Genomic DNA, 91,644 nt, shown 5'->3' on the forward strand with positions numbered 1-91,644 from the left:
TGATCCAAAACGCGTGACCACACCATTTGTGTCATCAACGCAACTAATTCATCATCGCTTAAGTCAGGGATTAAATCTTTATTAACCACCTTACCGTCCTTGTCTAATGCCTGATACGTTGGAAAATCAGCATTGATCTCATCCAAAATCTTTTGGAAATCGATTACATTCTTTGCCATTTTATTATCCATTCCTCTCCTAAATAAATGACCCTAAGTATAACAGCATAATATTCTGTATTAGGTAATTCGTAAAACTTACATCACTAAGCTATCATTTATCTGAAATAAATACAACTAAGACGCTCACTAAATCACGAAATAAAAATTCGTTAAAACAGCTTAATATCAAATTATTTTTGTGAATTTCATCACATTTGTGAAGCGCTTTTAAAAATTCTAGATTTCATTTGACAAAAATCCAATTAATTGCTAATACAGCAAGATATTAAAAATGCGACAGTTACAGAAGTAACTGCCGCATTTATTTCTTTATACCCACTCAGAAGTGAATTTAATGTAAAGTCGTTTCGCAATTTCAATCACAATCAGGTAACCCATGATGATTAAAATGAACCAACCCCAATAATTCGCAGGTAACATCACAAAATCAAAAACACTTCGTAATGGGGATAAAACTAATACAAAACCTGTTACAATTGCTAAAAGACTAGTCAAAATAACTGGTAAGGAAGCCCGACTTTGAATAAAGGGTACTTTTCTAGTGCGAACCATATGAACAACTAAGGTCTGCGTCGTTAAACCGACTAAAAACCAGCCTGTTTGGAAAAGGCTTTGTTCTGCAACTGTATTTGCACCTAGAACAAACCACATTACCAAAAAAGTCAAAATATCAAAAATACTAGAAACCGGACCGATGGAAACGGTAAATTTAAACAAATCACCAATTTCCCAACGCACAGGTTTTACTAACTCTTCTTCATCTACATTATCCCAAGGAATTGTCAATTGTGCCATATCATAAATCAAATTTTGTACCAATAATTGCATCGAAAGCATCGGCAAGAAAGGTAAAAAAGCACTTGCTACTAAAATTGAAAAGACATTGCCAAAGTTTGAACTGATCGTAAACTTAATGTATTTCATCATGTTAGAAAAAACCCGACGGCCTTCAATGACCCCTGTTTCCAACACATTTAGGCTTTTTTCTAACAAAATAATTGAACTGGCATCTTTAGTGATATCGGCTGCTGTATCCACGGAGATACCAACATCAGCTTTTCTTAACGCTGGTGCATCATTAATGCCATCCCCCATAAAACCAACGGTGTGACCTTTTCGTTGAATGACTTCAATTAGCCGGGATTTTTGCATGGGATTTAATTTGGCAAATAAATTCGTTTCATCCACTTGTGCCATCAATTCTTCATCTGATAAAGCTTCAACATCTGTCCCTAACAAAATATTGGTAACACCAATGCCTACATCTTGGCAAACTTTTTTGGCAACGATAGCATTATCGCCGGTTAAAACTTTTACTGAAACACCGTGTGCATGTAGCGACTTAATGGCAGAAATCGCCGATTCTTTGGCTGGATCTAAAAAGCCCATAAATCCGATTAAGGTCATATCTTTTTCATCTGAAACCGAATAATTCGCATCACTGTGGGCATCTCTTTTCACCGCCACGGTTAAAACTCGCATCCCTTGTTCGTTCATCTTAATATTCACGTTGCGCATTTTTTCTCTTAATTCATCGTCTAAGAGAACAACTTCACCATCAATTTCAGCGTATTTACAAACTTGTTCCATCTCTTCCACAGCACCTTTTGTTACCATGATTTGATGATTATCAGCTTTTACCACGACAGTTAACCGACGACGAGAAAAGTCAAAAGGAATTTCATCGATTTTAACGACATTTTCAAAAGGCAACTGGCAACTATTTTCTTCAAAATAATTTAAAACGGCAATATCCATCAAATTTTTCCAACCGGTTTGATAGTGAGAATTAAGATATGTCATGTTTAGAACAGCTTGATTTTCTTTTCCCATTGGATTTAAATGTTGCACCAAAACTACACGGTCTTCAGTGATTGTACCGGTTTTATCCGTACACAATACATCCATACTGCCTAAATTTTGAATAGAAGGCAACTCTTTTACAATGACTTTTTGTTTGGATAATGCAAGTGCACCTTTGGCTAAATTACTCGTCACAATCATCGGTAACATTTCAGGCGTTAGGCCCACTGCTACGGCAATTGCAAAAAAGAACGCAGAAGTCCAATCTCCTTTTGTTAGGCCGTTAATTAAGAAGACTACCGGAAATAAAACCATTACCATCCGTAATAACAACTTGCTAACCCGCGTCAAACCGATATCAAAAGCTGTTTTTCCACGTTTACTCGTTGCATTTTTGGCAATATCGCCAAAGAAAGTTTGTTGTCCCGTTTTTAAAATGATAACTTTTCCTTGACCACTTAATACATCTGTCCCCATAAATACTAAATCATCTAAGTCTAGTGCAGAAACATCTTCATCTTTTTTAACACCAGCTTCGACAAATTTTTCCACTGGCATTGACTCACCAGTCAAAGAAGATTGATTAACAAATAAATCCTTGGTCCAAATCAAAACAGCATCAGCTGGGATCATGTCACCTGTTGCAAGGGTCACGATATCGCCTGGCACCACTTCATCCATCGGAATTTCTTTGGTGAGCCCATCTCGTGTTACTGCGCAAGTATTTTCGATTAATTCCTTTAATTCTAAACTTGCTTTTTGAGAGCGATATTCTTGCACAAAGGTAATAATGACACTAGCTAAAATCATCACTATCATAACAATGGCTGCCTCATAATCCCTCGTTGCAAATGATACAATGGCCAAAGCCGCCAAAACCAAAACAAAAGGATCTTTAAAGGCTTCTAAAAACAAGAGCCAAGCAGGTGTCGGTTTTTGCGCATCTACCCGATTTTCACCATACTCTTCTAACCGTTTTCTTGCATCTTCAGAAGATAACCCGTTAATAGAGGTTCTCAGCTCCATAAATAATTCTCGTTCTGATAAAAGTGCTAATTTTTTTAATTCTTGTTCTTTTGTGTTTTTTGTAAATAACATGTTTTCTCTCCTTGCCACTAGGAAAGACTCCCGCTTCCCTAGCTATTTTTATTTAGTTTCTGTCGCGAGGGACTGGGGTGTTCCATGTCAATCAACCTTTCTGAACTTTATTTCAAATATTTAGCCGGCAAAGCGTAACCAAAAAAATCTGCTCTCATCATTTTTGAAAAGACCACCTTGTCAAAAAGACTGCCTTGTCAAAAAGAAAAAACGCGTGCTCAACAATGAGCACGCGTTTAATAAGCGTATGTTCATGTTGAGCTTTAGCACTATAGGGCGTAGATAGCATCTGCTATCAGCTGCGTTATGAATAACCTTCACGATCATTCCTGTTCTACCAACTAAGAGTCTCTCGATTCTTTCGCGGCAGCAGCTTGTGTCCATATAGGAGCCTCACCTAACAAATATTTAATTATGAAAATTTCAATCTCTTTTCACTTACATCCTAAAGAATCTAAACTTCTTTGTCAACACTAACGAAACATTTTTTTCAAAAAAAACAACTCAATCTCATTTTAATAAAATTTTTGTAAAGATTTAAAAAGCCCGCAATTCTCATTGCGCAATCTCTTATTTCACCGTATTATTAACTGTAAAAAAATTATAATTATTATTTTCTTATAATTATTACACAGGAGAGTTTTATGAATTTACGTTCTTTTTTAGCTCGCCAGGAGCAACGTCAACTTATCGTCATTGAAGCCCTTTATCAACACCCTAATGGCATTACTTTAGAAAAATTGTTAAAGATCTGCCCATTTTCATTAAAAACAATTCGCAATACGATTGCTGAAATAACAAGCTACTTTCCCGGTTTTGAAATTGATTTTCATCAAAATCGTTATTATTGGCAAGCCCCTTTTGACTTTGGCTTAGATCGCCTTTACGATTATTTGATGCAAGAAACAAGCGAAATGCGCTTTTTAGAACACTTACTTTTTGAAGATTGTTTTACCTTTTCTGACTGTGCCAATACGCTTTACTTAAGTAACGCTAGCTTTCATCGGTTGCATCATAATTTTTCCCAACTTTTAGCTCCCTTTAACGTTAAAATAGCCAACCGTCCTGTCCGAATTGAAGGAAATGAAGTGTTTATTCGCGCGTTATACACATTATATTTTTGCGAAAAACGCTACGCTGCAGCATATCTCTTACCTGACAGTAAAAGCGATCATGCCTTAAGCGATTTGGTTCGTACCATTTTAAAAGAAAATCAATTGCCGCAAAATTATCGGCTACACGAGCAGCTCTACTTTGCAGGCGCGGTTTCTTTATGGCGTCAAAATAATAACCACCCTCTTCAAGAAAAGTTTAAAAGCAACTTTATCAAAACAGCGACAAAAAAAACAGAAACTGCACTGTTTCAGCTAAAAGACTCTTTATTAACTATGAATTGGCATTACGATTTTGAAGAAACCCTTTGGCCACTTTGCTATGATTATTTACTACTTTCTTTTGAGCATTTTACCTTGGCCAAAAAAAAGAACGCCCGTATTCAAGAGTTGAGTGAATTAACGATGCGTTTTCTAGAAGACTTACTCGCATTAACGTCAACGACCATTTCCTTTTTGCAATTGGAAGAATTAGTGTGGCACTTTTGCAATGAAAATTATATTTACTTAAAAAATAGTGACTTCATTGCGATTTTATCCAATTCAAGGCGTGGCTTTGTTTTGAATTACGAGAAAAAGTTTCCCCATATTATTGCTGGTTTGAAGCAATTTATTGGCGACTATGGAATTAAAAACAACATTCAAATCACGATTGACCATATGTACCATCAACTATTTCTTATCATTACTTTACTGCCTCAAGTTTTGGAATATTGGCAGTTTAAAACCCGAACGTTAATTTTATCCGACGTTTCTTTAGCACATCCCCACTACTTACAAAAAAAGTTACAACAGCATTTTATTAACCAAACCGATTTCGAACTAATCGACTGTGTCAATACACATCACCAAAAGATGCACGAACAATTTGAAGCTTATGATTTAATCATCTCAACCTTCTCGCCGCAAGAAATGTTTGGTCATCTTCCCATCGTGACGATTAAACCAATACCTGATTTTCACGACTTTCTTAAAATCGAGTCGGCTTTACAACAAGTAACTGCCCACAAACATTCTGCCTAAGGGAATTTCTCTTAACTTTTCCTCTTTTGAATAATAACAGCCTAACAAATTAGGACCAAAAGCCACCATGGCTTTTGGTCCTAATTTGTTAAAACTTTTTATATCCCTTCATTATTTTTTGTAAAATACGCAACAATAGCATTTAAAATTCGCTCACTCGCTTTTCCATCGCCATATGGATTTTTCGCCTGAGCCATTTTTTTATATGCCTCTTGGCTGGTTAAAAGATTTTTAGCCGCTTCATAAACTTGCTCTTCATCAGTCCCCACTAAGCGCAACGTTCCAGCTTTTATCCCCTCTGGTCGCTCCGTTGTATCCCGCAACACCAAAACCGGCACCCCAAGTGAGGGGGCTTCTTCTTGCACCCCACCAGAGTCGGTCATAATCAAATAACTTCTAGCAGCAATATTATGAAAATCCACTACATCTAGTGGTTCAATTAACGCCACATTTGCCAAATCCCCCAGCTGTTTTCGTGCATTTTGTCGTACTAATGGATTTTTGTGCATCGGAAAAACAATCGAAACTTCAGGAAATTCCGTGGCTAAGCGGCGCAATGCATGAAATACCGATGCCATTTTATCCCCTAAGTTTTCCCGTCGATGCATGGTAACTAGGATCTGTTTTTTATCTGCTGAAAGTGCAGGATGCCCATATTCTTTTTTCAGCGTATATTTCATGGCATCAATTGCTGTATTACCCGTGATATAAATATGATCAGATAAATGATGCTCTTGTTGCAAATTCTCCGCACTGGTGGCAGTCGGCGCAAAATAAAGATCACTTAAAACATCCGTCAACTGACGGTTGGCTTCTTCTGGATAAGGCGAATATTTTTTATAAGTTCTTAATCCGGCTTCGACGTGACCAATTGGAATTTGCTGATAAAAAGCGGCAGTTGCCGCAGCAAACGTTGTTGTAGTATCCCCGTGAACTAACACGATATCTGGTCGTGCTTGTTTTAACACTGGCTGTAATTCCAATAAAACTTTGGTCGTAATATCAGTCAACGTCTGCCCGTTACTCATAATATCCAAGTCAAAATCCGCTTTTAACGAAAAGATTTCCATCACTTGATCTAGCATTTCACGATGCTGTGCTGTTATAGTGACAATTGATTCAAAACGCGTATCTTTTTCCAGCGCTTTAATAAGTGGTGCCATCTTAATCGCTTCTGGTCGTGTACCAAAAATCGACATGACTTTGATTGTCATTTTATCCCCTCTTTCAAAAAAAATAATAAATTTCGATCACAAATAACATCTAATCCTTTGTCTTCATTCTAGCATAACCTGTAACAGGATGAAAAAAACCACGACTGTCAACAGTCGTGGTTAAAAGTACTACTTAAATCGTATCACCATTAAAAATAGAGTTTTTCACAATCACATAATCGACTTTGCGAATTGCTTCTAAGTCTTTGCCGCCCGCATAAGAGATCGATGACTGTAAGTCTTGTTGCATTTCCACCAAAGTATCTGCAAGCTTACCTTTGTAAGGAATCCAAATTTTCTTACCCTCTACATTTTTCTTTTCACCTTTTTGAAATTCAGAAGCACTACCAAAATATTCCTTCAAGACAACACCGTCTTGTACTTTGGTTTCCCCTGGAGATTCTTCATGCCCAGCAAACAGCGAGCCAATCATAACCATGGTAGCACCAAAACGAACGGATTTTGCAATATCTCCGTGGGTTCTAATTCCGCCGTCGGCAATGATTGGTTTTCTAGCCGCTTTTGCACACCAACGCACAGCTGCTAATTGCCAGCCCCCTGTACCAAAACCGGTTTTAATTTTAGTGATACAAACCTTACCTGGTCCAATTCCAACTTTAGTTGCATCCGCACCAGCATTTTCCAATTCACGAACTGCTTCTGGTGTTCCCACGTTACCGGCAATGACAAATGTCTCTGGCAATAAACGTTTAATGTGTTGAATCATTTCAATCACAGCATTAGCATGCCCATGGGCAATATCAATTGTAATGTAGTCTGGCACTAGATTTTCTGCTGCCAATTCTTCAACAAAAGTGTACTCATGAGGTTTTACGCCAACACTAATTGACGTAATCAAGTTACGACTTTGCATTTTTTTGATAAAAGGAATACGGGCATCTTCATTGAAACGATGCATAATGTAGAAATAGCCATTTTCAGCTAAAAATTCCGCGATATTTTCATCGATAATCGTCTGCATATTAGCAGGTACTACCGGCATTTTAAACGAGTGCTTCCCTAAAGTTACCGTTGTATCACACTCGGAACGAGAACTTACGATACATTTATTTGGAATCAGTTGAACATCTTCATAATCAAAAACTTTCATATCAAACATAATGAATAGCCTCCATTTGTTTATTTGGGTCACATTTTTTGCGCCCTATGTAATTTAGCCCATCTTATTCAGAAATGCAACAGAATAATCGTAAATATTTTCTTAAAACACAAAAATCGTTCGGAAATTCCGAACGATTATCGTTTTCAAGCTATTTATTATCAGAAATTATAATTAATTTATGGCAAATCATTTCCTGCTGCTAAATAAATGTCATACCAATCTTCTTTTGCCATTACCACATCACTAGCTTTGGCGATTTCTTCAATTCGTTGCGGATTCATACTACCAGCAATCACTTGCATATTGGCCGGATGACGTAAAATCCAGGCTGACGCAATACCAGTTGGTGTCGTATTATACTTTTCAGCCATTTCTGTTAATTTTTTATTTAATTCAGGGAATTTCTCGTTACCAATAAAGACCCCTTCAAAAAATCCATACTGATAAGGTGACCAAGCTTGAATTGTCATATCATTCAACCGTGAAAATTCCAAAATACCATCGTCGTGATCAACACTACGAGAATCTGTCATATTCACATGTAAGCCAAAATCAATCATGCCCGTATGCATAATTCCAAATTGTAATTGATTGGCAACTAAGGGTTGGCGTACATATTTTTTTAACAATTCGATTTGGCGTGAGTATTGATTGCTGACCCCAAAATATTTTACTTTACCTTCTGACTCCAATTGATCAAAAGCTGCCGCTACTTCTTCTGGCTCCATCAATGTATCTGGGCGATGTAGTAATAGTGCATCTAGATAGTCGACATTTAAGCGTTTCAAGCTTTTTTCTACTGAAGATATGATATGTTCTTTTGAAAAATCAAACATTTTACCTGGGACAATGCCACACTTACTTTGGATAAACATATCTTCTCTTTTATAGCCGGTTTTAGCAAAAGCTTCTGCAAAAATTTCTTCGCATTTTCCTTGCCCGTAAATATCCGCATGATCAAAAAAGTTGATGCCATTTTCTACGGCTGCGTGAATCACCGCGACAGGATCTTTGGCCTCAGTAATTCGCATACAACCTAAGACGACACTAGAGACACCTAATTCATTTGGTCCAAAGTTAACTTGTTTCATCTTGTAACCTCCAAATTTGCAAATATAATTCATTAAAAATTGCTTCCTGTTAAATTTTAACACAACTTAGAGAAAACGCTAACAACTTAATTTAAAAAATCCTCCACAAATAAAAACAGCAGACAAGACAAACATTTTGTCCCACCTGCTGTTTTACAAACATATGTCCTGCTGTTGTTATGAATTTATTTGAATGCTCTTGCGCCAATATCTTTGCGATAAAACATTTGCGGCAAGTCCATTTGAGCTAGCGCTTCATAAACCTCATCGCGGGCCGTTTTCAAATCGCTAGCTTGGGCTGCGACTAAGAAAATTCTACCACCGGCTGCGACTAAGTTTTCAGCTTTTTTAGCTGTCCCAGCATAATATAATTCTGTCTTTTCAGTTGTAGTTTGTGGCAATACCATACCTTTTTGATAATCGCCAGGATAGCCTTGTGCGGCAACGACTACCCCAAATGCTGCCTGATCATGCCACGTCACCACCGGTTTTGTCCCTTCTAAAAGTGCCGTAATAATATCTGCTAAACTAGATTTTAAGCGCGGTAAGACAACTTGTGTCTCTGGATCACCAAAGCGTGCATTAAATTCGATTACTTTGGCCCCATCCTTTGTCGCTATTAAGCCAGCATACAAAATTCCAGTAAAAGGTGTGCCGTTTTTTACCATGCCATAAGCCGCAGGTTCCAAAATTTCTTTAACTGCCTTTGTCACCATTTCATCACTGATTTGCGGTACAGGAGAATATGCACCCATGCCGCCGGTATTTGGTCCTTTATCTCCGTCATAGGCGCGCTTATGGTCTTGGGCAATAACCATAGGGTAGACTTCTTCATTTTTAACAAACGCCAATAAGGAAAATTCTTCTCCAGCTAAAAATTCTTCGACGACTACCTTAGCACCACTTTCACCAAAACGATTTCCCTCTAACATGTCGGCTAACGCCGTTAGTGCTTCTTCTATTGTTTCAGCTACGACTACACCTTTTCCAGCCGCTAATCCATCAGCTTTAATGACAATTGGGGCACCTTTTTCCTCAACATAAGCCGCCGCTTTTTGATAATCAGAAAAAGTTTTATAAGCTGCGGTTGGAATCTGATTATTTACCATAATTTGTTTGGCGAAATCTTTTGAACTTTCAATCTGCGCTGCCTTTTGATTCGGACCAAAAATTAGTAAACCTGCCTTTTGAAAATCATCGACAATCCCTCTTTGTAGCGGGGCTTCAGGCCCAACAAAAGTCCACGTAATATTTTCTTTCTTGGCAAAGTCAATGAGTTTTTCATGCTCGTTTTCTGCAATGGCAACAGTTATTATCCCATCTTGTTTCATCCCTGGATTTCCCGGAGCACAAAATACCTGTTCCACTTTTTCATCTGCTAACAATTTCTTAGCAATGGCGTGTTCACGACCACCGCCACCAATAATAAATAATTTCATTTTAATATCCTCTCTTAGTGACGGAAATGACGAACACCCGTGAAGACCATTGCAACACCGTATTTATCCGCCATGTCAATTGATTCTTGATCACGAATACTTCCACCCGGTTGCACAATTGCCTTAATGCCATGCTCTGCGGCAAATTCCACTGAGTCTCCCATTGGAAAATATGCATCACTGGCTAAAACTGCACCGTCCATTTTGCCAGCATTTTCTGCTTGCGCAATTGCAATTTTAACAGAACCAACACGATTCATCTGACCGGCACCAATCCCAACGGTTTGATGTTCATTTGCTAACACAATTGCATTTGATTTTACATGTTTTACGGCCTTCCAGGCAAAAGCTAAAGCATTTAACTCCTGGGCACTTGGTTGTCTTTTAGTGACCACTTTAAAATCATTTGCCTCTTCTTTTATTACATCTTGATCTTGCAGGAGTAATCCACCTAAAACGGAAACTTTTTCTGGTAATTCAGCTTTATTGACTTCACTAAAATCTAGTGTCATTAAACGAATATTTTTCTTACTACTTAACAGTTCTAAGGCATCTGTAGCAAAGCTTGGGGCAATAATAATTTCCAAGAATAATTTGTGCATTTTTTCAGCGGTCGCCAGATCTACCTTTCGATTTAAAACAATGATTCCCCCAAAAATAGAAACTGGATCGGCATCATAAGCAAAATCATAGGCCTTTACAATGGTATCAGCTGAGCCGATGCCACAAGGATTCATATGTTTTAGCGCTACTACCGTTGGCTCTTTAAACTCTCTTACGATCCGAATCGCTGCATCGGCGTCTTTAATATTGTTATAAGACAGCTCTTTACCATGAAGTTGTTTGGCTTGCGCGATCGAGTAGCTGACCGGTAATGCATCGGCGTAAAAAGCCGCCTCTTGATGAGAATTTTCCCCATAACGCAAATTTTGTTTCAAATCATAAGTTAAAGTTAACTTTTCTGGCTCTTTTTCTGCCACAAGCACTGTCATAAAGCCTGCAATCAACGCATCATAAGCAGCCGTATGTCGAAAAACTTTTGCGGCTAATTTTTGTCTGGTTGCAAAAGTTGTCTTCCCATTTTCTTTAATTTCGGCTAAAACTTTCCCGTAATCTAACGGATCAACCACAACCGTTACAAATTCATGGTTTTTAGCAGCTGAGCGCAACATACTGGGCCCACCAATATCAATATTTTCAATGGCATCTTTTGTCGTTACATCCGCTTTTAAAATAGTTTCTTTAAAAGGATAAAGATTGACCACTACCAAATCAATTGGCTGAATATCATGGTCTGTCATAGCTTTAACGTGTTCAGTATTATCACGACGACTTAATAGCCCGCCGTGAATAAGAGGATGTAATGTTTTAACCCGACCGTCCATCATCTCTGGAAAATGAGTTACTTCTTCAATTCCAATTGTCGCAATACCAGCTTTTGTAAGGGCATTTTGCGTGCCGCCAGTCGAAATAATTTCCCAGCCAGCCTGTAGTAATCCTTCTGCCAGTTCTACGACACCGGTTTTATCGGAAACACTGATTAAAGCTCTTTTCATTTCATAAACTCCTCTTAATTGATTTTTATTCCGTAATAGGTATTAAAGTGTAACGATTGGCAAGTCTTTATTGCTGCCCCTGTACAATTTGTTTTAAAACGGCGGGGTATAATTGATGCTCGGCTTGGTGAATTTTGGCTTCCAAACTGGCTAGATCATCATCTAAAATTAAAACAGGAACTTGGGCAATAATCGGACCAGTATCCACACCGGCATCAATGTAATGTACCGTTACCCCCGTTACTTTGACGCCATAATCATAGGCATCTTTAATGCCGTTAAGACCAGGAAAAGCCGGTAGTAATGACGGATGGATATTAATAATTTTTTTGGGAAAAGCCGCCAAAAGTTGGGGGCCAATAATGCGCATATAACCCGCCAAAACGATTAAATCAATTTTTTCTTGCTGCATTAACGCTAACAGCGCTTTTTCATAATCTTTTTTACTTGGAAAGTCTTGAGGACTAAATTGAAACGTTGCAACCCCAATTTTTTGGGCCCGTTCCAGCACAAAAGCATTTTTTTTATCACTAAAAACAAAGGCGATTTCCGCTGCTACGCTTTCTTTTTGAAAATAATCGGCAATAGCAGCAAAATTACTCCCATTCCCAGAAGCTAAAACTGCAATCCTCATTTTTTTTCCTCGTGGATCGTAAGTAAAGGCGTGTTTTTTGTTTTTTCGACAATTCGACCAATTTCATAACAAGGTTCATTTAAAGCTGCTAAAATCTGCTTAACTTGTTCCACTTTTTCGGGACTTACTGCCAATACCATCCCAATTCCCATATTGAAAATTTCAAACATTTCAGCGTGATTGATTTTGCCATAATCTTCCAACACGTCAAAAATTGGTAAAACTGGCCAGGTACCTTCTGTAATTTCAACAGCAACATTTTCCTTTAACATCCGCGGAATATTTTCTACAAAACCACCACCGGTAATGTGGGCAATGCCGTTCACCAAATTTTCTTTTACTAGCGGGAGGATTGATTTCACATAAATTTTAGTTGGGGTTAAGAGGACTTCGCCTAACGGTTTATCCCCTAGCGCAGCAATCTTTTTAGCTTCACTTAAATTATGTTCGGTAAAGAAAATTTTTCGAACGAGCGAAAAACCGTTTGAGTGAATTCCACTTGAGGGCAATCCTAACAAAATATCGCCTGCTTTAATATTTTCGCCGGTTACTATTTGACTTTTTTCGGCTACACCTACTGCAAAGCCAGCTAAATCGTATTCATCTGTTGCATACATACCTGGCATTTCAGCAGTTTCACCACCAATTAAAGCCGCACCAGCTTCAAGACACCCCTTTGCCACACCTGCAACTACTTGTTCCAAGCGAGCAGGTTCGTTTTTGCCAGTTGCCAAATAATCTAAGAAATACAAAGGTTCTGCCCCTTGCGCAACGATATCATTTACACACATCGCCACACAATCAATACCAATAGTGTCGTGTTTATCCGCTTTAAAAGCTACCATTAGTTTAGTCCCGACACCATCAGTCCCGGAAATTAAAACGGGTTCTTTTACACCTAAGCTACTTAAATCAAAACAACCACCAAAGCCACCTAGCGCACCCATCACACCTAGACGTTCCGTTTTTTTCACATGTTTTTTGATTCGCTCTACTACTTCATACCCAGCGTTCACATCAACGCCAGCTTTTGCATATGCATTGGCCACTTATTTTCGCTCCTTTTATTTAGAAAAATGAAGTTTGTTCTTTTAATGAAGCCTGATATTTTTCTTGGTAATCGTATAAAGGGGTTGGATAGTCCCCGTTAAAATAGGCCATACATAAACCGCCATATGGGGCATCAAAATCTAAGCCAATGGCGTTAATCAAACCCTCTTCGCTTAAATAACTTAACGAGTCGGCTCCTATCACTTGACGAATTTCTTCTACCGAATGATTGGCCGCAATTAATTCTTTTCGTGTTTGAATATCAATGCCATAAAAACAAGGATATTTTAAAGGTGGTGAAGCAATTCTGACGTGCACTTCCTTGGCACCAGCTTCTTTTAGTAAATCCACAATCCTGCGGCTGGTAGTTCCTCTTACAATCGAATCGTCCACCATAATTACCTTTTTACCAGCAACTACTCCTCGAACAGCTGATAATTTCATCCGCACTCCTTGCTCTCTTAATTCTTGAGTTGGTTGAATAAACGTGCGGGCTACATATTGATTTTTCACCAATCCCAGTTCATAAGGAATACCTGAAGCTTCTGCATAGCCACTAGCAGCTGACAAAGAAGAATTGGGCACACCAATGACCATATCGGCTGCTACTGGTGCTTCTTTGGCTAAATTTCGCCCCATATTTTTTCTCGCTGTGTGAACATTTACTCCGGCAATATTGGAATCTGGTCGCGCAAAATAGACATATTCCATCGAACAGATAGCATGTTGGGTATCTTTAGTGAAATGTTCGATTTTAACCCCATCATCATTAATGATGATAATTTCTCCGGGTTGTACATCACGAACAAATTCTGCCCCGCTAACTTCTAAGGCACATGTTTCAGAGGCCACCACATAGGCCCCGTTTTTCATCTTCCCGATGGCCAAAGGACGAAACCCATTGGCATCAAGCGCTGCAATCATGCAGTCTTCCCGCATTAAAATGTAGGCAAAACCGCCTTTAACTTGGTTTAACGCTTCTTTTAATTGATCCAACCACGTTTCTTTTTTACTCCGCCGAATCAGATGCATTAAAATTTCAGTATCAGAATTAGAATGAAAAATCGCGCCATCACGTTCTAATTCTGTCCGTAAACTACAAGCATTGGTCAAATTACCATTGTGGGCAAGACCGACAGAACAGTCGTAAAATTTAAACAAAAAGGGTTGGATATTATCAACGCTACCATTACCGGCCGTCGCATATCGCACGTGGCCAATCGCCGCATTTCCTTTTAATTGTGCGAGTTGTCTATCGTCTTTAAAAACTTCAGACAATAACCCCAATTCACGATAGCCGTACAATTTACCGGCATCGTTTGAAACAATCCCCGCTCCTTCTTGACCGCGGTGTTGCAAACTATGGAGACCAAAATAAGTGACACGCGCAGCGTCTGGGTGACCCCAGACGCCAAAAATGCCACATTCTTCATTCAAACTTTTTACTTCATAAGACATGGAATTGCTTCCTCCCAAAGTTCTTTGGCAGTGTGCGTTGCAACTGCAATGTTGCCGTCATTTGCATTAATTTTAATTTTTCCATCATTAGTGACTGTCCCAATCAAAGTTGCTTTATCTTTTGCTAACATTTCAAAATCTTTTTGAGCTGTCTTTTTCACTGATAAAACAAAACGAGATTGTGTTTCTGAAAATAAGTTTTCTTTTGGCATTGAAACATCAACTGAAATTCCCAAACCATTTTTAAACGTACACTCGGCTAACGCAATCGCCAAACCACCCTCAGCACAATCATGTGCACTGACTACAAGTCCTTTTTGAATAGCATTTAATACCAAATCTTGATTGGCTTTTTCATTTGCTAAATCAAAATTCATAAGTCTACCTTCAATTAGACCTTTTTGCATTTTTTGGATTTCAGTTCCGTTAAAATCAGCAGACGTCTCCCCCACAAGATAAATTAAGTCATCTGCCTCCTTAAAGTCTTGGGTAGTAATATTTTTACTATCAGCAATTAAACCAACCATCCCAATCATTGGCGTTGGATAAATTGCTTTGCCGTCTGTTTCGTTATATAAAGAAACATTCCCCGAAATAACCGGCGTATCCAAAGTGCGGCAAGCTTCACTGATTCCATCAGCTGAGGTCCATAGTTCCCAAAATCCTTCTGGTTTGTCTGGCGAGCCATAATTTAAGCAATCGGTAATTGCTAGTGGCTGTCCACCACTTGCAACAATATTTCGTGCTGCTTCGGCAACGGCAATTTGTCCGCCAATTTCTGGGTTCAAATATAAATAGCGCGCATTACAATCCGTCGTCATCGCCAAAGCCTTTTTTGTCCCACGTACCCGTAAAACAGCAGCATCACTTCCTGGTGCTACTACGGTATTCGTACGTACTTGTGAATCATAAGTTTCATAAATCATTTTTTTAGAAGCAATAGTAGGTTGTTGTAAAAGTTGTAATAAAGTAGCCGTAGCGTCTTCTACTACTGGCGTAAAATCAGCTAATTTGGCAAATTCTTTGATTCGCGCTGGTTCTGCGTATGCTTTATGATAGGTCGGTGCCTCTTCTGCTAGCGCATCGACAGGTAAATTCGCTACTTCAACACCACGATGATACAACCGATATAAACCGTCATCGGTTACTTCACCAATTGTGACTGCGTCTAACTCATATTTACTAAAGAGCGCTTCAACTTCTTTTTCATGTCCTTTTTTCACACAAATTAACATGCGCTCTTGCGATTCAGATAACATCATTTCATAAGGGGTCATACCCGTTTCCCGTTGTGGTACATCATCTAGATATAGTTTTAAACCAGAGCCAGCTTTTGAAGCCATCTCTGAACTGGAAGATACCAGACCGGCCGCCCCCATATCCTGAATGCCAACTAAAATATCTTGATGTTCTAAAATTAATTCTAGACAGGCTTCTAGTAACAGTTTTTCCATAAATGGATCGCCTACTTGAACGGCTGAACGTTGCTGTTCTTGGCCTTCAACAAATTCTTCTGAGGCGAAGGTTGCACCGTGAATGCCATCACGTCCTGTTTTGGCTCCAACGTACATAATTGCATTTCCGACACCTTTAGCTTGGCCTTTTTGAATATCTTTGTGCTCAATTAACCCAACGCACATAGCATTAACTAACGGATTGCCTTCATAGCAAGGATCAAAGGCTACTTCGCCGCCGACAGTTGGGATTCCAATACAGTTGCCATAACCTGAAATTCCAGCGACCACTTCTTCTAATAAATATTTTGTGCGGGAATTATTCAGCTCGCCAAAACGCAAAGAATCTAAAACTGCAATCGGACGTGCTCCCATACTAAAAATATCGCGAATAATTCCACCAACCCCGGTAGCTGCGCCTTCATAAGGTTCAACCGCAGAAGGATGATTGTGACTTTCCGCTTTAAAAACAACCGCTTGACCATCACCAATGTCAACAATCCCAGCACCTTCACCAGGTCCTTGTAAAACTTGGGATCCACTAGTTGGAAATTTGCGTAAAACGGGCTTTGAATTTTTATAAGAGCAATGTTCACTCCACATGACAGAAAAAAGACCAGTTTCAGTATAATTAGGTAAGCGCCCTAAAATATCTTCTGAAATCATCTGATATTCTTCATCAGTTAAGCCCCACTGCGCGTAAATTTTACGCTCTTTTATTTCTTGTGGTGTTGGTTCACTTATTTTCATCATTATTTAACTGGCACCTTTCCAAAATTTTTCAAAATTGAGGCAAAAAAACGACGACCATCTGTTGAACCTAATAATTCTTCCATCGCACGTTCTGGATGGGGCATCATTCCCATAACATTACCAGCTTCATTACAAATGCCAGCGATATTTTCCATACTGCCATTCACATCTTCTTCATACGTAAAAACAATTTGATTATTGGCTTTTAATTTTGCTAATGTCTTTTCATCGCAGATATAATTGCCTTCCCCATGAGCGACGGGGATTTTGATTACCTCATCGTTTTCATATTCAGAAGTAAATTTTGTTTGATTGTTCACCTTTAAAGGTGTCGTTTTGCAAACAAAGTGTAACGACTTGTTCCGAATTAGAGCCCCCGGTAACAAGCCCGCCTCTGTTAACACTTGAAAACCATTACAAGTACCAAATACAGGCTTTCCTTCTTTGGCAAATCGTTTCACTTCAGCCATAATTGGTGAAAAACGAGCAATTGCACCACAGCGCAAGTAATCACCATATGAAAATCCCCCAGGTAATAACACACCGTCAAAACCCGCTAAAGAAGTAACATCATGACGGACATATTCGGCTTGTGATCCCATCACATCTTTAATCGCCCAAAGCATATCCATATCACAATTAGAGCCGGGAAATACAATTACGGCGAATTTCATATTAAACTTCCTCCATTGCAATAATTTCGTAACGATAAGTTTCCATGTTGACATTAGCAAGTAACTTGTCGCAAATATTTTCAATCATTTCCTCAACGGGCCGATCGCCTTTAGCTACTTTAATTTCAAAATATTTTCCGATGCGAATCTCATCAATTTCTTCATAACCCATACGATGAACGGCACCTTTAACTGCTTGCCCTTGTGGATCTAAAACTGATTCTTTGTACGTTACATAAACTTTTACGAAATACATGCTATTGCTCCTCCACTAAAAATTGATTTTCTAAACGCTTTAAAACTTCTTCATAAACAGGAACCAAATCCCCTAAATCACGTCGGTAAATATCTTTATCTAAATGTTCATTGGTTGCCAAATCCCAAAGTCGACAAGTATCTGGTGAAATTTCATCCGCCAAGAGCAGTTGTCCGGAAGTGGTGCGTCCAATTTCAATTTTAAAGTCAATTAATTTAATGCCAATTTGGGCAAAAATTCGTTGTAAAACTACATTTACATTTCGAGCTAAATGTTTAATATCGTTAATCTCTTTGCCTGTAGCTAATTTTAGTAACTTTACGTGATCGTCATTAATGAATGGATCATCTAGTTTATCTTCTTTGTAATAAAACTCTACAACCGGAAAACTAAGGGGTGTTCCTTCTGCAACTTGTAATCGTTTTGAGAAGCTACCTGCAGCAGTGTTCCGAACAACAACTTCCAGTGGAATTATTTCTACACATTCTATCAATTGTTCGGTTTTTGATATTTTTCCGACAAAATGAGAGGGAATTCCTTCGTTTTTTAGTTGTTGGAAAATTAAGCTGGTAATTTGATTGTTTAGTGCCCCTTTGCCAGATACTTGATCTTTTTTAGCGCCATTTAACGCAGTAGCCTGGTCAAGATATTCTACCCAATAAACAGTTGGATCGTCAGTCGTATAAAGTTTTTTAGCTTTGCCGGCGTAACGTAATTCTTTTTTTTGCATTTTGCACCTCATTTTATTGACATTAAATTTTGCATCGCCAAAATCGTTCGTGTTTAACTTGTGTTTATTTTAACAATCGCAAAGATACGGGTCAACATTTATCTGGATAATAATTATCAAAACGTACTTAATTGTTCGTGTTTAACTTTTTTTCAAAAAAAATATTTTTATTGATATAACTATTCGTAAAATTTTTTAAAATAGTTTTTCAAAGCGGTTTTTAATGAAGCGTTTACAGTAAAATAAAAAAGTGTTATAGTACTTTTAGACTCATTGATAGGATTATTTTTAGGAGGCCTATGCATGGAAGAAAGTCAACTGGTTGCCAACTTTTTGGATTCCCTTGTATTTGAAGAAAAACGTCGGCTGTTTAACGACTTATTAGCAGTAGAAGAAGTTTATCAAATGAATAAAAATACTTCGTTTTATACTTTTCGCAAGGTAAAACAAGCATCAAAACGTCATGTTGACTGTCGCAAACGAATTTTTCGATATCAAAACAGTCACAACGAAGAGTTAATTATCGAACAGATTCATGAACAACGTTTCTTTAAAAACAACTATACTTTTAAAGTATTTTTTAATTTGGAAGAGTATAATTTTTCCTTTGTAGAGAACATCCTCGCTGTTTTGCGAGATGAAAGAATGCGCCATTATACACAACCAAAAGTAGTATTTGGTTAAAGATGCTGATTTATTATCAGCGTCTTTTTTTATAGAAATTTTGGTTTTGCGGCATAAGATTCAAATAGCCGCAGAGTTATTTATCGCAGAGTTATTTATAAAGTTAAACAACCAGAAATAAAAAACGACGAACCCATTTGCGAGTTCGTCGTTTTTTTATTCTAGACCGACACGTTTAAAGATTGCATCTACATTTTTAAGGTGGTAATGATAATCAAAGGCATCATCTAAGTCCTCATTACTTAAAATAGAAGTGATTTTTTCATCTTCTTCTAACAAAGGTCGAAAAGCCGTTTGATGATCCCATGCAAAGGCAGTTTTTGGTTGTACCAAATCATATGCTGCTTCTCGGGTCATTCCTTTATCAATTAACTTTAACATTACCCGTTGACTGTAAATCAGGCCAAAAGTAGCATCCATATTTCGTTTCATATTTTCCGGAAAGACTGTCAAATTTTTAACGATGTTGCCAAAACGATTTAACATATAGTTCAATAAAATTGTTGTATCCGGAACAATGATACGTTCTGCTGAAGAGTGAGAAATATCCCGCTCGTGCCACAACGGTACGTTTTCATAGGCAGTTAGCATATGACCACGAATCACCCGCGCCAGTCCACACATATTTTCAGAGCCAATCGGATTGCGTTTGTGTGGCATAGCAGATGAGCCTTTTTGACCTTTGGCAAAATACTCCTCTACTTCTCTTGTTTCAGATTTTTGTAATCCACGAATTTCAGTAGCAAAACGTTCGATACTAGTTGCAATTAATCCCATTGCAGCAAAGTACTCTGCATGTAAATCGCGAGGCAATACTTGTGTTGAGATTTCTTGGGGCCGAATTTCCAAGTGTTCACAGACATATTCTTCAATAAAAGGCGGAATGTTTGCAAATGTTCCCACTGCACCAGAAATTTTGCCAGCTTCAACGGCTTTGGCAGCATGATCAAAGCGTTCGATATTTCGCTTCATTTCAGAATACCAAGTAGCTAATTTTAAGCCAAAAGTAGTTGGTTCTGCGTGGACACCATGCGTCCGACCCATACAGACTGTGTTTTTGTGCGCGATAGCTTTATTGCCGATAATTTCTAAAAAGGTTTGTAAGTCTTTGCGTAAAATATCATTAGCTTGTTTTAATAAGTAACCGTAAGCTGTGTCAACCACATCGGTACTCGTTAAGCCGTAATGTACCCACTTGCGTTCTTCTCCTAAACTTTCTGAGACTGCTCTGGTAAAGGCAACTACGTCATGCCGCGTTTCCTCTTCAATTTCTAAAATTCTTGGAATATCAAATGTTGCATGTTCGCGAATTTTTTTTACATCATCTTTTGGGATTTCACCTAATTCAGCCCAAGCTTCATCAGCTAAAATTTCTACTTCTAACCACGCTTTATAACGATTTTCATCTGTCCAAATTGTACCCATTTCCGGGCGTGTATAACGTTCTAACATGCAATAGCTCCTCTATTTTATATTCTATTTAAACTTTTAAGACACGCGTTATCTAATCCCAAATATTGGTTTGGTAGATTTCCTCCAAGGTGCCATAAATATCATCTGTGGTAATGGTAATGTGTCCCATTTTGCGGCCAGATTTTGCTTGTGCTTTTCCATAATAATGAAACTGCCAATTGGGTTTTCGTGCAATCAAGTCATAGGTTTCCCCTAGCTCATCACCTAAAATATTGACCATAACAGCATCACTTAATAATTTGACTTCACCTAGTGGCCAACCGCAAATCCCACGTATATGGGCGTCAAATTGGCTTTGACTGCATGCTTCAATAGAATAGTGACCAGAATTATGCGGCCGAGGCGCTAATTCATTAACATAAATGCTACCTGTTTTGGTTAAAAACATTTCAATGGCCAAAACACCTCGTAAATCCAACGCTTTTGCGATCACTCTGGCAATTCGTTGTGCTTCTTGTGAAACTTCGGTTGCAACTCGTGCTGGCGCAATCGTTTCATGTAAAATATTGTTACGATGGATATTTTCTACTACTGGAAACACCATAAATTCACCGCTGCCATTACCGGCAACCATCACGGAAATTTCTTTTTCAAAAGGAATCCACGCTTCCAATTCACAAGTACCTGAACGCAATAGATTCATGGAGGGCGCCAAATCAGCAGTACTATATAAAACATACTGTCCTTTTCCGTCATAACCTCCCCGCGTGGTTTTTAACACACAAGGATAACCGATACTGTCAATAGCATCTTGAATATCAGTTGGGCTAATGATTGTTTCATAAGGAGCAATAACAATATTATTTTCTTCCAAGAATGCTTTTTCCATTAAACGGTCTTGGGTAATTGCTAAAAGATCTGTTCCTTGTGGGACATTGGCACTATAAATAATCGCATTTAATGCATCAACGCTCACATTTTCAAATTCATAAGTAATTACATCACAGCGTCGTGCCATTTCTTCTAAAGCAAAAACATCGTCATATGCTGCAACAATATGCCAATCTGCCACTTGCGCTGTTGGACAGTCTTCGGCTGGATCTAAAACACCAACACGAAAACCCATTTCCTTTGCACTAATGGTCATCATTCGACCTAGTTGTCCGCCACCGACAATCCCAATTACAGCTCCTGGTAATAAAGGCTTAACCAAGTTGATCACTACTTTCCATCACAATCTCACGCATCTTCGCTCTCTTTTCAGCTAATTTTTGCGCTATGCCTAAATCATACATGGAAAGCATCTGCGCCGCAAGTAGTCCGGCGTTTGTTGCACCAGCTTGTCCTATTGCCGTCGTCGCAACCGGCACTCCAGCTGGCATTTGCACAATCGAAAGCAAAGAATCCAAACCATTTAATGTTCGTGATTTAACTGGAACACCAATCACTGGCAACGTTGTTTTGGCAGCGACCATACCAGGTAAATGTGCAGCGCCACCCGCACCGGCAATGATTATTTTTATTCCTTTTTCTCTTGCCCCCTCGGCAAATTCAAACATTAAATCTGGTGTTCTGTGGGCAGATACAACTTGTTTTATATAGCTGATTTCTAATTCATCCAACTGCTCACAAGCGTGTTTCATTGTTTCCCAATCGGATACGCTTCCCATAATTATTGCAACTTCTGCTGTCATGATTTGCTCCTTTATCGTTGACTTTTTTTTATTGTAACAAGGATAATTTCGACTGTAAATAATTACTCGAATAATAATATTGTTTTTAGTTTTTTCGTTCGTGTTTTGTTTAAGATAAAAAAATGCAAATGACAAACGCACTGTCATTTGCATCAATTTTCTATTTTGCTTTATTGCCTAATCAATCACGACTTTTTCATCATCTTTCAAACCGTTAAAGACAAGATTTAAAATAATCGCAGTTAAACTACTCATAACAATCCCATTACCGGTGAACATTTGAACAGTCTCTGGTAATTGGCTAAAAAGTTGTGGCATTAAGTTAAAGCCTAAGCCAAAACTAATGGACACAGCAATAATCAACAAATTTTTATCGTTGTTAAAATCAACTTTTGACAACATCTTCATCCCTTGAACAGCCACCATACCAAACATAACTAACATCCCCCCACCTAAAACGGGTTCAGGAATAATTTGAGCAATAGCACCAATTTTAGGGAAAAGTCCTAAAATAATTAAGAAAATAGCTGAAAAATAAATTGGTTTTTTCGTCTTAATCCCTGATAGTTGTACCAAGCCAACATTTTGTGAAAAACCAGTATATGGAAATGTATTAAAAATGCCACCTAAAATAACTGCCAAACCTTCTGCGCGGTACCCGCGTTTAAGATCATCTTCTGTAATTTTTTTACCCGTAATATCTCCTAGCGCAAAATAAACGCCCGTTGACTCTACCATACTGACAATCGAGATGATAATCATAAGTAAAATCGACCAAACATCAAAAGTTGGTTTTCCAAAGTAAAATGGTTTCGGAATATGGAAAACAGGTGCGTGACCAATTGCAGCAAAATCAACTAATCCCATCAAACAAGCCAGTAGTGTTCCCCCCACAAGTCCGACTAAAACAGAAATTGAACGCAGGAATCCCTTAGCGAAAACTTGAACACCAACAATTAATAAAATGGTGACAAAAGCTAAAATCAATTGATTGGGATCACCGAAATTTTGAGCTGTCACATCGCCACCACCCATTTTGGTAATGGCAACCGGAATTAAAGTTAATCCAATCACTGTAATAACTGTTCCTGTTACCAATGAGGGAAACAATTTTTTAATCTTTGAAAAGAAACCTGCTACTAAAACTACAAAAATTCCAGAAGCAATAATGGAACCATAAATGGCACCAACACCTGATTTACTACCAATTAAAATCAACGGGGCAACAGCTTGAATGGCACACCCTAAAACTACCGGTAAACCAATGCCAAAAAATTTCGTTACTGTTAATTGTAAAAGCGTTGCAATCCCACACATGAAAATATCAATAGAAATTAAATAGGTCATTTGTGTTTCGTTAAAACCTAAACCTGTTCCGATTAAAAGTGGCACTGCCACGGCACCGGCATACATCGCAAGTAAGTGTTGCAACCCTAATACGGCTGCTTTTCCGTTTTGTGTCTGCTTATCCAATTAAGCATCCTCCTCGATAAATTCAACTTCACCTGCTTTTAATGATGCAATTCGTGCTAATGAAACAACTTTAATCCCCATGTCTTCTAAAAGTTTGCGGCCATCTTGGAAAGATTTTTCAATCACAATGCCGATTCCTTCAACATGAGCACCAGCTTGTTGACAAAGCTCAATTAAGCCTTTTGCTGCCTGTCCATTTGCTAAAAAGTCATCGATTAATAATACATTGTCGTCTTTTGTTAAGAATTTTTTTGAAATCGAAACAGTACTCGTTACTTGTTTTGTAAAGGAATAAACTTGCGCTGTCAAAAGTTCTTCGTTCATCGTTAAACTTTTAGACTTGCGGGCAAAGACTAAAGGAACACCTAATTCTTGTGCCGTATAAAGCGCTGGAGCAATGCCGGAAGCTTCAATCGTCACGACTTTCGTGATATTAGCTGCTCTAAAGACATCTGCAAAAACTTTGCCGATTGCCTCCATTAAAACGGGATCAACTTGGTGGGTTACAAAACTATCCACTTTTAAAACACCGTCACCTAATACACGTCCATCTTCTTTGATTCTTGCTACTAATTCTTTCATAATCACACTGCTCCTTCTTAATTTTTCATCTTTACTGCCAAACTAACAAAAAAAGACGCTTTTTGCCAGTCTAAGCAAAAAAAGCGCCTTACGCACGTTTTTTGCTTATAGTCCAGTATTTACGGTACTGGGTAGAGACTGTCGACCAGATTACGACGATATATAAGCAGGTATGTAGCTTACTGCGCCATGCGCAATAAATTATGTATTGGAGTATAACACCTTCATTGAAAACTGGCAACCAATTTTCTTGAAAGAATGATAATTTCTGTAAGATTTTTTCATTCCTTCTCAACTGCTGGTGAATAACAGTTGCGACAAAATTTTAGCTCATGGCATTTCTGTCATAAAAAGGCAGAAACTTTTTTTAAAAACTATGCTATAGTGACCTTACTAGTTCGTCGTTGGAGGAAGATTATGCAAGCAAAAGAGTTCGTCACTATTTTGGCTACTATGCCAAAAAAAGAAAATTACCAAGGTCTTTATATCGAAGATGCTTTCGTTACAGCTATCAAAATCGATCAAAAAGGCGACTTTGTTTTCATTGCCGAAAAAAATAAAGCACCTTTAACCATTAAAGATTTACTGATTGCTCTTATGACCAATAAAAGTCGTGAACTGTATTATTGGCAAGACAATCACAAACAAAAAATCTACGGAATTAAAGAAAAAGACGCCAAAATTATTTTATAAATGCGCTTTAACCTTATAAAAGCAAAATTAGAAAACGAGTGATAAGATACGAAATTTCAGCGTAAAAATTTATTTTTTTTAAAGAAACTTAAATTGGCTCGCACTTTTAATAACAGGTTATAATTGAATAAAAACCAGTCAAAAGTCTAGCAATTCAGCGAACTTTTGACTGGTTTTTTATCGGTTTTACTACAATTTATTTAGCCTTCCTTATCAATTTCCATTTGACGATAATGTTCCATTTTACGACTAAATAATTCCCCATTAGATGGTGGTGTAAAGGTAATGGCATTGGCGCCAGCTTGAATCGTTTCTAAAATACTTTCTTCTGTTGGACCGCCCGTTGCCATAATGGGTAAATCAGGATAGTTTTCACGGAAATGTCGAACAGTATCTGCCGTATCTTTGCCCGCACTGATATTAATAATTTTAACCCCCACCGCTAATTTTTCATCAATTGGTGTTAATTTAGAGGTCACTGTACTTACAACAGGAATATCTACTACACGACAAACCATTTGAACGGTGTCTACTGATGTTGGTGCATTTAAAACGACGCCAATCGATCCTTGTGCCTCAGCAAACATCGACATATAAGTCGAACGTTCGCCTTGTGTTAAGCCGCCACCTACACCAGAAAAAACGGGGATATCAGCAGCCTCAATAATCGATTTGGTAATAGCCGGGTGTGGTGTAAAAGGATACACAGCAATAACCGCATCGGCATCGGTATTGCGAATAATCGCGATATCAGTTGTAAAGATAATGGAACGTATCCGACGTCCAAAAATTTGTATACCGGTTGCTTCGCGGATAATTTTAGGAACGCGCACGATATCTTTGCGTAATTCAGTCGAGATTTTCGGCATTTTTTGCTCCATGAAAACACTCCTCCTTTGATTGAAAACTAGTCATATTGCATTAAATTATACTCTTCTATCATACTTATAATTTTATCAGCATATTGAGGATCTGTCGCATATCCCGCCTCTTGTAAGGCTTTTGCAGCTTGTTTATAATCTTGGGCTAATAATACAGACTCATATTTTTGTCGATCCCAGTTCACACCGTTAACAAAAAGCATCGTGTGATCATCCATAGAAGCTTCCCAAGAATCATAAACCTTAAATTCACCCTTAATGGTGATATATTGTTCGTTGACAAATTCTTGGGTATCTAATTTTACTTTCGGGACATCCCCATAAGCTTTAATGCCAAATAAATTTTTATACTCACTGGCTAATTGACTTTGACCAAAATTCGACTCTAGCGCGGCCTGACCTAGGATAATACTAGGCAAAACACCATAGCCTTTTTGAAGTTCTTGGGCGTGGGGAACTAATTTTTTTATAAATTCTTTGCGGCTGACTTCTTCATTTGTTACAGATGCCACTTGTGTCGGTGTAGTCGGCTGGCTTAATTGTTTAATTGAAAAAACAAAAGCCGCTAAAATAAGCAAAAATCCGGCTAAAATTGCTGGAAAGCCGGCCTTTTTACGTTTCGTGTATTTTCTTTTAATGCTCATAACCCTCCCACTTTTCTAATAGGTCAAGATACTCTTCCAGTGTTAAATTATGTTTTGTCATATATTCAGCGCTTTTTACTCCAACATAACGTAAATGCCACGGTTCATAGGTGATTTTCGTAATAGCTTGTTTACCATCAGGATAGCGCACGACAAAACCAAAGCGACTGGCATTTTTTTGTAACCATTGCGCGCCTGGTTGACTACTGTAGCTTTCATCTAACACCATATTGGGATTAGAGGCTAACCAATTTTCATCTACAACATCTACTGCAAGTCCGGTATGATGTTCACTATAACCAGGTTCGGTCATGGTCAATTTGGCTTTTTGTGTTGCGGCTTCTTTAGTTAACTGCTCTTGATTTTCTAATTGCGTCATGCGCTCATTAAAAACTTGTTTTTGATAAGCAACTGAGCGAAACGCAGAAACCAGATGGAGCTTGATATTGTCTTTTTTAGCAGCGTCCGTTAATTCTTCATAACTTTTCACGATCCTTTGATCGACAATATGCCCATCAGCTAAGGTGGTTAATTGTTCTTCTGGTACTTCTGTTACGATTTTATGATCCGGGCTAACTAAGACTAACCTCCAATCATCTCGTGCAATCTGTGGCAAGTCTGTTGGTCGCATAGGTGTTGAAGAGGTGGTGGTTGTTGTCTTTTTGGCACTAATGGCTGTGGATGCCACTGTTTTATTCGCATAATTTTGTTGATATTGACCAAAAAAAACAAAAAAAGTGGCACAAGCTACGATTAAAACCGCACCTACTCCGATTAATTTATTCAAAAGTCTAAAACGCTCCTTTAATAGCTATTGATTGTAGGTTTCTTCTAAATTTTCATTAACCCAAGCTAACAGGCCAACTTTTTCTTGTTGTAACTGTTGTTGAATCCGTGCTGGCAAGCGAAAACTTAAGATATCATCAAAACCCCACTCATCATACGTAATAAAAACGCGTAAATCAAGCAACTGATTATTCTCTTTTTCTTCATTATGGGTAACTACTTCAACATCAGCCAACTTTTTTTGTAACCATTTTTGCGCAATCTGCGTTTTCAAACGGCGATATTCACTAACTGCCTGCGTTCTTTTTTCGGGGAAAATAATCGTTTGGCGCAACACTTTTTGCATGAGCATCCATTCATAATCGCTAAAAAGATTCTTAATTTTTTGATTTTGCTCTGGAGTTAATGTACCGTTTCCACTCTTCCATTTTTCCCAGCTGACCTTGTCAGTATTTAACACATTTTGATAAAATGTTACTTCATTTGTGTACTGTTCTTTAATTGTTTGTACTAAAATGGTGATATATACTTCGTGCATAAGAATCCTCCTCTTATTTATTTTACTTAAATTATTTGTTTAAGATAGGTATAGGCCTGTAACTTTCCTAATTTTTAAAAGATTGCTAAACTAAAGCAAAGGAGCTGATTTTATGAAAAATTACAAATGGGGAATTGCTGGTACTGGTGGGATTGCCCACGAATTTGCGGAAAATTTTACCGGTAAACAAAGTACCCTTACCGCTGTATCCTCTCGTAAAGAAGAAACAGCAAAAGAATTTGCCACTCGTTATCAAATTGCCAATAGTTACGGCACGTATGAGGAAATGCTCAATAGCGATATCGATATTGTCTATGTGGCGGTCCCAAATGCCACTCACTATGATTATATCAAAAAAGCTTTAATAGCAGGCAAACACGTCTTATGTGAAAAAGCCATCACAATGAACTTAGCTGAACTAGAAGATGTCATGAAAATTGCAGAAGAGAAAAAATTAATCTTACAAGAAGCAATGACAATCTTCAACATGCCATTATACGATGAACTAACACGCCTAATTGATCAAAACAAATTAGGCAAATTAAAAATGATTCAAGCACCTTTTGGCAGCTACAAAGAACCCGATCCTAAAAACCGCTTTTTTAATCCAGCATTAGCTGGTGGTGCTTTACTTGATATTGGCACATATGCGGTTTCTTTTGCCCGTTACTTTTTATCTAGCACACCAGTTGTTGTTGCAACTACTATGGTACCTTTTTCAACTGGCGTCGATGAACAGTCGGTGACCATTTTACGTACAAAAGAAGATGAATTGGCTACCGTTAGCTTAACCTTCCAAGCAAAAATGCCCAAAATTGGTATTGTAGCTTTTGAAAATGGCTATTTGGAAATTAATGACTATCCTAGAGCAGATAAAGCGACATTAACCTATACAGACGGCAGCAAAGAAACTATTATTAGCGGTGCTAGTAACGCAGCTTTTGGTTATGAAATTGATAACTTAACCGCAACTATTGAAGGCAAACCCAATAAATCTCTCTTTTTAACCCATGATGTTATTGCTATTTTAGATCAAATGCAAAAAGATTGGGCTAAATAGCACAGTTTTACAATTGGGTACTTAACAAGTCACTAACTAAAAAGCAACATAAACTACTTACCGAACATTTTTCCTAAAACATTTGGAACACCGTTTATTCGTAAAAGCGCTTGACTGATTTTAGTCACCTTCTCTATTACAAATAAGCGGTGTTTTATAAGTAATTTTTGCGCCCTCTTTTTTAATTTTCTAACTTACTACTAAATTCCACCTTTGTTTCAATAAAACTGGTAAACAATTGCAGAAATTGAAACAACCGGGCCCGATTTTCAAATTCTAAACGGTCTTTAGGCAGTGGACTTTCTTCATAGTTACGACCAATTGCTGCAATTAACTGTAACAATTCGCGGCCATCATTGTCATACCCAAATGTTTTGGCGGTTGTTTGCAACAAATAACGCATGTCAGCTACATATTCTTCTTCGACTTCAATCTGATCCAATAAGTTTATCATGTCTCTTAAAATCAATACTTGCCCACGCCGCATCGTAAAATAGGTGGCAAAAGTCGTGTCTTCTTGAAACCATTGATTTTGCTGATGACGCTTGGCTTTAATTTGTGCTTCGTGTAAATATGCCACGAGCTGTCCACAGGTTTGTTGGGCCTTTTTGGCAGCAGCAGGTGTATTTAACCCACTTGCCAGTTGGGCTAAAAGCTTTTTAAACATCACCTCAATAATCGTCTGTTCTTCTTTTAAATTTTTGCCAATATCAGGCATATACAAATTTGCCAATAAGGCAAGCCCTACACCTAAACTCATTAATAGAAATTCGTTAGTAATAATTTGCCACGCAAAAGATTGTTCCGTTAAGTAATGGGTAACTAAAACCGAATTGACAACGATGCCGTCATCTAGTTTGAAATAAACGGAAACTGGAATAAATAGCAATAAAAAAATACCAAAGGAAAAAGGATTAAAGCCCAATATATTAAAAATAAAAAAGGCGATAATCGTCGCAATAATCAAAGATACGACGCGATAAAAAGCGGTGAGTAGCGTAGCTTTTTTGGTATTGCCGACACTTAAGACGGCAATAATACCGGCTGCTGGTGCATATAATAAATTTAATAATTGCGCAAAAAACATCGCAAAACTGGCAGCAATTACTGTTTTAATCGTACGTAATCCAATTTTCATAAGACCCTCCTTTGCTTTTAGTTTACCGATTTCACAGTAAACTGGCAATCTTAATGGATTTTCGTTATCATATTTATAGAAGAACAATCAAATTTCACCAGCTTATTTACAAAGCAAAAATTATAGAACAGGAGCTAAATAATGCGATTAGGACGTTTTCGAATTGGAATGCGCACCATGAAAACAGCACTAGCAGTTATGATTTGTATCTTGCTTTTTCATTTTATCGACCGTGGGCAACCTTTGATTGCCGCGCTAGCTGCTGTTTTTTCATTGCGTCAAGATTTAACCACAACCGTTTCTTTTGGCAAATCTCGCGTCTTAGGTAATTCAATTGGCGGTATTGCCGCAATTCTTTATTTTTTTATCAAACAATATTTTCACCATGATTTCTTAGTAGAATTGGTTGCGTTACCGATTTTTGTAGCTTTGGTGATTATTGTCTCTGATGGAATTAATAATAATTCTGGCATTATTTCAGCAATTGCCACCATGCTTTTAATAACGCTAAGTGTAACCGAAAGCCAATCGGTTTATTTTGCCATTGATCGGGTGTTGGACACCTTTATCGGGACGTTTATTGCCTTAGCGATTAACTTCATATTGCGGCCACCAACCAACGAAAAAGAAAAAGAAATTGCCGAAGATTTAGTGGAATTAAAGAAAAAAGAAGAAAAATTACACTTTATGCTCGCTGAAGTCCAAAGTGAAATAAAAAAAAGAAATGAAAAAGAAGATGGTCAATGATGGCCATCTTCTTTTTTTAACCAAAATAAGCTAACAACGTTCCCGCTGCCACGGCAGAACCGATAATGCCAGCTACATTAGGCCCCATGGCATGCATTAACAAATAATTCGTCGGGTCATTTTTTAAACCTTCCTTGTGCACCACTCTGGCTGCCATCGGCACTGCTGAGACACCGGCTGCACCTATCATCGGATTTACTTCGCCCTTTGTTAGTTTACACATTAATTTGCCAAATAATATTCCTGAGGCCGTTCCAATGGCAAAAGCAAATAATCCTAAAATGATAATTTTGATTGTTTCTAACGATAAAAAAATGTCCGCTTCTGCTTTGGCACCAACCGTTAACCCTAGCAAAATGGTAATAATATACATCATAGCATTTTGCAGCGTTTCAGTTAACTTAGGTACCACTTGTGATTCACGAATCAAATTACCCAACATCAGACAACCAATTAAGGTAGTCGCTGCCGGAACCACCAACGCTACAAAAATGGTGGTAAAAATTGGAAAAACAATCCGTTCTTTTTTTGTTACAGTCCGTTGCATTTGCATTTTAATTTTCCGCTCTTTTTTTGTAGTTAAGGCATTAATAATTGGCGGTTGAATCAACGGTACTAGCGCCATATAAGAGTATGCGGCAATTGCAATCACAGACAATAGATGCGGCGCTAATCTGGTAGTTAAATAAATGGCAGTCGGACCATCTGCACCACCTATAATTCCGGTTGCTGCCGCTTCTGGTCCAGTCATACCGAGTAAAATCGCCCCAAAGAAGGCCGCAAAAATTCCAAATTGCGCTGCCGCACCTAAAAGTAGGGTTTTGGGATTAGCTATTAAAGGACCAAAGTCAGTGGATGCCCCCAAACATAAAAAGATAAGCGGTGGATAAATTCCCAGATTTGTTCCTTGATACAAATAATACAAAAGCCCCCCTGGTTCAACATCTGTCGGGCTAGCAAAAATTCCTGTAAAAGGTAAATTCACCAATAAAATACCAAAAGAAATGGGTAATAGTAAGTAAGGCTCATATTCTTTAAAAATCGCCAAGTATAAAAAAATAATCGCAATTAAAATCATAATCAAATGTTTTCCCGTCATGCCGGCAAAACCCGATGTTTCTATCATATTTTTTATAATCTCAGTCATCTTTCATCTCCTTAAAAATCTTTTTAAATAAAAGTAACGCACCCCATAATGCCGTTAAAATAAAAAAGACAAATAACATGGCAACAATTGTAATCATTCCTGCTTCTTTTAAAGACATTTTCCTCCTCCTTTATTGTTATTACTTTAATTGTAACAAAACTGTCCTAAGACACAAAACGAAAACGGATACAAAGAAAAATAAAAAAGATCCGTCCGCTTGTCTCTTAAGACAAAAAACAAAACGGACTTGATCTTTTTTATTCATTTGATTTTAAGGCTTCAATCATATCCACGTTTTTTAACTTAACATAGACAAAAATACCCACAATTATCGTAAAGAAGATTGTAATGAGACTAGCATACAAATAGCTCAAAGGCTGAATAGTTGGTGAAAACATGACCATATCTAACTCTACTGTCTTCAAGACAAAATCGTGTTCAATTTTACCTAAGATTAATCCAAGTAAAATACCGAAGAATGTTAAAATAATATTTTCCCGATAGATATACATGGTTAATTCATTATCGTAAAATCCTAAGACTTTGATGGTTGAAAGTTCGCGAATTCTCTCGGAGATATTGATATTGTTTAAGTTATACAAAACAATGAAGGCCAAAAGTCCCGCTGAGATAATCAATACCCAAACTACAATCGTCAACGCTTGGGTCGTGTCATCTAGTGCATTTAGTGAATCTGATAGAAAAGTTACATTGACAATACCAGGATTGTCCATCAACTTTTCGGCTACATCTTTTTCCTGACTGCTGGTTAAATCCTTTTTAAATAATAAGAAAGCAGCATTGTAATCCGGCTTTTTATGAAAGACTTGTTCATAATAAGCTGGGCTCAAATAAGCAAAATGTCCGGTATAGTTCTCAGCAATTCCCGCGATTTTAACTGGATAACTTTGTTTATTGTTATCTTTTAACTGAATGGTGTCCCCAATTTTTAGGTCAAAAAGTTGCGCCAATTTTTCATTAATTACCGCACCCTTGTTTTGTAATTGGTATTCCCGCTTACTTTGACGATTATTTAATAAAATGAACTGGTCTAAATCTTTGGCATTTTGCGGTACATAAACACTAACATCTTGCGGTGTTTTACCATGACCGGAAACGTTGAAGGTCTCCATGCTAACTGACAGCGTATCTTGATAGCGATTTAATTGTTTGGCATCTTTTTGGTAACGATCTTTTGCTGCCTGATCATCAGTAAAGGAAACAACAGCTTGGTAATGCCACAATTTCTCAAATTGCAAAGGGATGATATCGGTAATGGAGTCCCGCAAACCAAATCCGGTCACAATCATGGCCGTACAGCCGGCAATCCCGACAATTGTCATCAACATCCGCAATTTATACCGGAATAAGTTTCGCAGTGTGACTTTTTGATTAAAGTTCAGGCGTTTCCACAACGGTTTAATATTTTCTAACCACACGCGTTTTCCGGCCTTTGGTGCTTTAGGACGCAACAAAGTTGCAGGGGGTGCAATTAAATCAAGTCGCACCGTCAACATCGCGACTCCAACGGTACAAATCAAACCAACGACAATACCGATGATCGTATAATTTAAATACCATGGTGTAACAAAAGAAGGCAAGTTATAAAGTTGACCATAGGCTTCAATAATAATACTTGGAAACAACTTGAAGCCAACCAATAACCCCAGTAGTGAACCGATAATTCCCGCTAATAAGGAATAAATAAGAAATTTCAAAGCAATTTCATAATTGCGATACCCTAACGCTTTAAAAGTTCCAATCTCGCCTCTTTTTTCTTCTACCATTCTACTCATAGTAGTCAAACTAACCAATGCTGCAATCAAGTAAAATATCAGAGGAAAAACGGTCGCTAGCGAGGTAATGCGATCGGCATTTTGCTTGTATTCTGTATAGCCAGGATTATCATTGCGATCACTAAAAATATACTCGGCTGGCTTTAGGTCACTTAAACGTTTTTGCTCATTTTTTAATTGTAATTCTGCATCTAGTAATTTAGGCATATTGGCACTTGTTTCTGCTTGAAAATCTGCCAATTGCTTTTGGTATTCTTTTTCGCTATCTGAGATTTGAGTTTCAGCCTTTTGCAAATCCTCCTTGGCCTTTTCATTTTCTTTGGCTAGGGTTTGTTTAGCTGTGCTCAATTTTTCAGCATCTTGTTCCAGTGCTTTTTTTGCTTCTTCCAATTTTGTTTCTTCTTGGGCTAAGCTCCGTTCTTTTTCTTCAATCTCACGAAGATCAAAAGAGCTGTCTGTTTGACTATTTTGCAATTGTGTTAACTGATTTTTTAAGTCGCTCACTTGTTTGGTGACTTCTTTTAAAGCTGCCGTAATATCGGCTGACGTCGTATTTTCTTCATCCCAATTGTTGATCATTTTAACCAGCTCGTCGGCTTGCAATGATTCTGCCAGTTGCAAAAGGGAACTTTTCTGTTCACTAATCAGATCTGAAAGTTCTTCTTCATCAACCGTCAGTTGCTCTAACTGACTTTTCAAATCATTTCCACTCGTAATTTGTGCTTGAACTTGTTTGATTTTCAAATCATTTTCCTGGGAAGCTGAAGCAGTAGTTGCCGCTTTACGCGCTTTTCTTACATTTTCTTGATCAGTTTTTAACAATTGCGCCTGTTGGTTTAATTCTTCATTTTGCTGCTGGAGTTCCTCTTCTTCTGTGGCCAAATTTTTTGCCGCTGTTTCTTGGGCTATTTTGCCGTCTTTTGTTTTGGTAGCTAATTCCTTTTTGGCATTGTCAATTTTTTCTTTGGCTGCTTTTAGTTTGTCTTCGCCTGTGTCTAAAGCTTTCTCGCCTTTTGTAATTTCAGCTTGAACTGCTTTTAATTGTACTTGAGCTTCTTCTTTGACCTCAACTAGACGTAACTGTGGTCTTTTAGCCAACTTTCTTTTTAGGCTTTTAATTCCTTTATCCGTAGTATCTTCATAAGTTTTTGAATAGGCCACCTGTTTTTTACTATCTTTAAATTGCACCAAAATCCGGCTATAGGCTTTAAGATTCAAGTCACTTTTATCAACGACTGCAAAATAATCGACCGTACCAGTGCCAACATTGGTATTCCCACGTTTAATATTTTCAATGTATTCCGGGCTATTCACAAACCCCACAACTTCAAATTCTCTTCTTTTTAGCTGTTGTTTTTTATCATCATCAACTGCCACTGTAAATTTGTCACCAATGCGGTAGTCTTTGTGATAGTCTGCTAAATCATCTAATGCAATTTCACCTGACTGTTTGGGTAAGCGTCCTTTTACGATGTGATACTGATTTAGCTTTTGTTTTTTATCATACCCCAAAAATCGCAATACTTGGTTTTTATCGCTTAAATTTAAATCAAGCATATATTCCGGTTCTGCGGTTGCGACTTGGCTATCTTCTTTGATTAAATCAAGATCCGTATCGGATAGACCTAATGTTGCTATTATGGTAGCATCTGCTAATTGCGTTTGATCATAATAATTATCACTGGAGGTGATCATGTCTGGTCCCGTTGCACCAATCCCAACAAAAAAGGCTGTTCCTAAAAAGATGATACCTAGAATCGACAAAAAGCGAGCCGGTGAATTTTTTATCTCTTTCAAACTTGTTTTGAGCAAAGCACTTTTCATCTATTCCTCACCACGCAATCTCTGCAACAGAAAGTGGGTTTTCGTTTAGCGTGATACTTCTAACCTTGGCGTCGTTAATTTTAATCACCCGATCGGCCATTGGTGCAATAGCAGAATTATGGGTAATAATAATTACCGTTGTTTGAAATTCCGCTGCTGTATCTTTTAAAATTTCCAAAATCTGTTTCCCTGTTTCATAATCCAATGCCCCAGTTGGTTCGTCACAAAGCAAGATTTTAGGTTTTTTTGCCAAAGCGCGAGCAATCGTTACTCTTTGTTGCTCCCCTCCGGACAATTGTGCCGGGAAGTTATTCATACGTTTGCCTAAACCAACTTTAAGCAAAACCTCTTCTGCATCCATAGCATCAGTTACAATTTGTGATGCTAATTCTACGTTTTCTTTGGCAGTCAAGTTAGGAACTAAATTATAAAACTGGAAGACAAAACCCACGTCATTTCTTCGATAACCGGTTAATTGTTTGGCATCAAAACGGGCAATGTCTACGCCGTCCACTGTAACTTGGCCACTATCACAAGTATCCATTCCTCCCAATATATTTAGAACTGTCGATTTTCCAGCACCACTTGGCCCTAAAATAACAGCAACTTCACCCTTTTCAACACTGAAGGTAATATTATCATTGGCGATGATTTCAGTGTTGCCCATTTGATACTTTTTCACCTCATTAAATACTTCGATATAACTCATAAAATTAGCTCCCTCACAAAAAAATTCTCGTTAATTTAAGTTTAACACAAGATATTTCTTACACAAAAATTCAACTGTCGAATTTCATTTTTTCTTTGACGGAAATTTAAAATAACGCAAAGTATTTCCTGCAACAAAAAAAGACGATAACCAATATTTTGGCTATCGTCAAAAAAATCTATTTAAATTAAGCTTCGTAGCGTTTTGTGCCATCTAAATAAGTGGCAGCTAATGTCATATCGGGATTCAAGACGATAAAGTCTGCATCCCGCCCTTTTTTAATCAAACCACATTTGTCATCGATTTTACAGCTGACAGCTGGAACCCAAGTTGCCATCATAATCGCTTCTTCTGGTGTGGCAATTTCCCAATCCACTACATTTTTGATTGCTTCTTTTAATTTCAAAATACTACCGGCTAAATTGCCTTCTTTCATACGAGCAGTACCATCTTTTACGACTACAGGAAATTCGCCTAAAATATAATTTCCATCTGGCATACCGCCAGCCATCATGCAGTCCGTGATTAATGCTACATGATCATGTCCTGCTTTTTCCATTAAAATTTCAGCCGCTTGTGGGTGAACATGGTGACCATCACAAATTAATTCTGAAAATACATGTTGCAGGCTAAGTAGCGCACCAACCATACCGGGTTCGCGGTGATTCAAACCACGCATCCCATTATAAGCGTGAACAAACACGCTTGCTCCAGCTTCAACAGCTTCCGTTGCTTCTTCTAGCGTTGCATTGCTGTGACCCAATGCAACAACAACACCTTCTTCAGTTACTTGGTTAACAAATTCGCTAACGCCTTTACGTTCAGGAGCTAACGCAATTTTTTTAATCAAGCCGCCAGAAGCTTCTTGCCATTCATGGAAAGTATCAATATCTGGGTCGCCAAAGTAAGATGGATTTTGCGCACCTTTATGTTCTTCTGTAAAGAATGGTCCTTCAAAATAAATCCCTTGAATTTTAGCACCTTTTACATCTTGGTATGTGTCGCCAATTGTTTTTGCAACATCTTTTAATAACTCTTTTGTAGAAGTTAAAGTTGTTGGCAAATAAGAAGTTACGCCACATTCCAACAAACCTTCAGACATGATTTTCAAACCTTCAGCATTATTGTCCATAACATCTTGGTTTTTGTAACCATGAATATGTGTATCCACTAAACCTGGGGCAATCCATTTGCCACTATGGTCAATAATATTCGCATCTTTTTCAGGTAGTTCAGCATAGTAGTTACCAAATTTTCCGTCAATAATTTCTAAATAGCCGGCTGATTTGGTATCAGAGTTTAAGAAAAACTTGTCAGCATAAATAAATGTTCGCATTTAAATCGCTCCTTTGATTTACTAACTTAAAATTACTCCTTCTTTTCCCAGAAGTCAAGAAAGGTCTACACCATTTTACAGATTTGTAATCCGTTGGACAGCGCTAGATATTTTGAAATATTTTTCGCATTGCTCATTTTTGCCCTGCGCTTCATAAATCAAGCCCTCAAGGCGGAAAAGTTCTTCCAAATAATAATAACTTTTTTGTTTGCGCACCATTTCCGTTCCTCGTTTGACAACGTCCATCGCTTCGTCATAACGCTTTTCTCGATATAAAAACAGACCGTAATTATAGAAAACTTTTGCAAGCCGACAGTCGATACGTTCATTTGGCAATGTATAAAAGAGTTCCATACTATAGGCTAAGTTGAACTCTCCTTCTTTTTTTTGGCCTAGATCCACTTGCACGCGACCGATACAAGAAATTAATTGAATTTCATTTGAAGCAATAAAATGTTTATCTGCTTGAAATGTATAAGAAAGACCGTGTTTTAAATATTGTAAAGCCAACTCCAAATCTTTACCCAAAAAGTATTCACAACTACCTAGATAATAGTAATAAAGCTGTAAATCTGTGTCTAAATACAACTGGTCTAAAATAGCTGGTTGGTTTAATAAGGCAGCAAGCTTTATATACTCTTTATGAAAAAAGTGATAAGCCATTTGATCTAAGAGTAAATTTACTTTTCTAATCTCCTCAAAGTGGAGCGTCATAACTTGATCGATTGTTACGCCTAAGCGTTCGCACAAATTTTGCATCACCAAGACATTTGGTAATTCTTCATCATTTTCAATCCGACTTAAGACACTTTGCGAACAAATATTTTGCGACAACATTTTTTGTGTTAATTTACGATCTTTACGAATTTGTTTTAAAACGTGGCCAAACGAAACATTTTCTGCTGTCATTATTCTAACTGCCTCCAATTATGCGAATTAGCATTACCCTTTTTGTATATTTTATCACATAATACCCGCAAAGGCGCTACCGAAAACGAGCAACTTTTTCGCAACAATTGAAAAAATAAGGAGGATTTTAGAATGAAACAACCATCAAATGTTAGCTTTATCTGGCAAGACGAAAAATTTTATGGCTGGATTGAAAAAGAATATCAAAATTCATTTTTAATCAATGTCACCGATCCAAACGAAGAATTAGAAACCAAGTACGCAAAAAGGATTATCATCAGTAAAAAAGTCTGCGAGCTTCTTTAACAAACCGAATAAAAATACATTTACATAACCACAATACTTGTTTTTACATATATGTAAAAAAGAGAATGAACAATTGTGTTCCCCGTTAAAAAGTTAAACTTTTCAACGGCACAATTTTATCATTCTCTTTTTTATTTTATTTTTGTTGATAGGTTGCTAAAAACTCTCGTAATTTTTCGGCTGTAAATTTCAGGTCGTCCATTTTTGGTAAATAGACAATCCGAAAATGGTCAGGCTCTTGCCAGTTAAAGCCGCCACCATGCACCAATAAAATTTTGTGTTCATGTAAAAAGTCCAGAACAAATTGTTCGTCATTTTTGATATTGAACCGTTTAATATCAATTTTAGGAAAAATATAAAAGGCAGCTTTTGGTTTTACTGCTGAAAGTCCGGGAATATCATTTAAAGCATTGTAAATATATTCCCGCTGCTCATAAATTCGACCACCCGGCAATAATAATTCATCACTACTTTGATACCCGCCAAGAGCAGTTTGAATGATTTGTTGGGATAATACATTAGAACACAAGCGCATGGAAGACAACATGTTTAGCCCTTCAATATAATCTTTCACACCTTTTTTATCCCCACTTAAGACCATCCACCCCACGCGAAAACCCGCAACACGATGTGATTTTGACAGACCATTTAAAGTAACGACAAACCGATCTGGGGCCAAAGTTGCAATTGGGACATGGGTTAGACCATCCATAACTAAACGATCGTAAATTTCATCTGAAAAAATAATCAAATCAAATTCCCGCGCTAATTCCACGATACCTTCTAATATCTCTTTTGGATATAGAGCACCTGTAGGGTTATTGGGATTAATGACTACGATTGCTTTGGTTTTACTGTTAATCTTAGCCCGCATATCCGAAAGATCAGGATACCATTCACTTTCTTCATCACAAATATAATGAACGGGTTTACCACCAGCAAGAGAAACAGAGGCTGTCCACAGCGGATAATCCGGGGAGGGTACCAATATTTCATCGCCGTCATTACACAAGCCTTGCATGCACATTGTAATTAATTCGCTAACACCGTTGCCAGTATAAATATCATTTATCGTAACATTAGGAAATCCCTTTAATTGGCAATATTGTTCAATTGCCTTTCGTGCCGAAAAAATTCCCTTAGAATCAGAATAGCCTTCTGATGAACGGACATTCATAATCAAATCACGAACAATTTCATCCGGGGCTTCAAAGCCAAAAGGTGCAGGATTACCAGTATTTAGTTTTAAAATACTAACGCCTTCTTCTTGCATGCGATCGGCCTCTTCCAACACCGGACCGCGCACGTCATAGCTGACACCTTCTAATTTATTTGATTTCTCAAAGTGTTTCATCATCATCGCCCCTTTTTAATTGAATTCTTTTAATTACTTTACTTTTTTATCCTTTAAAAAGCAATCTTTCCTGTGATTTTTCGTAAAAGTTTTAATTTTTTTTCCGCCAAGAATTAATACCAATGTCAATAGCGATACTTGCCACAATGCCCAGAAAAATTCCCAATAAAAGCTTATCTAAAATTAAGCCAACTAAAAGCCCCAACAAAACTGCAGGCAAAAGAAACGTACCGTCAGATTTTTTCATATTAACCTTCCTTTTTAATCTTAATCTTGACAAAGGATTTTTTTCTAAGGTATCATAAGTTGTTGTTTTCGCAGAAGTGTTGGAATTGGCAGACAAGCAAGATTGAGGGTCTTGTGGGCGTAAAGCTCGTGCGGGTTCGACTCCCGTCTTCTGCATCACTCCAGTAGGTTTAAAAAGGATACAAATCTTATTTTTCTAAGATTTGTATCCTTTTATCTTTTTATCACGCTTAAAAAATGAAATGGAATCACTTATTTGCAGTTGCTAAATAAGACCAAAACAAAACCTTGGACAGTCCTTTTTATAAATAGCATTTTCTAAATACTTCGCCTTAAAATAAAGCAAATAATCAAAAACATATAAAAATTTTTTAATTAGCCAATTTATTACAAAAGAGACCGTACTTGCTGCAACACAACTGACCTAAATACCTAACTTTTTTTAGCGCAGCAGATATCTGAGCCTTTTGCACTAGCCCATTTCTACAAAACAGTCGGGTCATAATGATACGTAATATCGCCATTATGATGCGCTTCACCGACAAAGTATTTTTTATCTTCACGACTAGCCCAAGCATTGCGAAAAAGGAAAAAATTTTCCTGTGTCACTTCAATTTTTTCAATTTCACCATTTTTCAATTTCTCTAGTTGTAAATCATATGCTTCCATTTAATCAAAACCTCTTACTCTTCAAAATAGCTGGGGCTGCGGCGACTTTCTGATTGCCCCTCTTCAATTAAGCCTTTTAAATCGCGCTCTAAAACTTTCCCCTTTTTTTCCTTATTTACTGCTGCTTTAGCAGTTGTATCCTCTTTTTCGGAATTTTTTTCATGATGAAATTTTTCAACAGTAGGATCATCACCTTTTTTTTCTTGAAAAGCAGCCGGTTCATGATCAAACAGCAAATACTGTTCTTTGTTTTTGTGTAACGAGTCGATTAATTCTGTTTCCTCCACAGCTGCTTTTTTTTCATCAGGAATTAAAGAAGCTGGAATATATTTGGGGACAAAATAAGAACGCCCTGAAGAATAACGCTTCATTGTACTTTCTTCAGGTGTTATTTGCGGTTTGTTCTTCACTTTATAGGTGGAGCGCTTATAATCTTTCCCAAAAAGAGAAGTTCGACCGGCTAAATCTGTTTCAGGTTTAATTTTCTTGCTGTAGTCTGGTAAATTTTCCCGATGTTTTTTTAGCTCTTCTTGCTGCGCCAAGGTATGTCCTTGTTTTGCAGCAGTCGCTTTACGGGAACGGCGCAAGGCCCGTTCTTCTTGCATCTGTGTGTTTTTTAAAACACTTTTTTTAGGTGGTGTATAAAAGGCGGTTCCCTTGTCTTCTGGCTCATCAGTTAAAAGCCAGCTGCGATCTTTAGCAAAGAGATTCCGCTTTTCTTTTTGAATTTTTACGTTTTCATTATCATCATAGGCTGGAAAACGGTAATGTTTACGATTAATATCTGTATATTTTCCCATTTTAATTCATCCTTTATCTACTTTGTTTCATCATACCATAAAGTACCAAAATCTAGCGAAATTCGCCACGAATAACAATTGTTTTAAAAAAATATACAAAAAAACCTGAACAAAATTTGCCACAAGCGCAGTTTACCTGTAGGAGCTTACTTGCAGTTTTATTTTGTTCAGGAATATTTTTATTAATCAAAAAGATAAATTATTCAAATAACTTACCACTAAAAGTTAGCGTTCCGGCCTCTTGAATCGTATTGTTACGCCCAATAATCGCCTGCAAGCGTTCTTTAGTAATCGGTAAGGGACGCAATGTTTGAATTTCTGCTACATTCAAAACTTGAAGCCCGTTTGTCGGATTAAAAAAGACCAAAACAAAGTCTTCTGCATCATAACGCAGTACTCCTAAAATCCGTTCTGTGTACAACAACAGAAAATCTCCCTCGTAAATAACCGGATTTTCTGCCCGTAAAGAAATCCATTTACGACAAGCTTCATAACAGTCTTCCTCAATATTATCCCAAGGGAAAAACTTGCGGTTATCTGGATCTTTGCCCCCAGTTAAACCAGCTTCATCACCATAATAGACACAAGGGACACCCGGAAAAAGATGCAACAGAGCAAAAGCCAGTGACAGTTTTCGTTTATCGCCATTTAATTGCGTTAAAATTCGCTCCGTATCGTGGGTCCCAATATTATTGAAACTATTGTAAAAGATGTCCCGAGGATAATTTTCTTGTAAGGTTGTAAAATGGCTGGCAATAGTTTCTGGACGACAATCTGCCATAAGAAAAGCTAGTGCTTGCTCTCTTAGAGGATAGTTCATAACCCCTTGGAGATGGTTTCCTAAAATATATTGGCGTCTTTTGCCATAAGAAATTTTATTAGAGGCGTCTTCCCAGACTTCACCTAACAAAACTTTGTCCGCAAATTGGTCCAAATTGCTTCGAATACCGGCAATAAACTCGTCTGGCAATTCATCCGCCACATCTAAGCGCCAGCCGTCAATACCAAATTTATTCCACTTTTGTAAAACACCAGCAGAACCAAAAATAAAAGCTTGGAATTCTTTGTTCTCTTTATTAATTTCTGGTAAATCTTTTACTCCCCACCAAGAATTATATTCATCTGGATAGCGGTTAAAGGTAAACCAAGGATAATACTGGCTATGAATATTACGATATGCTCCTTTATCAATACCGTAAGCGCCGTCGTAATTAAAGTAAAGACTGTTACGCCCTACGTGGCTAAATACACCATCTAAAATGACATGAATATCATTTTGATGCAACGCATCTAAAAGATCAGCAAAGTCTTCTTCTGTTCCTAAAATGGGATCGATATTCAGATAGTTACTCGTATCATAACGATGATTACTTCTGGCTTCAAAAATCGGATTCAAATAAATCCCTGTAATTCCCAATTCTTTTAAATAGGGAATTTTAGCTTTAATTCCTTTAAAGTTGCCTCCAAAAAAATCCCAGCGGGCAATATCGCCGTTTTCATCTTTAATATACATCGGAGTATCTTCTTTACTACCATAAATAAATGTATTGGCCTTAGGATTATTTACTAACTCCTTGGGATTACCATTATAAAAACGGTCGGGAAAAATTTGATAAAAAACGCCTTTACGATACCAATTAGGAGCTGTTTCTTTTTTTTCAAAACAGGTCACTTGATAGGCATTTATCTCCTCTAAGTGATCGACCAGCTTTCCTGGGCCGCCTCCTGCTACTGCACCATAATATCGGGTATATTCTGCGTGGTTGGCGTCTAAATAATGTAATTCAAAATAATAAAAATAAACACCTTTCCCCTCGTTGAAAAAGTAATCAAAATGATAAATTGCCGTGCCATAACTTTCCATCTTAATCCTATGGCTTTGACCGCCATCATGGGCAATTACTAACGTTACCCCTGTGACGTTAGGATCATCTGCTTTAAACTTAAAGGATATAAACTCATTAACCAAAATCGCGCCAAAGGGCTTTTTATACTCTTCTAACCATGAATTAAAATACACTTTGGTCATGGGATTACCTCATTACTTCTTTATGGGCAAAAACTGGTTCAATTTGCCAAATATCTTCTGCATAACGTTCTACCGTATGATCAGCCGAAAACTGACCGGCATTGGCGATGTTAATTAGACTAATTTGTTGCCAATGTCTTTTATCTTGATAAAGTTCTTCAATTTGTTTTTGGGCGCGACAATAAGAATCAAAATCTCTTAGTACAAAGAATTCATCATTGTATTTGATTAACGAATCAAAAATTTCTTGTCCTTCAGAATGGATATTAGGAATCGTGCCATCGATAAAGGCATTCAAAACCTTTTGAATAGTCGGTGAATCCTCATAAATTCCCATCGCATTGTAGTTTTGTGCATGATAATAGGCATAAACTTCTTCTTCAGTTAAACCAAAAATAACAATATTGTCTGTTCCTACGGCATCGCGAATTTCGATATTAGCACCGTCTAACGTTGCCAAGGTAACTGCACCATTTAACATTAATTTCATGTTGCTAGTACCAGAGGCTTCTTTTGAGGCCAGTGAAATTTGCTCACTTACATCAGCAGCTGGAATAATCCGTTCTGCTAATGTCACATTATAATTTTCTAAAAAGACAATTTTCAGTCGATCTTTAATGTCTGGGTCATTATTAATTAATTGCGCAGTTTCATTGATTGCTTTAATGATGGCTTTAGCATATGTGTAACTTGGCGCCGCCTTAGCCCCGAAAATAAATACCCGCGGTTCTATCGGTAAATCGGGCTGTTTTTTTAGATCAAAGTATAATTTCAAAATGTGTAAAAGATTTAGCAGCTGTCGTTTATATGCATGCAGTCGTTTTATTTGGACATCGAAAATCGCATCAGGAGAAACGGTAATAGCGGTTGTCTCTTTAATATATTTGGCTAAAGCAACTTTATTTTCTCGTTTTGCTTTTGCTAAGGCTGTCAAAACGTCATCATCTTCAACGAAATTTTGTAGTAAATGCAAGTCATTTGGTTTTTTACGCCACGAAGTTTTAATTGTTTCGTCTAAAATCTTTGCCAAAGGTTCGTTAGAAAGTTGCAGCCAACGTCTTTGGGCAATACCATTGGTTTTATTATTGAAGCGCCCTGGGAAAATTACGTAAAAATCATGTAACACGACATTTTTCAATAAGTCGGTATGCAATTTAGCAACACCGTTGGTACTATGGCTACCAATAATTGCTAAATTCGCCATGTGAACTTGGCCATTTTGGATAATCCGAGTACGCTCGATTAAATTTGTTTCATAATATTTGCGATATTGCGTAACAAAACGACGGTCAATTTCAGCAATGATTTGATACATCCGTGGCAGCATTTCCTGCATTAGCTCAATCGGCCATTTTTCCAGTGCCTCTGCCATAATCGTATGATTGGTGTAACTCATTACTTTAACAGTCACTTCCCAGGCTTGCTCCCAAGATAAATCACATTCATCCAGCAAAATTCGCATCATTTCTGGTATACATAAAGCCGGATGGGTATCGTTAATGTGAATGGCAATAGATTGGCTCATGGCAGTTAGCGGTTTATTTAGTTTTTTAAAGTAGCGAACGATACTTTGAACACCTGCCGAAACAAAGAAATACTCTTGTAAAAGTCTGATTCTACGACCTCTTTCATTGGAATCGTCAGGATACAAAACTGCGGTTAAATCTTCTAATTCGCGGCGGTCTTCTAAACTGCGATACTTACTTTCTTCAGAAGCTGGAATTTCGACAGACCATAGTCTTAAGGTATTTACCACATCATTTTGATACCCTACCATTGCTGTATCATAAGGAACAGCTTTAATGAGACGACTATTTTCATAGACTGGTTTTAAGCGACCATCGGCTAGTGGCATCATGTAAACATTTCCACCAAAGCGCACATCGACAGCCTTACTTTCTTTGCGCACTTCCCAAACATTCCCATTATTTAACCATTCGTCTGGTAATTCGACTTGATACCCATCAACAAAACGCTGTTTAAACAAGCCATAATCATAGCGAATACCATTGCCGTTTCCTGGTAAGCCACAAGAAGCAATCGAGTCCATAAAACAAGAAGCTAAGCGCCCTAGGCCCCCATTTCCCAAAGCCATGTCTTTTTCTTGTTCCACAATCGAATCCAATGAAAAACCTAATTCGGTTAAACCATCCCGAACGGTGTCTAAAATCCCTAAATTTAATAAATTACTTTTGAGCATTTTCCCGGGTAAAAATTCAATGGAAAAGTAATAAACTTGCTTTGTTTCCTCAGTTAAATAATCTTTCCACGTTTGTACCCAATCATCAGCATAGTACGTTTTTACCACGCTTCCCAAAACGTGAAAAAGTTCTTGCGGTGTTGCATCACTGATATCCATCGCATATTTTTCTTTGAGCCGCTGGATCATTTCCTCTTTAAAAACCTTCTTGGTAATTTTCATCTCTTTTCCTCCCGGATATTAAAAAGTTGAAGAAGATTCCTTCTTCAGCTAAATATTTTTTAGTAATTTCCTTTTTAATTCGACAGGTAAGAAACCGAAAAACAGTCAGCTGTTTCTCGGTTTCCTCTGCCTACTTGCTAAATTAGCGTTTCATATAACGCAACATATTCTTTTGAAGAAGTTTTCCAACTAAAATCTTTGACCATTGCTTGTTTGATTAAGCTTTGCCAAGTTGCAAAATCATCAGTGTACAAAATCAGCGCTCTTTCAATTGCTTTTAAAAGCTGATAGGAACTAAACTCAGCAAAACCAAAACCAGTTCCGATGCCGCTCACGATATTAAAAGGTGTAACTGTATCTTTTAGGCCCCCAATTTCATGAACAATCGGCAACGTTCCATAACGCATCGAAATCATTTGTGATAAGCCACATGGCTCAAATGCAGAAGGCATTAAAAAGACATCTGCAGCTGCATACATCATTTGAGCTAAGTTCACATCAAAAGAGATGCTAACGGAACATTTTTCTGGATAAGTCGCTGAAAAATAGCGGAAGCCATTTTCAAAATCCTTATCTCCCGTTCCAAGTAGGACTAATTGGACATCATTTTGTAAAATATTGTGTAGTTCATCTAGTAAAAGGTTAAACCCTTTTTGGTAAGTTAGACGGCTGACAACTGCTAAAAGCGGCACATCGGCTCTTTGAGGTAGTCCCATTTTTTCTTGCAACGCAGCTTTATTTTGCGCTTTTCCCGTCAAGTCTGTGTTGTCATAATGAAAAGGTAACGCAGGATCTGTTTTAGGATCGTTTAAATCGTAATCAATCCCATTTAAAATACCGCTTAACTTGCCAGCTTCCATTCGCAAAATAACATCCAGGCCAGAACCAAATTGTGGTGTTTGTATTTCCTCAGCATAAGAAGGACTCACCGTATTGACGCGATCAGCGTATAAAATTCCTGCTTTCATAAAATTCAAGCAATCATTCATGCGCACAGTTCCATCTTCATAACGCTCCATCCCCACACCAAATAAATCAGGTAAAACACTGCCGTCGTATTGTCCTTGAAATTCAATATTGTGGATGGTTAAAACCGTTTTGATGCTGTTATACGCATTAATCCAACGATACTTCTCTTTTAATAAGAAAGGAACCATGGCAGTATGGTAGTCATTAACATGTAAAACATCTGGAAGAAAACCAATTCGTTCCAGCATTTCAATTAATGCCAATTGGAAAAAGGCAAACCGTTCGCCATCATCATAATAACCGTATAAACCATCCCGATTACCAAAGTAATATAAATTGTCTAAAAAATAATAGGTAACATCATTTAAAACTAACTGTTTTACCCCGCAATACTGCCTGCGCCAACCAACATTTACATAAAAAGAAAATAAATCTTCACACTGATCAGCATATTTTTCCGGAATTTTTTTAGCGAAATAAGGCAATACGACACGACAATCAATTCCTTTTTTTACTAATTCCTTTGGCAGGGCACCTGCAACATCCCCAAGTCCGCCTGTTTTAAAAAAAGGGGCACATTCAGCGGCAGCAAATAATACCTTCATTTTATTCGCCTCCGTAAATATCTGAAATCACATGACTTTGTTTTTTGATTACTAACGGCTCTTCTTTTGTCCCAATGATTTTAACACCAGGGGCCACTTGAACTTCTTTATCTAAAATCGCATATTTTACTAGCGCCCCAGTACCAATTTTATTATTTGCCATAATGATAGAATCTTCTACTGTCGCGTCTTCACTAATTAGTGTGTGACGAGAAACTAACGAATTCTTCACGGTTCCTTCAATAATTGAACCTGTTGCAAATTGTGAATTCTCTACTTGTGAAGTCGGTGCATAATATGTCGGCACTTCATTTTTTAATTTAGTATAAATTTTCTTACTTGAATATAACAGTGAACTAAATTTTTGTGGTTCCAACATATCCATATTCGCTTGATAGTAAGAATTAATATCAAAAATATTGTTTAGATAACCAGTATATTCATAAGCAGAGCTTTTCACGTTGGTAATATTAGAACGTAAGAAGCTTTCTAAGTTAACAGATACTCCCTCATTTTGTCCTTGAGATAAGGCCTCGATCAGGCGGTTAGTTTGAACGATATAAATATCGGCTGATAAATTCACCAAGTCTGTCAATTGCGCATCTTTTGCTTGTGTTGCACCAATAATTTTGCCGTGTTCTTCAACGTCTAAAACAATATCGGTTGGATAAACTTGTGATTTTGGCATCCGTTTATAGACCACTGTCATATCGTTTTCTTGCATTTGATGAATTTTTAAAACAGCACGTAAATCAATGTTGCAAAGCATTTTGCTGCCCATAAAGACCGTATATTCTGACTTTGATTTGCGTAAGTAATCAATTACGGTATCGTAATAATGTTTATTTTCTGCTTTTTGTTTTAAGAAATCTTGGTAGACATGAATAAAGAAACGATTGCGAACGCTGTCTAAGTTCCACTCTTTGCCACCGCCGATGTGGTCAAAAACCGACTGTGTTTCCCCTTCATTAAAGACCATAAACACCGTATTAATGTTGGCATTTACAATACTGGATAAATTAAAATCGATTAAACGATACTTACAATCAAAGGGTAATGTTGCTAGCGGACGGTTTTCGGTTAATGGTAATAACTCATTATAACGATGTAAATTACCCAAAATCGCACACATTTTATTAGTTCTCATCAAGAGTCACTCCAATCACTTCAGAATAGCCGACAACAGCAATTTCCTCGCTGCCATCAATAACCGCATCGTCCCCGACAATCGCATTTTCCCCGATAATCGCCCGATGAATTTTAACATTTTTTCCAATCGTTGCCCCAGGCATTACCACGCTATCAGTAATAACGGTTCCTTCTTTCACTTGTACGTCGTCTGATAAAATGGAATGATTAATTTCACCTGAAACATAACAGCCATCCACAATTAATGAATTTTTCACTGCTGCTGTTTCGGTTAAAAAGTGCGGAGGTGAAATCGTATTTTTTGAAAATACACGCCATGATTTGTCTCGAATTTCTAATTCCATATCCGGCTCGATGAATTCCATATTGGCTTCCCAAAGTGAATCAATTGTGCCTACGTCTTTCCAATAGCCAGAAAAACGGTAAGCAAATACATTTTCACCTGATTCAAGATAGTTTGGAATAACGTGTTTCCCAAAGTCGATCATTTGACCATCTTTTGAGTAGCTGTTCATTAAGACATTCCGTAAGCGTCCCCAGTTAAAAATATAAATCCCCATCGATGCTAAGTTGTTTTTGGGTTCCTCTGGTTTTTCTTCAAATTCAATAATGCGATCACTTTCATCTGTATTCATAATCCCAAAACGTGAAGCTTCTTTAATTGGGACTTCAATAACAGCGACAGATAATGAAGCATTATTGGCTTTATGGGTTTCTAACATGTCTTCGTAATCCATTTTATAAATGTGGTCGCCAGACAAAACTAAAACATATTGTGGATCCATTTGATCAATATAGGCGATATTTTGATAAATTGCATGGGCCGTACCTTCAAACCACTTACTTCCTTCAGAACTTGAGAATGGTTGTAAAATCGTTACCCCTGAATTGATGCCGTCTAATCCCCAACTAGCACCATTACCAATATGATTGTTTAATGCTAATGGTTGATATTGTGTAACCACACCAACATTGCGAATTCCTGAGTTGGCACAATTGCTTAAAGTAAAGTCAATAATGCGATAACGTCCGCCAAACGGGACTGCTGGTTTGGCAATATTTTTGGTTAATTTTCCTAGCCGCGTTCCTTGACCGCCGGCTAAAATCATTGCTAACATTTCTGTTTTCATTTTTGCGGTGAAATTTCACCATTCCCCCCTTTTATTTTTCAGCTTTTACATTTTTACGCTTACTACTTGATTTCACCCGTGTATTAATTTCAGCTGGTTTAATCAATAATGCCCCAAGTGCTGGCACAATAGTCTGAATTTGATAATCATAATCTTTAAACGGAACAGTAATTGCCTCTTTTATAGCATTGGGTTTAACCCACGTTCCGCCAAATTCTTTCATTTCCGTATTCAAAATTTCTTGGTAAGTTCCTTTATATGGCACACCCACGGCAAAGTTTTTTCGCTCGACAGGCGTTAAATTTAAAACGACAATGACAAAATCTTTTTTGGTTTTCCCCCGCCGAATGAAACTTAATACTGTATCGGCATCATTATCGGCATCAATAATTTCAATCGTGTCATAGCTGCCTTCTAGTTCCCAAAGCGCTTTTTCTGTTCGATAAAGTTCATTTAACGTCTTAGTGAAATGTTGCATCTTAGAATTCAATTCGTCATTTAAATCAACCCATTCCAAACCATGGTCATATTTCCACTCTAAAAATTGACCCCATTCGCTTCCCATAAAGAGCAGCTTCTTACCCGGGTGCGCAATCATATAAGTATATAGATTACGTAGTTGTGAAAATTGTTTGTACCGATCTCCCCACATCTTATGCATCAGGCTTTTTTTACCATGAACCACTTCGTCATGAGACAAAGGTAAAATATAGTTTTCACTCATCATATACATGAAAGAAAATGTCAAAAGATTAAAATTATGCCCACGATAAATTGGATCCATTTCGTAAAAACGCAAGACGTCATTCATCCAACCCATATTCCATTTATAATCAAAGCCAAGCGCACCGCTTTCAATCATACCGGTAATTTTCGTATCAGAAGAACTTTCTTCAGCAATCATTAAGGCTTCAGGATGTGCTAACTTCACCACAGCATTTAATTTTTGCAAGAAGTAATAACCTTCAAAATTACGATTGCCTCCTTCATGATTTGGCGTCCACGGACCTTCATCGTAATCGCGGTAAATCATGTTAGACACAGCATCCACACGAATACCATCGAGATGGTAAAATTCCAACCAAAAAAGTGCACTGGAGATTAAAAAGCTTTGAACTTGTGGTTTACCTAAATCAAAGTTAATTGAACCCCAACGAACATTTCGAGCCCGATTTCTATCTTCATACTCAAAAGTTGGCGTGCCGTCATAGTAGGGTAAGGTATCTTCATTGATACAAAAATGCCCCGGAACCCAATCGACTAAAACGCCAATATTTTCTTTATGACAAGCTTCAACAAAATCTTGAAATTCTTCTGGTGTACCATAATAGGAACTTAAAGCAAAATACCCAACTAATTGATAACCCCAAGATTTTCCTAAGGGATGCTCCATTAATGGCATAAACTCAATATGGGTATAGCCCATTTCTTTAACATACGGAACGAGTTCTTTTGTTAAGTCAGAAAAGGTATAAGGTGTATTGTCTTCATGATGCTTCCAAGAACTTGCATGCACTTCATAAATGTTAAGAGGCCGCTTAAAATGATTCGTCCGCTTTTTGCGTCCTTGCCATAACCCATCTTTCCATTTTTTCTCCTGTAAAGTATGTAAAACCGCTGCACTTCCGGGACGTTCTTCAAAACGAATGGCAAAAGGATCAATTTTAAAAATCTCGCGTCCGTTTGCTTGGCGCACCTTAAACTTATAAAGATCTCCCTCGTGAGGTTTATCTGTTATAACTTCCCAAATTCCTGATTCTCGCTTTAGTAAAGGTAGTGAATCATCCCATTCATTAAAATCTCCCACCAACCAAACTTGTTGCGCATTAGGAGCCCAAACTCGGAAAACAAAACTGTCATCAGTTAATTTATGTGCACCCAAAAAATGCTGGCTATAAAAATTTTCCCCTGTTAAAAACCGTTCTTCTGCTGCTAGCACTTCAACTTCTTGCTTTTTTTCAACCATACCAGTTTCCTTTCTATAATGAATCTTCCCCATCAGACAATTAAATTCCAATCAAAAGTTAGAAATAAACTCAGTTAAACTGCTAACTTTTTCTAATATAATAATAACACACTTCTAATCTTTGAAAAGTATTTTGTGTAAAAAAATAACTCGGTTTCTATAAAAGAAATTCATTCTATTTCGTAACAGTTAAACCACTCAAAATATAAAGCGTTTACACCGTTATTGATGAATGCGATAACAATAGTGATGTATAAGTGATATTTACTTTAAAAATATTTTTGCACAATAAAAAATAAAAATTATATAACTAAATCCGAACATTCTAAAAGATGACGGAATTTTATATGAGACAACAATGAGCATTATTGTTTAAAAATGTTGTGATTTTTAGCAACCAAAAAAGCACTTGATTTAAAAAAAAATCAAGTGCTTAAAAATAATTTATTATTTAGAGATTTACCAATTATAAAAAAATCGTTTACAACATCGCAAGTTTATGATAGCTAACTATCCCACATTGAAATAAACCCATCATAGCTAAAAATATGCGAATGGTAAGCGGCAAGTATGGGATAATTAAAGCCAGTGACAATAAGATGATTCCTTGTATAAATGAGTATGAATGACAAAACGGTAAAAAGAACCGCAACGCCACAAATGCAAAAAAACTACTAACAGAAATCAAGATGAATTTGAAAAAGACAACTAACAGATGATCAAAAGCAGGATGGTAGCGTAAAGCATCTTCCACTGTAAAAAGCGTTTCGGGATTAATCAAAAGTAAATAAATTGAATAATAAAGACCAAAAAATATCATCAAACCATGACTTGCTAATAAAAGACGTCGCGTCATTTCCTCACCTCCCACATTCCATAACAACTGTTCTATATAACAATTGTAATCTATTCTTAATATTTTTGCAATAATATTCTATTTTGATTAGTCTTTCAATTGTAATTTCTGAATTTGTAGTGTATTTTGGAGCAATAAGGGGGTTTTTAATTGGATTTCAAATTATTATTTATGATCTTTGCTATTAATTTTGCCTATATCACCCTGAATACGCTCCGCTTTATGTTAACAATGAAGGGTTATCGTGTCATTGCACCACTTGTGAGTATGGTTGAAATTACGATTTATATTTTAGGACTTTCAATGGTTTTAGATCGTCTAGATGATCCTATCAACTTATTCGTATACGCACTCGGTTATGCTGTTGGGATTAGTGTTGGGATTAAAATAGAAGATAAACTGGCTTTAGGCTATATTATGGTTACAGCTATCCTGCCTTCAAATACCAGTGAAGAAAATCATTTACCTAAAGTTTTACGCGACAATGGCTATGGCGTTACGCAAAGTAATGCACAAGGTTTAGAAGGTGAACGGGTTGTGCTTGAGATTTTATCACCACGAAAAAATGAGCGCCAACTTTATCAATTAATCAAAAGTGTGGAAGAACGCGCTTTTATTATCTCCTATGAGCCAAAATACATTTCTGGTGGTTTCTGGACCAAAAAAGTTCGTAAAAGACAACTACGGCAATAAGAAAACACCGCTAATTTGCTAGTCCTTTGTTTAGCAAATTAGCGGTGTCTTTTTTCATATTAAATTAATGAAACTTTCTTTTTATGAGAAACATTCGACATTTACTTATTATTTTGTTATTATTGAACAGAAGAACTGTTTGGAGAGAGTATATGTCAAATTTAAAATTATTAAAATATCTTACGGTAGTTTGTGGGTTTATCGCTACGATTCTTTTTGTATCAACATTTTGTATCGATTACGTAGTTGATACCCTTGCGATTAAATTATCGTTAAATGCATTGGGCGAAAGTAGTAACCTAGGGAGCTTCTTTAATCACCTCCTTATTTTATTTACAGTTATCTTTAGCGGACTGCTTTATTACTACTGTAGGAAAACAGAAAAGACTGAATTTAAAGAAGCCACAATTTTTTATTTTATTGCTTTTTCAATTTTATTTCTACGTACGTTTCTTCCTACTGGGAATATTCATTCGTTTTTCTATCTTTTAGCAACTGGTATTCAAATACTAACGACTTTAATGGCACTATTCTTCTTTTTAATTGCCTTTTTAAACCGGAAGTACCCTTTTAGCTTTGCCGTCTTAATGGCCATTGATATTCTAATTTATTTGGTCAGTGTTCTTTACAGTGTTTTACTTGCTGATTTTTCGTTACCTAATTTAGGAAGCCTTATTGCCGCAACAATTAACATTACTTTTTTTAGTATTTTCTTTATGAGCGCACCAATAAAAATACACGCATAACAAATAAAAGATGACGGGATTCTAGATTCCGTCATCTTTTATTTGTGCAGTACCGCTGTATAAACCAACAGAAAAACACTCGTTAAAAATTTACTATAGCCCTAGTCTTGATAACTTACAAAAAATATCAGGTAGAATTCTAATACTAAGCTGAAAAAGAATAAAAAATTACAAAAAAAAGAAGCGATTGCTCACTTCCTAATAACTCTATTTTTCTACCCACAACTCTTTTATGACACCATTTGTATAAACTTTATATAAAGATTCAACTTTACGTTTTGGACTTGTTGCCACGATTAGATAGAACTTTCCATTGGCATCAAAATCTAATTCTCCTACAACTTTGTATAAGCACGGTTGGTTGTCATACTTCGCATTATCTAATAAATATTTAACCGCCTGTGCCCCAGTTACGATAAAGTTATTTTCCACCAACCAATCAACCACGATCGGAACAATTGTCTGTGCGCCAAGCTCTTGTTTTTGCTGAATCGCTAAAATGATTTCACCGTCAGAAAAATGATTTTCATCAATTTGATTAGCTTTCAATTCAGCTCGTGCAGCCTCTACTTCTGCCATCGAAATAAATTGAATCATCGAACCACTTACTACCGGTTTACTTTTTACATACTCTTTTTTGATCTTCTCCATCCAGAAGCCCCCCTGATTCATTCTATAATAATAATATCATCTTATTATTAGAAATTCAACATATATTATTATTATTTTTTAATTTAAAGATATTTAAATTAATCGGGTAATTCTGTTAGGTGTAAAAAAATCAATAATATAAAATATTAACGTAACATTTTAGGATTAACTTCGCGTCTATTGCGATTTAATTAGCTTTAAAAAACAAATAAGTATTTTTTGTTACAAATAAAATAAATTTGTTTTCTCATCTTATTTTCATCATTATCCTTTAAAAATAATAAATTGTAAAAAATCCATTTCTTTAAAATCCAAAAACCGCGTAAATAATAACTGCCATTTAAAAACATCATCGGCTAAAGAAATTACCTGTTCACCATAATGATCAAAAATTGGTACTGCCAGCTGTAAATTGTCACTGTCATCAATCGCTAAAATATCGGTCATTACTAGTGCTTGCCTAAAAATGGACGGACGCACTTTCTTCTTTTGATAAGTCCTTTGAATAATATAAGAAAATTGATCAAGCGCATAATTTAGCTCCACATCACCCAACAAGGCATATAAAGAGTTTTCTTCTGTCAACTCACTTTTCTTTAAAGCATTAAAATAGCCAGGCAATGTAGTTGTCTGATCTTTTAACTGACAACTTATTAAGTGCAATTTCTCATTTTCTAGTTTTGTAGCAGTTGCAAATGAAATCGCGTCAGTAACCCCATAAAAATAATCTTGTTCTAAAAGATTGTTAAAATAATTTAACGCCGTCAATACGTTCTGATCACTTTCTTTTTTTAACGTTTGTAAAGCTAACTGAAATGTTTTTTCCTCCTGAATATTAGCAACTAATGCTGGTGTAACAACAGGAAAAAGTAGTCGGTAACGCCTATCTTTTCGTACTATTAATTGCAATTTTATTGCTGTATCAATCGTTTTTTCAAGATCATGATTGGTAATCTCTTTTTTTAAATCACGCAAAATAGCAGCTTCATGTTGAAAGAGATAGTGACAAAGTTGTTGAAAGGTGGGCTTGTGAGCCAGATTTTGATATGCTTCTTTGTGATTACCGCCATAATAAAATTTCATATTCACATAATTCCAATCTTTAAAAATATCGTTAAAGAAAAATACCCGAACAAGCACCAATCACTACCATAAAAAAGTGATGCGACCGCTTTTGCTCGGATATCATTCTAATAGTTCCTATTTTTAGGCAAATGCCTCTGTTAGTTGTGGTACAACTTGTTTTTTACGTGAAACCACACCTTTTAGTAGCGCACGATTATTTTCTAATTTTGTATTAAAAGCTGCCTCTACTTTATCCTTAGGTTCACCAATAACAAGTAACTCAGAATCACTATCTAAAATATTGGTAACAATTAAGACAAATAGATCATAACCATTTTTTTCATTTTCAACTTCCATTGCGGTTTCTAATTCTTTTTGACGATCAAAAACTTCCTTTAAATCAACGGTATTAACTTGACCAATTCGGATGTTTTTATCGCCCATTGGGAAACTTTTAGCATCAAGGTCTAATAAAACGCTAGCTGATTTATCGCTTAAGTTTGTCCCAGCTTTTAGCATCTCTAAGCCATATGCCTCATAGTCTGTTTCACAAATAGCTGCAAGTTCTTTTGCCGCGGCAACATCTTCAGGCGTGCAAGTTGGTGATTTGAATAACAACGTATCTGAGATAATTGCAGAAAGCATCATACCTGCAACAGCTTTTGGAATTTCTACTTGTGCTTCTTTATACAATTTCAAAACAATTGTACTCGTACAACCCACTGGTTCAGCACGGTAGTACAATGGATTAGCAGTTTCAAAGTTTGCAATCCGATGGTGGTCAACAACCGCTAAGATATTTGCCTCTGCAATATCAGCAGCACTTTGTTGAAATTCATTGTGGTCAACTAACATAACGTTTTCTGTATCATCTTTTACATTTGAAATTACGCGAGGTGCAGTTAGACCAAAGTGATCCAAAGCGTACTGAGTTTCTTCACTTGGTGTACCTAACGCAACTGCCTCAACTTCTTCATCACGCAATGTATTTTGCAAGTGGGCAAATGCAATTGCTGCGCCAATTGCATCAGTATCTGGGTTTTGATGACCAAAAACTAAAATTTTTGACATGTGGGACACTCCTTTAGTAATCATAGGTTTTACATTCTTCTTTATGATAGCAAAAAACAGGAAAGATTCAATCATAAATGCATCTTTCCTGTTAATTTTTAGCGCGTTAAGTACTTCATATATTCATCTGTATGCAATAGTTCTTTTGCATTTTTAACACGATTTTCAGTCGGTGGTTCAATTCCTTCTAATGGATATTTTAAACCCAATTCTTGCCACTTGTACTTGCCCATCGTGTGATAGGGTAAAATCTCAACCTTATCGACATTTTGCAACGTCTTAATAAAGCTATCTAAGCGGATCAAATACGCATCATAGTCACTGCGATAAGGAACCAATACGTGACGAATCCAGACCGGTTTATTTATTTCAGATAAATATTTGGCCATTTCCAAAATAGGTGTATTGGCTTGTTTGGTCAGTTTTTTATGAGCGTCATTGTCGATATGTTTAATATCAAACAACAATAAATCCGTATACTCCATTAAAGTATTGAATTTTGAAAAGAAAGGTTCTTCTCTGGTAAAAGGTTGCCCACAGGTATCAATGGTCGTATGAACCCCAGCCGCTTTGGCTTTTTTGAACAAATCAATTAAAAAATCAAGTTGTAACAACGGTTCTCCACCACTTACTGTGATCCCGCCTTTTTCTCCCCAAAATTCTTTATATTTTAAGGCTTCTTCTAAAACATCATCTGCTGTACGCTCTTTACCACTGCCAATTTTCCAAGTATCTGGATTATGGCAAAACTCACACCGCATCCGACAGCCTTGGGTAAAAACGATAAAGCGAATGCCTGGTCCATCAACGGAACCAAAACTTTCGGTTGAATGAATACGACCTGTCACAGTCATGCTTATGACTTCCTTTCGTATATGAAATACTTGAAACAAACGTCTCAAAAAAGAGGCTAGAAATTTTTTATGCCGCAATTCCAACCTCTTTTTCACTACGTTTTTTGTGAAGAAGAGGACAAGCAAAAATAAAAAGTGACGGATAGTTTCCCATCCGCCACCTTGTAGTACGTTTAAAATTGAAATTACATAGATTCGTGCATTGTCCGTGCAATAACGTCATCTTGTTGTTCTTTCGTTAACTTAATGAAGTTTACGGCATAACCAGATACCCGAATTGTTAATTGTGGGTATTTTTCTGGGTGTGCTTGCGCATCTAACAAGGTATCCCGGTTGAAGACGTTAATGTTCAAGTGGTGACCACCTTTTGTTGCATATCCATCTAACATGGTTGCTAAGTTTTCTTCTTGGGTTGCTTCGTCACGACCTAAGGCTTTTGGTACGATAGAAAACGTATTTGAAATACCATCTAATGAATAGTCGTAAGGAATTTTCGCAACTGAAGACAAGCTTGCTAACGCACCGTGTGTGTCGCGTCCATGCATTGGGTTAGCCCCTGGCGCAAATGGTTGGCCCGCACGACGTCCGTCTGGTGTATTCCCTGTTTTCTTCCCATAAACCACATTGGATGTGATTGTAAGAATAGATGTGGTGTGTTTTGCATCACGGTAAGTTTTGTTACGTTTTACTTTCGTCATGAAGGTTTTCAATAAGTTCACCGCGATTTCATCCACGCGATCATCGTTATTGCCGTATTTAGGATAGTCGCCTTCAATCACGTAGTCTTCTACGATTCCATTTTCATCACGAACTGTTTTCACTTTGGCATATTTAATGGCAGATAATGAGTCAACTGCAACAGAGAAACCAGCAATACCAGTTGCCATTGTGCGTAGGATATCTGTATCTTGTAATGCCATTTCAATCCGTTCGTAAGAATATTTATCGTGCATGTAGTGAATGATGTTTAATGTATTCAAGTACAATTCTGTAATCCAGTCCATCATGGCATCATATTTGGCTAAAACTTCATCGTATTCTAGATATTCAGAAGTGATTGGTTGATATTTTGGTCCTACTTGTGCTTTTGATTTTTCATCAACCCCACCGTTAATTGCGTATAACAAAGTTTTCGCTAAGTTTGCACGAGCACCGAAAAATTGCATTTGTTTCCCAATGCGCATTGCCGATACACAACAAGCGATTCCGTAGTCATCGCCCCAATGAGGACGCATCACATCATCGTTTTCATATTGAATCGCAGATGTTTGGATACTCATTTTCGCACAGAAAGTTTTGAAGTTGTGTGGTAAACGTGTTGACCATAAAACTGTCAAGTTTGGTTCTGGCGCAGGACCTAAGTTTGCTAATGTGTGTAAGAAACGGAAGCTGTTTTTTGTTACCATGTGACGTCCGTCTTCACCCACACCACCGATTGATTCTGTTACCCATGTTGGATCCCCAGAAAATAGGGCATTGTATTCAGGTGTCCGAGCGAATTTTACAAGACGTAATTTCATAACGAAATGATCCACGATTTCTTGTGCTTCTTCTTCTGTAATCACGCCATTTTCTAAGTCGCGTTCCACATAAATGTCTAAGAAAGTTGATGTCCGACCCAATGACATTGCTGCACCATTTTGTTCTTTGATTGCAGCTAAGTAGCCTAAGTATAACCATTGGAAAGCTTCTTTTGCGTTTGTCGCAGGTTGTGAAATATCAAAACCGTAAATGTTACCTAATTCTTTTAATTCAGCTAACGCACGAATTTGTTCGCTTAATTCTTCCCGTTGACGGATGATGTCTTCTGACATTGTGCCGTTCCCACAGTTGGCTAAATCTTTTTGTTTTTCTTTAATTAAAAAGTCTACCCCGTATAATGCAATCCGACGGTAGTCGCCGATAATACGTCCACGGCCATAGGCATCTGGTAAACCAGTAATGACACCTGAACGGCGTGCTGCGCGCATTTCTGGTGTATACGCATCAAAGACCCCTTGGTTATGGGTTTTACGGTAGTCGCGGAAGATATGTGAAATTTCAGGATCGATTTCAAAACCGTATTCTTCAGCGGCTTGTTCAGACATACGGATCCCACCAAATGGTTGTAAACCACGTTTGAAAGGTTTGTCTGTTTGGAAACCAACCACTGTTTCTAAATCTTTATTTAAATAACCAGGACCATGAGAAGTAATCGTTGAAACTACTTTTGTGTCCATGTCTAAAACGCCACCGTTGTCGCGTTCTTGTTTGTTTAATTCCATTACTTGATCCCAAAGTTTTGTGGTAGCTTCTGTTGGGCCAGCTAGAAATTCATCTGTGCCGTCAAATTGTGTGTAGTTTGCTTGGATAAAATCACGTACGTTAACTTCGTTTTGCCAAGCTTTGCCTTTAAATCCGTTCCATTGTTCCATTGAATGGACCTCCTTAAAAATTAGCTATACTTATGTAACAGCTTTACGAACACAGTATAACACATCACTTTGACTTTGCAAGCATTTTCTTGTGTGTAGATGAACTATTCACCTCGTTATCTTATAAACGTCCTTATAAACCCCATTAAATCAATGATTACCCCATATGTAAACATCTTATTATTTTGTTAAATAAGCCCTTTCACTCTTCTTCATGCTCACAAAAAAGCATTTCTGTATTAACACAGAAATGCTTTTTAAATACAACCATTATAACAGATTAATTTTTGACAACAACCGGCTGTTTAATTTCTTTAACATCGATTACTTGTCCGCCATTTTTTTCATCCATAACAAATGAACCATTTGAAGTTCGATCAGAAATATTAAAATCCTTGACGTCAATTTCTGTTTGTTGCCCTTTTTGATTGGTTAATAACAATGTTTGATCCACACCATCACCCATATAAATGATGCGATGAGGATTATTTTTAAGTTCTCTTAGCACCATTAAGCCACGCTTAGCTCGGCCTAATTGATTTAACTCTTGAGCTAGCATTCGTTTCACGCCACCTCTTTGGGTTACGATAACTACCGGATTATCCCCCATCGGATATACCAACAAGCCGTTTACTACAAAATCCTCGGCTTTTAAATTAATTGACTTAACGCCAGCAGCTTTTGGACCTACTAGTGGTACCTCGCTTAGTGGATAGCGTAAACCAAAACCACGATGACTTACTAGAAAAACATCTAACGTATCGTTTTCATCGACTAAAAAGACATCTGTTATAACATCATCAGCATCTTTGAATTTAACAATCGCTAACGGACGACTCTTATAAGTTCGCCATGGCTCAAATTCCGACATTTTCGTCTGCTTAATAAAACCATTTTTTGTTATCAGAACAAAGTTTTTAGCCGGATCTATTTGTTTGTAAGGATAAACGGCAATAATCGCCTCATCCACTGCCATATTCAACATCGTTTGCGAAATATGTTCCCCAATTTCTTTCCAACGTAAATCAGGTAGCTCATGAACTGGACGATAAATAACATTTCCTTTGTTAGTAATTAGCAGTATATGGTCCAAAGTGTTGACCTCACCTGTATATAACACAAAGTCCCCATCTTTCATTCCCAGCTCTTCTGGTTTAGAAGCTGCATAAGAACGCAGACTACTGCGTTTGATATATCCTTCATGGGTAACAGAAACAATAACATCTTCTTGAGCGACTAAAACCTCTGTCTCAATTTTCAGCTCTTTAATTTCCGCTTCAATTTGCGTTAGCCGCGGCTGTCCATATTGTTTCTTCACTTCTTTTAGCTCTTTTTTTATCACGCTTAAAAGTTCAGTCTCATCATCCAAAATCTTTTTTAATTCCGCAATATACGCAGCTAATTCTTTTGCCTCTTGTTGTAATTGCGTAATATCTGTATTGGTTAGACGATACAATTGCAAATTAACAATTGCTTCAGCTTGGGCTTCAGTAAAGCCATGAGCTACAATTAAATTATTTTTAGCATCTTTTTTGTCTTTACTACCACGAATCGTGGCGATGACTTCATCTAAAATCGACAATGCTTTCATTAAACCATCAACGATATGCTGACGTTTTTGCGCTTTATCTAACTCAAACCGACTCCGTTTTATCACAACATCTTTTCGATGTTTGACATAGCTTTGCAAAATTGTGACTAATCCAACTTGTTTTGGCCGCATCTCATCAATAGCAACCATATTAAAGTTGTAGTTAATTTGCAGTTCCGTATTTTTAAACAGATAATTTAAAATACCCTCGGCGTTGGCATCTTTTTTCAATTCTACAACAATTCGCAACCCAGTTCTATCTGTTTCATCCCGAACCTCAGCAATTCCGTCAATTTTTTTTGCCAAACGAATTTCATCGATTTTCTTCACCAAGGTAGCTTTATTCACTTCATAAGGAATTTCATTCACAACGATCTGCTCTTTATTCCCTTTGATTTTTTCAATCTCCGTTTGAGAGCGGACAATCACTTTGCCTTTTCCAGTTTCATAAGCTTTTTTCAGTTCTGCTTTACCTTGTAAAATTCCGCCAGTAGGAAAATCTGGACCCGGAATAAATTCCATTAATTTATCCAAACTAGCATTAGGATGGTCAATGAGATAAATCGTACCGTTAATTACTTCAGCTAAATTGTGTGTTGGAATTTCGGTGGCATAACCAGCAGAAATCCCAGTTGAACCATTCACCAAAAGGTTAGGAAATTTTGCTGGTAAAACAGTCGGTTCTTTTTCAGTATCATCAAAATTCCAAACCATATCAACTGTTTCTTTTTCAATATCTTTTAGCATTTCACCACTTAATTGTGATAAGCGCGCTTCTGTATAACGCATTGCCGCAGGAGGATCACCATCCATACTCCCGTTGTTACCGTGCATTTCAATTAAAATGGCTCGTAGTTTCCAGTCTTGACTCATCCGAACCATGGCTTCGTAAATACTACTGTCACCATGGGGGTGGTAATTCCCCATGATATTGCCGACAGACTTCGCTGACTTACGAAAGGCTTTTTCGTAAGTATTACCATCTTTGTTCATAGCATATAAAATCCGGCGTTGTACCGGTTTTAAACCGTCTCTGATATCTGGTAATGCACGTTCTTGAATAATATATTTTGAATAGCGGCCAAAGCGGTCGCCCATGACTTCCTCAAGTGTTAATTCTTGAATATTATGATTGTGTTCCACTTTGCCACCTCCTATTCTTCAAATAAACTGATTTCTGCAAAATTATCTTTGGCACCATCTGCATTTTTTGCATGTGCTTTTTCTTCATCAAAAATTTCACTACTAGATACTTCTTCATCTGCTTTTTTTTCTAAAATACTGCCATCTTCTTCTAAAGAAAATTGAACGTGGCTTTCAATCCACTTACGTCTTGGTTCAACTTTATCCCCCATTAACGTGGTAACGCGACGTTCAGCCTTGGCGGCGTCATCGATTCGCACACGAATTAACGTACGAGTTTCAGGATCCATGGTGGTTTCCCACAACTGCTCCGCATTCATCTCCCCTAACCCTTTGTAGCGTTGTAGCATATAGCCTTTACCAACTTGTTGAATGACTTGTTGTAATTCTTCATCTGTCCAAGCATATTCTGTCACTGCCTTTTTGCCAACACCTTTTGAAACTTTATAAAGTGGTGGTAACGCAATATAAACTTTTCCTGCTTCAATTAACGGTTTCATATAGCGATAAAAGAAGGTTAGCAGCAACACTTGAATGTGGGCGCCATCTGTATCCGCATCGGTCATGATAATAACTTTGTCGTAATTGCAATCTTCAATAGAAAACTCTGGCCCTACACCAGCACCAATTGTATAAATCATAGTGTTAATTTCTTCGTTTTTCAAAATATCTTGTAGTTTCGCCTTTTCGGTATTAATTACTTTTCCCCGCAACGGTAAAATTGCTTGAAATTTGCGATCTCGTCCTTGTTTTGCCGAACCACCGGCAGAGTCTCCTTCGACTAAATACAATTCATTTTTCTTTGGATTTCGCGATTGAGCTGGCGTTAGTTTACCCGAAAGTAAAGATTCACCTTTTTTACGCTTTTTACCGGTACGACTTTCTTCTCTAGCCTTACGAGCTGCTTCACGAGCCTCACGAGCTTTAATCGCTTTACGGACCAGCATTTGACTCATTTCGCTATTTTCTTGTAAGTAAAACCCAAGCTGTTCGCCTAAGACACCATCCACTGCATTTCGAGCGCTTGGTGTGCCTAGTTTTTCTTTTGTTTGTCCTTCAAATTGTAACAAGTTTTCTGGCACTCGAATGGAAAGTACCGCCGCTAACCCTTCACGAAAGTCACTACCTTCTAGGTTACGATCTTTTTCTTTTAATAAACTTACTTTACGAGCATATTCATTAAAAGCTTTCGTTAAAGAAGCCTTCATACCAGCTTCGTGAGTTCCGCCGTCTTTGGTGCGGACATTATTAACAAAGGATAAAATATTTTCTGAGTAGCCGTCGTTATATTGCATCGCGATTTCTACTTCAATACCATCTTTTTCCCCATTAAAATAAATTACTGGTGTCAGGGTATCTTTTTCTTCATTGAGGTAATCAACAAATTCTTTGATTCCTTCTTCAAAATGAAAAACTTCTGAAACAGGTTCTTCTCCCCGAAGATCCGTCAATGTAATTTTGACCCCACGTAATAAAAAGGCAGATTCTCGCAGGCGTTCAGCCAATGTCTCATAAGAAAATTTTATTGTTGAAAAAATGCTATCATCCGGTAAGAAAGTGACAGTAGTCCCGTTTTTCTTTTTTGTTTTCCCGATTTTTTTCAACGTTCCTTGGGGTTTACCGCCGTCTTTAAATTTTTCTTCATAAGCTACACCATCTCTGACGATGGTTACGGTAAGCCATTTTGATAAAGCATTCACAACACTGGCCCCTACACCATGAAGACCACCAGAAGTTTTATAACCGCCTTGACCAAATTTACCGCCAGCATGTAACACAGTAAAAATAACTTCTACAGTTGGAATACCAGAAGCGTGCATTCCCACAGGCATGCCGCGTCCATTATCGCTAACAGTAATACTATTGTCTTGATTAAGAGTAACATCTATTTCATTACCAAAACCAGATAAAGCCTCATCGACAGAATTGTCGACAATTTCGTAAACTAAATGATGTAATCCACGACTATCCGTCGAACCGATATACATTCCTGGTCGTTTTCTGACAGCCTCAAGTCCTTCCAAGACTTGAATGGAGGCGTCATTATACTCAGTTGTTTTTTTTGCCAAAGCAAACGCTCCTTTGATAAAAGTAATGGGACAAGCCCTGTTATACTACACTATTTTAGCGCAATTCAAAAGCGCTCCTTCTATCTTACTCTAAAAAACCTGTGAAAAAAAGTATTAAATAGGCAAGAGTACAGGAGACGTTCAAACCGCAAAGAAAAACACAAACATACGTTCTTGTTTTATTTTAAAGAAAAATACGTATAAATGCAATCACAACTCAAAATAAAGCTTATTTTACTTAAACGTCAAATTTTTACGTATCCGTTATACAGTCAAAGTCACGCCTTTTCAGACAAAAAAGCTAAGCAAACTTTTTGTAACTGCTCTTTTAGCCTCAAGTTTGCTTAGTGATTTTTTTATTAAAAATATTATGCGCCCATTTTGTTTAACTCAATTTTGATACAACGATTCATAATTACATCATCTCGTTTTGCTTCATGCAGCATTTCCCAAGCTTGCTCATTTTCTAAACCAAGTTGCGCCCAGTAAACCTTGGCATCTGTCTTTAAAAAGTCTGCAGCTACGTCTGGCAAAAACTCGCTGCGACGGAAGATATCCACAATGTCAATTTTTTCAGGAACACTGGCTAAATCAGAATAAACTTTTTCACCTAAAATTTCACTACCAGCATGTTGTGGATTCACCGGAATAATTCGATAACCGTAGTTTTGTAGTAGCCGTGCGATTTGAAAACTGGTACGATCTTCCTTTGGACTCAAGCCAACTACCGCAATCGTTTTTGCTTCTTTTAAAATTTGAAAAATTTTTTCTTGACTAGGATTTTGAAACATACTACCACTCCTTTAGAAGTTTAATTATCAACCACCTAGACTATATCCTATTGAAGAAATATTGGCAAAGAGTTGTTCCTGCATTTCTTTCATGCTAAAATTACGCTAGTTTGAAGAATTGAGGTTATTTATGAAAGTAATTATTTTAATGATAATCGCCTATTTATTAGGATCTATTCCTTCTGGTGTTTGGATTGGGAAACTATTTTACAAAAAAGATATTCGCCAGTTCGGCAGCGGTAATACTGGTACTACTAATACATTTCGTGTTTTAGGAAAGCCAGCTGGAACTGTCGTTTTACTGATGGATATTTTGAAGGGAACTTTAGCCACACTATTGCCAAGCTTATTTCATGTAACAAATATTAACCCGTTATGGTTTGGCGTTTGCGCAATTTTAGGGCATACCTTCCCGATTTTTGCCGGCTTTAAAGGTGGCAAGGCGGTCGCGACCAGTGCTGGGATGTTATTAGGCTATAGCCCTATCTTTTTTATCTACTCCGCGACAATTTTTGTTGTTTGCCTCTTTATCACAAGTATGGTGAGCTTAACAAGTATGATTGCAGCCGTTCTAATTACCCTATCAACTGTTATTTTGCCGCTAGTCTGGCCACAAATTTTACCACAACACAACTGGCTGTTAACAATTATTGCAACTGGTCTGACACTTTTCATTTTTTATCGACACCGCGACAACATCAAACGGATTAAAGATGGCAGTGAAAGTCGGATTCCTTTTGGTTTAAACAGTAAAAAAAATAGATAGTGTAAACTCACCCCTTTTTACCTCGAATAAGAGAAGTTTTTTTTAACTCGTTTTTTCTGTCAGCAATAAGGCGAAATTTTCCTAAATCGTTTTTCAAATTTTTCGATATTTTGACTTATTGCCGCCAAGAGCTAGTGGATGAAGCCAGACAGCACAAAGGAGTCAAATCAATTTTTTTCTTTAAAAAATTCGTACTCTCTTCACAGTTTAAAAAGACCTCTAAAAGTCTTAAGACTTTTAGAGGTCTTTTATTAGCTATTTAACGGTAATTGCATATTTTGTAGCAAATTTTTCGCGACCAGCTAATTGTTGAATGCCTAGTTTTTCAACTAGTTCGCCAGTTGCGTCTGTCGTATCAGCAATCCCACACCACGGTTCAATACATACAAAAGGTGACTCAGTTGGATAAGGTGACCAAACACCCACATAGGGCATATCTTTATAACTTAAAGTAACACTATGGGGTGATTTTTCACTACAAATAGAAATCGCATTTAATCCTTTTGTCTCAAAAATAACTGCATCATTTTTGAACATATCATGGGTTAAGGCTAAATTCGTATTGGTTTGTCCCAAAGTCCGTTGTTCCAAATTGATATAATTGCCGTCAAGAGGCAAGCTTAACCGCGATTTACGAGGTGAAAAGGCTAAATAATAATCCTCAAAACTTAATCCTTCTTCTAAGGGAACATTAAAGGCCGGATGCCCCCCAATTGAAAAGAACATTTCTTCTTCGTCCAAGTTTTCCACTTCATATTTTACTGTTAGACCATCGCCACCTAGTTCATAGCGAATAATCAGTTCAAAATCAAAAGGAAAAACTGCCTTAGTTTCAGCCGTAGCAGTTAAAACAAAGCTAGCGGCATCCCCGGTCTCTTCTAAAAGTTCAAAGTCCATATTGCGCGCAAAACCATGCTTTGGCAGCTGATATGTTTTATCTTTATAACGATAGCTATCTTCTTTTAAAGCACCTACAATTGGAAATAAAACCGGCGCATGTTTTCCCCAATATTTCGGATCTGCTTGCCAAATATATTCCAATCCGTTTGTTTTGCTAACTAAACTTTGTAATTCTGCCCCGTGTAAGGCAATTTGGGCTTTTAGTTGATCATTTTCAATTGTGACCGTCATTTACGGCACCTCCTAATTTAACATTTCCTTTTTGCTACCAGACACTTCATTATAATCCTAGTGACTGTGTTTATCCAATTCTTCTTTGAAGCGTTTATTTAAAACGCGCAAATACGTTCCCTTCATACCTAAAGAACGTGACTCAATAATCCCAGCAGATTCTAGTTTTCGTAGGGCATTGACAATCACCGAACGGGTAATGCCAATTTCATCGGCAATACTAGAAGCAGTTAAGCGTCCTTCATCCCCTTGCAAAGCGGCAAAAATCGCTTGGACCGCTTTCAATTCACTATAAGAAAGTGTACTAATCGCCATTTGAACAGCCGTTGCACTTCTGACGTCTGCTTCAATATCACGAGATTTTTGATATAAGAATTGCATTCCGACTACGGTAGCGCCATATTCAGCTAAAACCAAGTCATCTTCGTTAAAAGCTGCATCCATCCGGGCTAAAATAATAGTTCCCAAACGTTCTCCCGCACCAAAAATTGGGACAACGGTAGTTAAGCCATTGGGATATTTTTCCCGTTGTTCAACAGGAAATGCCGTCATATCAGAAGAGATTGGAATATTTGCTTCGGTTTTCGTTAAATGATCTACCATATCGGTATAGATTTGTGGAAATTGTTTTTCTTCAAACATATTTTTGACGCGGTCATTGTTGACATCGTGTTTTTCATTAAAGCCCAACAAGACACCCTCACTACTGATAATATAGGCGTTGCTATCTAAAATATCCCCTAAAATTAGCGCCATATTGTTATAAGGTAGATCCAAAGTCATATCAAACGTATTTTTTTGTTGTAATAATTGGTTGATACGGCGAGTTTTATCTAATAAAGTTGTCATCTTTTTCATTTTCCTTCCTGTAATTACAAAATGTAACGGCTTAAATCTTGATTTTCAACAATAGCGTCGAGTTTTTCTTCTACATAAGCTGCAGTAATGGTGATCTCACCCATTTGCATATCTGGTGCTTCAAATAATAGATCTTCCAACAATTTTTCCAAAATCGTATGCAGACGTCTAGCCCCGATATTATCGGTATCTCGGTTGACATCAAAAGCAATTGTTGCAATTTTTTCAATGGCTTCTTTAGTAAAGATCACTTTAATATTCTCGGTTTTAAGTAATGCGATATATTGCTTAACCAAAGAATTATTCGGTTCAGTTAAAATCTTAACAAAATCAGCAGCAGTCAAGTCATCCAATTCAACTCGAATTGGGAAACGCCCTTGCAATTCTGGTATCAAATCACTAGGTTTTGCCACATGGAAGGCACCAGAGGCAATAAATAAAATATGATCGGTCTGAATAGTTCCATACTTAGTATTCACTTGTGACCCTTCTACGATTGGTAAAATATCTCGTTGGACGCCTTCTCTTGAAACTTCGCCGGACTGTTGGGAACGTGAGGTGATTTTATCAAATTCATCAATAAAGATGATCCCATTTGCTTGGGCAAGTCTAATGGCTTCACTGTGAATGTCTGCGTCATTGACTAGTTTAGCAGATTCTTCTTGAACTAAAAGCTCCCGTGCTTCTTTAACAGTTACCGTTCGTTCAACTTTCTTTTGCGGTTTTAAAGCATCAAGTGTTTCGTTTAAATCAATTCCCATTTGTTCTAAACCGTTATTCATCATTGGGCCTTTGGTCTTTGGCTCGTCAATTTCAATTGTAACTTCACGATCATCTAAAACACCGCGCTCTAATTGCTCAAAGATTGCTTGTCGATTGGTTTTGATTTCCTCAGTCAACTCTTCTTTTGGTTCTTCTTGTTGCGTATTAAAAATGTTCATCATCTGCTCATAAGGATTGCTCGATTTTTTCTGTTCTTTTTTAATACCAGGAACCAAAACTTTGACCAACCGACGATTGGCTTTTTTCACGGCACGAGTATAAACACGGCTGTATTGTTCTTTTTTAACAATTTGAATGGCACTTTCGACTAAATCGCGCACCATTGATTCAACATCGCGGCCAACATAGCCGACTTCCGTGAATTTAGTAGCTTCCACCTTAATAAAAGGAGCTTGAACAATTTTTGCCAACCGACGTGCAATCTCAGTTTTACCGACACCTGTTGGACCAATTAGCAAAATGTTTTTGGGTGTCACATCTTGTTGCATTTCTTCGTCTAATTGCAAGCGACGATAACGATTGCGTAAAGCCACAGCAACTGCTTTTTTTGCATCTTGTTGTCCTACGATATATTGATCTAATTCCGCCACGATTTGGCGGGGTGATTTTGTCATTTCATTCATAAAAAATCCCTCACTACATTTCTTCCACAATAATATTGTGGTTGGTAAAAATACAAATATCTGCGGCGATATTTAGTGCGTTTTCTGCGATTTCTTTTGCTGTCATTTCATCGGTATTGTATTTTTTCATCGCTCTTGCCGCAGCTAGTGCATAATTACCACCAGAGCCGATTGCCAAAATACCATCATCAGGTGTAATAACTTCCCCTGTCCCAGAAACTAACAACATTTCTTCTTTATTCATTACAATTAACATCGCTTCTAATTTTTGCATGGCTTGTTGTGTCCGCCACTCTTGGGCTAATTCAACAGCAGCACGTTGTAAGTTGCCATTATATTCATTTAATTTTGCTTCAAATTTTTCTTCCAAAGTAAACGCATCAGCTACGCTGCCGGCAAAGCCAACAACAACTTCACCGTTATATATACGGCGAACCTTACGGGCTGTGCCCTTCATAACTACTTGTTCTCCCATTGTGACTTGACCGTCACCGGCCATAGCAAATTGGCCATCTTTTTCCACTGCACAAATTGTGGTGGAATGAAATTGTGATTCCATCTTGTTCCTCCTAAATTGTGAAATAGCTTATTCATGCGCCCGCGGATGAAATTTACGATAATTATTTTGTAAACTCTCCTTTGTGACGTGGGCATATATTTGGGTTGACGATAAATTAGCGTGTCCGAGTAATTCTTGAACCGTTCGCATATCCGCACCATTATTTAATAGATGGGTAGCAAATGTGTGGCGTAACATGTGGGGATGAATTTTACTATCTAAACTGCTTTTTTTGATCAGTTGACTAAAAACGTATTCAATGCCGCGACTTGTAATCGGAGTTCCTCTTTGATTTACAAAAATAAAAGCATGATCCGCCACTTTTTCCATTAGACGCGGTCTGGCTAGGGTTAAATATTCTCGCAATGCTACTTGGGCATAAGTGCCAAAAGGAACATAACGATCTTTATTGCCCTTACCATGAATTAATAAAACCTCTCCTTGCCAATCAACGGCAGCCAAGGTTAAATTAGCACACTCACTAACCCGTAAGCCTGCGCCATACATAATTTCTAATAAGGCACGGTTGCGAATTTCTAAAGGTTTATCCCCTTGTGCGGCTTGAAAGAGCGCTGCCATTTCATTTTCATAAAAAAACCGTGGTAACTTACTATTTTGTTTCTTCAAATGAATATAGGCAAAGGGATTTTCTTCAATAACTTCTTGTTTTAGCAGATATTGATAAAAAGAACGCAGACTGGCAATTTTACGACTAATCGAATTTCGACTGTACGTTTTTTCATTTAAAAAACTAAGGTAAACCCGCACATCCCGATGATCAATCTTCAAAAAATCACTATCGCCACTTTCTTTTAAAAACTCACGAAAATCTTGCAAGTCTTCTTGGTAGGCCGCTGTCGTTAATTGCGAATACCCCCGTTCAAATTGCAAGTAGCGTAAAAATTCTTGTGGCCAGTCAAAAGCTGTCATTTTACACCTCACTTCTGTCCGCAATTAATGTAGCATACAACGAATTAAAAAACAAACAAATTGTCAGAATTTAAACAATATTTCCTTCTTTCGTCACAATTTACACAATATTGTCATACTTTTTTCACGACAAAATAAAGCTTAATAAGCTTAACACGGCAAGAATTTCACCGAATCAAAATTTGCTAGCCTAACATTTAGATGTCAGATCAGCATCTTACAAATTAACAAAACTTTCATATTTTTTCAATCTTATTTTTATTTCTATTAGACTTTCGCTCTATTGACTAAAGACACTCAGAAATTTATTAAGCCATCTTCTAACTTAACAAAAGAAAATAAGCAGTAAAAAACCGCCAACAAATGTTGACGGCCTAGTGTAGTTTTAGACTAAATTATTCTGAAACTACTTTTGCTGGAGTATTCAAGTGACTTAGGGCTCTCGTTGCCAATGTTTGATAGCGTAATTTTTTATCGCGAATACGCTCTGGCAATTCTGGCAATAATCCAAAATTAGCATTCATCGGCTGGAAGTGTTTGCCTTCTGCATGGGTAATGTAGTAAGCCATCGAACCCATAACTGTTTCTTTTGGCATGGTTTGTACTGCTTGTCCCAACGCTAATAACGCAGCGTTACGCCCAGCTAACAAACCGCTAGCCGCACTTTCTACATACCCTTCTACGCCGGTCATTTGACCAGCAAAAAATAAATCATCCCGTTTAACTGACTGATAAGTTGGCCGTAATAATTCTGGTGAATTCATAAAACTATTGCGGTGCATGACACCATAGCGAACAAATTCAGCATTTTCTAAACCTGGAATCATTTGGAAAACTCGCTTTTGCTCGCCCCATTTTAAATGAGTTTGAAAACCAACGATATTATACAACGATGCCGCAGCATTATCTTGTCGTAATTGAATCACGGCATAGGGACGTTTGCCGGTTTTAGGATCCTCTAGTCCCACTGGTTTCATCGGACCAAAAAGCATCGTTTTTTCACCACGAGCAGCCATAACTTCAATTGGCATACAACCTTCGAAGTATTTCTCTTTTTCAAAAGTTTTTAACGGCGCAACTTCAGCTGTAATCAAGGCTTCGCGAAAAGCGTCAAATTCTTCTTTGTTCATTGGACAATTGAGATAAGCCGCTTCTCCTTTATCATAACGAGATTTCAGATACACTTTATCCATATCGATGGTACTTTTATCAATAATTGGTGCTGCAGCATCGTAAAAATAAAAACCGTCAGAGCCATTAAATGCTTTAATGGCTTCTGCTAATTTAGAAGAAGTCAAAGGACCGGTCGCAATCACGGTAACTCCGCTTGGAATTTCCGTGATTTCTTCTGAAATAACGGTCACATTTGGATGGTTTTTCACTTTTTTTGTGACAGTAGCGGAAAAAGAATCACGATCCACTGCCAAAGCACCCCCGGCTGGAACTGCCGTTTCGTCAGCCGATTGAATAATTACTGAGTTTAACCGCCGCATTTCTTCTTTTAAAACGCCAACTGCATTGGCCAAACTATTTCCTCTTAAGGAATTAGAACATACCAATTCTGCAAAATCTGAAGTACGATGGGCTTCTGTTGATTTTTCTGGACGCATTTCATATAGACGTACTAAAACCCCTGCTTCAGCAATTTGCCAAGCTGCTTCACTACCGGCTAGGCCGGCACCAATTACATTTACAAATTCAGTCATTTTATTCTTCCGTTCTTATATTTTTAACAAAAAAAGTGCCACACTAAGCGAATTTTTAGCAGTGATTGGATACGGGTAAAAAAGTGCGCCACTTATTTTTGTATTACTTATTTTTGGACGTTTTCTTCATAGTCGCCATTAATACAAACGACTTGTTTGCCACCTTTAACTTTTTTCTCAACTAAATATTGACCACATTTTGGACAATCGCGCCCAACTGGTTTATCCCAAGAAGTAAAGTCACAATCTGGATAACGAGAGCAGCCATAGAATAAGCGATTTTTCTTAGACTTTCTTTCGATAACTTGTCCTTTGTGACAAACCGGACAAATAACGCCGATTTCTTTTACAATCGGTTTGGTGTTGCGGCAATCAGGGAAATTGCTACACGCATAAAACTTACCATAACGCCCCAGTTTAATCACCATTGGATGCCCACAAACGTCACAGTCAAAGCCAGCGGGTTCATCTTTGATTTGAATTTTTTCAATTTTTTCTTCTGCATTTGTCAACTCAGTTTCAAATGGCTTATAAAAACGATCCACGACCTTAACCCAGTTTTCTTTGCCATCTTCTACTTTATCCAAGTCTGTTTCCATTTCAGCCGTAAAGTTAACATCCACGATTTGTGGGAAGAAATCTTCAATTAAGGAGTTGACAATTTCGCCTAATTCCGTTGGTTCAAAGCGTTTTTGCTGTAATTTTACATAGTAACGACGTTGAATCGTCTCAATTGTTGGGGCGTATGTTGAAGGACGTCCTACGCCTTTTTCTTCCAACGTACGAATTAAAGTAGCTTCACTAAAGCGTGCTGGTGGCTGCGTAAAATGTTGTTTTGGTTCAATATCAATTGCTTTTACAACATCACCTACAACTAATTCTGGCAAGATGTTTTCTTTTTCTTCTTTACCATCATCGGTACCTTCGACATAAACTTGCATAAAACCTTTAAACTTAATCTTAGAACCGTTGGCAATGAAGATCACACCATTTTGCTCTAAAGTGACTTTCATTGTATCTAAAACAGCTGGTGTCATTTGACTTGCAACAAAACGAGACCAAATCAACGTATAAAGTTTTAATTGATCTTTATCTAAATATTGCTTCATTTCCTCTGGTGTTCGTGTCACGCTGGTTGGACGAACTGCCTCGTGGGCATCTTGCGCGCCTTGCGCGTTTTTTACTTTTTTGTGACTATGAGAAGAATATTCTTTACCATAAGTTGTTTCAATGAATTCTGCTGCTTCTGCTTTAGCAGAGTCTGCAATCCGTTTTGAATCGGTTCGCATATAGGTAATTAAACCGACGGTACCTTGTTTACCTAGCGCAATTCCTTCATAAAGTTGTTGGGCGACCATCATGGTTTTACGTGTTCTAAAGTTTAATTTGCGGGCTGCTTCTTGTTGCATACTGCTGGTTGTAAAAGGCGCAGCTGGATTGCGTTTACGTTCTTTTTTCTCGACTTTCACGACATCGTAATCTTTACCATCTAAACGACTTGTAACTTCTTTAATACTTTCAGCGTTAGGTAATTTTTTCTTTTTGCCATCGACGCCCCAAAAATTAGCTTTGAATTTTTTTCGTTCTTTTTGGAAATTGCCATCAATCGACCAATATTCTTCCGGAATAAATTGACGAATCTCTTTTTCCCGATCGATAATCATCTTTAGCGCAATGGATTGTACGCGACCAGCACTCAAGCCTTTTTTGACTTTACGCCATAAAATTGGACTAATAGAGTAACCCACTAAACGGTCTAAAACGCGCCGTGCTTGTTGAGCATCGACTAGATCCAAATCAATAGTTCGTGGTTCTTTAAAAGCAGCTTTAACGGCATCTTTGGTGATTTCGTTAAAGACTACGCGATTTTTGTCTTCTAAATCAAGATTTAATAAATGTGCCAAATGCCATGCAATAGCCTCCCCTTCACGGTCCGGGTCACTTGCGAGATAAACTTTTTGTGCTTTTTTGGCGGCACTTCTTAAACTTTTGATTACATCGCCTTTTCCGCGAATAGAAATATAATGGGGCTCGTAATTATTTTCAACGTCAATTCCCATTTTACTTTTTGGTAAATCGCGAATATGGCCGACGCTGGCAACAACTTTATAGTTGCGACCTAAGTACTTCTCGATTGTCTTGGCTTTTGCCGGTGACTCAACAATTACTAAATATTTATATGCCATATATAATTGATGGCTCCTTCCTAACAATTTACTACTATATTATACCTGAATTTTGGTAACTAAATCGTAGGTAATCATATCCATTAAAAAAATGTTTGTCAAGGAAGGCAATTAATCTTACTCAAAATTTGGCAACTCTTCTAAAATATCTTTTAAAGAAATTACACATTTTGCACCATCTTGAATCAGCTGCAAACAACCGGTTGAACGGCCGTTTAAAATATCGCCAGGAAAGGCAAAGACCTCTTTACCTGTGTCTAATGCCAATTGTGCCGTAGTAAGTGAACCGCTCTTTGCTTTGGCTTCTACTACGCATACCGCCTGTGATATACCGGCAATAATCCGATTGCGCATCGGGAAGTGATATTTTCTTACGGGTGTACCATAGGGATATTCACTGATGACCAACTGATTTTTTAACATTTCCCAATAAATGGTAAAAACTTCTTTTGGATAGCAGATGTCCAAACCACACCCCACAACACCAATCGTCTGACCAAAAGACTGCATCGCAGTTAAATGACTGCAACTATCCACCCCTTTTGCTAAGCCACTTGCAATCGTGTAGCCTCGGTTTGTTAAGGGTGGAACAAACTTTTTCACGATCTCCTTACCATAAGGTGAAACATTTCGAGAACCGACAAAACCAATAATTTTCTCTTGTTGCAACAGTAAAATATTTCCTTCGTAAAATAAAGCAAAAGGTGGTTGGTAAATTACCTTTAGTCGCTTTGGATACAAAGGAGAGTCTAACGTGACATATTTTTGACCGTTTAATTTTTGCTGCAGCACCTCTTGCGTCAAAAAGTTCCAATCATTGTAAAAAACAAAGCTGTCACATTTTCTTGATAATAACGGCTGCACTTCTTTAGCGGTAAAATTAAAATACTGGTGTTTTTGCGCATATTCCAAAATACGCCACTTGGTAATAATACCTGCACCTTGCAATAAAGCTAATTTTAATAAGAACCATTCTCTTTCCATTAAAAAACCTTCTTTCTAGTTATCTTCAAATAAAGATACGCAAAAAAGAAGGAAAAATATTTATAAATAATTTTTAACTGGTGCAAAAGTTTTCCGGTGAATCGCACAAATGCCGTGATTTTTTAAACCATTCAGATGATCTTTCGTTCCATAACCAGCATTTTTATCAAAAGCATAAAAAGGAAAGATTTGATGGTATTCTTTCATCAAATTATCCCGCATTTCTTTGGCTATAATGCTTGCTGCTGCTATTGAAACCGATCGCGCATCCCCTTTGATCAGATTGTCTTGGGAAATATCACAGTCTAGTTTTACTGCATCTACTAATAGATGTGTTGGTTCTACGGCTAAGTCATCTATAGCTAACAGCATCGCCTTTTTACTTGCTTGCAAAATATTAATACGATCGATTTCTTCGTGATCCACGACGCCAATTCCGACAGCTATCGCTTTTTCTTGAATCTCACAATATAGCTGCCCTCTTTTTTTAGCCGATAATTGTTTAGAATCATTTAAACCTAAAAGCACAACATCTGCAGGTAAAATAACCGCCGCAGCCACAACCGGACCTGCTAGAGGACCCCGGCCTACTTCGTCAATCCCTGCGATAAAACGATGACCTTCTTGGTGTAATGTTCGCTCAAAACTAGTCATTTCAACATATTTATCTTTTAACGCTTGCTCTTTATCTAAACGCCGATAAAATTGTTGCAGTAATTTTTGAACACCAGCTCTTTCATCTTGAGCTAAAGCCATTAGATAAGGATCCTTAGCATCGGTTAGTGTCGCTAGTTTTATTTTGATATCTTTAATTGCTTGTGCTTTCATTGAAAACTCCTGCTTCTTCGTAACGATCTAAGGTAAAAGGGCCTAATTTACTTTGCCGAATCTCAACGACAACCAACTCGCTACCACGATCATAGTCATCACGAAATCCTCTTTTTTCTGTAATCAACATCAATAAGTCTGGTAAAGGTAATTGCTCGTCGACTAACTCCAAATGATAGCGCTTGGCTACGCGCCCGGGGTAATACCGCGTGAAAAAATCCAAACCAAATAGTGCAATATCATCCAAATGTAACAGTTGGTCTTTAATTGCGCCAGTTAAGGCCAATTTCTTACCAATTTCAGGATCTTCAAATTTGGGCCATAAAATCCCTGGCGTGTCTAAAAGCTCTAATTCACTACCAGAACGCAGCCACTGTTGCCCTTTTGTTACCCCTGGTTTATTTCCTGTTTGCGCGATTTTTTTACCAACTAAACGATTCATTAAAGTTGATTTGCCGACATTTGGTATGCCAATCACCATCGCGCGAATTGCCCGTGGTTTAATGCCTCGGGCTTTATCTCTGGCAAATTTATCAGCCAAAACAGTTTTGGCCTTCGTCACAATTTTTTTAGTTCCTTGATTTTCCAAGGCATTCATTGCCAAAGCTGCAAAGCCTTTTGCTTCAAAATAGCTCTGCCATTTTTGTGTTTGTTCAGGGTCAGCCAAGTCAGCCTTATTTAATATCACTAAGCGTGGTTTTTGTTGTAAAATTTGATCTAATAATGGATTACGCGAAGAAAGCGGCAGTCTGGCATCCACTAATTCAAAAACGATGTCAACAAACTTTAGCTTTTCACTAACTTCCCGTTTGGCTTTTGCCATATGTCCTGGGAACCATTGAATTGTCATCTTTAGACAACTCCTCTCATTTAAACTACATCTTCGCATTTTAACATGAATAATGGCAATTTAAAACGTGTTCTTTTTCATTTTTAACTATCTGTAATATATTTATTACAGACTATACTAAAGATAACAAACCAAAGCAGGTGAAAAAATGAAGCTAAAATATACTTTTGTTGCAGAAATAATGCCCTCAAAAATTGGCAAGGGTGGCGCATATGTCGTTTTCCCCTATGATTTGAAAAAAGAATTTGGTGTAGGACGCCTTAAGGTTAATGCTACTTTTGATGGCGTCTTTTATGCCGGCAGCATTGTAAACATGGGACTTAAAGATCCAGCGGGAAATATTTGTTATATTCTCGGCGTTAAAAAAGACATTCAGCAAAAAATTGCTAAAACAATTGGGGATTCTGTTACTGTGACCGTTAAAGTGCGGGATTAATAAAATTCAGCAAAAAATTTGGAAAGTTGATTGTCTTAATAAAAAAAGACACGTTGCAAAATTGGCAACGTGTCTTTTAAATCTAAAATTAGTTTTCGATTTCAGTAACCATACCTGAACCAACAGTACGTCCACCTTCACGAATTGAAAAAGTAGTTCCTTTTTCAACAGCGATTGGATGAATCAATTCAACTTCGATTGTAACGTTGTCACCAGGCATTACCATTTCAGTACCTTCTGGCAACGCAATGTTACCTGTTACGTCAGTTGTACGGAAGTAAAATTGTGGACGGTAGTTATTAAAGAATGGTGTATGACGTCCACCTTCTTCTTTTGTTAAGATATAAACTTCACCCTTGAATTTTGTATGTGGTGTAATTGAACCTGGTTTAGCTAATACTTGACCACGTTCAACTTCGTCACGGGTAATCCCACGTAACAATACCCCAACGTTATCGCCGGCTTCACCATAATCCAAAGTTTTACGGAACATTTCCAAACCAGTTACAACAGCTTTTTGTGTTTCTGGTTTAATCCCGATAATTTCGATTTCGTCACCAACGTTGACTTTACCACGATCAATACGACCTGAAGCAACAGTACCACGACCAGTAATTGTGAAGACATCTTCAACTGGTAACAAGAATGGTTTGTCATTGTCACGTTCTGGTGTTGGGATATATTCATCCACTGTATCCATCAAGTGCATGATAACTTCTTCTTGTTCTGGATCTCCTTCTAAAGCTTTTAAAGCTGAACCGCGGATGACAGGAATATCATCCCCTGGGAAGTTATATTCGTTTAATAATTCGCGAACTTCCATTTCAACTAGTTCTAATAATTCTTCATCATCAACTAGGTCTGTTTTATTCAAGAAAACGATCAAATATTTAACGCCAACTTGACGGGCTAACAAAATATGTTCACGCGTTTGAGGCATTGGGCCATCAGTTGCAGATACAACTAAAATTGCCCCATCCATTTGAGCTGCCCCGGTAATCATGTTTTTAACATAGTCCGCGTGTCCTGGCGCATCAATATGGGCATAGTGACGTTTTTCAGTTTCATATTCCACGTGAGCAGTATTAATTGTAATACCACGTTCACGTTCTTCTGGTGCTGCGTCGATACTTGCGTAATCTTGTGGGTTTGCTAATCCTTTTTTACCTAAAACAGTTGTGATAGCGGCAGTCAATGTCGTTTTACCATGGTCGACGTGTCCGATGGTACCGATATTAACGTGTGGTTTACTTCTGTCGTAATGTTCTTTTGCCATTAATAAAACCTCCAATAATTATTATCAGCGGGTCATACATTGCTGACTCTCTGATACCTATTATAGACTTTTCCTTACAATTGTAAAAAATTTACGCTTGTAAACTGCTTACTTTTTATAAGTTTCGATCTGACTCTTATTATAGGTCAATTTTAGTCAAAGTCAAAAAATATGTCTCGTATTCTAAAATGTAGCAATCTTTTCTGGTAAAAAGCCCCTAATAAAAGAGCTGTCGTTTATCACCACAGGAACAAATTCTATCTACAACCGATTAATCACATCTTCCACATTTTTAATCATCACCGAAATCGTCCCATCTGGATTATTAGTGAATTCAATTAAATTGGGATCTCGATAAACATCTAACGGAACTATTAATTCAATCCCGTTTGAAAGTTTTAATTTTTGCTTACTGTATTTCTTTTCCGTAATTTCTTTTACTTCCCTTAGTAATGGGGCTTGGTTCACAAACCCCTTTTCTACTACTTCTTCTTCAAAGGCCATTTGAGCTGTAATGTTGTCTTTAAAAACTTTTTGGGCAACTTCTTTTACTTCAAGTTGACCATTTTCTTCTATTGCTTCATAGACAGCGTCTTTGACATCAGCTACCACATCATGACTAGCAGCTTCAAATTTCTTACCGATTTTTTCGGCTACTTTTTTGATTACTTTGACATTTTCTTCTAGTGATGGGATAGGCTGGCTTTCAATCACACGGGTTGAAAAATAGAAGTTCTTTTCCCCAGAAAAGGTATATTTTTTTTCAATCAATTCATAAACCATATCGGTTAAATCAAGCGTGATGCCTTCGTCAGCTTTTTGCGACTTGCCGGCTAAAATTGCCCGATTAATGATTAATTGATTATTTAGCCCACTTTCTGATGAATCCACAAAATGCGTAAAGCCGTCATTGTAATTAACCTTCAAAAAAGCCAGCTGCATTTTTGTATCCAACTCATATAACACGACAAAAACATCGGCACTAGGAGCATCTTCACTTTGACTATACACGTCATACCAACGGGCAACCAATTGTTCTGAAACTTGCACAAAATCATTTTGTGCTTGACTGGCTAATGCTTCAAAAGCAGAACCAACAACTAAACTACCAGTTTTTGTTTGCGCACTTGCCAATTTTTGAATTTTTTTAGTCAAATAATCCCGAATATACTCCGTCGTTAAATCCAATTCCATTTGTGAATAAACAGGATCACCGCTTTGGCGATCAATAATGTGTAAAATTGCCTTTTTCAAATAAATATCCATTTTATTTCGCTCTTTTCTTAATTTAAAGTTCTGATTCAGTGTACAGAAAAAAGCAATGAAAAGACAAGTCTTTTCATTGCTTTTATTTTAATCTAAGGAAGTCGCAAAATTATAAATATCCGTTGCCAATAAATCATCACCATTAATCGCCGGTTGATTGGCAAAGAGTAATACGAGGTTTTCATTGCTTTCATCGCCATAAACAAAAGTATCATAGCCGCCTAAAGAGCCGTGGATACTCTTAATCCCTTCATCGTGCCAAATGCCCCCAGCATATCCAGCATCTTCAATTTGCGCCAATTCCTTATATTCTGCTGCGGTTAGGATTTGCCCATTGGTTAAGCCTTTTTGCACTTTTAACATGTCGTCAATACTCATAAATAAATTGCCGGCCCCCAGCAGACTTGAAAATAATTCTTTATCCGCGTGAAATTCATCATCTTGATAATCTTTTTCATTTTCGTAACGATACGCAATTGGCAAGGTCATCTTAGGCGGCCGTTTTTCCCAAGAAAAAGTTCGCTTTAAATGCAAAGGTTTAATAATTTTATTTTCCAATACCGTCTCATATTTTTCACCAGTAATTTGACTAATCACCCCTGATAACAAGGTGTAATTGGCATTCGTATAGGAAAAGCTTTGATCTTGTGTAACGTTCATTTCTGACAAAACATAGTTGAGTTGATCTTCTTCTAAACCCAAAAGTTTTCCAGGATTACTTTCTGCCATTTGAATACCCGAAGTATGATCTAAAAGTTGCCGAATCTTGATATTTGCCAACTCCGGCTGATTAGGATAAAAAGCAGCCAAATTACTTTCATAGGAAAGCTTTCCTGCAGCTACTAGTTGAGCAATTAGGCTGCCGGTCATAAATTTTTGTAAAGACGCAATCGGATAAGAAAGCCGAATATTATTCTTTTTCAAACGACCAAAATCAGCATAACCATAGGCACTACGATTAATAACTTCTCCATTTTTTACAACGAGTATGACACCTTTAAAATGTTCTTTTTGTACCATTTGGTTGATATCTGCTTTAAAAAGCGGATTACTCTGGGCTAAAATGCGCGAGACAGATGTTTCTTCTGCCGGGGCTTTTGTGGTAGTCTTGTGTGCTATTTGCCAACTAGCACCAAAAATAATGAACAATACTATAATTATGCCAATTACAAACCAATATTTTTTTTTCATCTAAATGCCTCTTTCCTGCTGCTGATTATACTGCAAACTCTAAAATTTGTTTACTAAAACAAAATGAAAGAAAAAAATCGCTAATTACGCTAAACTAGAAGTAGCAAAAAAGAATTGGAGGCATTATAGATGGAAAATCTTACATCAACTTACACATTAAAAAATGGCGTTAAAATTCCTAAAGTCGGCTTTGGTACTTGGCAAACACCCGATGGCGATGTGGCGGTTTCATCAGTTAAATCCGCTTTAAAAGTTGGATACCGCCATATCGACACGGCCCAAGGCTACCACAATGAAAAAAGTGTTGGTAAGGCGATTAAAGAAAGTGGTGTTCCTCGCTCTGAAATTTTTCTAACGACGAAATTATGGAATGAAAACCATAGCTATGATTTAGTGATGGAAAGTTTCGCCCAATCTTTAAAAGAACTAGAGACAGATTACATTGATTTATTCTTAATCCACTGGCCAAACCCCGTAACTTTCCGCGATAACTGGCAAGAAGCCAACGCCAGTACCTGGAAAGCAATGGAAGAATTATATGAAGCAGGTAAAATCAAAGCAATCGGCGTCAGCAACTTTTTGCCACATCATTTAGATGAACTAAAGAAAACAGCTAAAATTATGCCACAAGTCAATCAAGTTTTCTTAGCTCCAGGTGAATTGCAACCTGAAGTTGTGAAATATGCACAAGCAAATGATATTTTGCTAGAAGCTTATAGCCCACTTGGTACAGGTAAAATCTTTAGTGTACCAGAAATGCAAGAAATTGCGGCAAAACACAACAAATCAATTGCCCAAGTTGCTTTACGCTGGTCGTTACAACATGGCTTTTTACCATTACCAAAATCTGTTCATGAAAACCGCATTCAAGAAAATAGTGAAATTTTTGATTTTGAATTATCAGATGAAGATATGGCAACAATTAACAAACTAGATGGTGTCGTAGGAAAAGCCAAAAATCCAGATACTGCGAATTTTTAAATGACAAAAGAAAAAATCCAAAAACGACTGCTAAACTTACCAAAAGAAATTACGACAGCCATTAGTTCTGATTTTGTTTTCTTAGTATGGCCTGATAAGGTCCAACATTTTCCAGCTAGAAATTGGGCAACACCCCAGTTTCAGAAAACTATTTCAGAGTACCTTACAACTCCTCTTTACACAACTTTTAATGGTTATCTAGTAGCATATGAAGAAAATAATGAGTTGATTTTGATTTTACCCGGAATGAAGCAATAAAATAGAGGCATTGGTTGTCGTATTTTAGCTGAAAACGACAATTGATGCCTTTATTTTCATTTTTTTTACAATATTGCTTTTCATTTACCCGAACTTTTTTTATAATCATAAAGGACTCAACTCAGAAAAGGAGATATTTATGAAGAAGAAACAAAAGCAAAAATTGCTAAAACAATTTCGACCTAACTTCGAACAAGTACGTTTAGAACTGTTTAACGAAATCGTTTCAAAAGCCAAAAAAGATTATAATTTAGTATTGGATATTTTTATTGATCCTAAGAAAAAAGACGATATGACTGTTGCTTTTAACAATGGCACTCAAGTGCAACAGTTTACTGTACCGATGGATGAAAACTTTAACACTGTGGTTAAACGCATCCAAAAACAAGAAAAAGGCTTACTCGCTCGCTTTAGTACAAACTTAGCTGATAGTATTGCCTCTTACTTACAACCTAACTTGCCACAAGGCTTATCAAGTACAACTGCCAAAGAAGATAAAGCAGACAAAGCTGCTGCTAAAAAGCCCGTGGAAATTGAAACACAGCCAAAAGAAGTGAAAAAAGAAGCTGTTACTGACAAAGACGTGAAAAAAGAAGCTGAAAAAGAAGTTCACGCGCCAATGACAGTAACAGACTTTACTCAAGCAATTGCAAATTTTCCTAAGTTTGTGGTTAACCAAACAGACGACGGGTATGAAGTCGTGGAAAAAACACCAAAAGAAGAACGTTTATTGGCGACTGTTGCAAAAGACAGTAACGAATTTACAGTTGAAAAAGCTCTTGAAAGAAAGTATAAGTTAAAAACAGAAGTGATACCTGTCATTGAAGCTTTTGCTGCAACACCAATTTCAGCTCGCTAATCCTGTAAAAAACTGCATTACACCAAATTCTATCGCTAAAAAATGCGTTATAACCTAGCCAAATGGACAGACAAAAAAGCAAGTCACTTTTCTCAGTGACTTGTTTTTTTATGCATAGATTTTAATTACTTGCTCGCAATGTAGCCAAAATTTTAGCTGCTGTTGCTTGGTTCATAGTCGTCTCTTTTTGCAATTTTCGACTGACCACTTCAATTTCACTGCCAACTGCGCCAACCGTCATTGCTAAAGAACGAGATTGAAGTGCCATATGCCCTTTTTGTATACCTTCTGAAACAAGCGCCCGCAAAGCAGCTAAGTTTTGAGCTAAACCAACTGCCGCAACCACAGCAGCTAATTCTTTGGCATCTTCTACGGCTAAAATATTCAGTGCAGCTTGTGCTTTTGGCAAAACCCTTGTGGCACCACCGACTGTTGCAATCGCAAGTGGCAAAACAAGACGTCCTTCTAAATAGTCATCAACGACTTTCCAATCACTCAAACCTTGATACTGTCCGTCTTTTACTGCGTAGGCATGAGCCGCTGCTGCAACAGCTCGCGTATCATTACCTGTAGCTAAAATAACGCCGTCAATACCATTCATAATGCCTTTATTGTGCGTAGCAGCCCGATAAGGATCTTTTTTTGCATAATCTGCAGCAATGGCGATTTTTTCAGCCACGACATGCCCATTACCACCCTTAGCTAAATTCGCAATGGGCACACGGCAACGTACTTCAACTAACGACTCAGTTGCCAAATTACTTAAAATACTAAATAATATTTTTTCACTTGGAAAAACGGTACGCAATTTCGCCGCTACCCCTTCAAGTATGCCGTTGACAATGTTAGCTCCCATCGCATCTTTTACATCAACCTTTAAATCTAAGGACAAATAATTTCCCTCAATTTTTCGCCAACTAACATCTTTCAAGCCGCCACCACGTTTCACAATTGACGGATAGCTTACATTTGCAACTTCAAATAAGGTTGCGTAATTATTTTCCAACCATTCAATTAACGTTTTTTCATCTGCAACGTCATAAAACACGATTTGTCCTCGTAACAAACGTTCTTTAATAACAGCAGTAAATTTCTCAGCCATCTTCGCGCCATAGCTACAAGCAGCGATAACAGAAGGTTCCTCCGTCGTTAGGGGAACAGCATATTCTTTATCATTTACTACTAAATTTAAAGCAAGCCCCATCGGTATTTCACTTTCACTGATTTGATTTTCAATCATGTGATTGGCCACATCTGAATCAAGCGTAGTATTTAACAGCTCCGCTGCTTGAATAGGATCAATTTTCTTGTCTGCTTGTAATTTTTCAAGCCGTTCAATTTGACTCATTTGATAAAATTTTTTTTTTGAATTTTCTTTACTTGGACTTTTCAATAACATAGCAAGGCCAAGGCCACCGCCAATACATAAAGAAGCGATACCATATTCTTTATCTTCTTGTTGTAGCTGATGGCTAAGTGTGGTCAACAACCGAGCTCCAGTTGCGCCAATTGCGTGACCCAGCGAAATTCCACCGCCGTAAGGATTAACTTTGTTACTATCTATGCCTAACTTTTTCTCTACGGCCACAGAAGAAGCTGCAAAAGCTTCATTTATCTCAAATAAATCAATATCTGCAACTGTTTTTTCTTGAGCTGTTAATAATTCTGTCACAGCCTTAATCGGAGCTACTCCCATAATAGCCGGATCAATGCCGACTTCACTAAATCCACAGATTTCAGTTAAGTAAGGTAGTTCATGTAGATCTGCATATTCTTTTGTTGCCAATAATAAAACAGCGGCGCCGTCATTAATAGTAGAAGCATTACCAGCTGTCACCGTGCCATTTTCTTTAAAAACAGTTCTTAATTGACTTAGCTTTTCAACCGAGCTATTTCCACGAATGCCTTCATCATGTTCCATTAGGCCATGAATGGTTTTTATCGGAACAATTTCTGCTGCAAAAGCCCCATTGGCTTGTGCTTTTGCTGCCTTTTGTTGGGAATTAACAGCAAATTCATCTTGCTCACTGCGGGAAACATGAAAATCTTCTGCTACTTTTTCAGCAGTTAATCCCATATGCTTTTGGCTAAAGGCATCTGTTAAACCGTCTAAAATCATCGCCGATAAAGGTTCACCGTAGGCATTTGTTTCATAATTAAAATGACGCAATTGTGGTGCATTGGTCATACTTTCTGTACCACCAGCAATCGCAACTTCTCCTTGGCCCAATTGTAAGCTTTGCCACGCCATGATCACAGCTTTCATCCCAGAGCCACACACTTCATTTACTGTAGTTGCTGGTACTTCATACGATAAACCACTATTGATACTAATTTGTCTTGCCACATTTTGGCCGTTTCCTGCTTGTAAAACATTGCCAAATACCACTTGTTTTATGTCATCTTTTACTTTAGGATAACGTGATAATAACGACTGTGTAACTTTTGTACCTAAATCAACAGCACTATATTGGGTCAATGCCCCTTTGTATTTTCCAATCGGACTGCGCAAGGCAGCAACAATGACTACTCTTTTCAAATGTAGCACCTCCACTAGGAAATATATCATTTCTTTCATAAAAAAAAAACAACCTTAACTAATTCTGACCATTTGCAAAGAAAGTTTAAATAAACTTTAAATTATAAAATAATTTTTTCGTCAAAAAGCTTTTTTTATGCTACCTTATAAGAGCAAATATGACTGCACGAGTAACAAATTCAAAGAGAAATTTAGAAAGATAGGGGTTTGTTTATGAACGTCGGAATAGATAAAATTAGTTTTTTTGTACCACCTTATTACATTGACATGACCGAATTAGCGCAAATGCGAAATGTCGATCCCGGAAAATATTTGATCGGAATTGGACAATCTGAAATGGCCATTGGGCCAAGTAGCCAAGATATCGTTACTTATGCTGCCAATGCGGCAAACAAAATTTTAACCGATGAAGATAAAAAGGCAATTGACTTGGTGATTGTAGGTACTGAATCTAGCTTTGATGAATCAAAAGCTAGTGCTGTAATTTTACATCGCCTGTTGGGCATCCAAGATTTTGCCCGTTCTTTTGAAATTAAAGAAGCCTGTTATGGTGCAACGGCTGGTTTAGAAGCTGCAAAAAATCATATTTCTCGTCATCCTGAAAGTAAAGCGTTAGTTATCGCTGCAGATATTGCTCGTTATGGTTTAAATAACGGCGGTGAACCTACACAAGGCGCTGGTGCGGTAGCAATGCTTATTAGTAGCCAACCGAAAATCCTAGCCCTAAGCGATGATACGATTAATTTAACCCAAGACATCTACGATTTCTGGCGTCCAACTGGCCACACTTATCCATTAGTCGACGGACCTTTATCCAATGAAACGTATATTAACTCTTTTAATAAGGTTTATAATCGTTATAGCAAAGAATACCAAGAAAGTTTTGGCGATTTTGCTGCATTAGCTTTTCATATACCTTACACAAAAATGGGTAAAAAGGCATTGCAATCAGTTCTACCACAAGCATCAGAACAAGATGCTACTCGCTTATTGGAGCGCTATGATGAAAGTATTACCTATAGTCGACGTGTTGGTAACTTGTATACTGGTTCCTTATACTTAGGCTTGATTTCCCTCTTAGAAAACAGCACTGCTTTAAAAGCTGGTGACAAGTTAGGTCTTTTTAGTTATGGTTCAGGAGCAGTTTCACAGTTTTTCACTGGTATATTACAATCTGGTTATGAAAAACATCTTTTGAAAGATTATCATCAAGCTCTATTATTACAACGCACTAAGCTGACGATCTCAGCCTATGAAAAAATGTTTAATGAATATGTTGATTACAACAAAACAACAACTTTTAATGATGAACTACCATTTAGTATTGCAAAAATTGAAGATAACATCCGCTTTTACCGCAACTAAAAAAGAGACCCAGATCATGTAAACTGATGATGGAATGATTTCCAAAACTTAGACCGAAAATCTAAGTTTTGGAACATCCATACGCATTAATACATGACATGGGTCTCTTTTAATTAGTTCAAATAATTTTTAAAGTAATCATCTAAATCAGCAATAGCAATTTTATCTTCTGTTCCTTTTTCCATATCTTTAATAACTACTTTTTGCTCTTGTACCTCGGTCTCACCAATTACAACTACTAATTTTGCTCCTAAGCGATTCGCGGTTCTAAATTGTGCTTTTAATTTACGAAAATCAATATCTCTTTCACAAACTAAACCTGCATGACGTGCACTTTGAGCAGCAGCTTGTGCTAAAACATTCCCTAATTGATCCATACAAGCTACGTAAACGTCGATAGTTTCATCTACCGGGATTTCCGCCCCTTCTGCTTCGATTGCGATCAGAGCTCTTTCTATCCCTAATGCAAAGCCAAAGCCTGTATCTTTTTCAGCCGGTCCGCCAAACTCACTAATCAAACCATCATAACGTCCACCAGCACAAATTGTCGTTAATACACCGCCGAAACCTTTTGCCTCGCTCATGATTTCAAAAACAGTGTGATTATAGTAATCGAGGCCTCGTACCATTCGGTGATCGACAACATAGGGAATATTTAAGGCATCTAACATGCCTTTTACTTCATTAAAGAAAGTCGCACTATATTCATCTAAATAATCTAAAATCGAAGGTGCGTTTTCCACGATTACTTTATCTTTTTTATCTTTACTATCCAAAACTCGTAATGGATTTTGGTGTAGTCGACGTTTGGAATCTTCACTAAGTTGTTCTTCCACAGTTTCCAAGTAAGCAATTAAAGCATCACGATAACGCATACGGCTTTCTCTATTACCTAAGGTATTGATAACCAGTTTCACATGACGAACACCTAATTTTTGATAAAAATCCAACGCCATCGCCATTGTCTCAACGTCTGTAGCTGGATTTTTACTTCCGATAACTTCCACCCCAATTTGATGGAATTGACGTAAACGTCCTGCTTGTGGTCGTTCATAGCGAAACATTGGCCCCATGTAATAGCCCTTAAATGGATTTACATGTTCTGGACCAAATAATTTATTTTCTACATAACTGCGGACCAATGGTGCTGTTCCCTCTGGTCGCAATGTAATGTGGCGCTCTCCTTTATCGTAGAAATCATACATTTCTTTTGTTACGATATCTGTAGTTTCGCCGACACTTCTGGCAACAACTTCAAAATGTTCAAAAATTGGTGTTCGTAATTCACGAAAATTATATTCGCCAAAGACTTTGCGAGCAGTATCTTCAATATATTGCCATTTAGCTGAATTTCCTGGCAAAATGTCCATGGTTCCTTTTGGTTTTTGATATTTCATCAAATAACTCCCTTCAAAGATATTCAGAAATACTATATCACTTTCTACAGCGGGTTACTAGCTTGAATCCATTCCAGAATTTATTTATAAGAAATAATAGACTTTTTTAATGGTTAATCTACAATCGGCTTAGGATATTTAATCGCATTTTTCTTTAGTTTTTCAGCAATAATTTCATTAATATCAAAGCCTAAATTGTCTGCTAACATATAGCTATAAATGAGTACATCTGCTATTTCTTCTTTGAGATGTTCTCGTTCAAGATTTCCTTGTTGCGAGGTCTTCAATTGATATATTTCCAACAGCTCACTTGCCTCTAGCGAAATAGATAGAGCCAAGTCTTTTTCATTATGAAAAGGACGCCAATTTCTTTCATCACGAAATTTATTAATTTTTTTCATGGTTTCTTGCATGTCACTCATTATCTTACCTTCTTTTCTTTCTCTTTATTAGTTTGTTCTTCCCGGTATTATTCAATCTACCAGATTGAATAATAAAAAAAAGAGACTAAACAGATGTCTAGTCTCTTTACTTAGGGCGAACGGTGGGAATCGAACCCACGAATGCCGGAGCCACAATCCGGTGCGTTAACCACTTCGCCACGATCGCCATTACCCTATTTAATTTCAAATAAAAAACTAAGATGAAATAACATCTTAGCTCTTTATACCGGCGGCCGGGGTCGAACCGGCACGCCCGTGAGGGCACTGGATTTTGAGTCCAGCGCGTCTGCCAATTCCGCCACGCCGGCATGTCTTTATTAATAGTAGTCTAAGGCGCTAACCGGATTTGAACCGGTGATGAAGGTTTTGCAGACCTCTGCCTTACCACTTGGCTATAGCGCCATTATACTATTATAACAAATATGATTTCAAGTGAAACCAACTGGGGTAGCTGGATTCGAACCAACGCATGAGGGAGTCAAAGTCCCTTGCCTTACCGCTTGGCTATACCCCAATGAAAAGGGCGAACGATGGGAATCGAACCCACGAGTGCCGGAGCCACAATCCGGTGCGTTAACCACTTCGCCACGATCGCCGTATTAAATTAATGGCAGGGGCAGCAGGAATTGAACCCACACTAACGGTTTTGGAGACCGCTGTTCTACCTTTAAACTATGCCCCTAATAAAAATGGAGGAGAGTGGATTCGAACCACTGAACCCTAAGGAACGGATTTACAGTCCGTCGCGTTTAGCCACTTCGCTACTCCTCCGTGGTGGCGCGGGACAGAATCGAACTGCCGACACATGGAGCTTCAATCCATTGCTCTACCAACTGAGCTACCGAGCCAATTTAAAATTTATAATGGCGGTCCCGACGGGACTCGAACCCGCGATCTCCTGCGTGACAGGCAGGCGTGATAACCACTACACTACGGGACCACACTATATGGGGGTTAACGGGTTCGAACCGCTGACCCTCTGCTTGTAAGGCAGATGCTCTCCCAGCTGAGCTAAACCCCCAAATTAAATTTTAATGATCCGTACGGGATTCGAACCCGTGTTACCGCCGTGAAAGGGCGGTGTCTTAACCACTTGACCAACGGACCAGTCAATATACGGAGAGTAAGGGATTCGA

At 37.5% G+C, this 91,644-nt stretch carries 79 protein-coding genes, 13 tRNA genes and 2 riboswitches (2 of these 94 cut by a window edge); of the genes, 15 read left to right on the forward strand and 77 right to left on the reverse strand.

The window, feature by feature from the left end; translation table 11 throughout:
• Both pdhA and mgtA read right to left on the reverse strand, forming a co-directional pair.
• Positions 1 to 191, reverse strand: partial view of a pyruvate dehydrogenase (acetyl-transferring) E1 component subunit alpha gene (gene pdhA / locus AC6R0T_RS07845; RefSeq protein WP_431520969.1) — the 5' end (the start) only. It extends 925 nt beyond the left edge of the window; the window shows 191 of its 1,116 coding nt (coding positions 1–191); the start codon lies at positions 189 to 191; its stop codon lies beyond the left edge, outside the window.
• Between the two features lie 300 nt (positions 192 to 491).
• Positions 492 to 3,083, reverse strand: coding sequence for a magnesium-translocating P-type ATPase (mgtA, locus tag AC6R0T_RS07850; protein ID WP_303753921.1), 2,592 nt, complete (start codon positions 3,081 to 3,083; stop codon positions 492 to 494).
• A 241-nt stretch (positions 3,084 to 3,324) separates the two neighbouring features.
• Positions 3,325 to 3,495, reverse strand: a riboswitch (M-box (ykoK) riboswitch).
• Positions 3,496 to 3,727: 232 nt separating this feature from the next.
• Between mgtA and AC6R0T_RS07855 the strand changes: the two genes are divergently transcribed.
• Positions 3,728 to 5,218 carry an AcpB/EbpR/MafR family transcriptional regulator gene (locus AC6R0T_RS07855; RefSeq protein ID WP_303753920.1) on the forward strand — a complete coding sequence of 497 codons (1,491 nt, stop codon included), beginning with the start codon at positions 3,728 to 3,730 and terminating at the stop codon, positions 5,216 to 5,218.
• 98 nt (positions 5,219 to 5,316) lie between these two features.
• On the opposite strand, the gene wecB is transcribed toward AC6R0T_RS07855, so the two are convergent.
• From wecB to purC, 12 genes are all read right to left on the reverse strand, one after another.
• The gene (gene wecB, locus AC6R0T_RS07860; protein WP_206903707.1) at positions 5,317 to 6,432 is read right to left on the reverse strand and encodes a non-hydrolyzing UDP-N-acetylglucosamine 2-epimerase; all 1,116 of its coding nucleotides are present in this window, start codon (positions 6,430 to 6,432) and stop codon (positions 5,317 to 5,319) included.
• A 133-nt stretch (positions 6,433 to 6,565) separates the two neighbouring features.
• Positions 6,566 to 7,543 (reverse strand): GMP reductase, encoded by a 978-nt coding sequence (gene guaC, locus AC6R0T_RS07865; RefSeq protein WP_206903750.1) that lies wholly within the window; start codon positions 7,541 to 7,543, stop codon positions 6,566 to 6,568.
• A 188-nt stretch (positions 7,544 to 7,731) separates the two neighbouring features.
• A complete protein-coding gene (locus AC6R0T_RS07870; RefSeq protein WP_303753919.1) occupies positions 7,732 to 8,646 on the reverse strand; it encodes an aldo/keto reductase in 915 nt (304 codons plus the stop codon).
• Positions 8,647 to 8,831: 185 nt separating this feature from the next.
• Complete coding sequence (purD, locus tag AC6R0T_RS07875; RefSeq protein ID WP_303753918.1) at positions 8,832 to 10,085, reverse strand: phosphoribosylamine--glycine ligase; 1,254 nt, start codon at positions 10,083 to 10,085, stop codon at positions 8,832 to 8,834.
• Positions 10,086 to 10,099: 14 nt separating this feature from the next.
• Entirely contained in the window at positions 10,100 to 11,641 is a 1,542-nt protein-coding gene (gene purH / locus AC6R0T_RS07880) for a bifunctional phosphoribosylaminoimidazolecarboxamide formyltransferase/IMP cyclohydrolase (protein WP_303753917.1), read from the reverse strand.
• A 67-nt stretch (positions 11,642 to 11,708) separates the two neighbouring features.
• On the reverse strand, positions 11,709 to 12,275 hold the full coding sequence (purN, locus tag AC6R0T_RS07885) for a phosphoribosylglycinamide formyltransferase (RefSeq protein ID WP_230710581.1): 567 nt from the start codon (positions 12,273 to 12,275) through the stop codon (positions 11,709 to 11,711).
• A complete protein-coding gene (purM, locus tag AC6R0T_RS07890) occupies positions 12,272 to 13,324 on the reverse strand; it encodes a phosphoribosylformylglycinamidine cyclo-ligase (protein WP_303753916.1) in 1,053 nt (350 codons plus the stop codon). The genes purN and purM overlap by 4 nt, the downstream gene beginning before the upstream one ends.
• Before the next feature lie 19 nt (positions 13,325 to 13,343).
• Positions 13,344 to 14,783 (reverse strand): amidophosphoribosyltransferase, encoded by a 1,440-nt coding sequence (gene purF / locus AC6R0T_RS07895; protein WP_282462430.1) that lies wholly within the window; start codon positions 14,781 to 14,783, stop codon positions 13,344 to 13,346.
• Entirely contained in the window at positions 14,768 to 16,990 is a 2,223-nt protein-coding gene (purL, locus tag AC6R0T_RS07900; protein ID WP_303753915.1) for a phosphoribosylformylglycinamidine synthase subunit PurL, read from the reverse strand. The genes purF and purL overlap by 16 nt, the downstream gene beginning before the upstream one ends.
• Positions 16,990 to 17,664 carry a phosphoribosylformylglycinamidine synthase subunit PurQ gene (purQ, locus tag AC6R0T_RS07905; protein WP_303753914.1) on the reverse strand — a complete coding sequence of 225 codons (675 nt, stop codon included), beginning with the start codon at positions 17,662 to 17,664 and terminating at the stop codon, positions 16,990 to 16,992. Before purQ ends, purL begins: the two co-directional genes overlap by 1 nt.
• A gap of 1 nt (position 17,665) precedes the next feature.
• Entirely contained in the window at positions 17,666 to 17,920 is a 255-nt protein-coding gene (gene purS, locus AC6R0T_RS07910) for a phosphoribosylformylglycinamidine synthase subunit PurS (protein WP_303753913.1), read from the reverse strand.
• Between the two features lies 1 nt (position 17,921).
• Positions 17,922 to 18,650, reverse strand: a complete 729-nt coding sequence (purC, locus tag AC6R0T_RS07915; RefSeq protein ID WP_303753912.1) for a phosphoribosylaminoimidazolesuccinocarboxamide synthase — start codon at positions 18,648 to 18,650, stop codon at positions 17,922 to 17,924.
• Between the two features lie 303 nt (positions 18,651 to 18,953).
• Here purC and AC6R0T_RS07920 point away from each other — a divergent pair, with 303 nt between their 5' ends.
• Positions 18,954 to 19,334, forward strand: coding sequence for a hypothetical protein (locus AC6R0T_RS07920; protein ID WP_206903718.1), 381 nt, complete (start codon positions 18,954 to 18,956; stop codon positions 19,332 to 19,334).
• Between the two features lie 156 nt (positions 19,335 to 19,490).
• On the opposite strand, the gene purB is transcribed toward AC6R0T_RS07920, so the two are convergent.
• From purB to AC6R0T_RS07945, 5 genes are all read right to left on the reverse strand, one after another.
• Entirely contained in the window at positions 19,491 to 20,786 is a 1,296-nt protein-coding gene (gene purB / locus AC6R0T_RS07925) for an adenylosuccinate lyase (protein WP_303753911.1), read from the reverse strand.
• Positions 20,787 to 20,838: 52 nt separating this feature from the next.
• Positions 20,839 to 21,969, reverse strand: coding sequence for a 5-(carboxyamino)imidazole ribonucleotide synthase (gene purK, locus AC6R0T_RS07930; protein ID WP_282462424.1), 1,131 nt, complete (start codon positions 21,967 to 21,969; stop codon positions 20,839 to 20,841).
• Complete coding sequence (gene purE / locus AC6R0T_RS07935) at positions 21,953 to 22,441, reverse strand: 5-(carboxyamino)imidazole ribonucleotide mutase (protein ID WP_303753910.1); 489 nt, start codon at positions 22,439 to 22,441, stop codon at positions 21,953 to 21,955. The genes purK and purE overlap by 17 nt, the downstream gene beginning before the upstream one ends.
• Positions 22,442 to 22,618: 177 nt before the next feature.
• Positions 22,619 to 23,914 carry a nucleobase:cation symporter-2 family protein gene (locus AC6R0T_RS07940; protein ID WP_303753909.1) on the reverse strand — a complete coding sequence of 432 codons (1,296 nt, stop codon included), beginning with the start codon at positions 23,912 to 23,914 and terminating at the stop codon, positions 22,619 to 22,621.
• A complete protein-coding gene (locus AC6R0T_RS07945; RefSeq protein WP_230710557.1) occupies positions 23,915 to 24,496 on the reverse strand; it encodes a xanthine phosphoribosyltransferase in 582 nt (193 codons plus the stop codon).
• Between the two features lie 88 nt (positions 24,497 to 24,584).
• Positions 24,585 to 24,682, reverse strand: a riboswitch (purine riboswitch).
• Between the two features lie 198 nt (positions 24,683 to 24,880).
• On the opposite strand from AC6R0T_RS07945, the gene AC6R0T_RS07950 reads away from it, so the two are divergent.
• Positions 24,881 to 25,189 carry a hypothetical protein gene (locus AC6R0T_RS07950; RefSeq protein WP_282462421.1) on the forward strand — a complete coding sequence of 103 codons (309 nt, stop codon included), beginning with the start codon at positions 24,881 to 24,883 and terminating at the stop codon, positions 25,187 to 25,189.
• A gap of 200 nt (positions 25,190 to 25,389) precedes the next feature.
• On the opposite strand, the gene AC6R0T_RS07955 is transcribed toward AC6R0T_RS07950, so the two are convergent.
• From AC6R0T_RS07955 to AC6R0T_RS07970, 4 genes are read right to left on the reverse strand one after another with little or no spacing between them, the layout of a single operon-like run.
• Complete coding sequence (locus AC6R0T_RS07955) at positions 25,390 to 26,070, reverse strand: hydrolase (protein WP_230710554.1); 681 nt, start codon at positions 26,068 to 26,070, stop codon at positions 25,390 to 25,392.
• A 26-nt stretch (positions 26,071 to 26,096) separates the two neighbouring features.
• Positions 26,097 to 26,714 carry a glycoside hydrolase family 73 protein gene (locus tag AC6R0T_RS07960; protein ID WP_230710552.1) on the reverse strand — a complete coding sequence of 206 codons (618 nt, stop codon included), beginning with the start codon at positions 26,712 to 26,714 and terminating at the stop codon, positions 26,097 to 26,099.
• A complete protein-coding gene (locus AC6R0T_RS07965; RefSeq protein WP_303753908.1) occupies positions 26,704 to 27,501 on the reverse strand; it encodes a M15 family metallopeptidase in 798 nt (265 codons plus the stop codon). Before AC6R0T_RS07965 ends, AC6R0T_RS07960 begins: the two co-directional genes overlap by 11 nt.
• Positions 27,502 to 27,525: 24 nt before the next feature.
• Complete coding sequence (locus AC6R0T_RS07970; protein WP_303753907.1) at positions 27,526 to 28,038, reverse strand: hypothetical protein; 513 nt, start codon at positions 28,036 to 28,038, stop codon at positions 27,526 to 27,528.
• A gap of 112 nt (positions 28,039 to 28,150) precedes the next feature.
• On the opposite strand from AC6R0T_RS07970, the gene AC6R0T_RS07975 reads away from it, so the two are divergent.
• Positions 28,151 to 29,098 (forward strand): Gfo/Idh/MocA family protein, encoded by a 948-nt coding sequence (locus AC6R0T_RS07975; RefSeq protein ID WP_206903729.1) that lies wholly within the window; start codon positions 28,151 to 28,153, stop codon positions 29,096 to 29,098.
• Between the two features lie 181 nt (positions 29,099 to 29,279).
• Here AC6R0T_RS07975 and AC6R0T_RS07980 read toward each other — a convergent pair whose 3' ends face one another.
• On the reverse strand, positions 29,280 to 30,236 hold the full coding sequence (locus AC6R0T_RS07980) for an aromatic acid exporter family protein (RefSeq protein WP_206903730.1): 957 nt from the start codon (positions 30,234 to 30,236) through the stop codon (positions 29,280 to 29,282).
• A 141-nt stretch (positions 30,237 to 30,377) separates the two neighbouring features.
• On the opposite strand from AC6R0T_RS07980, the gene AC6R0T_RS07985 reads away from it, so the two are divergent.
• Entirely contained in the window at positions 30,378 to 30,983 is a 606-nt protein-coding gene (locus AC6R0T_RS07985) for an FUSC family protein (RefSeq protein WP_206903731.1), read from the forward strand.
• Positions 30,984 to 30,999: 16 nt separating this feature from the next.
• Here AC6R0T_RS07985 and AC6R0T_RS07990 read toward each other — a convergent pair whose 3' ends face one another.
• The 6 genes from AC6R0T_RS07990 to AC6R0T_RS08015 form a co-directional block, all read right to left on the reverse strand.
• Positions 31,000 to 32,130 carry a sodium ion-translocating decarboxylase subunit beta gene (locus AC6R0T_RS07990; protein WP_303753906.1) on the reverse strand — a complete coding sequence of 377 codons (1,131 nt, stop codon included), beginning with the start codon at positions 32,128 to 32,130 and terminating at the stop codon, positions 31,000 to 31,002.
• On the reverse strand, positions 32,123 to 32,248 hold the full coding sequence (locus tag AC6R0T_RS07995; protein ID WP_206903733.1) for an OadG family protein: 126 nt from the start codon (positions 32,246 to 32,248) through the stop codon (positions 32,123 to 32,125). The genes AC6R0T_RS07990 and AC6R0T_RS07995 overlap by 8 nt, the downstream gene beginning before the upstream one ends.
• Before the next feature lie 139 nt (positions 32,249 to 32,387).
• Positions 32,388 to 35,750, reverse strand: coding sequence for an FtsX-like permease family protein (locus AC6R0T_RS08000; protein ID WP_303753905.1), 3,363 nt, complete (start codon positions 35,748 to 35,750; stop codon positions 32,388 to 32,390).
• 7 nt (positions 35,751 to 35,757) lie between these two features.
• Positions 35,758 to 36,459: an ABC transporter ATP-binding protein gene (locus tag AC6R0T_RS08005; protein WP_206903735.1), complete on the reverse strand. Its 702-nt coding sequence runs from the start codon at positions 36,457 to 36,459 to the stop codon at positions 35,758 to 35,760.
• A gap of 187 nt (positions 36,460 to 36,646) precedes the next feature.
• Positions 36,647 to 37,795, reverse strand: coding sequence for an N-acetylglucosamine-6-phosphate deacetylase (gene nagA / locus AC6R0T_RS08010; RefSeq protein ID WP_206903736.1), 1,149 nt, complete (start codon positions 37,793 to 37,795; stop codon positions 36,647 to 36,649).
• 75 nt (positions 37,796 to 37,870) lie between these two features.
• A complete protein-coding gene (locus AC6R0T_RS08015) occupies positions 37,871 to 38,704 on the reverse strand; it encodes a helix-turn-helix domain-containing protein (protein WP_303753904.1) in 834 nt (277 codons plus the stop codon).
• A 132-nt stretch (positions 38,705 to 38,836) separates the two neighbouring features.
• Here AC6R0T_RS08015 and AC6R0T_RS08020 point away from each other — a divergent pair, with 132 nt between their 5' ends.
• Positions 38,837 to 39,010, forward strand: a complete 174-nt coding sequence (locus AC6R0T_RS08020; RefSeq protein ID WP_206903738.1) for a DUF2187 domain-containing protein — start codon at positions 38,837 to 38,839, stop codon at positions 39,008 to 39,010.
• 136 nt (positions 39,011 to 39,146) lie between these two features.
• Here the strand turns inward: AC6R0T_RS08020 and AC6R0T_RS08025 are convergent, their stop codons facing one another.
• Entirely contained in the window at positions 39,147 to 40,364 is a 1,218-nt protein-coding gene (locus AC6R0T_RS08025) for a pyridoxal phosphate-dependent aminotransferase (RefSeq protein ID WP_206903739.1), read from the reverse strand.
• A 91-nt stretch (positions 40,365 to 40,455) separates the two neighbouring features.
• Complete coding sequence (locus AC6R0T_RS08030; RefSeq protein WP_303753903.1) at positions 40,456 to 40,611, reverse strand: hypothetical protein; 156 nt, start codon at positions 40,609 to 40,611, stop codon at positions 40,456 to 40,458.
• Positions 40,612 to 40,681: 70 nt separating this feature from the next.
• Between AC6R0T_RS08030 and AC6R0T_RS08035 the strand changes: the two genes are divergently transcribed.
• Positions 40,682 to 40,766, forward strand: a tRNA-Leu gene (locus AC6R0T_RS08035).
• 327 nt (positions 40,767 to 41,093) lie between these two features.
• On the opposite strand, the gene ykzS is transcribed toward AC6R0T_RS08035, so the two are convergent.
• The 9 genes from ykzS to AC6R0T_RS08080 all read right to left on the reverse strand — a co-directional run bounded on the left by ykzS (position 41,094) and on the right by AC6R0T_RS08080 (position 53,205).
• Complete coding sequence (ykzS, locus tag AC6R0T_RS08040) at positions 41,094 to 41,279, reverse strand: protein YkzS (RefSeq protein WP_206903741.1); 186 nt, start codon at positions 41,277 to 41,279, stop codon at positions 41,094 to 41,096.
• A 14-nt stretch (positions 41,280 to 41,293) separates the two neighbouring features.
• A complete protein-coding gene (locus AC6R0T_RS08045; protein WP_282462414.1) occupies positions 41,294 to 42,079 on the reverse strand; it encodes a hypothetical protein in 786 nt (261 codons plus the stop codon).
• Positions 42,080 to 42,278: 199 nt separating this feature from the next.
• Entirely contained in the window at positions 42,279 to 44,108 is a 1,830-nt protein-coding gene (locus AC6R0T_RS08050) for a glycoside hydrolase family 13 protein (RefSeq protein ID WP_303753902.1), read from the reverse strand.
• A 4-nt stretch (positions 44,109 to 44,112) separates the two neighbouring features.
• Positions 44,113 to 46,524, reverse strand: coding sequence for a glycogen/starch/alpha-glucan phosphorylase (locus AC6R0T_RS08055; protein WP_396140044.1), 2,412 nt, complete (start codon positions 46,522 to 46,524; stop codon positions 44,113 to 44,115).
• Positions 46,525 to 46,667: 143 nt separating this feature from the next.
• Positions 46,668 to 48,104, reverse strand: a complete 1,437-nt coding sequence (gene glgA / locus AC6R0T_RS08060) for a glycogen synthase GlgA (RefSeq protein WP_303753901.1) — start codon at positions 48,102 to 48,104, stop codon at positions 46,668 to 46,670.
• Between the two features lies 1 nt (position 48,105).
• Positions 48,106 to 49,251, reverse strand: a complete 1,146-nt coding sequence (glgD, locus tag AC6R0T_RS08065; RefSeq protein WP_206903746.1) for a glucose-1-phosphate adenylyltransferase subunit GlgD — start codon at positions 49,249 to 49,251, stop codon at positions 48,106 to 48,108.
• Positions 49,241 to 50,383 (reverse strand): glucose-1-phosphate adenylyltransferase, encoded by a 1,143-nt coding sequence (locus AC6R0T_RS08070; protein WP_230710508.1) that lies wholly within the window; start codon positions 50,381 to 50,383, stop codon positions 49,241 to 49,243. The genes glgD and AC6R0T_RS08070 overlap by 11 nt, the downstream gene beginning before the upstream one ends.
• A gap of 31 nt (positions 50,384 to 50,414) precedes the next feature.
• A complete protein-coding gene (glgB, locus tag AC6R0T_RS08075) occupies positions 50,415 to 52,349 on the reverse strand; it encodes a 1,4-alpha-glucan branching protein GlgB (RefSeq protein ID WP_303753900.1) in 1,935 nt (644 codons plus the stop codon).
• A 481-nt stretch (positions 52,350 to 52,830) separates the two neighbouring features.
• Entirely contained in the window at positions 52,831 to 53,205 is a 375-nt protein-coding gene (locus AC6R0T_RS08080; RefSeq protein ID WP_206905887.1) for a hypothetical protein, read from the reverse strand.
• A gap of 150 nt (positions 53,206 to 53,355) precedes the next feature.
• On the opposite strand from AC6R0T_RS08080, the gene AC6R0T_RS08085 reads away from it, so the two are divergent.
• A complete protein-coding gene (locus AC6R0T_RS08085) occupies positions 53,356 to 53,898 on the forward strand; it encodes a DUF2179 domain-containing protein (protein ID WP_268991020.1) in 543 nt (180 codons plus the stop codon).
• A gap of 152 nt (positions 53,899 to 54,050) precedes the next feature.
• Positions 54,051 to 54,644: a hypothetical protein gene (locus AC6R0T_RS08090; protein WP_206905889.1), complete on the forward strand. Its 594-nt coding sequence runs from the start codon at positions 54,051 to 54,053 to the stop codon at positions 54,642 to 54,644.
• Positions 54,645 to 54,851: 207 nt separating this feature from the next.
• Here the strand turns inward: AC6R0T_RS08090 and AC6R0T_RS08095 are convergent, their stop codons facing one another.
• From AC6R0T_RS08095 to AC6R0T_RS08130, 8 genes are all read right to left on the reverse strand, one after another.
• Positions 54,852 to 55,295: a hypothetical protein gene (locus AC6R0T_RS08095; RefSeq protein ID WP_206905890.1), complete on the reverse strand. Its 444-nt coding sequence runs from the start codon at positions 55,293 to 55,295 to the stop codon at positions 54,852 to 54,854.
• A 264-nt stretch (positions 55,296 to 55,559) separates the two neighbouring features.
• The gene (locus AC6R0T_RS08100) at positions 55,560 to 56,378 is read right to left on the reverse strand and encodes a DUF1803 domain-containing protein (protein ID WP_303753899.1); all 819 of its coding nucleotides are present in this window, start codon (positions 56,376 to 56,378) and stop codon (positions 55,560 to 55,562) included.
• A 123-nt stretch (positions 56,379 to 56,501) separates the two neighbouring features.
• Positions 56,502 to 57,431 carry a manganese-dependent inorganic pyrophosphatase gene (locus tag AC6R0T_RS08105; protein WP_303753898.1) on the reverse strand — a complete coding sequence of 310 codons (930 nt, stop codon included), beginning with the start codon at positions 57,429 to 57,431 and terminating at the stop codon, positions 56,502 to 56,504.
• Positions 57,432 to 57,529: 98 nt separating this feature from the next.
• Complete coding sequence (gene pflA, locus AC6R0T_RS08110) at positions 57,530 to 58,285, reverse strand: pyruvate formate-lyase-activating protein (protein ID WP_526159230.1); 756 nt, start codon at positions 58,283 to 58,285, stop codon at positions 57,530 to 57,532.
• 185 nt (positions 58,286 to 58,470) lie between these two features.
• A complete protein-coding gene (gene pflB, locus AC6R0T_RS08115; RefSeq protein WP_282462405.1) occupies positions 58,471 to 60,699 on the reverse strand; it encodes a formate C-acetyltransferase in 2,229 nt (742 codons plus the stop codon).
• Between the two features lie 280 nt (positions 60,700 to 60,979).
• Positions 60,980 to 63,433: a DNA topoisomerase IV subunit A gene (gene parC / locus AC6R0T_RS08120; protein WP_303753531.1), complete on the reverse strand. Its 2,454-nt coding sequence runs from the start codon at positions 63,431 to 63,433 to the stop codon at positions 60,980 to 60,982.
• A gap of 11 nt (positions 63,434 to 63,444) precedes the next feature.
• Positions 63,445 to 65,502 (reverse strand): DNA topoisomerase IV subunit B, encoded by a 2,058-nt coding sequence (parE, locus tag AC6R0T_RS08125; protein ID WP_206905382.1) that lies wholly within the window; start codon positions 65,500 to 65,502, stop codon positions 63,445 to 63,447.
• 368 nt (positions 65,503 to 65,870) lie between these two features.
• A complete protein-coding gene (locus AC6R0T_RS08130) occupies positions 65,871 to 66,293 on the reverse strand; it encodes a CoA-binding protein (RefSeq protein WP_206905384.1) in 423 nt (140 codons plus the stop codon).
• 130 nt (positions 66,294 to 66,423) lie between these two features.
• Between AC6R0T_RS08130 and plsY the strand changes: the two genes are divergently transcribed.
• Positions 66,424 to 67,059, forward strand: coding sequence for a glycerol-3-phosphate 1-O-acyltransferase PlsY (gene plsY / locus AC6R0T_RS08135; protein ID WP_206905387.1), 636 nt, complete (start codon positions 66,424 to 66,426; stop codon positions 67,057 to 67,059).
• 255 nt (positions 67,060 to 67,314) lie between these two features.
• On the opposite strand, the gene AC6R0T_RS08140 is transcribed toward plsY, so the two are convergent.
• The 10 genes from AC6R0T_RS08140 to ylqF form a co-directional block, all read right to left on the reverse strand.
• Entirely contained in the window at positions 67,315 to 68,190 is an 876-nt protein-coding gene (locus AC6R0T_RS08140) for an aldose 1-epimerase family protein (protein ID WP_230711515.1), read from the reverse strand.
• A 57-nt stretch (positions 68,191 to 68,247) separates the two neighbouring features.
• On the reverse strand, positions 68,248 to 69,039 hold the full coding sequence (gene codY, locus AC6R0T_RS08145) for a GTP-sensing pleiotropic transcriptional regulator CodY (protein WP_206905453.1): 792 nt from the start codon (positions 69,037 to 69,039) through the stop codon (positions 68,248 to 68,250).
• Positions 69,040 to 69,062: 23 nt separating this feature from the next.
• Complete coding sequence (hslU, locus tag AC6R0T_RS08150; protein WP_206905392.1) at positions 69,063 to 70,454, reverse strand: ATP-dependent protease ATPase subunit HslU; 1,392 nt, start codon at positions 70,452 to 70,454, stop codon at positions 69,063 to 69,065.
• 13 nt (positions 70,455 to 70,467) lie between these two features.
• Positions 70,468 to 71,013 carry an ATP-dependent protease subunit HslV gene (hslV, locus tag AC6R0T_RS08155; RefSeq protein ID WP_206905394.1) on the reverse strand — a complete coding sequence of 182 codons (546 nt, stop codon included), beginning with the start codon at positions 71,011 to 71,013 and terminating at the stop codon, positions 70,468 to 70,470.
• Between the two features lie 27 nt (positions 71,014 to 71,040).
• The gene (gene xerC, locus AC6R0T_RS08160) at positions 71,041 to 71,943 is read right to left on the reverse strand and encodes a tyrosine recombinase XerC (protein WP_303753532.1); all 903 of its coding nucleotides are present in this window, start codon (positions 71,941 to 71,943) and stop codon (positions 71,041 to 71,043) included.
• A gap of 395 nt (positions 71,944 to 72,338) precedes the next feature.
• Positions 72,339 to 73,649, reverse strand: a complete 1,311-nt coding sequence (gene trmFO / locus AC6R0T_RS08165; protein ID WP_303753533.1) for a methylenetetrahydrofolate--tRNA-(uracil(54)-C(5))-methyltransferase (FADH(2)-oxidizing) TrmFO — start codon at positions 73,647 to 73,649, stop codon at positions 72,339 to 72,341.
• A 107-nt stretch (positions 73,650 to 73,756) separates the two neighbouring features.
• A complete protein-coding gene (gene topA / locus AC6R0T_RS08170) occupies positions 73,757 to 75,835 on the reverse strand; it encodes a type I DNA topoisomerase (RefSeq protein ID WP_206905399.1) in 2,079 nt (692 codons plus the stop codon).
• A 117-nt stretch (positions 75,836 to 75,952) separates the two neighbouring features.
• A complete protein-coding gene (gene dprA, locus AC6R0T_RS08175; RefSeq protein ID WP_303753534.1) occupies positions 75,953 to 76,819 on the reverse strand; it encodes a DNA-processing protein DprA in 867 nt (288 codons plus the stop codon).
• 60 nt (positions 76,820 to 76,879) lie between these two features.
• Positions 76,880 to 77,647: a ribonuclease HII gene (gene rnhB / locus AC6R0T_RS08180; RefSeq protein WP_230711519.1), complete on the reverse strand. Its 768-nt coding sequence runs from the start codon at positions 77,645 to 77,647 to the stop codon at positions 76,880 to 76,882.
• On the reverse strand, positions 77,628 to 78,497 hold the full coding sequence (ylqF, locus tag AC6R0T_RS08185; protein ID WP_206905411.1) for a ribosome biogenesis GTPase YlqF: 870 nt from the start codon (positions 78,495 to 78,497) through the stop codon (positions 77,628 to 77,630). The genes rnhB and ylqF overlap by 20 nt, the downstream gene beginning before the upstream one ends.
• A 148-nt stretch (positions 78,498 to 78,645) precedes the next feature.
• Between ylqF and AC6R0T_RS08190 the strand changes: the two genes are divergently transcribed.
• Complete coding sequence (locus AC6R0T_RS08190) at positions 78,646 to 78,933, forward strand: DUF1905 domain-containing protein (protein ID WP_303753535.1); 288 nt, start codon at positions 78,646 to 78,648, stop codon at positions 78,931 to 78,933.
• Between the two features lie 88 nt (positions 78,934 to 79,021).
• Here AC6R0T_RS08190 and tuf read toward each other — a convergent pair whose 3' ends face one another.
• The 3 genes from tuf to AC6R0T_RS08205 form a co-directional block, all read right to left on the reverse strand.
• Positions 79,022 to 80,209: an elongation factor Tu gene (gene tuf, locus AC6R0T_RS08195; protein WP_206905417.1), complete on the reverse strand. Its 1,188-nt coding sequence runs from the start codon at positions 80,207 to 80,209 to the stop codon at positions 79,022 to 79,024.
• Positions 80,210 to 80,470: 261 nt separating this feature from the next.
• On the reverse strand, positions 80,471 to 81,475 hold the full coding sequence (locus AC6R0T_RS08200; protein ID WP_206905427.1) for a nucleoid-associated protein: 1,005 nt from the start codon (positions 81,473 to 81,475) through the stop codon (positions 80,471 to 80,473).
• 87 nt (positions 81,476 to 81,562) lie between these two features.
• The gene (locus AC6R0T_RS08205; protein WP_303753536.1) at positions 81,563 to 82,666 is read right to left on the reverse strand and encodes a serine hydrolase domain-containing protein; all 1,104 of its coding nucleotides are present in this window, start codon (positions 82,664 to 82,666) and stop codon (positions 81,563 to 81,565) included.
• Positions 82,667 to 82,795: 129 nt separating this feature from the next.
• Between AC6R0T_RS08205 and AC6R0T_RS08210 the strand changes: the two genes are divergently transcribed.
• The 3 genes from AC6R0T_RS08210 (at position 82,796) to AC6R0T_RS08220 (ending at position 84,764) form a co-directional block, all read left to right on the forward strand.
• Positions 82,796 to 83,647 carry an aldo/keto reductase gene (locus AC6R0T_RS08210; RefSeq protein ID WP_303753537.1) on the forward strand — a complete coding sequence of 284 codons (852 nt, stop codon included), beginning with the start codon at positions 82,796 to 82,798 and terminating at the stop codon, positions 83,645 to 83,647.
• Positions 83,648 to 83,905, forward strand: a complete 258-nt coding sequence (locus AC6R0T_RS08215) for a hypothetical protein (RefSeq protein ID WP_206905433.1) — start codon at positions 83,648 to 83,650, stop codon at positions 83,903 to 83,905.
• A gap of 139 nt (positions 83,906 to 84,044) precedes the next feature.
• Complete coding sequence (locus AC6R0T_RS08220; protein ID WP_303753538.1) at positions 84,045 to 84,764, forward strand: hypothetical protein; 720 nt, start codon at positions 84,045 to 84,047, stop codon at positions 84,762 to 84,764.
• A 121-nt stretch (positions 84,765 to 84,885) separates the two neighbouring features.
• Here AC6R0T_RS08220 and AC6R0T_RS08225 read toward each other — a convergent pair whose 3' ends face one another.
• Positions 84,886 to 87,303, reverse strand: a complete 2,418-nt coding sequence (locus AC6R0T_RS08225) for a hydroxymethylglutaryl-CoA reductase (RefSeq protein ID WP_303753539.1) — start codon at positions 87,301 to 87,303, stop codon at positions 84,886 to 84,888.
• A 213-nt stretch (positions 87,304 to 87,516) separates the two neighbouring features.
• Between AC6R0T_RS08225 and AC6R0T_RS08230 the strand changes: the two genes are divergently transcribed.
• Complete coding sequence (locus tag AC6R0T_RS08230; protein ID WP_303753540.1) at positions 87,517 to 88,668, forward strand: hydroxymethylglutaryl-CoA synthase; 1,152 nt, start codon at positions 87,517 to 87,519, stop codon at positions 88,666 to 88,668.
• Between the two features lie 113 nt (positions 88,669 to 88,781).
• Here AC6R0T_RS08230 and hisS read toward each other — a convergent pair whose 3' ends face one another.
• The 14 genes from hisS to AC6R0T_RS08300 all read right to left on the reverse strand — a co-directional run.
• Positions 88,782 to 90,065, reverse strand: coding sequence for a histidine--tRNA ligase (gene hisS / locus AC6R0T_RS08235; RefSeq protein ID WP_303753541.1), 1,284 nt, complete (start codon positions 90,063 to 90,065; stop codon positions 88,782 to 88,784).
• Between the two features lie 113 nt (positions 90,066 to 90,178).
• A complete protein-coding gene (locus AC6R0T_RS08240) occupies positions 90,179 to 90,487 on the reverse strand; it encodes a nucleotide pyrophosphohydrolase (RefSeq protein ID WP_303753542.1) in 309 nt (102 codons plus the stop codon).
• A 114-nt stretch (positions 90,488 to 90,601) separates the two neighbouring features.
• Positions 90,602 to 90,674 (reverse strand) — tRNA-His (locus AC6R0T_RS08245).
• A 58-nt stretch (positions 90,675 to 90,732) separates the two neighbouring features.
• A tRNA-Leu gene (locus tag AC6R0T_RS08250) sits at positions 90,733 to 90,816 on the reverse strand.
• A 23-nt stretch (positions 90,817 to 90,839) separates the two neighbouring features.
• A tRNA-Cys gene (locus AC6R0T_RS08255) sits at positions 90,840 to 90,910 on the reverse strand.
• A gap of 40 nt (positions 90,911 to 90,950) precedes the next feature.
• Positions 90,951 to 91,022: transfer RNA gene (locus AC6R0T_RS08260), tRNA-Gln, on the reverse strand.
• 8 nt (positions 91,023 to 91,030) lie between these two features.
• Positions 91,031 to 91,103 (reverse strand) — tRNA-His (locus AC6R0T_RS08265).
• Positions 91,104 to 91,116: 13 nt separating this feature from the next.
• Positions 91,117 to 91,190: transfer RNA gene (locus tag AC6R0T_RS08270), tRNA-Trp, on the reverse strand.
• An 8-nt stretch (positions 91,191 to 91,198) separates the two neighbouring features.
• Positions 91,199 to 91,279, reverse strand: a tRNA-Tyr gene (locus AC6R0T_RS08275).
• A gap of 1 nt (position 91,280) precedes the next feature.
• Positions 91,281 to 91,356, reverse strand: a tRNA-Phe gene (locus AC6R0T_RS08280).
• Positions 91,357 to 91,372: 16 nt separating this feature from the next.
• Positions 91,373 to 91,448 (reverse strand) — tRNA-Asp (locus AC6R0T_RS08285).
• 8 nt (positions 91,449 to 91,456) lie between these two features.
• Positions 91,457 to 91,529: transfer RNA gene (locus AC6R0T_RS08290), tRNA-Val, on the reverse strand.
• A 14-nt stretch (positions 91,530 to 91,543) separates the two neighbouring features.
• Positions 91,544 to 91,615, reverse strand: a tRNA-Glu gene (locus tag AC6R0T_RS08295).
• 10 nt (positions 91,616 to 91,625) lie between these two features.
• A tRNA-Ser gene (locus AC6R0T_RS08300) sits at positions 91,626 to 91,644 on the reverse strand (it continues 70 nt past the right edge of the window).

Source organism: Enterococcus sp. S86.2 (assembly GCF_059834485.2).

Bases quoted from the DNA above. Each gene is read 5' to 3' on its own strand.
- AC6R0T_RS07870 (WP_303753919.1), bottom strand. From the start codon at position 8,646: ATGAAACAAGTTAACTTTGGACCAAATGAATTAGGTGTCTCTAGTGTC.
- purD (WP_303753918.1), bottom strand. From the start codon at position 10,085: ATGAAATTATTTATTATTGGTGGCGGTGGTCGTGAACACGCCATTGCT.
- AC6R0T_RS08140 (WP_230711515.1), bottom strand. From the start codon at position 68,190: ATGACGGTCACAATTGAAAATGATCAACTAAAAGCCCAAATTGCCTTA.
- AC6R0T_RS07985 (WP_206903731.1), top strand. From the start codon at position 30,378: ATGCGATTAGGACGTTTTCGAATTGGAATGCGCACCATGAAAACAGCA.
- AC6R0T_RS07970 (WP_303753907.1), bottom strand. From the start codon at position 28,038: ATGCACGAAGTATATATCACCATTTTAGTACAAACAATTAAAGAACAG.
- nagA (WP_206903736.1), bottom strand. From the start codon at position 37,795: ATGCGAACATTTATTTATGCTGACAAGTTTTTCTTAAACTCTGATACC.
- pflA (WP_526159230.1), bottom strand. From the start codon at position 58,285: ATGACTGTGACAGGTCGTATTCATTCAACCGAAAGTTTTGGTTCCGTT.
- pflB (WP_282462405.1), bottom strand. From the start codon at position 60,699: ATGGAACAATGGAACGGATTTAAAGGCAAAGCTTGGCAAAACGAAGTT.
- AC6R0T_RS07955 (WP_230710554.1), bottom strand. From the start codon at position 26,070: ATGGAGCAAAAAATGCCGAAAATCTCGACTGAATTACGCAAAGATATC.
- xerC (WP_303753532.1), bottom strand. From the start codon at position 71,943: ATGACAGCTTTTGACTGGCCACAAGAATTTTTACGCTACTTGCAATTT.
- AC6R0T_RS07855 (WP_303753920.1), top strand. From the start codon at position 3,728: ATGAATTTACGTTCTTTTTTAGCTCGCCAGGAGCAACGTCAACTTATC.
- AC6R0T_RS08045 (WP_282462414.1), bottom strand. From the start codon at position 42,079: ATGGGAAAATATACAGATATTAATCGTAAACATTACCGTTTTCCAGCC.
- AC6R0T_RS07960 (WP_230710552.1), bottom strand. From the start codon at position 26,714: ATGAGCATTAAAAGAAAATACACGAAACGTAAAAAGGCCGGCTTTCCA.
- purF (WP_282462430.1), bottom strand. From the start codon at position 14,783: ATGTCTTATGAAGTAAAAAGTTTGAATGAAGAATGTGGCATTTTTGGC.
- AC6R0T_RS08100 (WP_303753899.1), bottom strand. From the start codon at position 56,378: ATGAAATTTTATTATGGCGGTAATCACAAAGAAGCATATCAAAATCTG.
- AC6R0T_RS07920 (WP_206903718.1), top strand. From the start codon at position 18,954: ATGGAAGAAAGTCAACTGGTTGCCAACTTTTTGGATTCCCTTGTATTT.
- trmFO (WP_303753533.1), bottom strand. From the start codon at position 73,649: ATGACTGAATTTGTAAATGTAATTGGTGCCGGCCTAGCCGGTAGTGAA.
- glgD (WP_206903746.1), bottom strand. From the start codon at position 49,251: ATGAGAACTAATAAAATGTGTGCGATTTTGGGTAATTTACATCGTTAT.
- rnhB (WP_230711519.1), bottom strand. From the start codon at position 77,647: ATGAAAGCACAAGCAATTAAAGATATCAAAATAAAACTAGCGACACTA.
- AC6R0T_RS08205 (WP_303753536.1), bottom strand. From the start codon at position 82,666: ATGAAAAAAAAATATTGGTTTGTAATTGGCATAATTATAGTATTGTTC.
- AC6R0T_RS07995 (WP_206903733.1), bottom strand. From the start codon at position 32,248: ATGTCTTTAAAAGAAGCAGGAATGATTACAATTGTTGCCATGTTATTT.
- AC6R0T_RS08190 (WP_303753535.1), top strand. From the start codon at position 78,646: ATGAAGCTAAAATATACTTTTGTTGCAGAAATAATGCCCTCAAAAATT.
- wecB (WP_206903707.1), bottom strand. From the start codon at position 6,432: ATGACAATCAAAGTCATGTCGATTTTTGGTACACGACCAGAAGCGATT.
- AC6R0T_RS08220 (WP_303753538.1), top strand. From the start codon at position 84,045: ATGAAGAAGAAACAAAAGCAAAAATTGCTAAAACAATTTCGACCTAAC.
- AC6R0T_RS08070 (WP_230710508.1), bottom strand. From the start codon at position 50,383: ATGAAAACAGAAATGTTAGCAATGATTTTAGCCGGCGGTCAAGGAACG.
- plsY (WP_206905387.1), top strand. From the start codon at position 66,424: ATGAAAGTAATTATTTTAATGATAATCGCCTATTTATTAGGATCTATT.
- AC6R0T_RS08090 (WP_206905889.1), top strand. From the start codon at position 54,051: ATGTCAAATTTAAAATTATTAAAATATCTTACGGTAGTTTGTGGGTTT.
- AC6R0T_RS08230 (WP_303753540.1), top strand. From the start codon at position 87,517: ATGAACGTCGGAATAGATAAAATTAGTTTTTTTGTACCACCTTATTAC.
- purS (WP_303753913.1), bottom strand. From the start codon at position 17,920: ATGTATTTCGTAAAAGTTTATGTAACGTACAAAGAATCAGTTTTAGAT.
- topA (WP_206905399.1), bottom strand. From the start codon at position 75,835: ATGGCATATAAATATTTAGTAATTGTTGAGTCACCGGCAAAAGCCAAG.
- hslV (WP_206905394.1), bottom strand. From the start codon at position 71,013: ATGGAATCACAATTTCATTCCACCACAATTTGTGCAGTGGAAAAAGAT.
- AC6R0T_RS07980 (WP_206903730.1), bottom strand. From the start codon at position 30,236: ATGAAAATTGGATTACGTACGATTAAAACAGTAATTGCTGCCAGTTTT.
- hisS (WP_303753541.1), bottom strand. From the start codon at position 90,065: ATGAAATATCAAAAACCAAAAGGAACCATGGACATTTTGCCAGGAAAT.
- dprA (WP_303753534.1), bottom strand. From the start codon at position 76,819: ATGGAAAGAGAATGGTTCTTATTAAAATTAGCTTTATTGCAAGGTGCA.
- purE (WP_303753910.1), bottom strand. From the start codon at position 22,441: ATGACAGCAGAAGTTGCAATAATTATGGGAAGCGTATCCGATTGGGAA.
- AC6R0T_RS08000 (WP_303753905.1), bottom strand. From the start codon at position 35,750: ATGAAAAGTGCTTTGCTCAAAACAAGTTTGAAAGAGATAAAAAATTCA.
- purL (WP_303753915.1), bottom strand. From the start codon at position 16,990: ATGATGAAAATAAGTGAACCAACACCACAAGAAATAAAAGAGCGTAAA.
- purC (WP_303753912.1), bottom strand. From the start codon at position 18,650: ATGCAAAAAAAAGAATTACGTTACGCCGGCAAAGCTAAAAAACTTTAT.
- ykzS (WP_206903741.1), bottom strand. From the start codon at position 41,279: ATGGAAGCATATGATTTACAACTAGAGAAATTGAAAAATGGTGAAATT.
- AC6R0T_RS08095 (WP_206905890.1), bottom strand. From the start codon at position 55,295: ATGGAGAAGATCAAAAAAGAGTATGTAAAAAGTAAACCGGTAGTAAGT.
- purN (WP_230710581.1), bottom strand. From the start codon at position 12,275: ATGAGGATTGCAGTTTTAGCTTCTGGGAATGGGAGTAATTTTGCTGCT.
- AC6R0T_RS08050 (WP_303753902.1), bottom strand. From the start codon at position 44,108: ATGACCAAAGTGTATTTTAATTCATGGTTAGAAGAGTATAAAAAGCCC.
- AC6R0T_RS07945 (WP_230710557.1), bottom strand. From the start codon at position 24,496: ATGAAAGAATTAGTAGCAAGAATCAAAGAAGATGGACGTGTATTAGGT.
- AC6R0T_RS07975 (WP_206903729.1), top strand. From the start codon at position 28,151: ATGAAAAATTACAAATGGGGAATTGCTGGTACTGGTGGGATTGCCCAC.
- AC6R0T_RS08080 (WP_206905887.1), bottom strand. From the start codon at position 53,205: ATGACGCGACGTCTTTTATTAGCAAGTCATGGTTTGATGATATTTTTT.
- guaC (WP_206903750.1), bottom strand. From the start codon at position 7,543: ATGAAAGTTTTTGATTATGAAGATGTTCAACTGATTCCAAATAAATGT.
- glgA (WP_303753901.1), bottom strand. From the start codon at position 48,104: ATGAAGGTATTATTTGCTGCCGCTGAATGTGCCCCTTTTTTTAAAACA.
- glgB (WP_303753900.1), bottom strand. From the start codon at position 52,349: ATGGTTGAAAAAAAGCAAGAAGTTGAAGTGCTAGCAGCAGAAGAACGG.
- AC6R0T_RS08130 (WP_206905384.1), bottom strand. From the start codon at position 66,293: ATGTTTCAAAATCCTAGTCAAGAAAAAATTTTTCAAATTTTAAAAGAA.
- AC6R0T_RS08105 (WP_303753898.1), bottom strand. From the start codon at position 57,431: ATGTCAAAAATTTTAGTTTTTGGTCATCAAAACCCAGATACTGATGCA.
- AC6R0T_RS07990 (WP_303753906.1), bottom strand. From the start codon at position 32,130: ATGACTGAGATTATAAAAAATATGATAGAAACATCGGGTTTTGCCGGC.
- AC6R0T_RS08030 (WP_303753903.1), bottom strand. From the start codon at position 40,611: ATGAAAAAATCTGACGGTACGTTTCTTTTGCCTGCAGTTTTGTTGGGG.
- purB (WP_303753911.1), bottom strand. From the start codon at position 20,786: ATGTTAGAACGTTATACACGCCCGGAAATGGGTACAATTTGGACAGAT.
- AC6R0T_RS08025 (WP_206903739.1), bottom strand. From the start codon at position 40,364: ATGAAACACTTTGAGAAATCAAATAAATTAGAAGGTGTCAGCTATGAC.
- ylqF (WP_206905411.1), bottom strand. From the start codon at position 78,497: ATGACAATTCAATGGTTCCCAGGACATATGGCAAAAGCCAAACGGGAA.
- AC6R0T_RS08015 (WP_303753904.1), bottom strand. From the start codon at position 38,704: ATGACAGCAGAAAATGTTTCGTTTGGCCACGTTTTAAAACAAATTCGT.
- tuf (WP_206905417.1), bottom strand. From the start codon at position 80,209: ATGGCAAAAGAACATTACGACAGAAGTAAACCACACGTTAATATCGGT.
- AC6R0T_RS08200 (WP_206905427.1), bottom strand. From the start codon at position 81,475: ATGGATATTTATTTGAAAAAGGCAATTTTACACATTATTGATCGCCAA.
- purQ (WP_303753914.1), bottom strand. From the start codon at position 17,664: ATGAAATTCGCCGTAATTGTATTTCCCGGCTCTAATTGTGATATGGAT.
- AC6R0T_RS08215 (WP_206905433.1), top strand. From the start codon at position 83,648: ATGACAAAAGAAAAAATCCAAAAACGACTGCTAAACTTACCAAAAGAA.
- hslU (WP_206905392.1), bottom strand. From the start codon at position 70,454: ATGAATGAAATGACAAAATCACCCCGCCAAATCGTGGCGGAATTAGAT.
- AC6R0T_RS08005 (WP_206903735.1), bottom strand. From the start codon at position 36,459: ATGAGTTATATCGAAGTATTTAATGAGGTGAAAAAGTATCAAATGGGC.
- AC6R0T_RS08020 (WP_206903738.1), top strand. From the start codon at position 38,837: ATGAAACAACCATCAAATGTTAGCTTTATCTGGCAAGACGAAAAATTT.
- AC6R0T_RS08210 (WP_303753537.1), top strand. From the start codon at position 82,796: ATGGAAAATCTTACATCAACTTACACATTAAAAAATGGCGTTAAAATT.
- mgtA (WP_303753921.1), bottom strand. From the start codon at position 3,083: ATGTTATTTACAAAAAACACAAAAGAACAAGAATTAAAAAAATTAGCA.
- codY (WP_206905453.1), bottom strand. From the start codon at position 69,039: ATGACAACTTTATTAGATAAAACTCGCCGTATCAACCAATTATTACAA.
- AC6R0T_RS08240 (WP_303753542.1), bottom strand. From the start codon at position 90,487: ATGAGTGACATGCAAGAAACCATGAAAAAAATTAATAAATTTCGTGAT.
- purH (WP_303753917.1), bottom strand. From the start codon at position 11,641: ATGAAAAGAGCTTTAATCAGTGTTTCCGATAAAACCGGTGTCGTAGAA.